This window comes from Curvibacter sp. Hmag1.1 (assembly GCF_059769165.1).
In genome coordinates this window covers 2971667-3087009 of record NZ_JBMBGX010000002.1, presented here as the reverse complement: position 1 = coordinate 3087009, position 115343 = coordinate 2971667, and the positions used below count along the sequence as shown (strand labels likewise).

At 60.4% G+C, this 115343-nt stretch carries 92 protein-coding genes, 1 tRNA gene and 4 pseudogenes (2 of these 97 running past the window's edge); 47 read left to right on the top strand and 50 right to left on the bottom strand.

Annotated features, from left to right (window positions below; translation table 11 throughout):
- From ACOAP0_RS15260 to ACOAP0_RS15245, 4 genes are all read right to left on the bottom strand, one after another.
- Window positions 1-3724 carry the 5' portion of a beta strand repeat-containing protein gene (locus tag ACOAP0_RS15260; RefSeq protein WP_498391458.1) on the bottom strand. The gene continues 6425 nt to the left of window position 1, outside the view, so 3724 of the gene's 10149 nt are visible here — the first part of the coding sequence; the start codon lies at window positions 3722-3724; the stop codon falls past the left edge of the window.
- 496 nt (window positions 3725-4220) lie between these two features.
- Window positions 4221-5390, bottom strand: coding sequence for a beta-barrel domain-containing protein (locus ACOAP0_RS15255; protein WP_498377097.1), 1170 nt, complete (start codon window positions 5388-5390; stop codon window positions 4221-4223).
- On the bottom strand, window positions 5387-7495 hold the full coding sequence (locus tag ACOAP0_RS15250) for an ATP-binding cassette domain-containing protein (RefSeq protein ID WP_498377096.1): 2109 nt from the start codon (window positions 7493-7495) through the stop codon (window positions 5387-5389). Before ACOAP0_RS15250 ends, ACOAP0_RS15255 begins: the two co-directional genes overlap by 4 nt.
- A gap of 13 nt (window positions 7496-7508) precedes the next feature.
- Window positions 7509-8693, bottom strand: a complete 1185-nt coding sequence (locus tag ACOAP0_RS15245) for a TolC family protein (protein ID WP_498377095.1) — start codon at window positions 8691-8693, stop codon at window positions 7509-7511.
- Between the two features lie 1241 nt (window positions 8694-9934).
- On the opposite strand from ACOAP0_RS15245, the gene ACOAP0_RS15240 reads away from it, so the two are divergent.
- Window positions 9935-10237 (top strand): H-NS histone family protein, encoded by a 303-nt coding sequence (locus tag ACOAP0_RS15240; RefSeq protein WP_498377094.1) that lies wholly within the window; start codon window positions 9935-9937, stop codon window positions 10235-10237.
- Between the two features lie 495 nt (window positions 10238-10732).
- Here the strand turns inward: ACOAP0_RS15240 and ACOAP0_RS15235 are convergent.
- Window positions 10733-11948: pseudogene (locus ACOAP0_RS15235) on the bottom strand (IS3 family transposase).
- Between the two features lie 464 nt (window positions 11949-12412).
- A complete protein-coding gene (locus ACOAP0_RS15230; protein WP_498377093.1) occupies window positions 12413-12760 on the bottom strand; it encodes a helix-turn-helix domain-containing protein in 348 nt (115 codons plus the stop codon).
- Window positions 12761-12824: 64 nt separating this feature from the next.
- Here ACOAP0_RS15230 and ACOAP0_RS15225 point away from each other — a divergent pair, with 64 nt between their 5' ends.
- The gene (locus ACOAP0_RS15225) at window positions 12825-13310 is read left to right on the top strand and encodes a hypothetical protein (RefSeq protein WP_498377092.1); all 486 of its coding nucleotides are present in this window, start codon (window positions 12825-12827) and stop codon (window positions 13308-13310) included.
- Between the two features lie 110 nt (window positions 13311-13420).
- A pseudogene (locus ACOAP0_RS15220) lies at window positions 13421-13696 on the top strand (DUF1153 domain-containing protein).
- Between the two features lie 437 nt (window positions 13697-14133).
- On the opposite strand, the gene ACOAP0_RS15215 reads toward ACOAP0_RS15220, so the two are convergent.
- Window positions 14134-14634: an HNH endonuclease gene (locus ACOAP0_RS15215; protein ID WP_498377091.1), complete on the bottom strand. Its 501-nt coding sequence runs from the start codon at window positions 14632-14634 to the stop codon at window positions 14134-14136.
- Window positions 14627-15157 carry an HNH endonuclease gene (locus ACOAP0_RS15210; protein ID WP_498377090.1) on the bottom strand — a complete coding sequence of 177 codons (531 nt, stop codon included), beginning with the start codon at window positions 15155-15157 and terminating at the stop codon, window positions 14627-14629. The genes ACOAP0_RS15215 and ACOAP0_RS15210 overlap by 8 nt, the downstream gene beginning before the upstream one ends.
- A gap of 178 nt (window positions 15158-15335) precedes the next feature.
- Between ACOAP0_RS15210 and ACOAP0_RS15205 the strand changes: the two genes are divergently transcribed.
- The 5 genes from ACOAP0_RS15205 to ACOAP0_RS15185 all read left to right on the top strand — a co-directional run bounded on the left by ACOAP0_RS15205 (window position 15336) and on the right by ACOAP0_RS15185 (window position 22639).
- Window positions 15336-16334, top strand: a complete 999-nt coding sequence (locus ACOAP0_RS15205) for a bifunctional riboflavin kinase/FAD synthetase (protein WP_498377089.1) — start codon at window positions 15336-15338, stop codon at window positions 16332-16334.
- Between the two features lie 131 nt (window positions 16335-16465).
- Window positions 16466-19366 carry an isoleucine--tRNA ligase gene (gene ileS / locus ACOAP0_RS15200; RefSeq protein ID WP_498377088.1) on the top strand — a complete coding sequence of 967 codons (2901 nt, stop codon included), beginning with the start codon at window positions 16466-16468 and terminating at the stop codon, window positions 19364-19366.
- Entirely contained in the window at window positions 19366-19890 is a 525-nt protein-coding gene (gene lspA / locus ACOAP0_RS15195) for a signal peptidase II (RefSeq protein WP_498377087.1), read from the top strand. Before ileS ends, lspA begins: the two co-directional genes overlap by 1 nt.
- 35 nt (window positions 19891-19925) lie before the next feature.
- Window positions 19926-21584, top strand: a complete 1659-nt coding sequence (locus ACOAP0_RS15190) for a Na/Pi cotransporter family protein (RefSeq protein ID WP_498377086.1) — start codon at window positions 19926-19928, stop codon at window positions 21582-21584.
- Window positions 21585-21712: 128 nt separating this feature from the next.
- Window positions 21713-22639: a hypothetical protein gene (locus tag ACOAP0_RS15185; RefSeq protein ID WP_498377085.1), complete on the top strand. Its 927-nt coding sequence runs from the start codon at window positions 21713-21715 to the stop codon at window positions 22637-22639.
- 64 nt (window positions 22640-22703) lie between these two features.
- Here the strand turns inward: ACOAP0_RS15185 and ACOAP0_RS15180 are convergent, their stop codons facing one another.
- Window positions 22704-23699, bottom strand: a complete 996-nt coding sequence (locus ACOAP0_RS15180) for a quinone oxidoreductase family protein (protein WP_498377084.1) — start codon at window positions 23697-23699, stop codon at window positions 22704-22706.
- 109 nt (window positions 23700-23808) lie between these two features.
- On the opposite strand from ACOAP0_RS15180, the gene ACOAP0_RS15175 reads away from it, so the two are divergent.
- Window positions 23809-24711: a DMT family transporter gene (locus ACOAP0_RS15175; RefSeq protein ID WP_498377790.1), complete on the top strand. Its 903-nt coding sequence runs from the start codon at window positions 23809-23811 to the stop codon at window positions 24709-24711.
- Window positions 24712-24717: 6 nt separating this feature from the next.
- A complete protein-coding gene (locus ACOAP0_RS15170; RefSeq protein WP_498377083.1) occupies window positions 24718-26463 on the top strand; it encodes an alpha-glucosidase in 1746 nt (581 codons plus the stop codon).
- Here ACOAP0_RS15170 and ACOAP0_RS15165 read toward each other — a convergent pair whose 3' ends face one another.
- Window positions 26464-27630 (bottom strand): MFS transporter, encoded by a 1167-nt coding sequence (locus ACOAP0_RS15165; RefSeq protein ID WP_498377082.1) that lies wholly within the window; start codon window positions 27628-27630, stop codon window positions 26464-26466.
- Window positions 27631-27773: 143 nt separating this feature from the next.
- Between ACOAP0_RS15165 and ACOAP0_RS15160 the strand changes: the two genes are divergently transcribed.
- A complete protein-coding gene (locus tag ACOAP0_RS15160) occupies window positions 27774-28733 on the top strand; it encodes a helix-turn-helix transcriptional regulator (protein WP_498377081.1) in 960 nt (319 codons plus the stop codon).
- Here ACOAP0_RS15160 and ACOAP0_RS15155 read toward each other — a convergent pair.
- The 4 genes from ACOAP0_RS15155 to ACOAP0_RS15140 all read right to left on the bottom strand — a co-directional run bounded on the left by ACOAP0_RS15155 (window position 28730) and on the right by ACOAP0_RS15140 (window position 34004).
- On the bottom strand, window positions 28730-31252 hold the full coding sequence (locus ACOAP0_RS15155) for a chemotaxis protein CheW (RefSeq protein WP_498377080.1): 2523 nt from the start codon (window positions 31250-31252) through the stop codon (window positions 28730-28732). The genes ACOAP0_RS15160 and ACOAP0_RS15155 overlap by 4 nt on opposite strands.
- 81 nt (window positions 31253-31333) lie before the next feature.
- Window positions 31334-32128 carry an SDR family oxidoreductase gene (locus ACOAP0_RS15150; protein ID WP_498377079.1) on the bottom strand — a complete coding sequence of 265 codons (795 nt, stop codon included), beginning with the start codon at window positions 32126-32128 and terminating at the stop codon, window positions 31334-31336.
- A gap of 34 nt (window positions 32129-32162) precedes the next feature.
- Window positions 32163-33089 (bottom strand): DMT family transporter, encoded by a 927-nt coding sequence (locus tag ACOAP0_RS15145; RefSeq protein WP_498391457.1) that lies wholly within the window; start codon window positions 33087-33089, stop codon window positions 32163-32165.
- A gap of 12 nt (window positions 33090-33101) precedes the next feature.
- Window positions 33102-34004 (bottom strand): DUF808 domain-containing protein, encoded by a 903-nt coding sequence (locus ACOAP0_RS15140; RefSeq protein WP_498377077.1) that lies wholly within the window; start codon window positions 34002-34004, stop codon window positions 33102-33104.
- A 99-nt stretch (window positions 34005-34103) separates the two neighbouring features.
- On the opposite strand from ACOAP0_RS15140, the gene ACOAP0_RS15135 reads away from it, so the two are divergent.
- The 3 genes from ACOAP0_RS15135 (at window position 34104) to ACOAP0_RS15125 (ending at window position 35574) form a co-directional block, all read left to right on the top strand.
- A complete protein-coding gene (locus tag ACOAP0_RS15135) occupies window positions 34104-34655 on the top strand; it encodes a 3'-5' exonuclease (protein WP_498391455.1) in 552 nt (183 codons plus the stop codon).
- A gap of 95 nt (window positions 34656-34750) precedes the next feature.
- Window positions 34751-35221, top strand: a complete 471-nt coding sequence (locus ACOAP0_RS15130; RefSeq protein ID WP_087496708.1) for an SRPBCC family protein — start codon at window positions 34751-34753, stop codon at window positions 35219-35221.
- A gap of 65 nt (window positions 35222-35286) precedes the next feature.
- Window positions 35287-35574: a hypothetical protein gene (locus ACOAP0_RS15125; protein ID WP_498377074.1), complete on the top strand. Its 288-nt coding sequence runs from the start codon at window positions 35287-35289 to the stop codon at window positions 35572-35574.
- A gap of 64 nt (window positions 35575-35638) precedes the next feature.
- On the opposite strand, the gene ACOAP0_RS15120 is transcribed toward ACOAP0_RS15125, so the two are convergent.
- Window positions 35639-36607 carry a bile acid:sodium symporter family protein gene (locus ACOAP0_RS15120; RefSeq protein WP_498377073.1) on the bottom strand — a complete coding sequence of 323 codons (969 nt, stop codon included), beginning with the start codon at window positions 36605-36607 and terminating at the stop codon, window positions 35639-35641.
- 27 nt (window positions 36608-36634) lie between these two features.
- Window positions 36635-37651, bottom strand: coding sequence for an NADPH-dependent aldehyde reductase Ahr (gene ahr, locus ACOAP0_RS15115; protein WP_498377072.1), 1017 nt, complete (start codon window positions 37649-37651; stop codon window positions 36635-36637).
- Between the two features lie 169 nt (window positions 37652-37820).
- Between ahr and ACOAP0_RS15110 the strand changes: the two genes are divergently transcribed.
- Window positions 37821-38942: a beta-ketoacyl-ACP synthase III gene (locus ACOAP0_RS15110; RefSeq protein ID WP_498377071.1), complete on the top strand. Its 1122-nt coding sequence runs from the start codon at window positions 37821-37823 to the stop codon at window positions 38940-38942.
- Between the two features lie 119 nt (window positions 38943-39061).
- Here ACOAP0_RS15110 and ACOAP0_RS15105 read toward each other — a convergent pair whose 3' ends face one another.
- Window positions 39062-39589 carry a GNAT family N-acetyltransferase gene (locus ACOAP0_RS15105; RefSeq protein WP_481874665.1) on the bottom strand — a complete coding sequence of 176 codons (528 nt, stop codon included), beginning with the start codon at window positions 39587-39589 and terminating at the stop codon, window positions 39062-39064.
- 113 nt (window positions 39590-39702) lie between these two features.
- On the opposite strand from ACOAP0_RS15105, the gene ACOAP0_RS15100 reads away from it, so the two are divergent.
- From ACOAP0_RS15100 to ACOAP0_RS15045, 12 genes are all read left to right on the top strand, one after another.
- On the top strand, window positions 39703-40020 hold the full coding sequence (locus tag ACOAP0_RS15100) for a 2Fe-2S iron-sulfur cluster-binding protein (RefSeq protein ID WP_498377070.1): 318 nt from the start codon (window positions 39703-39705) through the stop codon (window positions 40018-40020).
- 105 nt (window positions 40021-40125) lie between these two features.
- Complete coding sequence (locus tag ACOAP0_RS15095; protein ID WP_498377069.1) at window positions 40126-41820, top strand: AMP-binding protein; 1695 nt, start codon at window positions 40126-40128, stop codon at window positions 41818-41820.
- Window positions 41821-41951: 131 nt separating this feature from the next.
- Window positions 41952-42575: a c-type cytochrome gene (locus ACOAP0_RS15090; RefSeq protein WP_498391454.1), complete on the top strand. Its 624-nt coding sequence runs from the start codon at window positions 41952-41954 to the stop codon at window positions 42573-42575.
- Window positions 42572-43849: a c-type cytochrome gene (locus ACOAP0_RS15085; RefSeq protein ID WP_498377067.1), complete on the top strand. Its 1278-nt coding sequence runs from the start codon at window positions 42572-42574 to the stop codon at window positions 43847-43849. The genes ACOAP0_RS15090 and ACOAP0_RS15085 overlap by 4 nt, the downstream gene beginning before the upstream one ends.
- Before the next feature lie 27 nt (window positions 43850-43876).
- Window positions 43877-45496: a bifunctional UDP-sugar hydrolase/5'-nucleotidase UshA gene (ushA, locus tag ACOAP0_RS15080; protein WP_498391518.1), complete on the top strand. Its 1620-nt coding sequence runs from the start codon at window positions 43877-43879 to the stop codon at window positions 45494-45496.
- Window positions 45496-47703 carry an ATP-binding protein gene (locus ACOAP0_RS15075; protein ID WP_498377065.1) on the top strand — a complete coding sequence of 736 codons (2208 nt, stop codon included), beginning with the start codon at window positions 45496-45498 and terminating at the stop codon, window positions 47701-47703. Before ushA ends, ACOAP0_RS15075 begins: the two co-directional genes overlap by 1 nt.
- Window positions 47690-48364 (top strand): RluA family pseudouridine synthase, encoded by a 675-nt coding sequence (locus ACOAP0_RS15070; protein ID WP_498377064.1) that lies wholly within the window; start codon window positions 47690-47692, stop codon window positions 48362-48364. The genes ACOAP0_RS15075 and ACOAP0_RS15070 overlap by 14 nt, the downstream gene beginning before the upstream one ends.
- 45 nt (window positions 48365-48409) lie before the next feature.
- The gene (locus ACOAP0_RS15065; protein ID WP_498377063.1) at window positions 48410-49264 is read left to right on the top strand and encodes a 3',5'-nucleoside bisphosphate phosphatase; all 855 of its coding nucleotides are present in this window, start codon (window positions 48410-48412) and stop codon (window positions 49262-49264) included.
- A gap of 42 nt (window positions 49265-49306) precedes the next feature.
- On the top strand, window positions 49307-49930 hold the full coding sequence (locus ACOAP0_RS15060; protein WP_498377062.1) for an L-threonylcarbamoyladenylate synthase: 624 nt from the start codon (window positions 49307-49309) through the stop codon (window positions 49928-49930).
- Window positions 49931-49989: 59 nt separating this feature from the next.
- Entirely contained in the window at window positions 49990-50658 is a 669-nt protein-coding gene (locus tag ACOAP0_RS15055) for a site-2 protease family protein (protein WP_498377061.1), read from the top strand.
- 40 nt (window positions 50659-50698) lie between these two features.
- Window positions 50699-52033 carry a tryptophan--tRNA ligase gene (locus tag ACOAP0_RS15050; RefSeq protein WP_498377060.1) on the top strand — a complete coding sequence of 445 codons (1335 nt, stop codon included), beginning with the start codon at window positions 50699-50701 and terminating at the stop codon, window positions 52031-52033.
- A gap of 83 nt (window positions 52034-52116) precedes the next feature.
- A complete protein-coding gene (locus tag ACOAP0_RS15045) occupies window positions 52117-52746 on the top strand; it encodes an FABP family protein (RefSeq protein ID WP_498377059.1) in 630 nt (209 codons plus the stop codon).
- A gap of 35 nt (window positions 52747-52781) precedes the next feature.
- Here the strand turns inward: ACOAP0_RS15045 and ACOAP0_RS15040 are convergent, their stop codons facing one another.
- Genes ACOAP0_RS15040 through ACOAP0_RS15030 form a run of 3 tightly spaced genes read right to left on the bottom strand, consistent with a single transcriptional unit; the run spans window position 52782 to window position 55931 of the window.
- Window positions 52782-53417 carry a secretin GspD/PilQ domain-containing protein gene (locus tag ACOAP0_RS15040; protein ID WP_498377058.1) on the bottom strand — a complete coding sequence of 212 codons (636 nt, stop codon included), beginning with the start codon at window positions 53415-53417 and terminating at the stop codon, window positions 52782-52784.
- Window positions 53418-53421: 4 nt separating this feature from the next.
- Window positions 53422-53922, bottom strand: coding sequence for an SRPBCC family protein (locus tag ACOAP0_RS15035; protein WP_498377057.1), 501 nt, complete (start codon window positions 53920-53922; stop codon window positions 53422-53424).
- Window positions 53923-53951: 29 nt separating this feature from the next.
- The gene (locus tag ACOAP0_RS15030; protein WP_498377056.1) at window positions 53952-55931 is read right to left on the bottom strand and encodes a putative bifunctional diguanylate cyclase/phosphodiesterase; all 1980 of its coding nucleotides are present in this window, start codon (window positions 55929-55931) and stop codon (window positions 53952-53954) included.
- A 133-nt stretch (window positions 55932-56064) separates the two neighbouring features.
- Between ACOAP0_RS15030 and ACOAP0_RS15025 the strand changes: the two genes are divergently transcribed.
- On the top strand, window positions 56065-57810 hold the full coding sequence (locus ACOAP0_RS15025) for a GMC oxidoreductase (RefSeq protein ID WP_498377055.1): 1746 nt from the start codon (window positions 56065-56067) through the stop codon (window positions 57808-57810).
- The gene (locus tag ACOAP0_RS15020) at window positions 57803-59548 is read left to right on the top strand and encodes an alpha/beta fold hydrolase (protein ID WP_498377054.1); all 1746 of its coding nucleotides are present in this window, start codon (window positions 57803-57805) and stop codon (window positions 59546-59548) included. Before ACOAP0_RS15025 ends, ACOAP0_RS15020 begins: the two co-directional genes overlap by 8 nt.
- A gap of 21 nt (window positions 59549-59569) precedes the next feature.
- On the opposite strand, the gene ACOAP0_RS15015 is transcribed toward ACOAP0_RS15020, so the two are convergent.
- The 5 genes from ACOAP0_RS15015 to ACOAP0_RS14995 form a co-directional block, all read right to left on the bottom strand.
- The gene (locus ACOAP0_RS15015; protein ID WP_498377053.1) at window positions 59570-60553 is read right to left on the bottom strand and encodes a tripartite tricarboxylate transporter substrate binding protein; all 984 of its coding nucleotides are present in this window, start codon (window positions 60551-60553) and stop codon (window positions 59570-59572) included.
- Window positions 60554-60679: 126 nt separating this feature from the next.
- Window positions 60680-60769: transfer RNA gene (locus tag ACOAP0_RS15010), tRNA-Ser, on the bottom strand.
- Between the two features lie 62 nt (window positions 60770-60831).
- Window positions 60832-62142, bottom strand: coding sequence for a serine--tRNA ligase (gene serS, locus ACOAP0_RS15005; protein ID WP_498377052.1), 1311 nt, complete (start codon window positions 62140-62142; stop codon window positions 60832-60834).
- Between the two features lie 89 nt (window positions 62143-62231).
- Complete coding sequence (gene ispH, locus ACOAP0_RS15000; RefSeq protein ID WP_087497410.1) at window positions 62232-63167, bottom strand: 4-hydroxy-3-methylbut-2-enyl diphosphate reductase; 936 nt, start codon at window positions 63165-63167, stop codon at window positions 62232-62234.
- An 11-nt stretch (window positions 63168-63178) separates the two neighbouring features.
- Window positions 63179-63643, bottom strand: coding sequence for an FKBP-type peptidyl-prolyl cis-trans isomerase (locus ACOAP0_RS14995; protein WP_498377051.1), 465 nt, complete (start codon window positions 63641-63643; stop codon window positions 63179-63181).
- A 102-nt stretch (window positions 63644-63745) separates the two neighbouring features.
- On the opposite strand from ACOAP0_RS14995, the gene radC reads away from it, so the two are divergent.
- Window positions 63746-64465, top strand: a complete 720-nt coding sequence (gene radC / locus ACOAP0_RS14990; RefSeq protein ID WP_498377050.1) for a RadC family protein — start codon at window positions 63746-63748, stop codon at window positions 64463-64465.
- A 9-nt stretch (window positions 64466-64474) separates the two neighbouring features.
- Window positions 64475-65120, top strand: a pseudogene (locus ACOAP0_RS14985) (Smr/MutS family protein).
- A gap of 12 nt (window positions 65121-65132) precedes the next feature.
- Here ACOAP0_RS14985 and ACOAP0_RS14980 read toward each other — a convergent pair.
- The 7 genes from ACOAP0_RS14980 to ACOAP0_RS14950 form a co-directional block, all read right to left on the bottom strand.
- Window positions 65133-66218 (bottom strand): XdhC family protein, encoded by a 1086-nt coding sequence (locus ACOAP0_RS14980; RefSeq protein ID WP_498377049.1) that lies wholly within the window; start codon window positions 66216-66218, stop codon window positions 65133-65135.
- Window positions 66219-66232: 14 nt separating this feature from the next.
- On the bottom strand, window positions 66233-66835 hold the full coding sequence (locus ACOAP0_RS14975) for an SRPBCC family protein (RefSeq protein ID WP_498377048.1): 603 nt from the start codon (window positions 66833-66835) through the stop codon (window positions 66233-66235).
- A 33-nt stretch (window positions 66836-66868) separates the two neighbouring features.
- Complete coding sequence (locus ACOAP0_RS14970; protein WP_498377046.1) at window positions 66869-68074, bottom strand: vWA domain-containing protein; 1206 nt, start codon at window positions 68072-68074, stop codon at window positions 66869-66871.
- Window positions 68075-68077: 3 nt separating this feature from the next.
- Window positions 68078-68989, bottom strand: a complete 912-nt coding sequence (locus ACOAP0_RS14965; protein ID WP_498377789.1) for an AAA family ATPase — start codon at window positions 68987-68989, stop codon at window positions 68078-68080.
- Window positions 68990-69101: 112 nt separating this feature from the next.
- Window positions 69102-69893 carry an FAD binding domain-containing protein gene (locus ACOAP0_RS14960; RefSeq protein WP_498377045.1) on the bottom strand — a complete coding sequence of 264 codons (792 nt, stop codon included), beginning with the start codon at window positions 69891-69893 and terminating at the stop codon, window positions 69102-69104.
- A gap of 18 nt (window positions 69894-69911) precedes the next feature.
- A complete protein-coding gene (locus ACOAP0_RS14955; RefSeq protein ID WP_498391452.1) occupies window positions 69912-72284 on the bottom strand; it encodes a xanthine dehydrogenase family protein molybdopterin-binding subunit in 2373 nt (790 codons plus the stop codon).
- Between the two features lie 11 nt (window positions 72285-72295).
- Window positions 72296-72766 (bottom strand): (2Fe-2S)-binding protein, encoded by a 471-nt coding sequence (locus ACOAP0_RS14950; protein ID WP_087496678.1) that lies wholly within the window; start codon window positions 72764-72766, stop codon window positions 72296-72298.
- Window positions 72767-72951: 185 nt separating this feature from the next.
- On the opposite strand from ACOAP0_RS14950, the gene ACOAP0_RS14945 reads away from it, so the two are divergent.
- A complete protein-coding gene (locus ACOAP0_RS14945; protein ID WP_498377043.1) occupies window positions 72952-74073 on the top strand; it encodes a helix-turn-helix domain-containing protein in 1122 nt (373 codons plus the stop codon).
- A 5-nt stretch (window positions 74074-74078) separates the two neighbouring features.
- Here the strand turns inward: ACOAP0_RS14945 and ACOAP0_RS14940 are convergent, their stop codons facing one another.
- From ACOAP0_RS14940 to apbC, 15 genes are all read right to left on the bottom strand, one after another.
- A complete protein-coding gene (locus tag ACOAP0_RS14940) occupies window positions 74079-74480 on the bottom strand; it encodes a group II truncated hemoglobin (RefSeq protein ID WP_481875205.1) in 402 nt (133 codons plus the stop codon).
- Between the two features lie 67 nt (window positions 74481-74547).
- Entirely contained in the window at window positions 74548-77064 is a 2517-nt protein-coding gene (locus tag ACOAP0_RS14935; RefSeq protein ID WP_498377042.1) for an ABC transporter permease, read from the bottom strand.
- Window positions 77065-77183: 119 nt separating this feature from the next.
- Entirely contained in the window at window positions 77184-77942 is a 759-nt protein-coding gene (locus ACOAP0_RS14930; protein WP_498377040.1) for a formylglycine-generating enzyme family protein, read from the bottom strand.
- 273 nt (window positions 77943-78215) lie between these two features.
- Window positions 78216-79481, bottom strand: coding sequence for a molybdopterin molybdotransferase MoeA (gene moeA / locus ACOAP0_RS14925; protein ID WP_498377039.1), 1266 nt, complete (start codon window positions 79479-79481; stop codon window positions 78216-78218).
- A complete protein-coding gene (gene mobA / locus ACOAP0_RS14920) occupies window positions 79481-80188 on the bottom strand; it encodes a molybdenum cofactor guanylyltransferase MobA (RefSeq protein ID WP_498377038.1) in 708 nt (235 codons plus the stop codon). Before mobA ends, moeA begins: the two co-directional genes overlap by 1 nt.
- A complete protein-coding gene (locus ACOAP0_RS14915; RefSeq protein ID WP_498377037.1) occupies window positions 80175-81002 on the bottom strand; it encodes an ABC transporter substrate-binding protein in 828 nt (275 codons plus the stop codon). The genes mobA and ACOAP0_RS14915 overlap by 14 nt, the downstream gene beginning before the upstream one ends.
- A complete protein-coding gene (locus ACOAP0_RS14910; RefSeq protein WP_498377036.1) occupies window positions 80999-81712 on the bottom strand; it encodes an ATP-binding cassette domain-containing protein in 714 nt (237 codons plus the stop codon). The genes ACOAP0_RS14915 and ACOAP0_RS14910 overlap by 4 nt, the downstream gene beginning before the upstream one ends.
- Complete coding sequence (locus tag ACOAP0_RS14905) at window positions 81709-82455, bottom strand: ABC transporter permease (protein WP_498377034.1); 747 nt, start codon at window positions 82453-82455, stop codon at window positions 81709-81711. The genes ACOAP0_RS14910 and ACOAP0_RS14905 overlap by 4 nt, the downstream gene beginning before the upstream one ends.
- Window positions 82452-83315 (bottom strand): formate dehydrogenase accessory sulfurtransferase FdhD, encoded by an 864-nt coding sequence (locus tag ACOAP0_RS14900; protein WP_498377033.1) that lies wholly within the window; start codon window positions 83313-83315, stop codon window positions 82452-82454. Before ACOAP0_RS14900 ends, ACOAP0_RS14905 begins: the two co-directional genes overlap by 4 nt.
- A 16-nt stretch (window positions 83316-83331) precedes the next feature.
- Entirely contained in the window at window positions 83332-86226 is a 2895-nt protein-coding gene (fdhF, locus tag ACOAP0_RS14895) for a formate dehydrogenase subunit alpha (RefSeq protein WP_498377032.1), read from the bottom strand.
- A gap of 1 nt (window position 86227) precedes the next feature.
- Window positions 86228-88030: an NAD(P)H-dependent oxidoreductase subunit E gene (locus ACOAP0_RS14890; protein ID WP_498377031.1), complete on the bottom strand. Its 1803-nt coding sequence runs from the start codon at window positions 88028-88030 to the stop codon at window positions 86228-86230.
- Window positions 88031-88057: 27 nt separating this feature from the next.
- A complete protein-coding gene (locus tag ACOAP0_RS14885; RefSeq protein WP_087496657.1) occupies window positions 88058-89728 on the bottom strand; it encodes an OFA family MFS transporter in 1671 nt (556 codons plus the stop codon).
- Between the two features lie 139 nt (window positions 89729-89867).
- A complete protein-coding gene (locus ACOAP0_RS14880; protein WP_498377030.1) occupies window positions 89868-91409 on the bottom strand; it encodes a methyl-accepting chemotaxis protein in 1542 nt (513 codons plus the stop codon).
- 112 nt (window positions 91410-91521) lie between these two features.
- Complete coding sequence (locus tag ACOAP0_RS14875) at window positions 91522-92469, bottom strand: LysR family transcriptional regulator (protein ID WP_498377029.1); 948 nt, start codon at window positions 92467-92469, stop codon at window positions 91522-91524.
- A gap of 16 nt (window positions 92470-92485) precedes the next feature.
- Entirely contained in the window at window positions 92486-93577 is a 1092-nt protein-coding gene (gene apbC, locus ACOAP0_RS14870; protein ID WP_313869061.1) for an iron-sulfur cluster carrier protein ApbC, read from the bottom strand.
- 131 nt (window positions 93578-93708) lie between these two features.
- On the opposite strand from apbC, the gene ACOAP0_RS14865 reads away from it, so the two are divergent.
- A complete protein-coding gene (locus tag ACOAP0_RS14865; protein ID WP_498377028.1) occupies window positions 93709-94995 on the top strand; it encodes a patatin-like phospholipase family protein in 1287 nt (428 codons plus the stop codon).
- Window positions 94996-95065: 70 nt separating this feature from the next.
- A complete protein-coding gene (locus ACOAP0_RS14860) occupies window positions 95066-95275 on the top strand; it encodes a hypothetical protein (protein ID WP_498377027.1) in 210 nt (69 codons plus the stop codon).
- 36 nt (window positions 95276-95311) lie between these two features.
- Here the strand turns inward: ACOAP0_RS14860 and ACOAP0_RS14855 are convergent, their stop codons facing one another.
- Window positions 95312-95848 (bottom strand): PadR family transcriptional regulator, encoded by a 537-nt coding sequence (locus ACOAP0_RS14855; protein ID WP_498377026.1) that lies wholly within the window; start codon window positions 95846-95848, stop codon window positions 95312-95314.
- A 138-nt stretch (window positions 95849-95986) separates the two neighbouring features.
- On the opposite strand from ACOAP0_RS14855, the pseudogene ACOAP0_RS14850 reads away from it, so the two are divergent.
- The 6 genes and pseudogenes from ACOAP0_RS14850 to nadB form a co-directional block, all read left to right on the top strand.
- A pseudogene (locus tag ACOAP0_RS14850) lies at window positions 95987-98005 on the top strand (oxidoreductase); the annotation flags it as partial.
- A gap of 582 nt (window positions 98006-98587) precedes the next feature.
- Entirely contained in the window at window positions 98588-99400 is an 813-nt protein-coding gene (locus tag ACOAP0_RS14845) for a crotonase/enoyl-CoA hydratase family protein (RefSeq protein WP_498377025.1), read from the top strand.
- 376 nt (window positions 99401-99776) lie between these two features.
- A complete protein-coding gene (gene metG / locus ACOAP0_RS14840; RefSeq protein ID WP_498377024.1) occupies window positions 99777-101945 on the top strand; it encodes a methionine--tRNA ligase in 2169 nt (722 codons plus the stop codon).
- A 48-nt stretch (window positions 101946-101993) separates the two neighbouring features.
- Entirely contained in the window at window positions 101994-102740 is a 747-nt protein-coding gene (locus tag ACOAP0_RS14835; protein WP_498377023.1) for a YoaK family protein, read from the top strand.
- 7 nt (window positions 102741-102747) lie between these two features.
- Window positions 102748-104421: a SulP family inorganic anion transporter gene (locus tag ACOAP0_RS14830; RefSeq protein WP_498377022.1), complete on the top strand. Its 1674-nt coding sequence runs from the start codon at window positions 102748-102750 to the stop codon at window positions 104419-104421.
- A gap of 36 nt (window positions 104422-104457) precedes the next feature.
- Window positions 104458-106071 carry an L-aspartate oxidase gene (nadB, locus tag ACOAP0_RS14825; RefSeq protein ID WP_498377021.1) on the top strand — a complete coding sequence of 538 codons (1614 nt, stop codon included), beginning with the start codon at window positions 104458-104460 and terminating at the stop codon, window positions 106069-106071.
- On the opposite strand, the gene ACOAP0_RS14820 is transcribed toward nadB, so the two are convergent.
- Window positions 106061-106975: a LysR family transcriptional regulator gene (locus tag ACOAP0_RS14820; RefSeq protein WP_498377020.1), complete on the bottom strand. Its 915-nt coding sequence runs from the start codon at window positions 106973-106975 to the stop codon at window positions 106061-106063. The genes nadB and ACOAP0_RS14820 overlap by 11 nt on opposite strands.
- 89 nt (window positions 106976-107064) lie before the next feature.
- Here ACOAP0_RS14820 and ACOAP0_RS14815 point away from each other — a divergent pair, with 89 nt between their 5' ends.
- The 7 genes from ACOAP0_RS14815 to ACOAP0_RS14785 are packed head-to-tail and all read left to right on the top strand — an operon-like array spanning window position 107065 to window position 114439.
- Entirely contained in the window at window positions 107065-108033 is a 969-nt protein-coding gene (locus tag ACOAP0_RS14815) for a Bug family tripartite tricarboxylate transporter substrate binding protein (protein ID WP_498391450.1), read from the top strand.
- A gap of 17 nt (window positions 108034-108050) precedes the next feature.
- Window positions 108051-108908, top strand: a complete 858-nt coding sequence (locus ACOAP0_RS14810; protein ID WP_498391448.1) for an HTD2 family dehydratase — start codon at window positions 108051-108053, stop codon at window positions 108906-108908.
- A 21-nt stretch (window positions 108909-108929) separates the two neighbouring features.
- Complete coding sequence (locus ACOAP0_RS14805; protein ID WP_498377018.1) at window positions 108930-110111, top strand: CaiB/BaiF CoA transferase family protein; 1182 nt, start codon at window positions 108930-108932, stop codon at window positions 110109-110111.
- Between the two features lie 7 nt (window positions 110112-110118).
- Window positions 110119-110973 carry an HpcH/HpaI aldolase/citrate lyase family protein gene (locus tag ACOAP0_RS14800; RefSeq protein ID WP_498377017.1) on the top strand — a complete coding sequence of 285 codons (855 nt, stop codon included), beginning with the start codon at window positions 110119-110121 and terminating at the stop codon, window positions 110971-110973.
- Between the two features lie 43 nt (window positions 110974-111016).
- The gene (locus tag ACOAP0_RS14795) at window positions 111017-112366 is read left to right on the top strand and encodes a class-II fumarase/aspartase family protein (RefSeq protein WP_498377016.1); all 1350 of its coding nucleotides are present in this window, start codon (window positions 111017-111019) and stop codon (window positions 112364-112366) included.
- Between the two features lie 38 nt (window positions 112367-112404).
- Complete coding sequence (locus ACOAP0_RS14790) at window positions 112405-112893, top strand: tripartite tricarboxylate transporter TctB family protein (protein WP_498377015.1); 489 nt, start codon at window positions 112405-112407, stop codon at window positions 112891-112893.
- A 34-nt stretch (window positions 112894-112927) separates the two neighbouring features.
- Window positions 112928-114439 (top strand): tripartite tricarboxylate transporter permease, encoded by a 1512-nt coding sequence (locus tag ACOAP0_RS14785; RefSeq protein WP_313866265.1) that lies wholly within the window; start codon window positions 112928-112930, stop codon window positions 114437-114439.
- A 72-nt stretch (window positions 114440-114511) separates the two neighbouring features.
- Here ACOAP0_RS14785 and ACOAP0_RS14780 read toward each other — a convergent pair whose 3' ends face one another.
- A protein-coding gene (locus tag ACOAP0_RS14780) for an ATP-binding protein (protein ID WP_498377014.1) crosses the window boundary here: on the bottom strand, window positions 114512-115343 show its final stretch. 1196 nt of this gene lie beyond the right edge of the window; only the last 832 of its 2028 coding nucleotides appear in the window; its start codon lies off the right edge, out of view — the gene reads right to left on this strand; its stop codon occupies window positions 114512-114514.

Genomic DNA, 115343 nt, shown 5'->3' with positions numbered 1-115343 from the left:
TCGGGGTCGAGGTCGCTGTCTTGTTCGGGCCCAAGGCGTCCGTGTAGGTCGCCACCACCGTGATGGCTTTGCCCACATCCGCCTGGGTCAGCGTGTAGGTGCTGCCCGTGCCGTTGGCCGCCACGTTGACGCCACCGGCCTTCCATTGGTACGTCACGCCCGTCACGCCACCGTCAGCGTCCACCGGGGTGCCCGCAGTGAGCACGTCGCCTTGTTGCAAGCTGGTCGTGCCGCGGGTGCCGTCTGTCGTGTTGGTCACGCTCACGGTGCCTGCATCGTCAACAGTGTCGAGCGTGAACGCCAAAGCTGCAGTCGGGGTGCTGCTGCTGCCGCCTGTAACTTCAACACGGGCGGTGATGCTGTGGCCACCTTGGGCGGTCATGGGGGAGCTGGGCGTGAATGTCCAGCCGGTGCCGCTCACGGTGGCTTCGCCGATTTTCTGGGCGGTTCCACCACTGACGGTGTCGTAGATGGCCACGACCGCGCCCGCTGGCAAGCGGGTCACTGTGCCACTGAAAGTGGGGGTGGTGTCGTTGGTGGTGCCGCCTGCGCTGACGGTGGCTGGGCTGGCGACAGTGCCAACGGGTTCAACGTTGTCGGTGAGGCTGGTGGCCAGTGTCACAACACTGAGGGTGGCCAGTTGCCCTGCCGTGAGGGCCTTGGCTTGGGTGCTGGTGAGGTTGGTGTTGAAGTTGCCCAGATCAGTGGCACTCAAACCTGTCAGGGTCAGGTTGGCCACTTGTGCGGGCGACAAGGCTTTGACTTGGGACGCCGTGAGCGATGTGATCTGGCCGCTCAAGGCGGTCATGGCGTCAGTGTTGCTCGCACTGATCTGGCTCAGCGCGGTGTTGCTCAATTTGAGCAATTTGGCACCCAAATCTGCCACCTGCGTGCCGGTGAGCGCTGCGGCTTGGCTGGCGGTCAGGGCGGCGAGTTGGCTGTCATCGAGACTTTGCAGGGCGCTGTTCACACCGGTGCTGAGCTTGGCCACAGCGGTGGGACTCAGGCTGGCCACTTGCGCGGGGCTGAGGGCGTCGATTTGGGTGGTGGTCAGCACGGCGGCCTGGTCACCGGTCAGGGCTCTGACTTGGGTAGCGCTCAGTTGCGCCAAGGCGCTGGCGCTCAGTTGGGCCACAGCGGCTGTGCCGAGCTGCGCCACTTGGGTGGCTGACAGGGCGGCCATTTGGCTGGCGGTGAGTTTGGCCGCTTGTGGTCCGGTGATGGCGGTCAGTTGGGCGGCTTCCAGGCCAGCGATGGCGGCATTGCTCAGGCTGGCGATGGCGTCGACAGACAGGCTGGCCACCTTGGTCCCGAGAGCCTGAATTTGGGCGGCAGTCAGCTGCGCCACCTGGGCGGCCGTGAGGGCGCCGATCTGGTTGGTGGCGAGACTGGCCACGGCATTGGTGCTCAGGCTGGCCAAGGCGCTGGGGCTGAAGGCGGTAATTTGGTTGGTGCTGAGAGCGCCGATTTGGGCGGTGCTGAGCACGGCGGCCTGAGCGCTGGTGAGGCCTTCGGTCTTGAGGCTGGCGATAGCGGTGGTGCTGAGTTGACCGATCACCGTGGGGCTGAGGGCCGAGGTGATGGCGGCACTGTAGCCGCCAAGGTCAGTCGCGCTGACATTGGTGCCGGATGTGACCAGGCCAGCAGCGGCTTGGTCATTTTTGATGGCCGTGACTGTGCTTGACCCCAGTGCCGATGCGAGCAGGTCCAGTTGAGCCTGACTCAAGCTGACGTAGGAGGCGAAAGGCACAGCGGTGATTTTGGTGCCCAGACCTGTGAGCTGGGCGTTGTTCATGCCTGCCAGTTGGTTGCCGCTGAGGGCACCCGCTGCATCATTGGACAAATTGGCCAATGCGGTGCTGCTCAGGCTTTGCACCTGGGTGACGCTGAGCGCTGTCATCTGGTCTGCGGTCAGTACGCCTAGTTGTGGGCCTGTGAGTGCTCCCAGTTGGCTGGCGCTCAGGCTGGCGATGGCGGTGGGGCTGAGGGCCGCAAAGGCGGTGGTACTCAGTTGCGCGAGTTGGTTGCTGCTCAGCGCCTGGATTTGCAGGGGGCTGAGGCCACCTGCTTGGGTGGCGTTCAGCGTGAACAAGGCGCCATCGGTCAGGGTGGCGATTTTGCTGCCCAGGGCGGTGACGCTGCCCGCTGTGGTGAGTTTGGCCAGTTCGGTGGTTTGGGCGGTGGTGATGGCCGTTTTGTCGGCGACTGCGCTGATGGCTGTGGTCGACAGGCTGAAAACCTTACTGCCCAGGTTGCCCAGCGTGGTGATGGCGCCCAGCTGGGTTGTGCTCAGGTTGGCGACTGCGGTGTCAGACAGTTGGGCCAGTTTGGTCCCCAAGGCGTTGACCTGTGCACCTGTCAGTGCGCCAAGCTGGGTGGCGGTGATGCCAGCGACTTGGTCGTTGGACAGAGCAGCCAAAGTGGCATCCGACAAGTTGCCCAGTTTGCTGCCCAAGGCGGCAATGCCTGCGGCTTTGTCGGGCATTGCAGCGGTCAGCGCGTTGTTGATGGCTGTGATGTTGGCTGTGACGACTGCGTCTTTCGACAAGCTGAACACCTTGGTGCCCAAGGCAGTGACTTGTGCACCACTGATTTGAGCCAGCTGGGTGGCGTTCAAACTGACCAGTGCACTGTCCGACAACTGGGCCAGCTTGTCGCCCAGGGCCAAGACCTGAGTCGCAGAGAGCTTGGCCACATCGGCCGCGGTCAAGGCGGCCACCTGCAAGGCCGTGAATCCGGTCACCTCAGTTGCGTTGTCAGTGACTGTGGCCATCGTGGTGCCGGTGGACGATTGAACTAGGCTGGCTACTTCGGTCGTGTTGATCTGACCCTTGGCAGCAGTCTCCACGAGCGCTTGCACCAGCAGTGTCTGGGTGGCTGTGGTGGTTTGCGCTGTACTGGTGGTTGTGTTGGTGAGTGAACCAGCGGTGGTGTCTATGGCCTCAGTAATTTTGGCAATCACTTCGGTCGTGCTGAGCACGCCCACTTTTTCCATTTGCGAGATCACTGCCAGCGCTTTCCCATATGCATTTGCGTTTGCGTTTGCGCTTCCGGTTGTGGTGATGACTGTTGTCACGGGTGCGGTGGCAATGTCTAGACCTTGGTTGGTGCCGTCTACTACGCCCAAAGCCTTGGCCACAGCTTTATTGGTTGCAGCAACGTCTTCGGTTTTCAGCACCGTTGTCGTCTTTGGCGCCGTTTCTACTTGGGCACTCACACCCAGCTTTTGTGCAGCCATCGTGGTCATGGGGTTGACGTTGAGATTGCCGCTGGCCGCATCAGCCACGTTGACGACCGCAAGGTAGACGCCATCGGCACTCTTGGTAATGCCCGTGGCTTCGTCCATATAGTCGGGGTTGGGGTCGGTATCGACCATCTTGACGATCAGAACACCGCTGTAGCCCGTGGTGTCGGTGTATTCGTACTTCTTTGTTGTAGCGTTGTAAGTAGCGTCTCCAAGTTTTTCGCCGGTAGATTTGTACAAACTGACGATCGTGCCCTCGCCAGCATCGGTTTGCGGACCAAAGGTAACGCCAATGCTGTACGTCTTGCTGAATGGGGCAGGCGTTATGCTGTTGCTGTTGCTACTGCCGATGACGACGGCTGCAAAAGCTGCGGCTGCGACCACGGCGCTTGCAGAAACAGAAGAGGCTGCAGCTGCGCCCAACACTTCCGCAGTACTTGAAGCACCAGTAGCGCCTACGCCAACCGCAGAGTCACTCACGACACCAGTTGTAGCTTGCGCCAAAAGTACATCAGCATCTCTATCCACCGATTGGAACCAATCTGCAGCTTGATAAGTACTTGCTGTTGAGGACGATAGATAGTCAGCTGAAGTGCTTGCCTCCGACATCCCAGCAAGATCCACTCCTCCTTCAGAACTCGGACTGCCACTTGCCTGTGCATCGGCTACTCCATGCACTGTTGTCGGTGCATCACCCTGACTACTTGCGACATCATGTGATTCGCTGTCAGTGGGTTCAACAGCCAGTTGCCCCGCGCTGTCTTCCTCTATCTTTCGGCGGACAAATGGTTTTGGGTCCTTTGCCTTAGGCGCTGCCATGGGGTCCGTCAAAACTCCATCAGCTAGTTTTCCGCTTTGAAGTTTTACATTTGGGTTCACTACCAGTGCAGAGAGAACATCACCGGGATTCAACAAGACTGATTTGGAGGACTTAATAGATTTAGTCATGATTTACCTCAAAAAAAATACGGCCGATTTATCTTTGCCCAAGGGCGCCACTAAAAGCCTTAACAATAGGTTTGGCAATGTAGAAAAGTACACTGCGTTGGCTACACAAAATATCCAGGGAAACGGTCATTCCCGGTTTAATATGTCCATAGTCCACTTTGCTGCCCTTGTTTTCATGTTCAGCAATATTCACCTGGACTCTGTAAAAGGTATTCGGGCGTCCATCCGGGCCCTGCTCAGTCAAGGTATCTGGGCTGATGTAGGTAAGTTCACCTTTCCAAGACCCATAAATGCTGTAGTCAAATGCGTCAAACTTCAAAATAACAGGCTGACCTAATTCAATAAGTCCTATATCAGCTGGACTTACTTTTGCCTCTACAAGAATCTGACTGTTAGTCGGCGAAATTTGCATTAATTCATCGCCCTGCCTTAAAACCCCGCCTAAAGTACTGATTCGCAATGACTTCACAATGCCATCTACAGGCGACTCCAACGTCGTGTGATCAAGCACGCTTTGTCGCTCCTGTAAACGGCTCTGCTGGCTGGTGATTTCTTCTTGAATCTTTGCAATTTCCCGCCTGGCATCGGTGCGGTATTTATCCCAGATAGCGTTAATTTTCTGCTCTGCCTCAATAGTCATGCGTTTCGCCCGCATGAGCTCCACACGACTTATGTCGCCTGACTGAAAGAGCCGTTCATTCACTTGATACTCTTCCAAAGCGAGTTTGTGATGTTCAGTCAATGCAGAAACTTCCTTAGCGACGGCCGCGCGATTCTGCAAGTACAGTTCGCGCTGAACAGCAACCAGATGAGGATGCGTTTTCTGATACTTTCCCCATGCAGGCAACGCGTCAGAAGCTTCAGCATCAGCGCGTGCTTTACTGATACTTAAACCCGCCAAACGGTTCTCGACCTCGTCCGCTCCAGCATGCGCCCTTTCGCTTTCGAGCATCGCAAGTACTTGACCTTTGTGGACAATTTCACCCTCACTGACCCTTAAATCCCGGAGCACTCCTCCGTCAGCTACCTGAATGACTTGTGTCCTGTCTTTGACAATCACTTGCCCTTGCGCTCTTACCAGTTGATCAATGTGAAAGTAATTTGCCCAAACGACAAAACTCACCACACCAATCAACAAAAAACTGCCTACCCCTAGACGTGGGAACAAAAAGTTCGATTTGATTTTTGAGGACTTCATGCTTGGGCCGGGGTTGAGGTTGAATTAGCTTGCAGTTGTTGCAAGACTGCGTCCCTTGGTCCATCCATGACAATTTGTTGCTGCGATAAAATAATGATGCGATTAACCAAAGCCAACAACTGAGGCTTATGGGTCACGAGTATCAAAGTACTGGTGGGTCTCGCATGCAACTCAGCAGCCAATGTCGCCAGGACACGATGCTCCACAGGCGAATCCATTGATGCGGTCGGTTCGTCTAGAAGCCAAACAAGAGGACGTCGCAAGAGCGCCCTTGTAATATGAACCAATTGGCGCTGTCCGCCAGATAGCCCCTGCCCACCTTCATAAATTTCCCGCTCAAGGCCTTTGGGGTGCGGAGCAACGACCGTTTCAAACAACCCGGTTCTTTTGGCGGCCTCAATTAGCGCATCGTCTCCTGGATCAGTCAGGCCAAGTACCAAGTTATCACGCAGTGTCCCGGCAAACAGTCGCCCATCCTGCCCAACATAACCCATGTTGTCAGCGATATTGGCCTTGGATATCAGATCAATATCCATGCCGTCCAACAACACTCGCCCATTTTGCGGTTTATACATACCTGACAAAAGGCGAAGCAGCGATGTCTTTCCGCAGCCGATGCCGCCCAGTAATGCAATTTTTTCTCCAGGCTGAATTTGCAGCTTGGAAACTTTCAATGCCAATGTACCGGCATAGTGCATCTCCACGTTGGACAACTCATAACCGCCTTGGATTTGCCCAATGGCAAGCGGCTGAATACCCTCTGGATGATCACTAGGTAGTTTCCAGAGTCGATCCAAATCTTGAAGAGACACTTTGATATTGGCCCATTGCATAACCAACTGAGGGACCATACCTACTGGACCTAGAATGCGCCCACTCAAAATGGAGCATGCAATAAGGCCACCCATTGAAAAATCTGCCTTACCGACTTGAAGTGCACCAGCAGCAATGAGACCCACATAGGCCGCCTGTTGAAACATCGCCAAAATATATTGGGAATGCTCCGTGATCTCCCTCATTTTTTGCTCGAATGATCGAGACTCATCAGTAATGTCAAGCCACTTGGAAAGCATTCTCCAACCACCCTGGCCAGACTTGATGGTTTCTGCTCCCTCTATGCTTTCAACCAAAAGTCCAGATTTCAGGTGCTGAGCTGGCGTTGCCAATTTCGCCAACTGCTCAAGTCGCTTTTGAAATAAAAAACTTAACGACAGGCCCGCAACAAAAAATAGAATTGGCACTATGGAAAGCCAACCACCTATGGCCATCAAGACACACAATGTGAGAATTGCCAAAGGAATGTCTACCATGGCCTGTGTCGCCAGGCTGACAAGAAAACCTCTCGCACCCTCATAACTCCTAAGGCGTGAAGACGTAGAACCCACACTGGCCGGCAACTGATCAAGCCTGATATTAAGAAACTTGGTATAAACGCTTCTAGCCAGATTCTGGTCAACAGCGTCTGTAAGCTGATGAATTTGGTATGAACGAATCCACTTACCAAGTAGCTCCAGCAAAATTGCTGCCATAACACCTAAGGTCAAGACCCATAGCGTCCCAGAAGCTTGCGTCGGCACGACCCGGTCGTACACTTGCATTGAATAGAAAGAATTTGCAAGTGCAAAAACACTTATGGCCAAGGTGCCCGCGGCAATCTCCACAAGCGGACCTTTTTGACTCCATACCTCATTCCAAATCAATTGGAAACTTGGACTACTGCTGACTCGATACGGTGCAGCGAGTTTCATCCGTACACACAATGAATTTTCTATGTGACTTTGGAGTACTTCTTCAAATTTTTTGGTTTCAACATTAAACCAATTGATAACCCATTGTCCACTTGGATTTCTATCGGTGACAAGGCCATAGCCCTTTGAATCAGAAACAATGAGGTTCGGCAAACGCCCTGAATCTGGTTGCTCAGAGAATTTTGGGCTCGGCCAATTCATTCTTTTGGCTAGCTGCACAAAAAACTCGCGTGTTTCAACCGCTTCATTTACCTCGCGAAGAGTCGCCTGCAACTGAAGCACATCCAAATTTTCCCTGCGAATTTGCCCCATTCGCATTAAAACTGCCTGGATGCCCTGTGTCTTCATGGAATTCATGTTTATCTTCTTGTTATTCGCGAGCCTTAAGTACGCCTAAATAAGCGTCTACTCCACGAGACTGAACTGTCAATCGCTGCATGGCAATCCATACTTGCGTCTTAGAATCTGCAAGTTGAACAAGCGTCGAGGATCTCTCTCTGGCAGTATTCATTAGTTCCTGCCAGTTCTTACGCCCACTTGCAAACTGACGCTCAGAGGACTCTAGGTACTTTTCTGATTCGATCAATGAACTCTCAATTGATTCGATCCGGCGCGACTGCATGGCAACTGCTTCGATATCCAACTGAATCTGGTCAGCCAAGCTTCGCTTGAGTATTTCTAACTCATCTTTTGCAGTATCCAATTTAGTTTGCGCGGCAGAGATACCCGAAAATGTGGATAATCCGGCCCCCAAGCTTGAACTCATTCCCAGGTACATGAGTCTGTTGGTTCCCGATATGTTGCCATCCGTTATCTCCGCCCGGAGATAAATGTCGGGATAAGCTTTCGATTTTGCAACCTTGAGATCCGCGGCTAATAGCTGCTCCGTTGCATGAGCCTTCCTAATCGAAGGGTGGCTTTTATAAACTGCCTCGATCCACTCCTGAGGACTGACTGGAGTCCATTCAACTACTCTACTCTGAACATCTGGACCTTCAATATTCACGTTATCTGGCCAGGTATCGCCCCAAATCCTTTTCAATTTGCTCAGAGCAATCTGCTTTTGTGACATTGCTTGGGTTAAATCAGCTTGAACAGAACTAAGCCGGAATTGGGATAGCTGAACATCACTAGCTGCAGATTGCCCCTCATTCGCCCTCCGAGTGACCTTCTGAACATATTCAAGATGCTGCCTCTCACTTTCACGATAAGCCGAAATTCTCCATTCAGCCCCTTGGACTTCACCCCACAAGCCTATCCAATTAAGTACAAGATTTAACCTCTGCTCATCTAATGCCGATAAACTGACTAATTCCTGCGCAGTTGTTCTATCCAATTGAGCATCCAGCTTCCCACCAGTCCAAATAGGCTGCTGAAGTCTTGCAAACGAAGTTAAATTATTGGCGAGCTTGCTTTCGCTTGAACTTTGTTCGACACCAATCGACGGAGTCGGAAAGTATTGCCACCGAGCGCCTTCTTTGTCGAAATTTGCCGCCCGCACCTGCCCCTTTGCAGCTTGAATGGACGGATTCCTCGACATCGCTTCTATCAACATGCGCTTAAAGTCTCCTCCTACCTCAGCTGTAGGGAGCCCAGATTGAGCAAAACAAGCCTGAGTTAACGCAACAACCACGCATGCTGAAAAAAATAGACTGACCTGCTTGGTAGAACTTGATTTATTCACAACTTGCCAAACGTATATTTTTATGTTCTGTGTGTCACACTGAAGTACACATCACTGCCGTTTATTTGATTTATTCACCCAAGCCTCGAATCGCTTCAGTTGATTCTTTTAGTTGGGATGAACCCAGTCTGCCACCTTAATCCCCAAGTGAACTTCGCAATTGCTCCCAGAGGTACAAAGTCAACAACATCCTCCCGGATTGCTCTCTATCCACCGCGGAACGAAGTTCACACCGAGCTAAGGCATCTCTGTTCGGCGATACAGCTAGAAAGGCAACCAAACCTGCGATAAGCAAACCAATCAGATTGTTAACAATGAAATTCATTACCGCCTAGTCTTTGTTTTCAAATATTTATCTTTAATGGCAACCGACTGGAGTCTTGATTTAACGGCAATGATTTTGTGCTTACCTTTTGGCAGAATTTGATTCAAGGCAATTTGTTTTAATATCCTTGATGGGAGTACGAAATGAACCCAAGATTGTTCCAACGGGTACAAATTTCACGCTGTGATCTTTCTTTAGCTTCTCCTGATTGCCTGCAGCCCTCCCAATTCACTGGTTGAGAAGGGAAATGGACGTTAATTCCTTCACCTATTCAGCGAAAAATCGACGCAAATCAGCAGCTCATTCAGTGAATCATGAGCCCCTCTAATACAACGAGAGCAGGATGAAGATCTTCTCTACTCCACGTAGCCGCTATGGAAACCGATAGGTTTCGAAAGCGATACTAATGAGATGACGTTTTACCCAGCATCCTCATTTATACTAATAAGACATCTTTCGGGTCTTTGAATACTGAAGCATTTATGTGCTTATGAATACCTAATCTGGCACAGGTGATCTAATCGCACCTCACACAAACTGAAGATGAGACCAATTCAATGAATCTTTTCTAGGTCATGAAGCAAAAACGTGTCTTTTTTTAAATAACGCTAATTTTTTTGATTTAACCTAGCGTCGTCTCTCTTCATAGTCACAGAGATTTCGCATCAGTTATGTCGACGTTACAAATTGTAAAATCCAAAAAGTACATTCAGACTTGGACTATATCTTGATATAATTTTTAGTCCTTCCGGATCAACATCAACGCTTAAATTGAGTTAACTTACTTATGTCAAAACTTCTCGATCTCATTGCTCAAAAAGAAACCCTGGAGGCTCAAATTGCAGAAATTCGTGAAAAAGAATTTGCAAAGGCAATTGAAGATGTAAAGGCACTTGTTAGCCAATACAAGCTGACAGCTGAAGATGTTTTTGGATCCAGTAGTCGCGGTCAGAAGGCTGTACCGAAGACTTCGACCAAGGTCGCTGCAAAGTACCGCGATCCGTTGACCGGACGTACATGGAGTGGACGGGGACTTGCACCGAAATGGCTCGCTGGTAAAGACAAAGCGGACTACGCCATCAAGCCTTAAACAGCCTTCTAAGCTAACTAGGTCAACGCCTTTGCATTCATCCAAAGTCCGCATTCGTCGAATACATTGCCAAATTCATTTGACTTGACTGAGTGGTCTCTGGGCCAATCTCGATCCTGGATTTCTGTTTCAGCTTTGACGCTTGACTTAACTAAGCCACTAGCGGTACCAGGGATCTAAGGGTTGAACTTTGGCTAGATTTGACTAATTTTTCGACTCAAATCGATTGCGGTGATCGGTTTGGTCTTTTCAAGGGTGCATGAATTGCGCTTCCATTTCAAAGCAACCCACTCCGATTCAGTGGCTCCACCTAGTCTAGGTCGGTCGAATTTTGCAGAAAAACGACTTGCAGCGCATTGGCATTGATATGCCTTTTATTTCAAGAAGGTGTGAGTCGCTCATCACGCGATCCATTATTTCTTTTCCAACGGATGGATTTCGGGCCCATGCCGCGAGGGCTGGTCTTGACCCCGTAACCCAGTACCGCCGGTATGTTTAATTTACCGCTCGTTTCTCCCTGAACAGCTTGGGTGGCACGTAGCCTAACGCGCTGTGTGGGTGGTACGAGTTGTAGTCATCGAACCATTTGGGCAGCTGTGCCATCACCGTATGAGAGTCTGGGCGATTGGCCAGTTTGGCGTAGTCCCACTTCAACGTTTTCACGAAGCTCTCGGCCATGCCGTTACTTTGAGGGCTGGTCACGGGCGTGGTGACAGGCTTGAGCCCCAATTGCTTGGCAAAGCTCCTGGTCTCAGCCGCCATGTAGCAGCTGCTGTTTCCGTGAGCCATTCAATGAGATTGAGCGGCTTGCCATCCGGGCCAAACCTGCTCTCCACTGCCTGCATCGTCAAATCGCCCACCAAGGCCGCATCTATGCCTTTGGTGGTGGCCACCCAGCTCATGACTTCCCTGTCGCAGCAGTCCAGCGCAAACGCTAGTCGGACTTTCTCACCGTTGTCACACGAAAGCTCCAGGCCGTCCGAACACCAGCGCACATCACTGTCCTTGACGGTCACTGTGCCGTCGTGCTTTCTTGTGTCGACGGGCTTATATCCATGGCGGTACAGAAGCCAACCTTCGTCACGCATCACCCGGTAAACCCGCTTGTGGTTGACCAAGTCATGCCCTTCCAGCCGCAAGCGTGCCCAAACACGGCGGTAGCCGTAGGTGGCGCGGTGATTGGCCACGTTGGCAATGGCTTGCTTGATGACGACGTCCTCGCTGCGCGGTGGAGACTTTCTCAAGTCGATCCACTTGGATGGGCGATCTCGCCTGGCCAACACATGGCTACGATACACGCTAAGGGCAACGCAGACGGCCCTCACTGCTCGCCCCCGGGCAATACTGGCGAGCGCGCAATCCACTTTTTTGCTTTGGCAAAGTCCACAGCCTCCTTGAGAATCTCGATGTCCAAAGTCTTGCGGCCCAGCGCGCCTTCGAGTTGTTTGATGCGGCGCATAGCCACTTGCAGTTCAAATGCTGGCACCACGGTTTCGTTGGCGCTAATCGCCACCAGTGAGCCTTGCAGTTAGGCCTTTCGCCATTGAAAGAGTTGCGCTGAAGTGATGCCGAATTGCAGGGCCACCATCGAGACAGAACTGCCAGGTTCGTTGGTCTGTTTGACGATTTCAAGCTTTTGCCCTGGGGTCCAACGCCTTCGGCGCTGAACGCTGGTCACCATTTCCACCCGAGTGGGCGTTGCTGAAGACATAGTCATATCTATGGTCGTATTCCTGTTTCTTAGTTTAAGGAATACCGACGGCACGGTGATTCAGAGGGCTAACTCACCTTGTACCAACAATGCGGAGTGGACTCGAAGACCTGGTCACTCTTACATTCGAGCCAGTCATAGCCACATGGTTCTGGCACACCAATTCGTAATTACGATGGAAGCCTGCCACGCCATGGAAATCATGGTGCAAGCCTTCGCGCACTAAGAATTGCAGAAGATCTTCACCACCGACCAGGGCAACCAGTTCACTGCAGCAGAGTTCGCTCGGGCGGTGCTGACTGGGGGTCGTAAGCCATCCATGAACGGCAAAAGTTCTTGGCGGCACAACGTATCCATCACAAACTTGTGGCGATCAGTCCAGTACAAGCGGGTTTAAGCTAATTCACTTCTCTATTTGATTCCCAATCATCACGGTGTGTACTATCGTGACAATCGCTGCGGACCTATTTATCTATCAAGACACCTTCCGGCTTTCTGGCAGTCGGCTTCACCAGATCAACTCGATTGATCTCTTTTGCTTCGCGAGCAACGATCCCCAAAAGCTCACTAACAGAGGTTGCCTCGAATGCCTGAAGATAGGCTCCAGCGAGCAAGGTCAATGGATGGACACCAAGAACTGCCGCCAATTCGTCGACTTTGCTTAGCGTTGGAGATTTCAATTTTCTTTCCAGAGAGCTCACATAAGTCCTGCTGGATATAAGCCCGAAATCTTCTTGGCTGATTCCCTTCGACTTCCTGATTGTTCTCAGTGACTTTGCTAGGTTGTTATGAGTTATTGGTGCGTGTTTCATGCACCTGAATTAGTAAGCTATGTACACTATAGGGCTACAATCTATAGTGTTCATTTTTCCTCTTATGCTCCTCACACTAGAAAAATTTCGCTCCCCAATCTCATCACTCTTTTTTGGTTCGGGGGAAACTTCTTGGCTCAGTGGTGAGCTTTCTTTGCAGCAAACTTGGTATTTGCTGCAGCTTCGTGAATATGAAGAAATTGATGCGCTGCAAGTCGCTTGCGAAAGAACTTTTTTGTTGTTTGACTTTCGAAGTATTAAAGATCTGCTGGAGATGGGCAAACAAAGCACATTGAGCGTGAAAGCAGCACATATCGTCACACCGAGTTACATGAATGGCACTGACAGTTGGAAAATGGAGCGAATCAAACAGGTAGTTTCCGGACACAAACGCGTTGCTGGCAAGGAGTTCCCTGTCGAAGTCCTCGAAACTGCCGATGGAAGTAAGTACGATTGCTTTGATGGCCTCCCGTTCAAAGCGAAGTTGATTGGAGCCAAGTTAAAGTTTGACTTGTCAGGGTCGCCCAATAAAGAAGCTCGGGCTTCTTGATTGATCGGCAACATCAAGAATTCGGGAAAAATATTTCTCCGTCTCTTTCCATCTCGGTGTATTGACCCAGTGATTTTTTGCTCAGGTGTTATCTTTGAAGGGAAACACAGATGAGCACGAAGATGGAAGAAGACATCAAAAGCTGGACGACCAAACGCAACGCTGCCCTAAACAGGAAAATTATTAAAGGCAAGTCTACGGTTGCAGAGGCAAGCCGCAGACTTGATAATGCTCCCTCCGAAATTGAAGAATGGGTGGACGAAGCCTAACGCGGCATGGAAAACGCCTTGAGCACAAAACCGCAGGAAATCAAAGCGCAGTATGAGCGTCAGTTCTAAAATTTGCAGGATGCCTACGGCGAAGGCATGTTGGCGCTGCGTGTCTAGAAAAAGCTAAATTCAATGCTGGCGGGTTTGACTGCAAAATGCAGAACCTCGTGCTCAAACGTCTCGTAGGCCAGCAATGGTTTGAGTCGTCCGTTCTTAGTTTCATGCGCCCACAGAGACTTGGCGACATACACGTTCGTACAGCTGGAAATGCTGCGCCAGAGGAAGAAGATTGCATCTGAGAAGCTGTGCCCGTGGCAGATCGGATCGCCCCCTGCCCTGCTCCCGCCTCCAGAAGTAAACGACTGAGTCGCTATTCAGAAAATCGATTCTCTACGCCCTGTAATCTCTGAAAAAGACTCGATTCTGGGATCATTTGCAACTCAATTTCTCAGGAACGTCAAGACCCAGCGCAACTCGCAAAAACGTTATTCGGTCAGTCGCGAATGCTTGGGAAGCATTGATCTTAAAAATTCCATTTGGTCATACAAGATTTTTCAATTTTCAAGTAGCAATCCCTCCTGATGATTTGGTGCATAGGGCAAGTAAAGCAACTGCCAACCCAATTCACTGAGCGATTGAGATCCCTTTCGCAAATTGCAAACAGCGCAACACGCACATACGTTGAGCCAGTGATTGCCGCCGCCCTTTGACAAGGGAACGATGTGGTCACGCGTTAACCCTCTTAAATGAACCGCACCACAGTAGGCACACATGTTTCTGTCGCGCCGAAAAAGTGAGCAATTTGTCAGTGGAATCGTAGTCCTACGCATTGCGACTTTGCTCACTCCATGCAACACAAGGATGCTCTTCAAAGTGACTTTTGAATCCAAACCAGAGTCCCGATTTGTTCCACCAACAAATGTGAACTCATGATCGCCGAATCCATAGGCAACCTTGCCCAATACGTCGCAAGTAACCGCTTCCTGCCAATCCAGCCAACGAGCAGGGAAGCCGGCACTATCAATAGCCAAAAACAATTGGTTAATGCTAGACATAACAAGCGTTACACCTGCGGTGCCGACGAACTAGTAATGAAAACTGGTAACGATTACTACGTCTATTTCTACGCAAACAACTGAAATCAGCCGGAAAAACAGTTGGGACGACTAGAACTAGTAATCCGTTTGGTAGGGATAGACGGCAAGCGGTGACCACGTTCATCCAGTTGTCGATACCGTTCTGGGCAAAAGGAATGATGTGCTCGCGCGTCAGGTCGTTTTCATGGAAGTGCCCGCCGCAGTAGGCGCACACATTGCGATCGCGGATGAACAATTTGGCATTGGTCAGGCCGGGGCGAAGGTTAAAGGGATTGATGCGGGGCACACCACGGGTGCCGATGATGCTGTTGACCCGGATGACAGACTGCTGCCCGGTGACCGCGTTATGGCCGCCGTGAAACACCGCCACCTCACCGCCGGCTTCCCAGCGCACCTCGTCTGCGGCGTAATGAATCACCGCCTGTTCCAGCGATATCCAGGACTGGGGCAGCCCTTGGGCCGACAACTTCAAGACTTTCACGCAACGCCTCCATCAACGGTTCAAACAACCACCAACACAAGTCTGCAAAGGTCTGCAAGTGCGCACCGGACAAGCCGTCCGGGCCCTGCTAGGTCACAATATACCGTGTTTCCATGACAAATTGGCTTCAGGCGCTGATGCGATGTGCGCGGCCTGCTATCAAAAAGATAACAACTCCATGAAGGTTTTTCGCGGTTTCAAGCACCCCGGCGTGGCCGAGGCGTGCGCGGTGACGATTGGCAACTTCGATGGTGTGCACCGGGGCCACCAGGCCATGTTGGCCCTGCTCAAGAGCGAGGCGCAGCAACGCGGCGTGCCCAGCTGTGTGCTGACCTTCGAGCCCCACCCGCGCGACTATTTCGCCAAACTCCACCAAAAACCCGAGCTGGCCCCCGCCCGCGTAGGCACCCTGCGCGACAAGCTGGACGACCTTGCCAAGGCCGGTGTGGACCAGACTATCGTGCTGCCTTTCGACGCCCGGCTGGCCAACCAGAGTCCGCAAGACTTCATCCAGCAAGTGCTGCAGGACGGCCTAGGCGCCCGCTACGTGCTCGTCGGCGACGACTTCCGCTTCGGCAAGGCCCGCGCTGGCGATTACGCACTGCTCGACGCGGCGGGCGAGGCCCTTGGTTTTGACGTGGCCCGCATGAACAGTTATGAGGTGCATGGCCTGCGCGTCTCCAGCTCCGCGGTGCGCGAGGCGCTCGGCCAGGGGCGCATGCAGGACGCGGCCCGCCTGCTGGGCAGGCCCTATTGCATTTCGGGTCATGTGGTGCACGGGCGCAAGCTGGGCCGCACCCTGGGGTTCAAGACCCTGAATTTGCGCTTTGCCCACTGGAAGCCTGCCGCCAGCGGCATTTTTGTGGTGCTGGTGCACGGTCTGGCCGCCAAACCCTTGCAAGGAGTTGCCAACCTGGGTGTGCGCCCCTCGCTGGACCCCAACGATGTGAACCGCGGCCGCGTGCTCCTGGAGACCCATTGCCTGGACTGGCCGGAAGAACTGGGCACTGAGGGGGCCTACGGTAAAATCATCCGCGTGGAACTGCTGCACAAACTGCACGACGAATTGAAATACGACGGTCTGGACGCCCTGACGCAGGGTATCCAAAAGGACCGCGATGACGCGCGCGCCTGGCTCGCAGCGCACATCAGCCTTCCCGGCGGCACCCGAATTTGACGGGGCCGGCCCTCGCGGCCACCCGACGCACTTTGCCCCGCGTCACCTGCCCCTCCAGGCTGCCTTCGCCCGTGCGACGGTAGCCGCCTCCCCGAATTGCTTGCACAAAGCCTCCAAACCGAGAGTTGGCCATGACTGAACCCGTTGATTACCGTAGCACCCTGAATCTGCCCGATAGCGCCTTCCCCATGCGCGGCGACCTGCCCAAGCGCGAGCCGGCCTGGGTCAAAACCTGGAACGAAGAAGGTTTGTACAAAAAGCTGCGCGACGCCCGCGCCGGCCAGCCCCTGTTCGTGTTGCACGACGGCCCACCCTATGCCAACGGCAAGCTGCACATCGGCCACGCGCTGAACAAGGTGCTCAAGGACATGATTGTCAAGAGCAAGCAGCTCGCTGGCTTTGACGCGCAATACATCCCCGGTTGGGACTGCCATGGCCTGCCCATCGAGAACGCCATCGAAAAGCTGCACGGCCGCAACCTGAGCCGCGACGACATGCAGGCCAAGAGCCGCGCCTACGCCACCGAGCAGATCGACCAGCAGCGAGAAGACTTCAAGCGCCTGGGGGTGTTGGGTGACTGGGAACGCCCCTACAAAACCATGAACCCTGCTAACGAGGCCGGTCAGATCCGCGCCTTCAAGCGCGTGATCGAGCGGGGCTTTGTGTACCGTGGCCTGAAGCCCGTGTACTGGTGCTTTGACTGCGGCTCCAGCTTGGCCGAGTTCGAGATCGAATACGCGGACAAGAAGAGTGACACGCTGGACGTGGCCTTCGAGTCCAACGACGCGGCCGGCTTGGCAAAAGCCTTCGGACTGAACGCTTTGCCTGCCGGCAAGCAAGCATTCGCCGTCATCTGGACCACCACCGCCTGGACCATCCCTGCCAACCAGGCGCTCAACGCCCACCCCGAGCTGGAGTACGCGCTGGTGGACACGCCCAAGGGCGTGCTGCTGCTGGGCGCCAGCCTGGTAGAGAAGTGCCTGGAGCGTTTCGGCCTGACCGGCACCGTGCTGGCCACCGCCAAGGGCGAAGCCCTGCGCGGCCAGGTGTTCCGCCACCCGCTGTACGACCTGCCCGCAGACGTGAACGTGGCCGGGAACGAATACAGCTACAAACGCCTTTCCCCGCTGTACCTGGCTGACTATGTGAGCGACGGTGACGGCACCGGCATCGTGCACTCCTCGCCCGCCTACGGTGTAGACGACTTCAACAGCTGCATTGCCAATGGCCTGAAATACGACCAGATCTTGAACCCCGTGCTGGGCAACGGCGTGTACGACGCCGAGCTGCCCCTGTTCGGCGGCCAGCACATCTGGAAGGCTTGCGCGAACGTCATCGACACTTTGCGCGAACACGGCCGCCTGATGGCCACCGTGGGCATCACCCACAGCTACCCGCACTGCTGGCGCCACAAAACGCCGGTGATCTACCGCGCGGCCGCCCAGTGGTTCATCCGCATGGATGCCGGTGAGGGTGTATTCACCAAAGACAAAGCGCCCAAGACCTTGCGCCAACTGGCGCTGGATGCCATTGAACAGACCAGCTTCTACCCCGAAAACGGTCGCAGCCGTTTGCGGGACATGATCGCCAACCGCCCGGACTGGTGCATCAGCCGCCAGCGCAGCTGGGGCGTGCCTGTGCCCTTCTTCCTGCACAAAGACAGTGGCGAGCTGCACCCCCGCACCATGGAGATCCTGGACCAAGCGGCTGACATCGTCGAACAAGGCGGCATCGAGGCCTGGAGCCGCGTGTCGGTGGAAGACATCCTAGGCGCGGCCGACGCACCCAGCTACACCAAGAGCACCGACATTTTGGAAGTTTGGTTCGACTCCGGCTCCACCTTCCAGCACGTACTGCGCGGCAGCCACAAGGATGCCTACGCGGTGCCCCCCTTCCACGCAGAAGGCCCCGAGGCCGACCTGTACCTCGAAGGCCATGACCAGCACCGCGGCTGGTTCCACAGCTCGCTGCTGTTGGGCTGCGCACTCTACGACCGCGCACCGTATCGCGGCCTGCTGACCCACGGCTTTGCCACCGACGGCCAGGGCCGCAAGATGAGCAAAAGCTTGGGCAACACCGTCGAGCCGCAAACCATCACGAGCAAGATGGGCGCGGAAATTGTGCGCCTGTGGGTGGCCAGCACCGACTACTCCGGTGACCTGAACATTGACGACAAGATCCTGGCCCGCGTGGTGGATACCTACCGCCGGGTGCGCAACACGCTCAAGTTCTTGCTGGCCAACGTCTCCGACTTTGACCCGGTCAAAGACGCGGTGCCCGTCGACCAATTGTTGGAGATCGACCGCTATGCGCTGGCCCGTGCCGCGCAATTGCAAGCCGACATCCTGGCGCACTTCAAGGTCTACGAGTTCCATCCCGTGGTGAGCAAGCTGCAGGTGTATTGCAGTGAAGACCTGGGCGCGTTCTACCTGGACGTACTCAAGGACCGCTTGTACACCACCGCCGCCAACTCCAAAGCCCGCCGCTCCGCGCAAACCGCGCTGTGGCAGATCACCCAGGCCATGCTGCGCTGGATGGCGCCCTTCCTCAGCTTCACCGCTGAAGAAGCCTGGGCGGTATTGGGCGCTGAAGGCAAAACGCCCGAAGCGACCAAGCTCTCCATATTCCTGGACGGCTACTCCGCCTTTGCTGAGCCGGACGAAGCCTTGCTGGCCAAGTGGACCCGCATCCGTGCGGTACGTGAGGCGGTCAACAAAGACATCGAGACCCTGCGCGCGGCCGGCCAAGTGGGCGCCTCCCTGCAAGCCGAGGTGACGCTCACGGTACCGGCAGAAGAGTTCGCCTTGCTGAGCAGCTTGGGTGAGGACTTGAAGTTTGTGTTCATTACCAGCGCTATCACTTTGGTAGCTGGTGGCGCACAATCCATCAGCGTTACAGCCTCCAACAATGTGAAATGCGAGCGCTGCTGGCACTACCGCGCTGACGTTGGAGCAGATGCCGCACACCCCACCTTGTGCGGACGTTGCACCAGCAATTTGTATGGCTCAGGTGAAGCCCGGAAGTTCGCGTAATGGCCCGCAACAATAAAGGTTTCGGCAAGACCTTCAGCAAAGGTTCCGGCAACAGCGGCGGCATGCTGCAGTGGCTGGGCCTGGCCTTTATCTTGCTTCTGGCGGACCAGTTCACCAAAACGCTGATCGTGGGTTACTACCATCTGGGTGACAGCACCTATGTCACCAGCTTCTTCAATGTCGTGCGGGTCCACAACACCGGCGCCGCGTTCTCGTTCCTCGCTTCGGCGGGCGGCTGGCAACGCTGGTTTTTCACGGCATTGGGCTTTGTGGCGGCCGTGGTCATCATCTGGCTGTTGCGTTCACATGCGGGACAAAAGCTGTTCAGCTTTGCCATGGCCTGCATTTTGGGCGGAGCCGTCGGCAACGTGATAGACCGCTTGATCCACGGCTATGTGGTGGACTTTCTGGACTTTCACTGGAATGGCATGCACTTTCCGGCCTTCAATGTGGCTGACTGTGCAATTTCAGTGGGCGCCATGTGCCTGATACTGGACGAACTGCTGCGGGTCAGAAAAACCTGATCCGAATTCACCGCGAATTGCTTTAAGGACCCTGCGTGACCCACCTGCTGAATCTGTTTGCCGCGATAGCGTTGTTGGTGTGGGGGACTCAGCAGGTAAGGACGGGAATTCTCCGGGTGTTCGGTGCCAATCTGCGCACCATCCTGTCCCGCAGCGTCAGCAACCGGTTTGCCGCTGCCATCTCCGGCATCGGGGTCACTGCCGTGGTGCAGTCCAGCACTGCCACGGCGCTGATCGTCTCTTCGTTTGTAGGACAGGGTCTCATCAAATTACCCGCGGCACTCGCCGTGATGCTGGGCGCCGACATCGGCACCAGCCTGATGGCCGTCGTGTTTTCGCGCGACCTGTCCTGGCTTTCGCCCCTGTTCATTTTTGTGGGAGTGGTGCTGTTCATTTCCAAACAGTCCACCACACCCGGACGGGTGGGCCGCGTATTGATCGGGCTGGGCCTGATGTTGCTGGCACTCAAGCTGGTCACCCAATCCACCGCCGTCCTCACTCAGGCACCTGCAGTCAAGGCACTGCTAGGCAGTCTGAGCAGTGACCTGCTGCTGGAGTTGCTGGTAGGCGCCACCTTGGCCGTGGTGTCGTACTCCAGCCTGGCCATCGTGCTGCTGACTGCAACACTGGCCAGTACCGCGGTGATACCGGTAGATGTGGCCCTCGGGCTCGTGCTGGGCGCCAACTTGGGCAGCGGCCTGCTGGCCGTTCTGACCACGCTGAACGCCAACATCGAGACGCGCCAGGTGCCGCTAGGTAACCTGGTGTTCAAGGTGCTGGGCGTGCTGGCGGTGTCGCTATTCCCCGGAGTGTGGATGCGTGTAGCCGGCCCCTACATCAGCGATGCAGCCACCTTGGTGGTGGGCTTTCACCTCGCGTTCAACATCGGGGTGGGCATTGCGTTTATCAGCTTCACCCAGGTCGTCGCCAGGTGGGTAGAGCACTGGTTGCCCAAGCCCGACAAAACCACCGTTGCCGGCCGACAGCGCCACCTCGACCCCACGGCACTGGCCACCCCCAGCCTGGCGATTTCGTGTGCTGTGCGCGAAGCCATGCACCAGGCCGATGTGGTGGAAGCCATGCTGATGGGCAGCATCAAGGTCATGAAGGAAAGCGATGTAAATCTGGCGCAGGAACTGCGCAAGATGGACGATACGGTGGACGAGCTGTATAGCGACATCAAGTACTACCTGACCAAAATCTCCCGCGAGGCGCTGGGGGAGAACGAAGCCAAGCGCTGGACCGACATCATCAGCTTCACGATCAATATGGAGCAGATCGGCGACATCATTGAGCGGGTGATCCAGGACATTGAAGACAAAAAAATCAACAAAGGCCGCCAGTTCTCGGAAGCTGGTTTGGCCGAGATTTGCGAACTGCATGCCCGTCTGCTGGACAACCTGCGCCTGGGCATGAGCGTGTTCCTGAACGGCAATGTGCGGGACGCACGCCGTCTGCTGGAAGAAAAAACCAAATTCCGTGATCTGGAGCGCCAGTACGCTGCTACCCACATCGCCCGCCTGGCTGACAACACGCTGCCGAGCATCGAAACCAGCTCACTGCATCTCGATTTGATCAGCGATCTCAAGCGCATCAACTCGCATATCTGCTCTATCGCTTACCCGATTCTGGATTCCGCGGGTGAGCTGGCCCCCAACCGTTTGCGCTTGCCACAGGAAACTTCGGGTCGCTGAAATAGCCGCCCGGTTTGAGGCGGATCAAAATCAAGAAACCTCGAGGGACAGGGGGATGACTTAAAATCGGTTCCTACTGGCGTGACCGGCTCTTCCGGTGTTGCGCACCTCTCGCACCCGAGTCCCCTATGACCACCACAACTAGAAAAACCCTGATTCTGGCCGCCCTGTTGGCGCTGGCTCCTTGTACGGCCTCTTGGGCTCAAAGTGTAGTCATAGCACAGAATGCCCAGCCTGCCCCGGAGGCAACACCAGCTGCAAACGCGGTGACCACCAAGTTCGACAAAGCCATCAACAATGATGAGAACTGGTACTTCTCCTGGGGCTACAGCCGCCAGCAGTACGCACCATCGGACATCCGGGTTTCCCAACCTGAGCTGGGCAATGACTTCACCATTCGCAAAGCCAAAGGCAGCGACTTCCCTTCCAGCGTCGGCGACACCATCAGCTCGCTGTTCAACCTGGACTTCACCAATCCGCAAGAAAACATCCGGATCGGCAAATTCCTCAACCCCGAAAAAACATTTGCGGTCGAACTCAACATCGACCACAGCAAATACAACGTGGACTACGGTCAGACCGTGGCGGTAGACGGCACCATCAACAATGCCGCCGCGCCTTCCACTTTGGCCATCACACCGCAGAACTTCAACTACGCACTGCACAACGGCCTGAACCACATCATGATTAACGCGGTCTGGCTGCACCGCCTGCGGGGCCCGGAGCAAAAGCCGGGTGACTTGCAGCTGATCAGCCGTGTGGGCGCCGGCATCTTGCTGCCCCATGCCGATAACGTGATCTTCGGCAACGCCAATGAAGTGGGCCCCAAGAACGAAAACGTCTGCTGCTTCAAAAAAAACGATTGGTGGCAAATCAACGGCTGGACCGCAGGTGTAGAGGTCGGCCTGCGTTACCGCGTGTACAAATCCGTGTACGTCGAACTGACCAACAAGATTGCCTATGGTGTGCTGCGTGGTGTGCCGGTCTACAAGGGCACTGCCGATCAGGAACTCTGGATGAACGAGCAGGTGCTTTCCGCCGGCTTCTTGTTCTGACGGTTCAACACCCCAACAAAAAAGGGCACACCACACGGTGTGCCCTTTTTTTATCTATCTGGCTTTACAGGGTCAGAATAGTGCAGCCCGTCGTCAGGCGGGCTTCCAGATCTTTGTGGGCCTGTTGCACATCCTCCAGGGCATAGCGCTGGGCGATGTGGATCTTGACTTTTCCACTGAGCACAACGTCAAACAGGTCGTCCGCCATGGCCTGTGTGCTTTCGCGGGTGGCAATGTGGGTGAACAGGGTTTGGCGTGTCACATAGATGGAACCTTTGGGCCCGAGGATGCCGGGCGAGAACGGGGCCACGGGGCCGGAGGCATTGCCGAAGCTGGCCATCAAACCGAAGGGGGCCAGACAGTCCAGCGACTTGTCCCAGGTGTCTTTGCCCACCGAGTCGTACACCACCTTCACCCCTTTGCCGCCTGTGATCTCCTTGACGCGGGCCGCAAAGTCCTCCGCTCTGTAATTGATAGCATGCTCCGCACCATTGGCGAGCGCCAGAGCACATTTTTCTCCTGAACCGGCAGTCGCAATCAGGCGCAAGCCCAACGCCTTGGCCCACTGGCAGGCAATCAGTCCCACCCCACCTGCGGCCGCATGGAAGAGCACAAAGTCGCCGGCCTGCAAGCCGCCTTGAGGCAGCGTGCGCTTGAGCAGGTACTGAGCGGTCAGGCCCTTGAGCATCATGGCGGCACCGGTCTCGAAGCTGATGCCGTCAGGCAGCTTGCACACGCACTTGGCGGGCATCACCCGTACTTCGCAGTAACTGCCCGGCGGCTGGCTGGCGTAGGCGGCGCGGTCGCCCACTTTGAGATGACTCACGCCCTCGCCCACTGCTTCAATCACGCCCGCTGCTTCCATACCCAACTGCACCGGCAGATTCATGGGGTACAGGCCGGAGCGCTGGTACACGTCGATGAAGTTCAGCCCCACCGCATGATGGCGGATGCGCACCTCACCGGGGCCGGGTTCGCCCACAGTGACCTGCACCAACTGCAGCTGTTCGGGGCCGCCATGCTGGGCGATGTGAATGGCGCGGGATGTCACTGAACTCATGGTTTTGTCTCCATCGATGGTGGTTGTTATGAACGCACAACATGGTGCCAGAAATCGGCAACAACCGCAGGCCGGCGACAGCTTTGAACTCCTTGCTACAGTGCAGGCCATGACTCAACGCCTGACCCCGACCGCCGCCCTCCTGCTTGTGATTCCTCCCCTGATGTGGTCCGGCAATGCAGTGGTAGGCCGTATGGTGGCGCCGCTGATTTCGCCCATGACCCTCAACCTGCTGCGCTGGGCCATTGCTTTCCTGATTTTGCTGCCCCTGGCCAGCCGCGTGCTGCGCGCTAACAGCGGGTTGTGGCCGCAATGGAAACGGTTTGCCCTGCTCAGCCTGTTCAGCATCGGTGGATACAACGCACTGCTATATCTGGCGCTGAACACCTCCACCGCCATCAACGTCACGCTGGTGGGTGCCAGCACACCGGTGTGGATGCTGCTCATCGGCCGCCTGCTGTTCAAGGCACCGGTGTCGCGCAAACAACTGTTGGGCGCGGTGCTGTCCATAGGAGGCGTGCTGCTCGTGCTGGGCCGTGGGGACTGGCAGGTCATCACTCATTTGCGTCTTGTGCCCGGTGATTTGTATGTACTGTTGGCGTCCATCGGCTGGGCCGCCTACAGCTGGTTGTTGGCCCACCCCACCTCCGAGTCCGAAGAAATCCGCTCCGACTGGTCCACCTTCTTGATGGGGCAGATTGTTTTCGGGCTGGGCTGGTCTCTGGCGTTTACCAGCGGTGAATGGCTGCTCACTCCCGCACACATCGACTGGAGCCTCGGGCTTGCCGCCGCACTGGCCTTTATTGCATTGGGGCCCGCGGTCATTGCCTATGGCACCTGGGGGGCGGGCGTCTCGCGGGCGGGCCCTGCGGTAGCGGGGTTCTTCATCAACCTCACGCCCTTGTTCACCGCAGTCCTGTCATCCATCTTCCTGGGTGAAGCTCCCAAGCTGTACCACGCGCTGGCCTTTGTGCTCATCGTCTCCGGCATTGTTCTCTCTTCCCGCAAGTAAGCATCCATGAACGCCCTCACACGCACCGGTACCCCCTGGTGGAAGCAAAGCACCGTCTACCAGATATACCCCCGCTCGTTCGCGGACAGCAATGGCGACGGCGTTGGCGACCTGCCTGGCATCACCTCCCGCTTGGATCATTTGCAAACGCTCGGTGTCGATGTGGTGTGGCTCTCGCCCATCTACAGCTCGCCCAACGACGACAACGGCTACGACATCTCGGACTACCGCAACATCATGGCCGAGTTCGGCACGCTGGCCGATTTCGACACCATGTTGGCGGCCATGCATGCACGCGGCATCAAGCTCATGATGGACCTGGTGGTCAACCACAGCTCGGACGAGCACCACTGGTTTACCGAGGCGCGCAAAAGCCGCGACAACCCGTACCACGACTACTACATCTGGCGCGAGCCGCAGGCGGACGGATCACCCCCCACCAACTGGGAAGCCGCGTTCACCGGCTCCGTGTGGGAATGGAACGAGCCCACCGGCGAGTACTACATGCACATGTTCAGCAAAAAACAGCCGGACCTGAACTGGGAGAACCCTGCGCTGCGCCGGGAGGTGTATGCCCTCATGCGCTTCTGGCTGGACCGCGGGGTGGACGGTTTCCGCATGGACGTGATCAACATGATCTCCAAACCCTGGAATGCCGATGGCAGCCTGCCGCAAGCGCCGGTGGTACGCGAAGGCTTTTTGCAGCCGGGTTTCGCCCTGAGCTGCAACGGCCCCAAGCTGGGTGAATTCCTGCGCGAAATGCGCGAGCAGGTGCTGGACCATTACGACACCATCACCGTGGGCGAGGCACCGCTGGCCACCATCCGCCAGGGCGTGGAGCTGACCCACGCGCAGGAAGGTGCGCTCAACATGCTGTTCCAGTTCGAGCACATGGATCTGGATTGCATCAGCGGGCAACCCAATGGCAAGTGGGCCCTCAAGCCCCTGCATCTGCCCGACCTCAAAGCCAGCATGATGCGCTGGCAGGATGCACTGGCCGAACATGGCTGGAACAGCCTGTACTTGTGCAACCACGACCAGCCCCGCCCGGTATCCCGCTTCGGGGACGACGGTGCTTACCGGGTACAGAGCGCAAAGATGCTGGCCACTTTTTTGCACGGCTTTCAGGGCACGCCCTATGTGTACCAGGGCGAAGAGCTGGGCATGACGAATGTGCAGTTTCCAAGCATCGAGGACTATCAGGACATCGAGATCCGCAATATGTACCGCGTGGCAGTGCACGAGCGCGGCCAGGACCCTCAGCAGGTGATGCAATCCATCTGGGCCAAGGGCCGGGACAACGCGCGTACCCCCATGCAGTGGAGCGATAGCCCCAACGCAGGCTTCACCACCGGTACCCCGTGGCTCGCGCTAAACCCGCGATACCTGGAGATAAATGCAGCCCAAGCGGTAGCCGATGCGGACTCGGTGTTCCACCACTACCGCCAGCTGATAGCCCTGCGCAAGCAGGAGCCTCTGCTGGTGCACGGCCGCACAGAGATGTTGCTGCCGGAGCACCCCCATGTTGTGGCCTACATGCGAACGATAGACAGCGACAGTGCCCGCCTGCTGGTGCTGTGCAACTTCAGCGCCGAGCCACAAACTGTGGTGTGGGATGGCGCGTTGAAGTTCGAAACCGCAGAGCTGCTGCTGGGAAACTACCCGACAGATAACGCTGAACTGGCGCAGCGGCTGCAGAGTCCGACCCTGCGCCCCTGTGAGGCACTACTGGTCAAGCTGCGCCCACACTGATCAAGCCGCCTTCTCCGGCACATATCGGGCGCTGAGGGCGAGGATGGTGGCAGCCACCACCACCACCGCCATGGCAGCGGTCAGCGATGCGTGCTGCGCGATCACACCAATCAGCGGCGGACCGACCATAAAACCGGCATAGCCGATGGACGAGACTGCAGCAATCGCCGCAGCCGGCGTGGTGCCCGGCACGCGGCTGGCTGCACCGTAGAGGATGGGAACAATCATGGCCAGCCCCGCACCCACCAGCCCGCAGCCCACGATGGCCACCCACGGCTGCCCGACGATGAGCACCACCGCCATGGACACCGCAGTGATGGTGCCGCTCACCTGCAGCAGCCGCTGCTCGCTGTGACGGGCCCGCAGCCGGTCGGCGGCAAAGCGCATCACTGCCATGGCCCCGGCACAGGCGGAGTAGCCCAAGGCCGCCAGCTCGTGCGACATGCGCACTTCCTGCTGCAGGTAGAGCACGCACCAGTCAAACATCACACCCTCGGCACTCATGCCTGCAAAGGTGAGCAAGCCCATGATGAGCAAGGCGCCACGCGGCCAGGTGAAATGCACCTTGGGCTTGGCGCTGGGCGCCGGTGTGGGCAGCATCCAGCGCGAGCCCACCAGAATACACAGCGCCACCAACACCGCCACCACCGACAACTGCCAGAAGGCAGGAACCCCGGCGCGCAAGAGGCCGGACGCCAACGCTGCACCACCCATGGCCCCCACGCTGAACATGCCATGCAAGCTGCCCATGATGGGCCGCCCACCTGCTGTCTCCAGCACCGAGCCTTCGGTATTGATGGCCACGTCGTACACGCTGAGCGAAGCACCAAACACCAGCATGGACGCCAACACCCACGGCAGCCCCGGCCAATGCAACACCATGCTCAACATGGCAGCCATCACCACCGCACAAGCCGCCGCAGCATTGCGCGCGCCCAGCCGGCCAATCACTCGGCCCGCGAAGAACAATGCTGCAATTGCCCCCAGCGCGGCTGCGACCAGCACCAGCGAAAGCGCCGCCTCGCCCAGGTCGTACTGACGCTTGACGGACGGAATGTGCACGCCCCATACCGCGCTGAAGACGCCCAGCACGGTAAACAGCCCCCGCGTCGCCCAGATGGCATGGCGGATTTGCGCGGGCGTGCCGTGATGTTCAGCTGCGTGCATGGGCAGCCTCCGACACGAAAATAGCGAAATTCTTAGAAAATTGCGCAGAGTTCAAGATAACTGAGGCTCGCGAAAACAGGTTTTCCATCGCCATAGCGTAATCATTAGACTGATACTCTCGGTAGGAATTCGATACCACTCCCATGTCAAAAGTAGTAAAAATCCTCGATAGCATCGATGGCGATGGCCCCTGCATTGCCGCCATTGCCTGCGACCACCCGGATGCGCCCGTGCACGCCAGCCACATGCGCAGCGCGCTGGCCGCATTTATCCACGAAGCGGCATCCGGCACCCTGCCATTGCGTAACCCGCCGCCTCTGCCAGAGGACAGCCTGCGCGGCGCCGGGCACATGCATTTGCACGCGGAGGTGTTTTTGCAACTGCAAGGGCACACGACCTTCACTTTCCCGCACGCGCAGCTCACTCTCATGCCCGGCGAGGTGCTGGTAGTGCCCCCGAAGCTGCTGCACGACGAGCGGGTGAGCGGCAGTGAGGGACAGGCTTTTTCCAACCTGGTGATCTCTGCAGACAGCCAGCGCATGTCCTGCCACCTGGCCCATGAAGACCGGCCCGGCCACCCCGCCAGCTTGTACCTGGAGACTTGCAGCCACTTGGAGGCCATGCGCATTGAGGGCTGGCTGCGCGATGCAGCCCGGCCGCCTGCGCAGGATTCACCCGGGCTGTGGCCACTGCAACAACGGGCCTTGCTCGCGGCTGCGCTCAGCAGCGTGGCCCGCTTGCTGGATGCCCCGCAAAAGACCCTGTCGCAAGAACCGGCCTTGTTGAACCAGCTGCGCCGTTTGGTGCAAAACCGCATGGGCGAGGTGGACCTGACGGTCGCTTCATTGGCCCAGGAGTTGGGCTGCACGGCGGACTACCTGTCGCACCTGTACAGCAGCCACACAGGCGATCACCTGTGGCAGGTCATACTGCAGCAGCGCCTGGCTCGCGCTGCCCGCTTGTTGACGGAAGGCGATGCCGCTATCAAAGAGGTGGCATGGTGCTGCGGTTTTGCCAGCGCCAGCTACTTCATCCGCTGCTTCCGCCAGCATTTCGGGCTCACGCCCAAGGCCTACCGTACGCGCCGCACCGCTGCAGCCTAGTCGTACACGCGCTCGAAGCAGGCTTTCACATCCACCACCTGCACCAGCACATCGCCGCCATTGGCCTTGATGAAGGCCCTCACCAGCGCGGGCCGGCCAGCGCTGCCGCCGAAGGGCGTTGGAATGATCTGGTCGGTGCGGAACTCGGTGACACCATGCAAGGCATCCACCAGCAGGCCGAGCAAGCGATCCTGATGGCGCAGCACAATGATCTGGCTGCTCTTTTGCACCACTGCGCGACGGCCGGTCAGCAACAAGCACAGGTCAAACACCCACACCGAAGCCTGCTCGCGGCCGTTTTGCGTCCAGGCCATCAGGCCTACCCGCCCGCGGCCATCGTCTACCGGTACCGAGGTGAGCTTGGCCGCCGATACGGCCTCCTGCACATGCTCTGCAGAGAGGGCAAACAATTTGCCGTCACCCCAGAAGGTGGCGTACTCCGCGCGTTCGCCACCTTGCAGGCTTACCAGCGGCAGCTCCAGGTCAGCGCTGCGACCCTGGCCCTCGCGCACTGCACCCAGAGCGTCGTACACCACGGCAATCACGTCGTCACGGTAGCCATCGCTGGTTTTGAACTCCCGGTAGCCCTGGGATGCGGCGCTGCCCATGATGGTGTAGTTGCCGCCGCGCTCCACCACCTTAGACAAGCTGCGCCCGGACGGCAGCTGCTGCACCTCGGCCTGCAGAGCCAGTTGGCTGCCTACCGGCATGGCCGGGTCAGTGCTGGCAATGACTTTGCCTGCGCGGTCCACAAACAAGGCCTGCATGCCCGGGCGCTCGCCCACACCGCTGCGCAACATGGCAGTGAATTCCGGTGCCGAATTGAACACAATGCCCACACCGCCCACCACCCGGTCCGGGCGCAGCGGGTCGCGCACGGCTGCGTGGTAGGTGTAGGTGGACTGGCCGCCGTAAAAAGGGTCCGGGCCAAAAGGCGTGACGTAGTAGTCCTGCTCGGTGCGCAACGCCTTGACCCGGGACAGCGTGAGCGCATCGAGTTGCTCACCGGCGATGCCGGGGCCATGGGTTTCATCGAGCTCGGTACTGGCCACAATGCGCCCCTCTGCGTCGTACACAAACAAGCGGGTGTAAACGGTATAGAGCGAATTGATGTAACGGAGGATGCCGGTCACCTCCTCGGCCAGCGCATCGGTCCACACCGGTGCACTCAGTGCCTGGCGCAGCTCCGGCGTCAGAGCCCACCAGCGGCAGTCGTCGGAGCGCTCGTACAAGTTGCGGTCCAACAAATCCACCAGCAAGCGCGCCACAAACTCAGCCTTTTGCAGGCTGGTGTTGAGCACGGTTTCATACAAATCGCCAATCGACTTGGCAAACAGGGCGTTGCTGCGGGCACCGGTTTCGCTGATCTGCGCGAGGATGGCCTTGAGCTTGCTCAGGTCGCCCTGCTGACCGGCCGACATGACCTGCCCGTTCCACACCACGCAGCGTATGGTCTCGGCCGCAGCCATGATTTCAAACAAAGGCCCCGAGAGGGCCTGCGCGTGCGACAGCAAACCGCTGCGCATGCCCGCATCCAGCGCGGCCAGGGCCTGGGTGTCGCGCCCGGTGAAGGCGATGTCCACCGGAATCATGACCTGCCCTTGCCAGCCCGGCGGGCCGGGGTAGCCCTGATAGCCGCCTGAGCGGAAGGTGCGCACCAAATACTGCCGCCCCATGAACACCCACAAACGTGGTGATGCGCTGTGATTCACCGGCACCACCGAGCCCAGCGGAATCCAGGTCGGGTCTGCGGACTCGATCACACGGTTATCGCCATCCAGCAGCAGCATGTTGGAGCGTTTGGCCGCATCGCGGTGCGAGCGGAAGATGCCCGCCATTTCCTGCTCGAAATGAAAGCACAGGCACAGCACGCCGACCACCCGCTGCGTCTGGGGGTGCAGCATGCGCTTGGAGTAAACCAGGGCCAGGCGTTTGTTGGGGCGAAGTTGGCTGAAGCGGAATGTCTCCACAAAGCCGTCGCTGGCCAGCGTTTGCGCGATCAGCGGGTCATCGCTGCCCTCCATGGGCGTGGTCTCGTCGATCTGGACCAGCACGTTGCCCGCGATGTCGAGCAACATGATTTCGTCATACACGGTGTATTTGGTGGCATAGGCCCGCAAGCGCGCGCGGGCAGCGGCCTGGTCGTCGGTGATGCCGGCCACAAAGTTGCACAGCTCGTTGTCGGTTGCCAGAAAGCCGACGTCGGCAGTGCGCTCATACAGGTTGCGCACCACGATGTCGATGACGTACTGCGCCTGGGTGCCGATTTCATCAAGCACCGTGCCCACTTTCTCACTGACCAGGCTGGCCACCAGCTCATGCTCCAGCCGGGTAAAGCCCTCGCGGGTGGCGGCCATGGTGGGGAGTATGGCCTGAGCCTCGTCCGGGCAGTTCATCTTGGCGGATGACTCGATCAGCCGCCACATCAGGTTGAGTTCGTGCAGGGCGCCTTCACACCGGATCACATCCCGCATGTAAGGCAAGAAGGTGTCGATATCCAGCCTGACTGTTTCGGTCATGGTTCCAACTCCCTGTGTTTGGGGCCCGGGGAGGCCGCTTGACCCTCATCAAGCAAGTCGGATGCCACAAGTTACAAAGGGCTAAAAAGTGCCGCCGAATGCCCCGCCGTCCACCAACACGTTCTGGCCCGTCATATAGCCGGCTTGCTGGCTGCACAGGAAAGCGCAGACCTGGCCGAACTCGGCCGGTGTGCCGTAACGGCCCACAGGAATCTGCGCCTGCTGCAGGCGGCGGATGTCTTCCACGCTCTGGCCGGTTTTGGCCGAAGTGGCCTTCACGGTGGCGGCAATGCGGTCGGTGTCGAACTTGCCGGGCAGCAGGTTGTTGATGGTCACGCCCTTGGCGGCCAGGCTGCTGCGGGCCACGCCGGCCACAAAGCCGGTCAGGCCGCTGCGCGCGCCGTTGGACAGGCCCAGAATGTCGATGGGCGACTTCACCGCGCTGGAAGTGATGTTCACAATGCGCCCGAAGCCGCGCGCGGCCATGCCGTCCACCGTGGCCTTGATGAGCTCGATGGGGGTCAGCATGTTCGCGTCTACCGCCTTGATCCAGGCCTCGCGGTCCCAGTCACGGAAATCGCCGGGCGGCGGGCCGCCCGCGTTGGTGACCACAATGTCAAAGTCCGCGCGCATGGCAAATACCGCCTCACGGCCGACCACCGTGGTGATGTCCTGGGCACAAAAAAACACCTCAGCGCCCGTCTTGTCTGCGTGAGCAGCTCTCAAATTCATAGCGGATTGCTCCAAGGCCTCCGCACCCCGCGCCACGATGAGCAGGTTCACACCCTCGGCGGCCAGCGCTTGCGCACAGCCCAGGCCCAGCCCTTTGCTGGCGCCGCACACCAATGCCCATTTGCCTTTGATTCCTAAATCCATGTCGAGTCCTTTTCTATTGTTGGTTAGCGCAGCGTCAGCGCCGGCTACTCACCACATACACACCCAGTAGCACCAAAACGGTGCCCGCCACCACCCACAGGTTCATGGGCTCGTCCAGCAGCAATACGCCCATGAGGATGGTGGACATGGGGCCCACCATGCCCACCTGCGCAGCCAGGCCCGAGCCGATGCACTCGATCGCCATCATCACCATCAGCACCGGAACCACCGTGCAGGCTGTGGCGTTAAGCAGCGAGAGCCACAGCACCTCTGGCGCCACGGCAAACGCAGTGTCCAGCGGCCGCAGCAGCACAAACTGCGCAATGCACAGCACGCAGGCCAAACTGGTGGCCAGCCCCACCAACCGCAGCGAGCCCAGGCGCTGCACCAGCTCGCCGCTATAGCTCAAATACAGCGCATAGCTGATGGCGCTGCCCAGCACCAGGGCCGCGCCCAGCGCCACATGGCCGCCGGCCAAGGTCACTTCGTGGCCGAACACCAGCAGCACGCCGCCGTAACTGATGGCCATGCCCACGCCCTGCGGCAGCGTCACCTTTTTGCCATACAAGGCCATACCCAGCAACACGACGAGCGTGGGGTTGAGGTACAAAATCAGCCGCTCCAGCGAAGCCGAGATGTAGGCCAGCCCCGCAAAGTCCAGAAAGCTGGCGAGGTAGTAACCGGTAATGCCCAGGCCCAGAATGCCCAGCTTGTCTCGGGTGGTCAGCGCCACCACGTCCTGGCCCCGCCGGCGTGCGCGCGGCCCGGTCCACCACACGATGGCCAGGAAAAACGGCAATGCCATCAACATGCGCAGCATGATGAGGCTGACTGCATCCACTCCGGGGTAGCGGTAGGCCAGCTTGACGATGATGGCTTTGCCACTGAAGGCAATGGCACCGGCAACAGCCAGCGCCAGACCTGTTGCTATGGATTTAGGAGCTGCTTGCGCAGATTGCACGGGCGCCAATGGCTAATTTCCCTTCGAACCCTGGCGCAGGCGCTGCACCAGCGTTACACCTGCCAGCACCAGGGCGCCGGCCACGATGCCGACCAAACCGTCCCACACAAAGCCCAGCGGCAGACCATCCAGCAGGTGGTGCAAAAACGGCAAGCCGTGCACCAGAATGCCGCCGCCCACCAGAAACATGGCCGCGGTGCCGGCCACCGACAGCACCTTCATCAGCACCGGTGCTGCGCGCAGCAAGCCGCGCCCCAGCGCCTGGGTGAAGCCGCCTTCGGGCGTGGCGGAGGGCCGACGGGTGAGGTAGAGGCCCAGGTCGTCAATCTTCACAATGCCCGCCACCAGGCCGTACACGCCCACCGTCATGATGAAGGCCACACCGGCCAGCACCATAAGCTGCGTCGTCCAGGCGCTGGTTTGCACCGTGCCCAAGGTGATGGCGATGATTTCGGCCGAGAGAATGAAGTCGGTGCGGATGGCCCCCTTGATCTTGTCTTTCTCCAGCGCCACCAGATCCACTGCGGGGTTTTGCAGCGCCTGCAGAAGCTCGGCTTCATGGGCCTGATCGTCTTCCGCGCGATGCAGAAACTTGTGGGCCAGCTTCTCGAAACCTTCAAAACACAAAAAAGCGCCGCCCACCATGAGCAGCGGCGTCACCAGCCAGGGCGCCACGATGCTGATGGCCAAGGCTGCGGGCACCAGGATCACTTTGTTCAACAGCGAACCCTTGCACACCGCCCATACCACCGGAATTTCGCGCTCGGCGGATACACCGGTGACCTGCTGCGCATTCAAGGCCAGGTCATCGCCCAACACACCAGCGGTTTTTTTGGCGGCGACTTTGCTGAGCACGGCCACGTCGTCCAGGATGGTGGCAATGTCATCGATGAGGGCGAGAAGGCTGCTGGCCATGGGGCTCCTGTTGCGCTATGAAAAAAGGGGATTGTCACCCGTTTGGCGTACACCCATCAGGGCATACCCCATACGGGCTGGCGCAAAGCTTGCTGGAGAATGAAAAAACACAGCGGCAACGCGAACACCATGCCCCCCACTGTCACCTTGGACCGACCCACCACCCACCTCGCCCCCACGGTGCTCGACATCGAGGCCTCCGGCCTGGGCCGCAGCAGCTACCCCATTGAGGTGGGCTATGTGTTGCCGGACGGGCACGCTTACTGCACCTTGGTGCAGCCCGAGCAAGACTGGACGCACTGGGACGACAGCGCTGCCGCTCTGCACCGCATTACCCGCGAGCTGCTGCAGGAACGTGGCCTGCGCGCCCGCGAAGTAGCCACCCTGCTCAACACCCAATTGGCCGGGCAAACCGTGTACTCCGACGGCTGGGCCAACGACTTCACCTGGCTCAACGTGTTGTATGAAGCAGCCGGCATGTCCCCCCGCTTCAAGCTGGAAAACCTGCGCAGCCTGCTCAGCGACGAAGAGGCCGACCAATGGCACGTGGTCAAAGCCAAGATCGCCAGCGAGCGAGGCACCCAGCGGCACAGGGCGAGTTCGGATGCGCGCTTGATCCAGCTCACCCTGCAACGCATCAGGGCGGGTTAATCCCCGGCCTTTTTGGGGCCCCTCCTCCACGGGCAGCAGCCGCTTAGGCAGTAACATGCGGCGGTAAAGCACCACCTACAAAGGAGACAAGAGCCATGGCAATCACCGTAGAAATCAACCTGGGTTACGAATTTGATGTGAAGGCCAAGGCCAGCGAAGTCTTCGCTGTGCTGTCGGACGTTCCCACCTCAGCCAGCCACTTCCCCAAGGTCGACCAGCTGGTCGATCTGGGCGGCGGCGCTTACCGCTGGGAGATGGAAAAAATCGGCATCGCCTCCATCACGCTGCAAACGGTGTACGCCTCCAAATACACCTCCAACAAGGCCAAAGGCACTGTGAGCTGGACCCCGGTGAAGGGCGAAGGTAACGCCCTGGTGGCCGGCAGCTGGAAGATCACCGACAACAAAAAGTCCACCAACATCGTGCTGGAGATCCAGGGCGAACTCACCCTGCCCCTGCCCGGCCTGATGAAGATGGTGGCGGCCCCCGTTGCCGAAGCCGAGTTTGAAAAAATGGTAGAGCAGTACATCGACAACCTCACCAAACACTTTGGCGGGGAAGCGTAAGGGCCGAAAAATCAGGCCGCCAGGCACTTGCTTCTTTAGCCGAAGATCAGGACAGGGGTACCGTTTTGCCTACCAAAGGCCCATCGCACATCGCGAGTACCTTGGTCCTTGCAGCAGCCCTATTGTGTCTGGGCGTCTCACTCGCTTGTTGGTATTTCTATTTCACGGTGTATTGGCCGTACCGGAACCTCTTCGACGAAACGGATCGCTATTTCGATGCGCAAACCCTGGTCGTTCACCAGGAACAGAGCGGCTTGTTGATCTGGCCTGCATTGGCACTCTCCATGTTGACCGTCATGCTCGGAGTCGCGTGGAGAGCCATCCGCAGCACCAATGGACCACGCAATTTATAGTCAAAACCGCCGCTAGCGCTCACCGGATATGCGCAAGCAGCTACCAAATCAATAGCAAATTGCGTCAATCCACCCGCTTCTCATAGCGCTGCGCCAGTACCGCGCAGACCATGAGCTGGATCTGGTGGAAGATCATGAGGGGCAGAAGCATCATGCCCACCTGCGGGGCTGCGAACAGCACCTTGGCCATGGGGACACCGCTGGCGAGGCTCTTTTTGGAGCCGCAGAAGACGATGGTGATTTCGTCTTCTTTGATGAAGCCCAGCTTGCGACTACCCCAGGTGGTGGCGGCCAACACCAGCGCCAGCAGCACACAGCACGCCACAGTAAGGGCTAACAGCATGGGCAAGGGCACGTGGCTCCACAAGCCCTCGATAACCGCTGCGCTGAAGGCGGTGTAGACCACCAGCAGGATGGAGCTTTGGTCCACCATCTTGAGCGTGGCGGCATGGCGCTTTACAAAGCCGCCCACCAGCGGCTGCAACAACTGGCCCAGCGCAAAGGGCAGCAGCAGTTGCTCCATGATGTGGATCACCGCGTCCAGCGCGCTGCCACCTGACAAGCCACCGGGCACCACAAACCAGCTCACCAGCAGGGGCGTAACAAACACACCAATCAGGCTGGAAGCCGACGCGCTGCAAACAGCCGCCGCCACATTGCCTCGCGCCATGGCAGTGAACGCGATGGCCGACTGCACCGTGGCAGGCAAGGTGCACAAAAACAGCATGCCCACCGCCAGCTCGGGGCTCAGCGTCCATGCGAACACTGGCTTGAGCAGCAGCCCCACCAGCGGAAACAGCCCGAAGGTAAAGCCCAACACCAGTAGATGCAGCCGCCAATGACTCAGGCCGGCCACCACGTTGGCGCGGGAGAGTTTGGCGCCATGCATGAAAAAAAGCAGGGCAATAGCGGCGGTGGTGATCCATTCAAACGCCTGGGCCACCGCACCTTGGGCGGGGAACAGACTTGCCAGCGTGACTACGCCGATCAGGACCAGGGTGAAGTCGTCAGGGAGAAAGCGGGGACGTTGCATGGGGGCAGAGCATACCTGTGCAGTTGGCTAGGCAAAGTCAGCATCCAGCACGACCCGGTAGCGGGCGTTACCACTGCGCAAGTGGGCCACTGCGTCATTCACGCGGGACATGGGGAAGTGTTCCACCTGTGGCGCAATGCCGTGGCGGGCACAAAAGTCCATCATCTTCATGAGCGTGACCGGAGATGGCGTGGGCGATGCCGAGATGCTGCGCTGCCAGGACAGCAGGCTGCCGGTGCGCAGCTTCATGGCTTCAGTGACCACGCCCACCATGTGCATGCGCCCTTTGGGTGCCAGTGTGCCGAGAAGTGCATCCCACTCCAGGCTAGCACCCACGGTCACCAGCAAAAAGTCCAGTTGGCCTGCAAAGGCCTTGAGTTCTTTCACATCCACACTCGACACCGTGCGGTGCGCACCCAGCGCGAGCGCCTCTTCCCGCTTGGAGGGGCTGGAGGTGAACGCGGTCACATCACAACCCCAGGCTTTGGCGAACTTGACGGCCAGATGACCCAGCCCGCCTATGCCCACCACACCCACGCGGTCGGTGGGTTTGATGTCGTTGATCACAAAGGGCAAAAACGCTGTGCCGCCACCGCACATCAGCGGGCCTGCAGCCGCGGGGTCCAGCCCCTCGGGAATGGGCAAGGCCCAACTCCAGTGCGAACGCACCTTGTCGGCAAAACCACCATGGCGGCCGATGATGGTGGGCTGACGCGTGGCGCACAGGTTTTGCTCGCCCCCCTGGCAGAAGCGGCAGTGCTGGCAACTGTTGCTGTGCCAGCCCAGGCCCACACGCTGCCCCACACTGCGCCCCTTGACCTGCGGCCCCACCGCCACGATCGTGCCCACCACCTCATGCCCGGGCACGACCGGGTAGCTCACCGGAAACCACTCGCTGTCGACCATGGCGAGGTCGGAGTGGCAGATGCCGCAGTACTCCACCGCGATCTCCACCTCTTCAGCGCCCATGGTGCCGGGATCGTAGTCCAGCCGTTGCAGATCAGCACTTTTGCCGGGGGCTGCCCAGCTGCGAAATGTAGTCATAGGGGTCTCCTGCATAGGTCGTGGCATGCGCGCCAAGGCGCAGCGTACCGCGAAGAGGTGGCGCCAAATGTCGGCCTTGTAACCCCCGCGACTGCCGCCGCTTGGACAGATAATCCACCGGCACGGCCCGTTAGCCTGGCCCAGACCAACCCAGCCCGAGAAGACATTTATGCATCGCGTCGCCATCAGCAGCACCGGAATCTTCACCCCGCCCGAGGTCATTACCAATGCGGAATTGGTGGCTTCGTACAACGCCTATGCGGCCCTGCAGAACGCCCGCCACGCCGACGAGATTGCTGCGGGCACCCGGGTAACGCTCACGGACTCCAGCGTGGAGTTCATTGAAAAGGCCTCCGGCATTCAGCGCCGCTATGTCATGGAAAAAACCGGTGTGCTGGACCCTGAGCGCATGCGCCCGCACTTCACACCCCGGCCTGACACCGAGATTTCGCTGATGGCCGAAATTGCGGTCAAAGCCTGCCAGGACGCGCTCTCAGCTGCCGGCAAAACCGCAGCCGATGTGGACGGTGTGATTTGCGCCAGCGCCAACATGCAGCGCCCCTATCCGGCCATGGCCATCGAGATTCAGACGGCATTGGGTGTGCAGGGCTACGGTTTTGACATGAACGTGGCCTGCTCTTCCGCCACCTTTGCGCTGGAGCAAGCGGTGAACGCCGTGCGCTGCGGCAGTGCCCGTGCGGTGGTGGTGGTGAACCCCGAGATCACATCCGCCCACCAGGCCTGGATAGACCGCGACTGCCACTTCATCTTCGGCGATGTGTGCACTGCCATTCTGGTGGAGCGCCTGGACCTGGCACCCGCCGGAAGTTTTGAGGTGCTGGGCACGAAGCTGCTGAGCACTTTCAGCAACAACATCCGCAACAACAACGGCTTCATGTCGCGCTCGGAAGACCGTGACCCGGACGACCGTGATCAGCTCTTCCGCCAGGAGGGCCGCAAAGTGTTCAAAGAGGTGTGTCCCATGGCTGCCGAGCACATCGAACAGCACTTGAAATCTCTGGACCTCACGCCGCAGCAGGTGCGACGTTTCTGGTTGCACCAGGCCAACCTGGGCATGAACCAGCTGATTGCCAAAAAACTCTTGGGGCGGGACGCTACGGTGGACGATGCCCCGGTGATTCTGGACGAATTCGCCAACACGGCATCGGCGGGCTCCATCATCTCTTTCCACCGTCACCACGCAGACATTGCAGCGGGTGAGGTGGGAGTGATCTGCTCGTTCGGAGCAGGCTACTCCATCGGTAGCGTGGTGGTGAAGCGCCTGCCCTAGGCCCCCACGCTCCGCCGCTGCGCGGGTCCCTGCCCCCCGAGGGGGCTAATTTGCCTTGGGGCGGCCCGGCGGCAAATTGCTGCGGATCATCCTACGCGAAGGAGTGCAGCGGTCAAAGACTAGTTCAGGGGACGCTTGAGGCGCATTTCCTCGATCTTGACGGCACCGAACTGCACGGTCTTGGCGGTGTTCATTTCGCGCTTGAAACCGGCGAGCTCGTGGAAACGCATGGCGCGCTCGTTGGCAATCGGCAGCCACACGCTCACGTTGGCGCAACCTTCTTCGAGCAGGCCTTCGCGGGCGGCATCCCACAGGGCCAGTCCCACGCCTTTGTCCCAGTGGCTGGAGGCGACGTAAATGGCCCAGATCTCGCCCATGGTGGGTGGGGTGCCTTTGTCGCGGGAACGGTCAAAACCAACGAAACCGACAATCTTGTCGTCATCCATAGCCACCTGAACCTGGGGTTCGGCGTACTCAATCGCTTCGCGCCAGTAAGCCTGGCGCTTGTCCAAGGGGGTCACGGGAACCGGTGTATCGGCCAGCATGCTTTTGAAGGCTTCGCGAACAGAAGAATTGTGGAGCTCAGCGATGGCTTTGGCATCACGTAGTGTGGCGGGGCGAACCTTGAAAGTAGTCGTACTGGACATGTCTAACGCAAACTCAAGCAAAATTGAAAAAAAGAGCGTGATTGTCGCAGCATTCGACAAAGGCCTCTTACGCTGCCATTTTTCAGGGCTTTGACAGCCCGACCACCCACCGGATGACCACCCCCAAAAGCCAAGTCACACCTACAGCAAGCCACCAAGTTTCGGTGCTGCCCGACGGGTTGAACTTCGTGACCGATGGGGTGGCCAGCGTGCTGGAATCCGGCCTGCTAGGGGGTGTGGAACTGCCGAGCTCTTGCCGCAACGGCACCTGCCGCGAATGCATGTGCCGGCTGGTATCGGGCAACGTACGCTATCGCATTGACTGGCCGGGCCTCAGTGCTGACGAAAAGGCCGAGGGCTGGTTTCTGCCCTGCGTGGCCTTGGCGCAGTCGGATTTGCAAATCGAACAGCCCTTCGCGCAAGCGCGCTGAATCGGTACAAACACGGGGGTCGCAGGCATGCGGCACCTAGGGTCATCACCATTGCCCCGTCCATATGCCAAAAGAACAATGCCCTGAAACCACACAGGGACCACCATGACACCCATCACCGTACAACCTGCCGACCTGCCTCTGGCCTGCCTGTACCGCTGGGAGAAGGAGCGCCCCAACGAAATTTACCTGTCGCAGCCCATGAGTGGCGGGCAGGTGCTGGAGATCACCTGGGCCCAGGCCGCCGGTCAGGTGCGCTGCATGGCCCAGTGGCTGCAGTCCCAAGGCTGGCCTGCCGGCAGCCGGGTTGCCATCATCGGCAAAAACAGCGCGCATTGGATTCTGGCTGACATGGCCATTGCCATGGCGGGCTACGTGTCGGTGCCCATTTATCCCACCTTCAACGGTGAGGCCCTGAGCTACATCCTGCTGCACAGCGAGAGCAAGGCCTTGTTTGTGGGCAAGATGGATGACATTGCCAACCTGCGCACCGGTGTCCCCCCTGAGCTGCCACTGATTGCCCTGCCCTTGGCACCCAATATGCATGCCCACCAATGGTTGGAACTGGTCAGCGCCACCAGCCCCATGGCTGCGAGCCCTGAGCCCGCAGGAGAGAACACCAGCACCATCATTTACACCTCGGGCACCACCGGCAAGCCCAAGGGCGTGGTGCACACCTTCAACAGCATGGCCTGGGGCGTGAGCTGCGCCACCCAGCGCTTCCCCATGAGCAGCGCGGACCGCTATATCTCGTACCTGCCTCTGGCGCATGTGGCAGAACGCATGTTGATTGAGCAGGCATCTCTGCGCTATGGCGGGCACATTTTCTTTGCCGAGTCTTTGGACACTTTTTTGCAGGACCTGCAGCGCGCCCGGCCTACCATCTTTTTCTCGGTGCCGCGCCTCTGGGTCAAGTTCCAGCAGGGTGTGCTGGGCAAAGTACCGGCCAAGAAGCTGCGCACCTTGTTGAGCCTGCCTGTCATCAGCACATTGGTACGACGCAAGATTCTCAAGGGCCTTGGCTTAGACCAATGCCGCATTGCTGCAGGGGGGGCAGCGCCCATGCCGGCCGATGTGCTGCAGTGGTACCGCAACCTGGGTCTGGACCTGGTCGAGGTCTATGGCATGACCGAAAACAGCGGCGTGTCGCACTCCACTTTGCCCGGCTCGCGCCAGACCGGCTCGGTCGGCAAACCCTATGACGGTGTGGAAAGCAGGATAGACACCGACAGCGGCGAGATACAGATGCGCAGTCTGGGCCTGATGAAAGCCTACTACCGCGAACCTGAACTCACAGCCGAAACCTTCACGCCGGATGGCTGGCTGCGCACCGGGGACAAAGGTCACATGGACCGCGAGGGTTACCTCAGCATTACCGGGCGGGTCAAGGACATGTTCAAGACCAGCAAGGGCAAATACATCGCTCCCGCGCCGATTGAGGACAAACTGGTCACACACAGTTCCATTGAGGCTTGTGCGGTGACGGGCGCGAACTTTGCCCAGCCGTTTGCTTTGGTCATGCTGTCACCCGACGCTATCGATCTGAGCAAAACTTCGGAAGGACGAAACACCTTGGAGAAGGCGCTGGAGGTGCATTTGCACGACGTGAACCAGCAGCTGGAACCGCACGAGAAGCTGGATTTTCTGGCTGCTGTCACCACCACGTGGACCGCAGAAAACGGCATGGTGACCCCTACTCTAAAGGTCAAACGCCCTTGCATAGAAACCGCCTACGGCCCATCGTTTGAGCGCTGGTCCCACATGAAAAAAGGGGTAGTCTGGGCTGACAGCACCGCATAAGGCAGCTGGGGTAAGCTCACCCCATGCGAGCAAGCCTGACCTTCCTCCAGCGCAGTGCCATCACTGCGCTTTTTTGTTTCTGTTGCGTACTACTCGCGTGGCCTCTAGCTGGGCATGCACAGCCCGGCGGCATGGCAGAACGGACACGCGCCTGCACAGCCTGCCATGGCGAGCAAGGCAAGGCCGGGCCCGATGGCTACTACCCCCGAATTGCAGGGAAACCTGCCGGCTACTTGTACAACCAGCTGCAAAACTTTCAGGAAGGGCGCCGCCAGTACAGCCCCATGCAGCACCTGATTGCCCCCCTGAGCGACGATTACCTGCGGGCCATGGCGGACTACTTTGCCAGCCTGCATGTGCCCTACCCTGCGCCAGCAACTGCCACGGTAGCCCCTGATGTCCTGGCGCGCGGCAAGGCGCTGGTGCTGCAGGGCGATGAAAGCCGGCGCTTACCCGCCTGTATCGCCTGCCACGGCCAGGCCCTAACTGGACTACAACCCGGTGTTCCCGGCTTGCTCGGTTTGCCACGTGACTACCTGAACGCCCAACTGGGCGGATGGCAAACCGGCCAGCGCAGAGCCCACGCGCCTGACTGCATGGCAACCATCGCCAAGCGCCTGAGCGATGCAGACGTGAATGCCATCTCCCAGTGGTTGTCGTCCCAACCCGTACCTGCCAATAGCACGGCGGTATCGGTGCGACCAGCGCGACCCGCGCAACTGAGCCCCCTGCCTGAATGCGGAAGCGCGCCATGAAAAAGATTTTTGCCGGACTCTGCGCTGCGGCTTTGTTGTTCGTCGTGGTAGCGGAATGGGTGGCACCGGCGGTGCGCATGTCAACGCCCCCCCCAAAGACCTTTCCCGCCAATCAGGACGCGACACTGGTGCAGCGCGGCGCCTATCTGGCACGCCTAGGAAATTGTGCCCAATGCCACACCGCGCGCGGTGGTGCAGCCTATGCAGGCGGAGTTGGATTGCAAACGCCATTCGGGCGCGTGAATCCCGGCAACCTCACTCCCCACCCCACCGCCGGCATTGGCCAATGGAGCGAGGGCGACTTCTGGCGTGCCATGCACCAGGGCGTGGGACCTGACGGGCGCGTGCTGAACCCCGCCTTTCCGTACACCAGCTTCACCCGGGTGAGCCGCGCCGACAGCGACGCCTTGTTTGCGTACCTGCGCACCCTGCCGGCATCTGACACGAAGAACAAGTCGCACGAGTTACCTTGGCCACTCGGCACCCAAACCGCACTCACTGCATGGCGCATCCTGCATTTCAGCGAAGCGGAAACATCAACCATCGCCCAGGTAGATGCGCCCCCTTCGGCACGCCGAGGCTCTGAACTGGTGCAAGGCCTGGGGCACTGTGCCGAATGCCACACCCCGCGGAACCGGCTGGGCGGTCTGCGCACATCCGCCGCTTGGAATGGTGCCACTTTGCCCGATGGCCGCTGGTACGCGCCCGCCTTGAATGACCCATCGGAAGCAGGACTCAGTAACTGGGAAGCTGCTGACATCGTCACCCTGCTGACGCGAGGGCAGCACCAGCAAGCCTACGTGGCGGGCCCGATGGCCGAAGTCGTGCGCAACAGCACCCAGTACCTGGAACCCGGGGATGCCCTGTCCATGGCGCTTTACCTGCAAACACTGAACAAGGGAGCGGCCGCCCCTAAGCCAGCGGCTGCCTCAGGTCGCGAGAACGCCTTGGGCGCAAAGCTGTACGAAAAACACTGCGCCCAATGCCACGGCAAAAGCGGTGAAGGGGTGGACAACGCCTACCCTGCCCTGGCAGACAACCGCGCTGTGCTGATGGACAGCACCAACAACCTGGTCCTGATCTTGCTCAAAGGGGCCTATGGGCCATCCACCACCGGCAAACCGCAACCCTTCGGCATGCCGCCGTACCAGTTTGTACTCAATGATGTGGAGATGGCCAGCGTGCTCAGTTTCATTCGCAATAGCTGGGGCAATCACGCGTTACCCGTGACTGAGTTTGATATAAACAAGATTCGCAATGCCCCTGACCGATAGGCCCACCATGCCCCCCCCCCTTTCCGACTGATTTCCCTTTGTTCCGCGCTCGTGTTGGCGGGCTGTGCAGGCCTCCCTTCAACGAGCCCTCAGCCGGACAAGGAGTACGCCATCACCATCCTCCACACCAACGACCACCATGGCCGTTTCTGGAAAAACCGGGATGGCGAATACGGCATGGCCGCGCGCAAAACCGTGGTGGATCAAATCCGCAAGGAAGTGGCGGCCGCAGGCGGCTACAGCCTGCTGCTCGATGGTGGCGACGTGAACACCGGCGTGCCCGAGTCTGACCTGCAAGACGCCGTTCCGGACTTCCGCGGGATGAACCTGCTGGGTTATGACGCGATGGCGGTGGGAAACCACGAGTTCGACAAGCCCCCCGTGGTGCTGCAGATGCAGCGCGACCTGGCGACCTTCCCGATGCTGTCAGCCAACATCTACCGTGATGGCAAGCGCATGTTTGAGCCCTACAAGCTGTTCAACCTGGGTGGAGTGCGCGTGGCGGTGATGGGATTGACCACCGAAGACACCCAAAAGATGGTGCACCCCGACAACATTCGCAACATCGAATTCCGCAATGCGCAGACTGAAGCTGCGAAGGTGGTTCCGGAGTTGCGCGGCAAAGCCGACGTCGTGATTGCTGCTACGCACATGGGGCACTACGAGAACGGCACCCATGGCACCCAGGCACCCGGCGATGTGGAACTGGCACGCGCGGTCAAAGGCATTGACATGATCGTAGGTGGCCACACCCAGAACCCCGCCTGCATGAAGGCTGAAAACGTACTTGACCGCGCGTACGTGCCCGGCAGCGACTGCAAGCCTGATCGCCAGAACGGCACTTGGGTCGTGCAAGCGCACGAATGGGGCAAGTACGTGGGCCGGGCCGACTTCACGTACAAGAACGGTGAGTTCAAGCTGGTGAAATACGCGCTGATCCCCATCAACCTCAAAAAACCGGTCAAAACGGCGGACGGCAAAAACAGCCTTGTGACCTACACCCCGGAAATCGCAGAGTCCCCAGAGATGCTGCAAATGCTCAAGCCATTCCAGGAATTCGGGCAACAAAAGCTGATGATGGAAGTGGGTAGCAGCGATGGCAAGCTCGAAGGCGATCGCAGTGTGGTTCGCAGCCAGCCCGCCGCTTTGGGCGTGATGATCGGCCGCTCCATGATGGAGAAAACCAAGGCGGACTTTGCCGTGGTCAACGCGGGTGGCGTGCGCGATTCGCTCCCGGCAGGCAAGATCACGTACAAAGACGTAGTCACCGTACACCCTTTCGGCAACACCATTGCCGTGGTGGATTTCACGGGCAAGGAAGTCATGGATTACTTGGGTGTCATTGCGAAAATGACCCCGGGCTCCGGTGCCTTCCCGCAGTTTGCAGGAATACGCCTTGTCATCGACAAAGGTGCGGTGATGCAAGCCACCGTAGCGGGTAAAGCCATTGACCCCGCTGGCAAGTACCGCATGGCCATCAATAATTTTGTGGCCTCGGGCGGAGACGGTTACCCCAAAGTGGTGGGGCACCCCAGCTACGTGGACACCGGCTTTGTGGATGCGGACGTGCTTCGCGGCTTTATTGCTGCACACAGTCCGCTGAAAGCTGCTGATTTCCAGCCGGGTGACCAAGTGGTTCGCCGCTGATGCCTTCGTTCCCCCGTAACCGCAGGCCGCAATTCAACCTGCGGACGGTGCCCGCGCCCTGGGCGGAAGGTCGTGCAGGCCAACACATGATCATCGACGGCTATGCGCCGTCTCAGATGATTGAGGACCTGCGCAAATACCAGGCCGAACTTGAAATCCAGAACAAGGCGCTTCGCTATTCGCAACAGGAAGCCGAAGGCGCCTCGGAACGATTTGCCACCCTGTTCTCCAATGTGCCGCTGGCCCTGATGGTGGTAGACGAGGGTGGCCTGGTGCTGGCGAGCAATGCCATGGCACTGCGCTTGTTCCAGCCGCTGGAAAATGACCCCCCGCTGAATTTCCTACTGCCTTTTGTGGGTCCCGAACACACGGATGAAGTGGCAGTGGCCTTCTCCAGCGCGCGCCAGGAAGGCACCAGCGAAGTCAATGAGGTGCAGTTCCTGTCGGGCACACAAGGCACGTTCACCGGCGACCTGCACATTGCCCGCATCGAGAACCCCAGCGACGATCTGGCGCACTTTATTTGCGCTGTGATTGACCAAGGGCCGCTACTCACCCAGCGCCACGCCCTCCTGGAAAGTGCGGCCGTTCTGCGCCAGCGCAACGAGGACCTGCTGCTGAGCGAAAACCGCATGGCGGCCATCATCAATTCGTCGCTGGATGCCATTTTGTGTATCGACGACAAGCAACTCATTACCGTCTTCAACCCGGCCGCTACCGCCTTGTTTGAATGCCCGGCGGAGCAGGCTTTCGGCGCCCGCTTGGGGCAGTTTCTGCCGGATGTGGAAAAAGCCCTGAGTGAGGGCAATGTGCCCGCTCAGGCCATGTTGGGCGAGTTCACCGCGACCACCTTGGGTGGCAAGCAAATCTATGTGGAAATCAGTGTGTCGCTGGAGCGCCGCCTTCGCACTCGCACGCCCTTTCGCTCAGACGACCCCAACGCCATTGCCATGCGCGGACAGCCGGGCATGCAGGGCTCCATCACCACGATTTTTGCGCGCGACCTCACCTCCAAAAAGCTGGCGGAGGCCCAGCGCATTGCGCTGGAAACCCAACTGCGTGAATCACAAAAAATGCAGGCCATGGGCACCATGGCCGGCGGCATTGCGCATGACTTCAACAACATCCTGAGCGCTATTCTGGGCAATGTGGATTTGGCCAAGCAGGACACGCCCACAGGATCTTCTGCCCTGGTGAGCCTGGTAGAAATCGAGAAAGCCGGCCGGCGCGCCCGCGATCTGGTGCGTCAGATTTTGACCTTCAGCCGCAATGAGCCGCCCAAGCGAGTACCTATTCAGCTGGCCGAAGTCATTCACGAGACCCAGCGCCTGGTGCGCGTGGCCATTCCGCCGGGCGTGGATTTCAAATTGGTGGTGGCCGAAGGCTGCCCCTTGGTGCTGGCCGATGCGACCCAGGTCGAGCAGGCCCTTCTGAACCTGTGCACCAACGCCATCCTTGCACTGGGCCACAACAAAGGCTCCGTGACCATTGAGCTGGGTACTACGACCCTCTCACTGCCGTTCAATGACCGCATCGGCGTGCCTCCGGGCCGCTATGTGACTTTGCGCGTGCGCGATACCGGCAGCGGCATGAGCCAGCAGACTATTGAGCGCATCTTCGAGCCCTTTTTCACCACCCGCCAGGTGGGCCAGGGCACCGGGCTGGGCTTGGCCGTGGTGCACGGCATCATGCAAACCCACCAGGGGGGTATCGATGTGCAGAGCGCCCCCAACGAAGGCAGCGTATTCACGCTGTATTTCCCCGCCACAGGTGCCGCACCTGTAGAGGCACTGGAGCCTGAGCCGGTAACCGAAGTTGAGGGCCGCGGCCGGCACGTCATGTATGTGGACGATGACCAGGCTCTGGTTTTTCTGGTGAACCGTGTGCTCACCCGCAAGGGTTTCAAGGTCACGGTGTTTACCGACCCTCTGGAGGCCGAAGCCGCCCTGCGCAGCCAACCCGAGATTTATGACCTGCTGGTCACCGACTACAACATGCCAGGCTACAGCGGCCTGGACTTGCTGCGGGATGCCAAAGCCATCCGTGCGGACTTGCCAGTGGCTGTAGCCTCCGGCTATGTCACTCCGGAAATTGAGCAACGTGCCCTCCAGGAAGGCGCCAGCGCCCTCATTTACAAACCCAATGACGTGAACGAGCTGTGTGAAACCGTGCAGCGATTGATCAGCCACCCCGATGCACAGCCCTGACGACCATTACAACCCGCCTGCCCAGACCGAGCTGCCTGTGGTGTACATGGACGATGCGATGCTGGTGCTCAACAAGCCTGCCGGCCTGCTGACCGTACCCGGCCGCGGTGAATCCAAGCAGGACTGCCTGAGCAAACGCGCGCAAGACGTTTATCCGGAAGCCCTGATCGTGCACCGGCTGGACCGGGACACCTCGGGTCTGGTGGTCATGGCACGTGGTGTCAATGCCCAAAGGGCCATCAACCTAAGTTTCGAGAAGCGGTTGGTGGACAAGCGCTATGAGGCCGTAGTGATCGGCCTGCTGCCAGTGAGTGACGATTGGGAGGAGATTGACCTGCCCTTGCTGGTGGACTGGCCCAACCGCCCAAAACGCACGGTCAATCATGCCGAAGGCCAGCAAGCCCTGACCCGCTGGCGCTGCATCTCTGTGGATGAGGTGATTGGCTGCTCCCGCGTGGAGCTGGAGCCGGTCACCGGCCGCACCCACCAGCTGAGGGTGCACATGCAGGCGCTGGGCCACCCCATGCTGGGCGACACGCTATACGCCACTCCGGAGGCCCTGGCCCTGTCAGACCGGTTGCAACTGCATGCCCGCAGCCTGTCCATCCCCCACCCGGTCAGCGCTCAGGTGGTCGAATTCACCGCGCCCGTGCCGTTTTAAGCCCCCTGCGGCAGTGAAGGCGGGGGCAGCGCCTAAAATGAAGCGGTGACCAACATACTCAACGCTGACCTCCATTGCCACTCTGTGGTGTCCGATGGCACGCTCACCCCGGAAGCCCTGGCCGAACGCGCCAAGTCCAACGGCGTGGAACTCTGGGCCCTGACCGACCACGACGAGATCGGTGGGCTGCAACGCGCCCGTGACGCCGCGCACGCCCAAGGCATGCGCTACCTCACTGGGGTGGAGATTTCGGTCACGTTTTTGCATCAGACCGTGCACATCGTCGGCTTGGGCTTTGATGCTGAGAACGACGATTTGCGCCAGGGCCTGCGGCGCACGCGGGGCGGGCGTAAAGAACGGGCCATGGAAATGTCCGACGGGCTGGCCAAAGTCGGCATCAAAGACGCCTTTGAGGGCGCCCTGAAGTTTGTCGGCAACCCTGAACTGATTTCGCGCACCCACTTCGCACGTTTTCTGGTCGAGACCGGAGCCTGCAAAGACACCAATGAAGTCTTCCGCAAGTACCTGACTGAAGGCAAACCGGGCTATGTGCCCCACCGCTGGGCGACCCTGAAGGACGCCGTGCAATGGATCACCCAGGCCGGCGGCATGGCCATCATCGCGCACCCCGCGCGCTACAAGTTCAGCCCGAATGAAGAGTTCGCCTTGTTCACCGAATTCAAGGGTCACGGCGGCCAGGGCGTGGAAGTCGTGACCGGTAGCCATTCCGCAGCCGAGTACGTGACCTACGCGGGCACCGCCAAGGAATTCGGCTTGGCAGCTTCGCGCGGCAGCGATTTTCACAGCCCGCTGGAGAGCCACACCGAACTGGGCACCCTGCCCTATTTGCCGGGTGGCCTGACCCCCGTGTGGGAATTGCTGAGCGCACGCATCCAGTAACCCGATAACCTTTGAGGACCGGCGCTCAGCCGCCACCCCGCCATGGCGCAGTATTTCGACGTTCACCCCGACAACCCCCAGCCCCGCTTGCTCAAGCAGGCCATCGCCCTGCTGGAAAAAGGCGGCATTCTGGCGGTACCCACCGACTCCAGCTACGCACTGGTCTGCCACCTGGACGACAAGGCGGCGGCCGACAAGTTGCGCAGCATCCGCGGGGTGGACGACAAGCACCACCTGACCCTGCTGTGCCGCGACCTGAGTGAGCTGGCCAACTACGCGCGAGTCGACAACAGGCAATACCGCCTGCTTAAGGCCGCTACACCGGGCGCCTACACCTTCATCCTGGAAGCTAGCAAGGAAGTGCCGCGCCGGGTCAGTCACCCCTCCCGCAAGACCATAGGTCTGAGGGTGCCTGAGCACCAAGTGCTCCAGGAGCTTCTGGCGCACTACGGATCTGCGCTGCTAGCTACTACTTTGATAGCAAAAGGTGAGTCCGAGCCACTCAACGACGCACAGGACATACGCGAACGCTACGAGCACCAGATCGCGGCCGTCATCGATGCAGGTGCCTGTGCACTGGAGCCCACCACCGTCATTGACCTGACCGGCGAAGAGCCGGAACTGATCCGCCAAGGTGGCGGAGACCCCGCATTGCTCGGGCTCTGAAGCCGGCGGGGTATCCTGATTTCACCGCCCTCCCCTGACCAACTGAGAAAACCTCCCCTGTGGACATTGCCAACCTGATCCAAACTGTCGCCATCTATGCCTTGCCGGTGCTATTCGCTATCACCGTGCACGAAGCGGCTCACGGCTATGCGGCCCTTTACTTCGGCGACAAGACCGCCGCCATGCTGGGGCGCATCACCCTTAACCCCGCCAAACACATCGACCCGGTAGGCACCATCCTGATGCCGCTGCTGCTGTATTTTGCAACCTCCGGCGCCATTTTGTTCGGCTATGCCAAACCGGTACCCGTGCGGTTTGGAAATTTGCGCAACCCCAAGCGCGACATGATCTGGGTGGCCCTGGCAGGCCCGGGTGCCAACTTGGCCATGGCGCTGGCATGGGGCATAGGCATGTACCTGCTGAGCGGCGCCGGCGTGACCGAACCCTTCTTCCTGAAAATGTGCGAAGGCGGTGTGCTGGTCAACGTGGTGATGTTCGCGTTCAACCTCTTCCCCTTGCCTCCGCTGGATGGCGGACGCATCATGGTCGGACTGCTGCCGCTCAAGCAGGCACTGACGTTCTCGCGCATTGAGCCCTGGGGCTTCTTCATTGTGATGGCGCTGGTGATTGCCGGTGTGCTCAGCGCAGTGTGGATGCAGCCCGTGATGTCACTGACCTTCGGCTTGCTGGACTTGCTGCTCACCCCTTTTTCCATGCTGGCGCGCTGAAGCGTCACCCCCCCCAGATTCGACTGATAGATTTGCACCCATGAGTACTGTTCGCTTCCTCACCGGCATCACGACTTCCGGCACCCCGCATCTGGGCAACTACGTGGGCTCCATCCGCCCCGCCGTGCGCCACAGCAAGGCGCCGGGCGTGGAGAGTTTTTACTTTCTGGCCGACTACCACGCGCTCATCAAGATCGACGAGCCTGAGCGCATCCAGCGCTCCACGCTGGAGATTGCTGCGAGCTGGCTGGCTGCGGGTCTGGACCCATCGCATGTGACCTTTTACCGCCAGTCGGATGTGCCTGAGATTCCGGAACTCTGCTGGTTCCTGACCTGCGTGACCGGCAAGGGGATGCTCAACCGCGCCCACGCCTACAAGGCCTCGGTGGACAAAAACACCGCCGCCGGTGTGGACCCGGATGCCGACGTGACTGCCGGGCTCTTCATGTACCCGGTGCTCATGGGTGCGGACATTTTGATGTTCAACGCGCACAAGGTGCCCGTGGGGCGCGACCAGATTCAGCACATCGAAATGGCGCGCGACATGGCAGCCAGCTTCAACCACCGCTATGGCGAGCACTTCGTGCCGCCCCAGGCCGAGATTGAAGAGTCGGTTGCCACCCTGCCCGGCCTGGACGGCCGCAAGATGAGCAAGAGCTACGACAACACCATTCCGCTGTTCAGCAGCCGCGAACAACTCAAGAAACTGATTGCCGGCATCAAGACCGATTCGCGCTCACCCGGCGAGCCCAAGGACACCGAGGGCTCGGCCCTGTTCCAGATCTACCAGGCCTTTGCTTCTGAAGAAGAAACCGCCAAGCTGCGCCAAGCCTATGCCGACGGTATTGCCTGGGGCGACGCCAAAACCATCCTCTTTGAGCGCATTGACCAAGAGATCGCCCCCATGCGCTCGGCGTACGAAGATTACATGGCGCACCCTGAAAAGGTGGAGGCTCTGTTGCTGGCCGGTGCGGCCAAGGCACGCGCCATCGCCACGCCTTTCATGACCCAGCTACGCAGCGCCGTGGGCCTGCGCCGCCTGCAAGCCACGGCACAGACCGGTACGGCCAAAGCAGACAAAGTGGCGCTGGCATCCTTCAAGCAGTACCGAGAGAAAGACGGCCAGTTTTACTTCAAGCTCGCCGCGGCCGATGGGACGGTGTTGCTGCAAAGCAAGGCCTTCGCATCCGGCAAAGACGCCGGGCAGACCATTGCGCAGTTGCAGCGTGAAGGCTCTGCCGGGCTCCCCGGACTGCAATCCTCGTTGGAGCGCGTGGATGCTGCAGGCGTGGCAGCCGCAAGCGCTGCCTTGGATGCACTGGCAGCCGCTGCCGCTGAAGCCGCCAAAGAGAAGGCAGCCAAGGCACAGGGCTAACTTGCTATTTATTTGATAGCTACTCGCGCAATAGCGACGAGCGCTAGCAGTCGATTTAACCCCCAACCGGACGGAGCAAGACCATGAGTGACTTTCCCAAAGACATTTACACCGAACCGCATCCGGTTGATGTGAACACATTGGCCAACCTAGGCCCGCTGCGAGGCATGGCAGGCGTCTGGGAAGGCATGCGGGGCCTGGACGTGAAGCCCAAAGCCGAAGGCCCCAAGAAGCAGGCGTTTCACGAGCGCATCGAGCTGCAGCCTATCGACCCGCAAACCAACGGCCCGCAGCTGCTCTACGGCCTGCGCTACCACACCCATGTCACCAAGCCGGACCAGGTCAAGACCTACCATGACCAGGTGGGCTATTGGCTGTGGGAGCCTGCCACTGGCACGGTCATCCATACGCTGACCATCCCGCGCGGGCAGGTGGCCATGGCGGCAGGACAGGCCAGCGCCGATGCCACCGAGTTCGAGCTGGTGGCCACCCACGGGCTGGACACCTATGGCATTTGCTCCGCACCGTTTTTGCAGCACGCCTTCAAAACCACTGAATTCCGCATCAAGGTGACCCTCCACGCCGATGGCACGTGGAGCTATGACGAAGACACCGTGCTGCAGATTCTGGGGCGCGACGAGCCCTTTCACCACACCGACCGCAACACCTTGCACAAGGTTGCGGAGGCCACGCCCAACCCGCTCGCACGCTAAGCGGGCACGGGCATCCGGGCCCTGTCTGAGCGCACTCAGGGTGCAAGCACCCGCACCTGCAACAGGCGCCGCGCCTCGGCGCTGCCCTCGCTACTGAAGTTTCCCTGACGGGCCTGCGCATTACCGGTAGCCGCAATCGTGACCCACTGGCCCAAAGGCGTGCTTACCGTGGTGCTGAGCTGGTTGCGGGTCTGGCGCGGCATGTCGGCGTTGTTGCGCACGGCCATATCGGCTTGCTGGACATCAATCTCCACCGTCGCATCCTTGTTGCCGCCAGGCCAGCGCGGCGTCACGGTGATGCTTTGGCCCACGTCAAACCATTGCACGGATTGCGTGACACCGCCTCCGCTGCTGCTGACCGAGGTGCCGCCCGCGCTGATGCTATTGCTTTGGCTGTTGGCGGATTGCACCCACTGCATGGGTACGGACTGGTTCATGCGCAGGCTGCCCTTTTCGCCATTACGGACCTGGATCTTCTGGGGTGCCATCAAAGGCGCATCGGGCTTGGTGCCCAAACGCATGGCGCCGTCTTCCCGCCCCTCCTCGACCTGGCGCAACTCGACCGTCAAATCCCGTTTGGGCAATTGCGCTTGTGCAGTGGCACCCAGCAAAGGCAGAGATACCACCAGGACACACAAGACAGCAGAAGGCAGGTTTTTCAACATGGTCATGGCCTCACAACTCCGGCGGAAGTCCGGTCTGGCTTTGAATGGACAGGCTCTTGAGCCACAAGTCATGCCCATCGTACATCCGGTGGGGCTGCAGAAGGTGCATCAAGCGGGCGCCCCAGCCATGTTGGCTTTCCTCGGTACGCACCAGGCAGCCGCCTGCCTTGGGAATGATGAGCCATGCATGGTACACATGCGCCCCCATGCCGGTGCCGTCCCAAGCGATACGCTCACAGGGCACAAATTCCTGAACCCGGGATGTGATGCTGACGCCAAAGGTCTTCCAGTGGAATTGCACGCCCAAGGCGAGGTCACGGCTTTTGTCACGGATCCAGTCGACCTTGGAGTTGGCGTACCAGGTCGGCCACAAAGGCTCGCGCACCAGCCAGGCCCAGATGTGTTCTGCGCTGGCAGGAATGAACATCTCATTGACCACATGCACTGGCACATTCGCGGGGTGGAAATGCTCGGGCCAGTGGATAGCAGGTTCAGAAGCGGGTGATGTCATGCGATAGCCCAGTGAAGAGTTGGCAGGCCTCAGGCGATAGCGGCATTGCGCTCCAGGGACCAAGTCTGGAACTGCGAGAGCGGCAAGGCCTTGGAGAACAACCAGCCCTGCCCCAGATCGCACCCGGCCTCGCGCAGCAGGGTGGCGGTCATTTCGTCCTCAATGCCTTCCGCCAACACTTTGAGACCCAAGTCGTGCCCCAACTCAATCGACGAGAACACAATCGCCTGCTCTTTGCTGCCGACAGCCAGGTTGTCGATGAAGGACTTGTCAATCTTCATTTCCTGCGCCGGCAATTGCTTGAGGTAAGTGAGTGAAGAAAAGCCGGCGCCGTAATCATCGATCGAGAGTTGCACGCCCAAGGCCATGAAGCTGGCCATGCGGGCCAGGGCGTCCTCTGGGGACTTGAGCAGCACGCTCTCGGTCAGCTCAATGATCACCAGGTGAGGCTCCAATCCGCTGTTCGCCAAATGGCGCTGCACAGTTTGCAGGACCTCGGGTTCATGCAGCGCGTCGGCCGACAGGTTGATGGATACGCTCACCCCGGGCAGGCGGGTCTGCCATGCCGTGCAGTCTGCCAACGCGCGGGCTACCGTCCAGACAGAGAATCGACGCAGCAGTCCGGTGGACTCGATGATGGGGATGAACTTGTCCGGCGGAATCATGCCGTCCTGCGGGTCGTTCCAACGGGCCAGCGCTTCAGCGCCGACCACCCGGCCCGTTTTCAGGTCCAGTTGCGGTTGGTAGTGCAGCATCAGGCGGTTTTGCAGCACCGCTTCGCGCAACTTTTCGTAGAGGTGATTGCGGTCTACAAAGTGGCTGCGCAAAGCCGAGTCAAAGAACTGGTATTCCAAACGGTTGTCCACCGCAAACAGCAGGGCCTGGCCTGCGTTGCGCATCAATTCATCGGCCGAGGCATCGGCATCCAGGCGCTGGGCTGCCACTCCGAAGGCCATTTCGACGTGCACCGCAAACTCCCCCAGGTCTGCGGCGTCGCGCAAGTGGGCAATTGCTTGCAAGGGTCGAACCGCATCGGCACCTACCGTGCGGCTTTGCAAGACGATGCCCAGGGTGTCCTGCCCCACCCGCCCGAGAGCAACAAGCCCTGCCAAGTGCTTTTCCAGCAAGCTTGCCAACTGGCGCAGCGACTCGTCTACCTTCACCGAGCCCACGATGCTCACCAGCTCCGGCACCCGGAAAAAGCGCACATGGGCCACCAACAGGTAGCCCTCATTCCCGGCTTGCAGTTTCAGGCTCTCTTCCAGTTCAGCGGTCAACCCTTGGCTGTTCAAGAGACCGGAAGGCACGTCATGCAGCGCGTTGTGCTGCAGGGCCTCCCAGTGGCGTTTCACTTCGCCGGTGTGAAAACCTACCAGATCCCACAAGTGCGACTGAAAGCGGCTGCGCAAAAGATTGAAATAAGCCGCCGCGACGACGTTGAAAAAATAGGCGATGCCGTAGTAGAAGCAATGCGCATCCAGGTACTTCCAATAACTCCAGTGATTGGAGCTGTAGTACATCAACAAAGGCACCAGCACCGCGTAGGCCACACCCACCAACCAGCCGGTCTTCTGCCCGCGCAAAAAGAACACCAGATAGGGAAACACAAAGGTCCAGTAAGGCGAGTCACCTGACTGTCCGCCGAAGACCACGTTCGAGGCAAAGATCACAAAGCCCGCGAACACCAGCATGTTTTCCGACACCACCGGGGGCGCATTCCGGCTGGTCAGAAAAATGGCTGGGGCCAGTAGCAGCCCCACTTCCAGCAGCTGGACTACGCCCAGCGTGAACAAACGCGGATCAGACATCTGCTGCACATTGCCGATGCCAAAAGCCAGCAAGGTAAGCGTGCCAATGATGGTGAAAATCAGTGTGTTGCTGCGCCGGCTCGCCGCCGGCATGATTTGTTGCTCGCCCACGCCCAGCAGCTGCCACAGTGTCGCGCGCAGGCTCTGCGGCGGCGGTGGCGGGCTCTGCCCTAGCGGCAGCGGGTAGGCATTGGAGTCCATCTTCATCCCTGAACGACGTGTTTTTGTGGTTTCTGCAGAGGCGCGATCCGGTGTTCAAAACTGTCGCGCTGTGCTAACTTACCCCGCCCGCGGCTCCATGTCCACCATCACCGCGGCACTTCAGGGGAGATGCATGACACAAAAACGCTTTCTGGAAGCGATTATTGTCGGTAGCGGCTTTGGCGGCGCGGTGATGTGTTGCCGATTGGCTGCACGATGGCCGGGGGAAGTGATGCTGCTGGAGCGAGGCAAACGCTACCCCAAAGGAAGCTTCGCCCGCAGCCCGCACGACTTCGCCAACAACTTCTGGTCTGAGGCCGAGCCCGGCCGTCCCCGCAAGCTCAACGGACTGTTTGACATCCGTAACTACCACCACATGGACTCGGTGGTCAGTGCAGGCCTGGGCGGCGGCTCGCTGATTTACGCCAATGTGTTCATGCCGGCCCCGGCCTGGGTGTTCGAGAACCGGTGGCCAGCCCAAGTGAATGCAACTGCGCTCGCTCCTTTCTACCGCATCAGCCAAAGCGTGCTGGGCGCCCGTCCTGTGCCGCCTGCCGCAGGAGACCCCAGACGCACCATCAAGCGCACCACCTTGTACGCCGACTTTGCCAAGGCCGACGGCGCCACCAGCCGCCCTGCGGACATCTGTGTGTTCTTTGGCAAAGACTATGCCGCCCAACAAGGCCCCGCGTTGCCCATCGGCGAGCAGGAGCGCAACCGCTTTGGTGCCAGCCAAACGTCTTGCACCTACTGTGGCGAATGCGATGTGGGCTGCAATGTGCATGCCAAAAACACCCTGGACCTGAACTACCTGTTTGCTGCCGAAAAGCAGCATGGCGCGCTGATAGAAACCAGCGCCGAAGCCACCCGCATTACCCCCCTCAACGAAGCCGGGATTGAGGACACCGCGGCCGACGGCCGTCACGGCTACCGTGTGGACTACCGGGACGATGCCGGCAACGCACGCCACGCCCTGACCCGCCGCGTGGTGGTGTCTGCCGGCACCTTGGGCAGCAACGAGCTGCTGCTGCGCTGCCGCGACGAACTAGGTACCCTGCCCCGCCTGAGTCGCAAGCTCGGCCAGGGCTTTTCCGGCAATGGTGACTTCCTGTCTTTTGTGACAGGGGGCGAGCGCGATGCCGACCCCAACTACGGCCCCGTCATCACCCAGTACATCGACTACGGCCTGCAGCAACCGGTAGATGGCAAGCCCGCTTTCCTGCTGGAAGACGCCGCCTACCCCTCATTTGCCGCCTGGTATGTGGAGGGGATTCGCCCTGCGTTGAGCCCGGGCTACATCTTCACCCGCATTGCCAGAACCCTGCGCTTGGCGTGGCGGTTTGCGGTGCAGTCGCTGGGTTCCGGAAAATGGGGCGGTTCAGTGGTGGCCTACTTCCATGCCCTGCTCAAGGGCGACGTGTCGTACCGCAGCAGCGTGCTGCTATTTATGGGGCGCGACGCGGCCGATGGGGTGCTGAGCCTGCGGGGCGGCAAACTGGCACTGGACTGGCCGCAAAGCACCAGCCGCCCGCTGTACGACGCCATCGTGGCCTGCGGCGAGCGATTCAAGCGATTCACCAAAGCCAGGAGCTACATCCCCCAGCCCACCTGGGCCTGGCCGGTGCGCAACAACGTCACCGTGCACCCGCTGGGTGGCTGCGCCTTGGCCGAAGACCCCGCGCACGGCGTCGTCAGCAGTGTTACCGGCAGTCGCGGGCAAGCCTTCGGCTACCGCGGCCTGTATGTAGCGGATGGTTCCATCCTGCCCACCGGCGTGGGCGCCAACCCCAGCGCCACCATTGCCGCATTGGCGGAATGGATTGCAGAAGACATCACCGGCAACATCCCCGACGACACCCTTGGAGTTCCCCATGCCTGAGCAGCACAGCGCGCCGGTCGGTTTCCGGTTTACCGAAGAGATGAAGGGCTTCATCAGCCCCGGCCAGCACACCTGCCAACAGGGTTACGACGAGGGCAAGGCCCAAGGGCTGGCGCTGATGTTCCACCTGACCATCGCCATGGAGGACCTCGACACCTTCATTGCCGACCCGGACCACCAAGCCAAAGCCATCGGCTACCTGGACGGCAGCTTCATCGGCGGGCAGCGTCCGGTACTGGCAGGCGACTTCAACCTGTTTGCCGACAGCGGCGACGCCGACCGCACAACCATGTTGTACCGCCTGCATTTTGAGAACGCGGCCGGTGAACCACTGACCCTGAGCGGGCACAAGGACATACGCAATGACTTTGGCTTCGATGCGTGGTCCGACACCACCACGCTGTATTTGAACATCTATGCGGGCCATATGGATGCGCAGGCGGAAGGCGCTGCAACGCTGCTGGCCAGTGGCATTTTGCACATAGCGGTGCGCGACTTTCTGCACCAGCTCACCACCTTCCGCGCCGATGCTCCCACCCTTTCCGGCAAGGTGGACGCTATCCAGCGTTTCGGCAGGCTGTTCATGGGCAAGCTCTGGGAGACGCACGGACTGCCACGCCGCCATGGCCGGGAACCGCGCATACGCACCATCCCCCTGCACAGCCTGGAAGGCGTGAAAGACGCAGAGGTCAGTACCCACTACGCCAGCACCGGCGATGGTCTGGGCATCAGCCTGCTGCGCTTCCAGCGCGCGCCTTGCAAGGACGTAGTGCTGCTGGTGCCGGGGCTGACAGCGTCCAGCGACATGTTCATCATGCCCGAGCACCGCAACCTGACTCAGGTGCTGCTGGACGAAGGCTTTACCGATGTATGGACGCTGGACGGGCGCATCAGCAAGCGCCAGCCCTACAACCACACACGCCACCGCTTCACCGTAGACGACGTGGCGCTTTACGACAACCCTGCCGCACTCGACGTAGTGCGTCGTGCCGTGGGACCGGAGGCGCGCATCCACATCATCAGCCACTGCCTGGGCGCGCTGTCGGTGGCCATGAGCCTGTTTGGCAAGGCTATTCAGGGTGTGCGCAGCGTCATCGTGAATGGCGTAGCGCTCACGCCCAAGGTGGGCACCTTTGCCAAAGCCAAGCTGGCGGTGGGCCCGTTTCTGGCGGAGTCGGTATTGGGGGTGGACTACCTCAACCCCGAGTGGAATCAGCAGGCCGGCATCTCGCCGGGCAAGCTCCTGGCAAAAGGGGTGTCATTCATGCACCGCGAATGCGATGTGCCCGAGTGCCACATGACCAGCTTCATGTGGGGCTACGGCTACCCGGTACTCTTCCGTCATGAGAACCTGCACGAAATCACCCACCGCCGCACCGGAGATCTGTTTGGCGGCAGCGGGGTGCACTACTACCGCCACATCCGCAAAATGGTGGGTGCCGACAATAGCGCAGTGAAGTTTGACCCCAAAGATGTGCGCTATCGCCACCTGCCCGACAACTACCTGCAGGACGCCGCCGACATCACCACCCCCATGCTCTTGGTGGCAGGCCAGGAGAACGCCCTCTTCCTCGACTCCAATGTGCTGTGCCACGAACGGCTGGAGCAAGTGGCGCCGGGGCGGCACCAGCTCGCCGTCATCCCCGGTTACGGACATGCGGACGTGATCATCGGCAAGAACGCCGCGCAGGATGTGTTCCCGCGCTTTGTGGAGTTCTTGAAGCAGAACGCCCACTGAAATTACAGCGGGCTGGGCGCCCTATTCGATCTTCAGGTTCTGGGTGCGCACCACGTCGCGCCAGGCTTGGTAATCCGCTTCGATGAAGCGGGTCTGCGCAGCGGGGGTGCCGGGCATGGCGTCTACCGCATCCACTTTGAAGCGGGCTTGCACCTCGGGCAGGGCGACCACCTTGTTCAGGGCCGTGTTGAGTTTCTCAATCACCGCCGCCGGAGTTCCTGCAGGTTCAGCCAAGGCAAAGAAGTTCTGCACATCAAAGCCCTTGAAACCGGCCTCCGTCATGCTGGGCACCTCGGGCATGGCGCTGGAGCGTTTGGCACTGGTCACCGCCAGCGGTTTGACGCGGCCGTCTTTGATCATGGGCAAGAGGGCGGGAATGGTGCCGGTCACCAATTGCACCTGACCCGAAATCATGTCCATGGTGGCAGGCGCGACACCTCGATAAGGAATGTGGGTGATGAAAGTACCGGTGCGTGCCTTAAGCAATTCCAGCACCAGATGGTTCACGCCGCCCGCGCCGGCAGAACCGTAGTTCAGCGCGCCGGGCTGGGCTTTGGCCTTGGCAACCAGGTCCTGCATGGAAGCGATGCCGGTCTGCGGCGTGGTGGCCCAGACCAGGGGGCCGCTGGCGATCATGCCGACTGGCGTAAAGCTCTTGATCGGGTCATAGCCCGCTGTGGGCAAGGAGGCGGCCACCGTCGTGAACGGAGAGGCCACCAGCAGCAAGGTGTAGCCGTCTGCAGGCTGCTGCGCCACGTACTGGGTACCGATCGCGCCAGAAGCACCGGTGCGGTTTTCCACCACAAAGCTTCCGCCCATCACTTCCCCCAGCTTCTGGGCCATCAGGCGGCCCATGGCGTCTGTGCCCGCACCGGGCGCAAAGGGCACCACAATTTTGACCGGCTTGTCGGGGAAGCCACCTTGCGCGAACGCTTGGACTTGGAAGAGTCCGGTACAAAGCATAGTCACCAGGCTGATACGACGAGAGATCGGTGTGTTATTCATGGCTCGAATCAAGTAAAGCGTGTGGGCAAACCCGCAACTGTGCACGTCCAGGATTGCAGGGAAATGACAATGCCTGCTACCCATGAAAAAAGCCTGCAACCCATTCGGGCTGCAGGCTTCATCATTTGGCGGAGAAGGTGGGATTCGAACCCACGGTAGGGTCGCCCCTACGCTTGATTTCGAGTCAAGTACATTCGACCACTCTGCCACTTCTCCTGAATTCGCATCGGTCGAAACGAAGCCGCGATTCTAGCAGGCTCCGCCAACCGACCACTGCTTCAGGCCTTGAGCACTTCCACACCGCCCATGTAGGGGCGCAGCACTTCAGGCACGGTGATGCTGCCGTCGGCGTTCTGGTGGTTTTCCAGCACGGCCACCAGCGCGCGGCCCACGGCCAGGCCGGAACCGTTCAGGGTGTGCACCAGTTCGTTTTTGCCCTGTGCGTTCTTGAAGCGGGCTTGCAAGCGGCGGGCCTGGAAGGCCTCGCAGTTGGAGACCGAGCTGATTTCGCGGTAGGTGTTTTGTGCGGGCAGCCAGACTTCAAGGTCATAGGTCTTGGCAGCGCCAAAGCCCATGTCGCCGGTGCACAAGCTCATCACGCGGTAGGGCAAGCCCAGCTTTTGCAGGATGGCCTCGGCATGACGGGTCATGTCTTCGAGCGCTTCGTAGCTCTTCTCAGGGTGCACGATTTGCACCATCTCCACCTTGTCGAACTGGTGCTGGCGGATCAAACCACGGATATCGCGACCGCCGCTGCCCGCTTCAGACCGGAAGCAGGGGGTGTGCGCAGTCAGCTTGATGGGCAGGTCGCTCTCGGCAGACACCACATCGCGCACAAAGTTGGTCAAAGGCACTTCGCTGGTAGGGATCAGGTAGAGCGCGGTGTTGTCATCGCCGCCGTCCTGACCGCCCTTTTTGGCAGCGAACAGGTCCTCTTCAAACTTGGGCAACTGGCCGGTACCGCGCAGGCTGTCGCCGTTGACGATGTAGGGCGTGTAGCACTCGGTATAGCCGTGTTCGCCGGTCTGTGTGTCGAGCATGAACTGCGCGAGTGCGCGGTGCAGGCGGGCGATCTGGCCCTTCATCACGGTGAAGCGCGAGCCGGTGAGCTTGACGCCCATTTCAAAGTCCAGACCCAACGGCTGGCCGAGATCCACATGGTCTTTGACTTCAAAGTCGAAGGACTTGGGTGTTCCCCAGGTGCGGGCTACTACATTGCCGGATTCATCTGCTCCCATGGGCACGCTTTCGTGCGGCAGGTTGGGTACAGCCAGCAGCATTTTTTCCATCTCGGCCTGAATGGCATCCAAACGAGTGGCAGAGGCTTCCAGCTCAGCTTTCAGGGTGCCGACTTCGGCCATGGCGGCGTCAGCTTCTGCATGTTGGCCCTTGCCTTTGAGCATGCCGATCTGCTTGCTCACGCTGTTGCGCTTGGCCTGCATTTCCTCGGTGCGCATCTGGATAGTTTTGCGCTCGGCTTCCAGCGCCTTGAAAGCGTCCACATTCAGAAAGGCCTGGGGGTTCTTGCGGGTCAGCAGGCGGGCAACCACCGAGTCCAGGTCTTTACGCAGCAGGGTAATGTCTAACATGGTATTTCTATCTTCTTTATCAATTCAGGCTCTAGCGCCCTATTCTATTGCGCGAGCAGCTATGTTTTTCATAGCGACCCGCACTGTGCTCATGCGTCCAGCTTCAGGCCCTTGGGCAGCGGGAACTTCACGGTTTCTTCAATGCCGTCCATCTTGCGCACCGACACGGCGCCCAGCGCCTTGATGCGGTCAATCACGGCCTTCACCAGAATCTCGGGGGCGCTGGCGCCAGCGGTCAGACCGACACGGGAGCGGCCTTCAAACCACTCCGGCTTGAGCTCATCGGCGTTGTCCACCATGTAGCTCTCGGTGCCCAGTTTTTTGGCCACTTCGCGCAAACGATTGCTGTTGGAGCTGGTAGGGCTACCCACCACGATGACGATGTCCACCTGCGGGCTCATCACCTTGACTGCATCCTGGCGGTTCTGGGTGGCGTAGCAAATATCTTGCATCTTGGGCTTCTTGATCAGCGGGAAGCGGGCCACCACCGCGGCGGTAATGTCCGCCGCATCGTCCACACTCAGCGTGGTTTGGGTCACCACCGCCAGCTTGTCGGTCTGGCCGGGCTGGATGCGCGCCACATCGGCCACGTCCTCCACCAGATGAATGCCGCTCTCCAGCTGACCCATGGTGCCTTCCACCTCGGGGTGGCCCTTGTGGCCGATCATGATGAACTCATAACCTTCCTTGTGCAGCTTGGCCACTTCCACGTGCACTTTGGTCACCAGCGGACAGGTGGCGTCAAAAATCTGGAAGCCCCGGCGCTCCGCCTCGCGCTGGATGGCCTGGCTCACCCCGTGGGCCGAGAACACCAGCGTGGCGCCCGGGGGCACATCGTCCAGCTCTTCGATAAAGATGGCGCCGCGCTCTTTGAGGTCGTTCACCACATAGGTGTTGTGCACGATCTCGTGACGCACGTAGATAGGGCGGCCGAACTTGGCCAAGGCCTTTTCCACAATCTCGATGGCGCGGTCTACGCCGGCACAAAAGCCACGTGGCTCGGCCAGCAAAATTTCCTGGGGCATGGCAGGCGTTGTCATAGCACCCCGATCAGCTGCACTTCAAACGTGACCGGCTGACCAGCCAGCGGGTGGTTGAAGTCGAACAACACCGCGCGCTCTGCGCCTTCGCCCCGCAATTGCAGCACCACACCGGCAAACTGGCCTTGGCCATCGGGCGTGGGGAACTGCACCACATCGCCCACGTTGTAGGTCTCCAGCGGGTCGCCCATCTGGGTCAGCACCTTGCGGGCCAGCCACTGCTGCATGTCGGAGTTGCGCTCGCCAAAAGCGGCCCCTGCGGGCAACTCAAACGTGGCGCGGGCGCCCTCTTCCATGTCCATCAAACAGGCTTCAACGGCGGGGGAGAGTTCGCCGGTGCCCAGACTCAGGGTGGCGGGCTTGCCGTCGAAGGTGTTGATGATGTCCCCGGCGGGTCCGCCCAGACGGTAATGCAAGGTGAGAAAGGAGCCCGGCTGAACCCGGGGAAGCGTGCTGGTCATAAAAGTCCCGATAAACTGCCCTCTATTGTAGAAAGCCAGGCCTGATGACCCCATCCGGCACTGGTTTGGCCCTGAATTCACACTTGCACAGCCTCTGCTGCCATGCCCCTCAAAGACCTCCCTCTGGAAGCCCAACCGCGCGAGAAGTTGCTTGCGCGCGGCGCCGGAGCGCTGAGCGATGCGGAGTTGCTGGCCATTTTGTTGCGTACCGGCATTGCGGGCAAAGGGGTGTTGCAAATGGCTGAAGAGCTGTTGCAACTCAAAAATGATAGCGCTTCACGCACAGTTGACGGTCGCCAGGGCGGGTTTGGAGGCATAGCCGGCTTGCTGCATGCCACTGCCGACGACCTCAAGCACGTCAAAGGGCTGGGGCCTGCCAAGCGGGCCGAGATTGTGGCGGTGCTCGAACTCGCGCGCCGCGCCATGGCCCAACGTCTGCAAGAGCGCGAGGTGTTTGCCGACCCGCAGGCCGTCAAGCACTACCTGCAGCTGCACCTGGCCGCCAAAGGGCATGAAGTGTTTGCGGTGCTGTTTCTCGACAGCCAGAACAAGTTACTGGCCATGGAAGAGCTGTTTCGCGGCACGCTCACGCAAACCAGTGTGTACCCGCGTGAGGTCGTTATCCGCGCGCTGCACCACGGTGCGGCCGCCGTCGTGCTGGCCCACAACCACCCCAGCGGCAGTGTGCAGCCCAGCCGTGCCGATGAGGCGCTGACGCAAACCCTTAAGGCCGCACTCGCACTGGTGGATGTGCGGGTGCTGGACCACATCATCGTAGGCCCCGGCCAGGCACTGTCCATGGCCGAGACCGGACTCATTTAAAGGGCCATCATGAAGATCAACGCCCTTTCCGACCTGAAGCTGGTCAAAAAAGAAATCGAAGCCCAAGCCGCACGCGAAGCTGCGCTGGCCGCCCACAAGGCGCTGGAGGCCAAACGCAAAGCCGCCGCCAGCAACCTGTTTCAGGCGGCCATCGGCAAAGTGAAACCGCTGGAGCCGCCACAACGCGCCAAGCTGACGCCGGAGCCCCCCCAAGCCCATTCCCAAGCAGCAAATGCTGGATGACGCGGCGGCGCTGCAAGAAGCGCTGAGTGACGAGGTCGACGTGACCACCCTTCTCGACACCGACGAGCACTTGAGCTTTCGCCGCCCCGGCGTGGGCACCGATGTGACGCAAAAGCTGCGCAAAGGCAAGTGGAGCATCCAGAAACAGATCGACCTGCACGGATACCGCAGTGACGAAGCGCGTGAAGCACTCAGCGCATTCATCCGCGACGCACACCGCAACGGCATACGCTGCGTGCGCGTGGTCCACGGCAAGGGCTTGGGCTCACCCGGCAAGGCCCCGGTGCTCAAGGAAAAAGTGCACAAGTGGCTGGTGCAAAAAAGCGAAGTGGTGGCCTTTGTGCAGGCGCAGCCCGCACAGGGCGGCGCGGGCGCGCTGGTGGTGCTGTTGCAGCCCCAGAACCGCGCTTGAACTGACAGTCGCTCAGTCCCCCGCGCGGGGCATACCGCACACCAAAGCGCCGCTGTCGTTGTGCGCCAAGGCCAGCCCGTCTTTGGCCACGGAGACTTCCATGTCGCGTGGCAGCTTGACGCCGTTTTTGACCGCCAAAATCTCGGCCATCACGCTCACGGCAATCTCGGGTGGCGTTTTGCTGCCGATGTAAATGCCAATCGGGCCGCGCAGACGGGCCAGGGTTTCGGGTGTCTGGTCCAGATGCTCGACCATGCGTTGGTGGCGCGCCTGGTTATTGCGGCGGGAGCCGATGGCGCCAATGTAAAAAGCTTCTGACTTCAAGGCTTCCAACAGCGCCAAATCGTCCAGCTTGGGGTCGTGCGTCAACGCAATGACGCAGCTGCGGCGATCGGGTTGGAAGGCGGTGACCACGTCATCGGGCATGTCACTCACCACGGTGACACCGGGCACCGCCCATGCGCCGCGGTACTCCTCGCGCGGGTCGCACACCGTCACAGCAAATCCGTTGAACAAGGCCATGGTGGCCACGTATTCACTGAGCTGGCCCGCGCCGATCATGAGCATGCGGTATTCAGGCCCGAAGGTGTTGACCAGCTCCGTCGCGCTGACGCTCAGATCCGCGGGCTCGGTACTGGCCTGCAAGCTTGCCGCCCCATCGGCCAGGCGCACACTGCGACGCACCAGTTGACCCCGTGACAACTGCTCCACCAATGCCTGCAAAGAGGCTGCATCAGGGTCGAACTCCAGCAGTAGCTCAAGCGTACCGCCACATGGCAGACCGAAGCGGTGAGCCTCGTCCGCCGTGATGCCGTACTTGACGAACTGCGGCGGTCCACTCGGAATTTGCTGCGCATGCGCGGCCTCGCTGGAGGCCGGCGCCGTGTAGGCGCGGGTGAAGCGGTAAATCAGGTCGTCCTCAATGCAGCCACCCGACACCGAGCCCACCACCGCACCGTCTTCGCACAAGGCCATGATGGAGCCCACCGGCCTGGGCGATGAGCCCCAGGTGCGCACCACCGTGGCCAGCAGCGCATGGCGCCCGGCACGCCGCCAGTCCAGCAGGGTGCGCAGCACCACCACATCGAGGTTTTCCATGCCCGGCTACCCGCTCAACGGAACAAGGCAATGGCCGCAATCACCACCACAGCAGCGCCCAAGGCCCACACCCAGGTGGGCATGCCGCCTGAGGCTTCAGCGCCGGCAGCCTCGGTGGGCGCTCCACCACCGGCCAGGGAATCGGCCACCGCCTGCGCGGCGTAAGCGCCGGGGTGTTGTTTCTGCATCTCGTCGTCAAAACGCTTGAAGAAATCTTCGGCCATGGATTTGGCCACGCCGTCGATCAGGCGCTGCCCCATCTGGGCGATCTTGCCGCCCACCGAGGCTTGCACGTTGTAGCTGAGCTCACAGCCGCGGTCATTGGGCGTGAGCTGCACTTTGGCATTCCCCTTGCCGAAACCGGCCGGGCCACCCTGCCCTTCAAAGCTGATGGTGTAGCTGTTCGGAGGCGCGATGTCCGACAGAGTGATCTTGCCGGTGAACTTGGCAGCGACCGGCCCGATTTTGAGTGCCATGCCGATGCTGAACTGGTTCTCACCGCTGGCTTCGACCTTGTCGCAGCCGGGGATGCAGGTCTTGAGCACCGCAGGGTCGTTGAGCGCGTCCCACGCTTGTTGCTGGGTAATGGCGAGTTGGCGGCTGCCTTGCATGTCCATGATGGTCTTCCTTCTTCAAAGTGGTGATTCGGGTCAGCGCCGCAGAATGCCGGCCACGCTGGCGGCCAGGTCTTCCAGCTTGCTGAGGTTGTGCACGGCCAGCATGCCGTGCGCGTAGCGGTTCAAAACGGCGGCCCCTTGTGCCAACGGCGCGTAACCGTCAAAGCGCAGCAAGGGGTTGAGCCAGAGCAGCCGGCCACTGCGGCGGCGCAGCTTGTCGAGCTCGTGGGCCAGGGCTTCAGGTTCGCCGGTATCCAGCCCGTCGGTGATGATGAGCACCAGCGTGCGGCGCCCCACCAGCTTGCGCTGGTGCAGGGCATTCAGTGTGGCCAGGCAGTTGCCCAGCTGGGTGCCACCGGCAAAGTCCTCAATATGGGCGCTCGCCTGGGCCAGCATGGCGTCGGTGTCTGCCTGCGCGAACGCTGCATTGAGGTCAGTAAGCCGGTTGCCAAAGGCAAATACATGGCGTTGCAAGCGCACCGCACCGCCCAAGGCTTGGCGACTGGTGGCAGCGTGCAAAAAGGCCAACAGCAGTCGCGCATAACGCTCCATGGAGCCGGAGACATCCACCAATATCAGCAAAGGCACCGGCTGCTGCACCCGCTGCATGCGTGGCAGGTGCATGGGCTCGCCACCGGTGCGCACTGCGGCTTGCAACACGCCCGTCCAGCGCAGCTGTCGGCCGTGGGCGCCGGGTTTGTGCCTGCGGCTGGCAAAGGTGGGCAGAGGCAGACGGATATCGCGTGCCAGGCGCTCTACCAACCGGTACTCGCTGGCGCCCAGGGCATTGAAATCAGCATGCTTGAGGCGCTGCAGCTGGCTGGCCGTCATGGCGGCGTCAAAGTCCACCTTGTCGTCTTCCGGCTTGGGCTGTACTGGCTTGCCGAAGGCGTGCTGGGGTGAGAGTGCCTCGCGCACGCGGGGGCGGCGCTTGCTGGGTTCCGCCTTGCCCTCGGCGCTGGGCAGGAGCTGCGACAGCAGCTTGTGCGCCATGTTGGGGTTGCGAAAAAACGCTTCAAACAACTCGCGGTAGACCACTCTGTCCTGCTCGCGGCTGATGAGCACGGCTTCCAGTGCGGCGCTCAGGTCTTCGCGGTGCTCCAGCCCCACGGTGAGGGCTGCCTCGGTAGCCAGGGCGATGCGGGCTGGGTCTACACGCACACCGGCACGGCGCAGCGTGCGGCCGAACGCTGCGAGGTTGTCGCTGAACTTGCCAAGGCGCGCGTCACCGAGTTGCATGCTTCAACCCTCGTCCCCTTCTACAGGTGCGAGCAGCTGGTTGGCCAACTGGTGGTTGAGCGCAGATACATCATCGCGCTGCTTGAAAAGAATGCCCGCGGTGTCGGTCAGCAGTTCGGGGTCCAGCACCAAAGTGTCCAGCGCCAGCAGGGCCTTGGCCCACTCCACGCTTTCGGCGATGCCGGGTGCGCGCTGGAAACTGCTCACAAAGGGCTGGCTGCGCAGCCGGCTCACCACGTCTGCCACCTGCGCAGTCAGTGCGTCAGATGCCTCGGGCACTTGTGCGCGGATAATGTCTAGCTCGCGCTCCCTCGCAGGGTAGTCCAGCCAGTGGTACAGACAGCGGCGCTTGACCGCATCGTTAAGTTCGCGCGTGCGGTTGCTGGTCAAAATGGTGACCGGCGTCACTTGTGCCTTGACCGTGCCCATCTCGGGAATGCTGACCTGGTATTCGCCCAGGTATTCCAGCAAGAAGGCTTCGAAGGGTTCGTCAGCGCGGTCCACCTCGTCGATCAAGAGCACCGCACCCGGCGCCGGGGCCTGCAAGGCTTGCAGCAGGGGGCGACGGATCAGGTAGCGGTCTTGGTAGACCTCGCGCTCAATGCGTTCCGTATCGAGCGCGTTGTCAGATTGCTGTGCCGCACGCATGTGCAGCAGCTGGGCGGCGTAGTTCCATTCGTACAGGGCTTCGCGTTGTTCGAGGCCGTCGTAGCATTGCAGGCGGATCAAGGCGCGCTGCAAGGCTGTTGCCAAGGCCTTGGCCAACTCGGTTTTGCCCACGCCGGGCTCGCCCTCAAGCAACAAGGGGCGCTGCAGCTTGAGCGCCAGAAATACGGCTGTCGCCAGGCGCCGGTCCGCGAAGTAGCCGCAGGATTGCAAGGCGGTGATCAGGGCGTCGACCGTTGGAAACACCATCATGGACACTTTCTTGCTATGTTTTCAGGAGCTGCTCGCGCATATTCCATGAGCGCTGGAGTTAAAAAAGCCCCGCATCCACAAGAATGCGGGGCTTGTGCACTGCGGGGCCTCAGCCCAGAAGCTTGGCCACCGCGCGCTGGGTTTGCACGCTGATCAGGTTGGCCCGGTAGGCGGCGGTTGCGTGAATGTCGGCGTTGAGCTCACTCGCGTCGATCTTCACGGCAGCCGCAGAGGCCACGGTAAAACTCTGGTTGAGCGCGGCCTCCAGCCCTGCGTGGCGGAACACGCACTGGCCGGCACCGGTCACCGCAACCCGCACACCGCTATCGGTTTGCGCCACATACACGCCCACCAACGCAAAGCGCGAGGCCGGCTGGTTGAACTTCATGTACACGCTGCGTTTGGGGATGGGGAAACTGATCGCGGTAATGAGCTCGCCTTCGTCCAGCGCGGTAGTGAACATGCCGACAAAGAAGTCATCTGCCGCAATCTTGCGCTTGTTGGTGTGGATGGTGGCACCCAGCGCCAGCACAGCGCTGGGGTAGCAGGCTGCAGGGTCGCTATTGGCCACGGAGCCGCCCATGGTGCCCATGGCCCGGACCTGCTTGTCACCGATGTGGGCGGCCAGGTCTGCCAAGCCGGGAATGGCGGCTTTGACCTCGGCGCTGTTGGCCACATCGAGGTGGCGGGTCATGGCACCGATGACGATGGCATTGCCCTCGCGCTTGATGCCGACCAGCTCCTTGATGCCAGACAAGTCGGCCACAGCGCCGGGTTGCGACAAGCGCAGCTTCATGGAAGCCAACATGGTTTGCCCTCCGGCCAGCACCTTGGTGCCGCCAGCGGCCAATGCAGCCGCTTCCTGCACGGTGGAGGGACGCTCTAGAGTGAATGCGTACATGGTCTGGTTCTCCTGTGCTTAAGCCTTGGCCGACTGAATGGCTTCCCACACGCGGTGGGGGGAGGCCGGCATGTCAAAGTCTTTGACGCCCACTTCGCGCAGTGCATCGAGCACCGCGTTGATAACCGCCGGCGGCGAGCCGATGGCGCCAGCCTCGCCGCAGCCCTTGGTGCCCAAGGGGTTGTGGGTGCAAGGGGTGCAGATGTTGTCGATCTTGAACTCTGGGAAATCGTCTGCCCGGGGCATGGTGTAGCCCATGAAGGAGCCGGTCAGCAGCTGGCCCGTTTCCTTGTCGTACACACAGTTTTCCAGCAGCGCCTGGCCGATGCCCTGCACCAGACCACCGTGTACCTGGCCTTCCACAATCATCGGGTTGATGATGGTGCCAAAGTCATCCACTGCCGTGAACTTGTCCACGCGGGTCTTGCCGGTCATGGGATCGATTTCGACCTCGCAGATATAAGTGCCGCTAGGGAAGGTGAAGTTGGTGGGGTCGTAGAACGCGGTTTCGTTCAGGCCGGGCTCCAGCTTGTCCAGCGGGTAGTTGTGGGGCACGTAGGCAGTAAGCGCCACCTGGCCGAAGGTCACCTTTTTGTCGGTGCCCTTGACGGTGAACTCGCCATTGGCGAACTCCACATCGGCGTCGCTGGCTTCCATCAAGTGGGCCGCAATTTTCTTGGCCTTGGTCTCTATTTTGTCCAACGCCTTCATGATGGCCGCACCACCCACCGAGATGGAGCGCGAGCCATAGGTGCCCATGCCGAACGGCACGCGGCCGGTGTCACCGTGCACGATATCCACCGCGTCTACGGCAATACCCAGGCGCGCTGCTACCACCTGCGCGAAAGTGGTTTCGTGCCCCTGCCCGTGGCTGTGGGAGCCGGTAAACACGGTCACGCTGCCGGTGGGGTGCACACGCACTTCGCCGCACTCAAACAAGCCGGCACGGGCGCCCAAGGCTCCTGCGATATTGCTGGGTGCGAGGCCGCAGGCTTCGATGTAGCTGGAGTAGCCGATGCCGCGCAGCATGCCCTTGGCCTTGCTGGCTGCCTTGCGGGCCTCAAAACCGGCGGTGTCGCCCAACGCTTGCGCCTTGGTCATGCAGCCCAGGTAGTCGCCGGCGTCATAGGTCAGAGCGACCGGGGTCTGGTAAGGCCAGCTGTTGATGAAGTTGCGCTTGCGGATCTCTTCCTGGGACAGGCCCAACTCCCAGCCGCAGCGGGTCACCAGGCGCTCCAGCAGGTAGGTCGCCTCGGGGCGGCCTGCGCCGCGATAAGCGTCGACCGGTGCGGTGTTGGTGAACCAGGCGTCTACCTCCACATGGATGAGCGGGCAGGTGTACTGGCCGGCCAGCAACGTGGCATAGAGGATGGTGGGCACCGCGGTCGAGAAGGTCGACAAATAGGCGCCCAGGTTGGCGTCGGTGTGCACCCGCATGGCGAGGAACTTGCCATCCTTGTCCATCGCCATTTCAGCGTGGCTTACGTGGTCACGGCCGTGCGCATCGGTCAGGAAAGATTCGCTGCGCTCGCAAGTCCACTTGATGCTGCGGTTGATTTGCTTGGAGGCCCAAGTCAAGGCCACGTCTTCGGCATACAGATAGATCTTGGAGCCGAAGCCGCCCCCCACATCGGGCGCAATCACGCGCACCTTGTGCTCGGGCAGACCCAGCACAAAGGCAGTCATCAGCAGACGCTCGACGTGCGGGTTCTGGTTGGCCACATGCAAAACATATTCTTCAGTGGCGCGGTTGTAGCTGCCGATGGCCGCACGCGGCTCCATGGCATTGGGCACCAGGCGGTTGTTGGTCAGGTCCAGCTTGGTGATATGGGCTGCGGTGGCAAAGGCGGCATCCACAGCTGCTTTGTCGCCCAGGCCCCATTTGTAGCAATGGTTGTTGGGTGCCTGCTCGTGCAATTGCGGGCCGGTAGCGGCATCGCGCACGTCCACAACGGCGGGCAACGGGTCGTAATCCACCACCACGGCTTCGGCAGCATTTTTGGCTTGCTCAAGGGTCTCGGCAATCACCATGGCCACCTGGTCGCCCACGTGGCGGGCTTTGCCCAGCGCCAGTACCGGGTGGGGTGGCTCTTTCATGGGTTGGCCGTCCACATCGGTAATCAGCCAGCCGCAGGGCAGACCGCCCATCTTGCCTTCTAGGTCCTTGCCGATAAACACTTCCACCACGCCGGGCATGGCTTTGGCGGCCGCCACGTCGATGCTGTTGATGTTGGCATGGGCATGCGGGCTGCGCACAAAAACCGCATAGGTCTGGCGCTCCATGGTGATGTCGTCGGTGTACTGGCCGGCACCTGTCAGGAAGCGGTAGTCCTCCTTGCGGCGGACGGACTCACCAATATGCGGAAGCTTGGAAAAATCTGATGCACCCATGGTGAGACTCCTTAAGTGTTGGCCATGGCAGCTTGACCCTGCTGCACGGCTTTGACGATGTTCTGGTAGCCGGTGCAGCGGCAGATGTTGCCTTCCAGCAGCTCGCGGATTTCGCCGGCCGATGCCTTGGGGTGGTGGGTGCACAGGTCGACCGCGCTCATCACCATGCCGGTGGTGCAGTAGCCGCATTGCAGGCCATGGCACTCTTTGAAGGCGGCTTGCATGGGGTGCAGGGTGCCGTCGGGCTTGGCCAGCCCTTCGATGGTGGTGATATCGGAGCCATTGGCCTGCGCTGCCAGCACATTGCAGGACTTGATGCTTCGCCCGTCCTTGATCACCGTGCAGGCACCGCACTGCGCGGTGTCACAGCCCACGTGGGTGCCGGTGAGGTGAAGGTGCTCGCGCAGCACCTGAACAAGCAATGTATGGGGGGGTACGTCCACCGTCGTGGGCTTGCCATTAACCTTGAGCTGAACCTGCATGGAATGTGTCTCCGTTATGGTTGGTAAGGGGTAGCGCAGCAAATTATTGAAGCCGCCCCTTCACCCGGCCCTAGGTAAAACCCTCGAACCCTTGCCAGCGGTGTCTGAAATTCTCAAAATGAAACACTTGCCAGGCCAAGCCCACTCCGGGCGACCGCAAGCCCCGGACCGGATGGCACCACCCCATGTTGCAAACCCTGATCGACGTTGCAGAGCAGCGCCTGCGCCACATCAGCACGGCACGCCAAGCCATGCTGCTGGAGGGTCGTGCCCTGCCCGCGCCCTTGTCGTCACCATGGATTGAACGCAGCTGGCGGCGCTGCCTGGACGATGGCCTGCGCCCCCAGGAACGCCTGAGTTTTGACATGGTTCCCAGGGCGGCGCTGCAGCGCATAGAAGAAGCCAACCAATCGCTGCTGAGTGCTGCACGCCCTCTGCTCGGGCGCTTGGGACAGGCCATTGCCGATACCCGCTACTTCGCCATCCTGACCAATGCAGACGGCGTGGTGGTGGATGTGAGCGGCAACATAGACCGCAGCGACCGCCGCGCTGATGTGATTGCCCGCGTGGGGGTGGACTTGTCGGAACGGCGGGTGGGCACTACAGCCATAGGCGCCGCCCTGAGCGAGATGCGCCCGGTGTGGCTGCACCGGGGCGAACATTTTTTTGATGACAACGCGGCCTACAGTTGCGCGGGTGCCCCGCTGTTCGGACCGGATGGCGCCTGCATCGGCATGCTGGATCTCACTGGCATTGACGCCATTGAGCGCCCCGAGCTGCGGCACCTCGTGGCGCGCACCGCCAGCAAGATTGAAAACGCCCTGGTACTGGCAAAACCGCACTGCCTGCTGCTGCGCCTGAACTGGCCCGGCAACAGCCTGGGCGGCGATGGCGACGGCATGTTGTGTCTGGATGGTGACGGTTGGGTGACTGCGGCCAACACCACCGCCAGCACCATGCTGGCCGGGCTGCAGCGCAGCCATGGCGAGACGGTGCATGCCAACGATTTGTTCGGCCTGCCCTACCAGGCCTTGTTTGATGCGGCAAAACGCCAGGAGCCGCTACCCGATGTACCCCTGTGGAGCGGCTTGCACATCCAGGTGCTGGCGATTCACAGCGCCAACGAGGCACTGGCCGTGCCTGCAACAGGCCGGCCTGCAGGCACGTCCGCGGTGCCACTGAAAGACATGGAAACAGCCCTGATCCGCAGAACCGTGGAGCAGTGCAGGGGCAATGTGTCGGAGGCGGCCAAGACACTGGGCATCAGCCGAGCTACCGTCTACCGCAAACTGGGCCGCCAAGCGTAAGTGCTTCAGGCGCCTACGTTGCGCATCCAGTCGGCCGTCTGGAAAAACGAGGTCTTGAGCCGCTCGCGCAGCACCGGGTCTATGCCCGTGTCACCCATGGACTGGTCCATGCAGGCCAGCCACTGATCGCGCTCCAGAATGCCGATCTTGAACGGCATGTGCCGCGCCCGCAGCCTTGGGTGGCCGAAGCGCTCCACAAAGTAATCGGGCCCGCCCATCCAGCCGCACAGAAACCAGAACAGGTGGTCGCGCGCCTTGTCCAGCGAGCTGCCGTGGGCCGCGCGCAAGGCGGCGTATCCGGGCTCCAGGTCCATCAGGTCGTAAAAGCGGTCCACCATGCTGCGGATCACGGGCTCGCCCCCTATCCATTCAAACGGGGTTTTGGCGTTGGGTTCTTGAATCTGCATGCTTTATTACAAAAAGTGCCGCTGGCGCCCATGGAATGAGCGCGAGCAGCTATCAAAATCAGAGCAATCAGCTCGCGGCGCGGCGCAGGGTTTCGACCACCGGGCGGCGCAGCACATCGCGCAGCCCCCACCATCCGGCGGCCAGCGCCAGCACGGCACCTGCAAAGGCGCCTACCAGCGGCACCCAGAGCTGCACGGTCCAGTCAAATTCAAACACGTAGCGCGCCAAGGCCCAACCCACTGCTGCTGCCACGATGGAGGCCAGAAAGCCCGCCAACAAGCCCACGCCTGCAAGCTCAGTCCGCTGTACCTGGCGCAGCAGGCTGCTGCCCGCGCCCACGGCCCGCATGATGGCGAACTCACGCGCGCGGTCTTCACGGGTGGCCGTCACTGCGGCAAACAGCACCACCAGCCCTGCCGCCAGCGTGAAGCCGAACAAGAACTCCACCGCACGAATCACCTGGTCCAACACGCGCTGCACCTGGTTGATGGTGCTGGTCATGTCCACATTGGTGATGTTGGGGAATTCGCGCACCAGCGCGTTATCGAACCCCTTGGTCTCTGGCGCCTTGAAGGCACCCATGTAGGTGCTGGGCACATCCTTGAGCGTGCTCACCGGAAACATCACGAAGAAGTTGGCGCGCATGGAGCCCCAGTCCACCTTGCGTAGCGAGGTGATCTTGGCTTCGGTCTGTACCCCGCCGATGTCAAAGCGCAGGCTATCGCCCAGCTTCAGGTTCAAGGTCTTGGCAATGCCCTCTTCTACGCTGATGGCACCGGCCTCTTCTTCGGTCCATTGGCCGCCCACAATGATGTTGTGCTGCGGGTTCTTGGCGCTGTGGGAAATGTTGAACTCGCGGTCCACCAGGCGCTTGGCACGGTCCTCGGTGTAGTCGTCGGGTGATACGGCCTTGTCATTCACCGCCACCAGCCGGCCGCGAATCATGGGGTACCAGTCGAACTTGGCCACGCCCTTGTCGGTCAGGGCTTTCTGGAAGGCATCGGACTGCTCAGGCATCACGTTGATCACAAAGCGGTTGGGCGCATCCGGCGGCGTGGCCTTGCGCCAGCTGCTGATGAGGTCAGTGCGCAAAAGCACCAACAGCACCAGCGCCAACAGGCCCACCGACAATGCACTCACCTGCACCACGGTGTAGGCAGGCCGCGCAGAAATCTGCCGGGTCGCCAGCACCAGCCAGCGCGGGGCGGTGGTCTCATTGACGCTCTTGCGCAGTAGCTTCACCGCTACCCAGCTGAGCGAGGCAAACACCAGCACCGCTCCGGCAAAGCCGCCCACGGCAATCAGGCCCAACGTCAGGTCGCTGCTCACGGTGAGGAGCAACGCCGCAAAGCCGGCCACGCCCACGGCCAGCACACCCAATGATGCAGGGCGCAGGTTGCCCACATCGCGGCGGATCACGCGCAGCGCAGGAACCTGGGCCAGCTGCAACACGGGCGGCAGGCCAAAGGCCATGAGCAGCGTGAGGCCCATGCCCACGCCCAACAGTGCAGGCCAGATCGATGCTGCCGGCAAAGCCGCATCTACCAGACCCGCCAACAAAGCCACGAACAGGTAATGCACCCCGAAGCCCACCGCCACGCCCAAGAGGCTGGCAAACAGGCCGACCAGCGCGAACTCAAAGGCATAGGCGCTGGCGATGGTGCGCTGGGAGAGGCCCAACACGCGCAGCATGGCGCAGTCATCCAAATGGTTGGCCGCAAAGGCCCGCGCGGCCAAGGCCACCGCCACGGCGCTGAGCAAAGCTGCCAGCAGGGCCACGAGACTCAAGAACTTGTTGGCGCGGTCCAGCGTCTGGCTCATCTCGGGGCGGCCGCTTTGCAGCGACTCCACCCGCACGCCACGCACGTTGCTTTTGACCTGGGCATCTGCCCATTGCACATAGGTTTTGACGGCCGCTTCCGGGCCGGCCACCGCCATGCGGTAACTCAGACGACTGGCGGGTTGAATCAGCCCGGTGGCCGCAATGTCCGCCTCGTTGAGCATGACGCGGGGCGCGAAGTTCATGAAGCCGCCGCCACGGTCGGGCTCAATCACCAGAATGGCGCTCACCTTGAGCTGCACATCACCCAGCAGAATCGGGTCCCCCACCTGGATGCCGATGGCGTCCAGCAAGGCGGCATCCACCCAAGCCTGCCCGGGAGCAGGAATGTCTTTCGTCGGGGTGTCGGGGGTGTCAGGTGCCGGGCTGATGCGCAAGATGCCGCGCAGCGGGTAGCCGGCCTCTACCGTTTTGAGCGCCACCAGCTTGGCCGCCCCGCCCTGCGCGTCACTGGCGCGGGCCATGGTGGGGAAGCCCAGGGTGTGCACCACCTGCAAGCCGAGGGCGCGGGCACGCTCCTCAAAAGCAGCTGGTGGCTTGTTGTCGCTGGAGATGACGGCATCGCCCCCCAGCAGCTGGCGCGCATCGCGCTGCAAGCCGCCCTGCAGCCGGTCGGCAAAAAAGCCCACCGCGGTCAGTGCGGCCACGGCCAAGGTGACCGCCAGGATGAGCAAACGCAGCTCGCCGGAGCGCACATCGCGCCACAAGGTGCGCCAACCCAGGCGCCAGAAAGAAAGGTTCATACCGTAACCTTATCAGCTTGGCAAAAGCCACAAACAATGCGGGTGAGGTTTCTGCGGTGCCTCATGCGGTCACGCACGTTGCCCACTACCCATTGGTCATGACGCGGATAACGAAGTCATTAGGGCAAGCTTTTTGCACACCTGAACCCGATGTAGACAACCGCAGTTGAGGCCGGTTTGGTTTGTAAATGATCGCTATGCATCTGGGGCGCCCCGTACCACCATGACCCGCCGCGCGTCGGGCGATCGGTATCTGCGGCAGGGGACTTGCCGTCATCGGTCCACTCCCAGACATTGCCGCCCATGTCCCATAAGCCATTGACGCCAGCTCGCGTACTGCCAACCAAGACATGACCGCTACCTCGGGAAGTGACCAAGCCACCGGAATAGGCTGCAAGCGTATTGGTGGTCCCGCAATCTCCCAGGCAGTTGGCACCTTCAGGACTGATTCCGGTTGGGTACGGGTAGCGCACATCTTTCACAAAACCAGCAGGTGGCGCGGCCCGTCGTTCTGTGTAGGCTGCCTCCATCCATTCGGAATCATGGGGAAGCCGTTTTCCTGCCCACTGGCAATACGCTTTGGCTTCGTGGAACGTGATGTGTACCGCGGGTTCTCTGTCGTTTGCAGGAACGCCGTAAGGACTGCGCCAAGTCCACCCTTTGCGTTGCACCCAACCACCCTCATAGGTGCTACCTCCCCCGGCTCTTTCGGCAGTGGTCACGACGCCGGTCGCCTGAACGTAGCGCCCAAACTGCGCGATGCTCACTTCGCTACGGTCCATCGAAAAACCTCTGATGACCTGCATGTCATCGTTCGCCGCCCTGGCCATCGAAAAGACCGACATCCAAAGCAGTGTGAGCAGCAATAGATTTTTCATAGCGGCAATTCTGGAGTCAGTCCAATAACCCGATCATTTGTGGTGGCGAGCAAAAAATAGAGGCTTGGTGTTTATCCCCACCAAAAAGCTCCGGGCAAATTTGGTAAGTGGGCATTCCGACAACCCAACGAGCGCACGTCACGTGTGTCTGCTTTAAGACGCAGAAATTTCAGCGACGGAATTCCGATTTGGGTCGACAGCCGTCAGCTGAGCCCCTCAAACTTTCAACTCAGCACCTCGTGTAACGCTGCCCAATGAGAGAAAGTGACCGCGTTAGATCACGCCGTCAAACATCATCACACTGACCAGATCGCCCACTGCTACGTTGCCCTGCTCATGCCCCAGCACGATGAGGCCGTTGGCCTGCACCATGGAGCTGAGAACGCCCGAGCCCTGGTTGCCGGTAGTGCGCACCTGCAGCTGCCCGTCGGGGGCGACGGTGACAATGCCACGCTGGTATTCGGTGCGGCCGGCTTTCTTGCGCATGGGTTCCTGGCTGTGGGCCTGTAGCAAAGGTAGCGGCTTGGGGGTAGCACCCATCATCTTGAGCAGCGCGGGGCGTACCAGTGACAGGAAAGTCACCATTACCGCCACCGGATTACCCGGCAGTCCAAACAGCACGGTGGTGCCGATGCGGCCCAGGGCAAAGGGCCGGCCGGGCCGCATGGCGATGCGCCAGAAGGCTACATCGCCCAGCTTGGCCATCATGCCTTTGGTGAAGTCGGCCTCCCCCACGCTCACGCCGCCGCTGCTGATGATCACATCGGCCTGTGCTGCCGCGCTGCGGAATGCATCTTCGAGCGCAATTGGCTCGTCGCGCACCACGCCAAGCTCGATCACTTCGCAGCCCAGGCGCTCCAGCAAGCTGGTCACGGTGTAGCGGTTGCTGTCAAACACGGCGCCCTCGCGCAGCGGCTCGCCGGGGGACATGACCTCGTCGCCGGTGGACATGTAAGCCACTTTCAGCCGACGCAGCACCGGCAAGGTTTGCAGGCCCAAACTGGCCGCCAGCCCAATGGATGCAGGCGCGAGCAGCTCTCCTTTTGATAGCGCAACGCCGCCGAGCTGCAGGTCTTCGCCGCGCAGGCGGCGGTTGTCGCCGGCACGCAAGCGGTCGGCGGGGATGTGAACCTGATCACCTGCTACGGTGGTCATTTCATGGGGCACCACGGTGTCCAGCCCTGCGGGCAGGATGGCACCCGTCATGACCTTGAGGCATTCGCCAGCCTGAACGCTACCCGCCCAGGCTTTGCCAGCGAGTGCGGTGCCGGCGATGCGCAGCGTGATAGCGCTATTGCCTGCAAGCGCCGCGCCATTGAAGGCAAAGCCGTCCATGGCCGAGTTGTCGTGCGCGGGCACGGCCATGTTGGAAATCAAATCTTCAGCCAACACTCGGCCCAAGCACTGGCGCAGCGGCAGCAACTCGGCGCCCTGTACGGGCGCCACCAGGCGGTCAATAAAGGTGTTGGCATCTGCCATGCGCAGAGCCTGCGGGTCGTAACCCTGTAGGGAGCGGGCAATGTCGTCCAGCGTTTTCATCAGGATTCGAGCTGGCGCAATTCGTCCAGCGTGTTGGCATTGGCAAAGGCGCGCGGGTCATCACCCAGCGCATCAAAAGGAACTTGCACCAACCGCAAGCCAGCTGTCCAGGCATCCACCTTGCGGCCACCAGCAGCCAAAAAGGCGTGCAGACCGGGGGCTACGGCGGTGCTCATCAAGCAAAAAACCGGCTGGCTGCGCAGGGCCATTTGCCCATCGCGCCCGGCCTCGGGGGCCATGACCACGGACATATCGGCATCGGCTTTCAACAGTGCTGCCAACAGACGCTGCGCCAAGTCCAGCGGGAACAGCGGGCTGTCGCAAGGCACCGTGAGCATGAGCGCAGTGCTACAAACGTCTAGCCCCGCCTGAAAGCCGGCCAGTGGGCCTGCAAACTCGGCATCGCGGTCCGGCACCACCTGCACGCGCCCGGACCCGAAGGTGGCCTCACCCATGTCGAGGTACACCCCGGGGTTGCGGTTGGCGTTCACGATGGCGCCCGCCAAAGCTCCACCGTATGGCCCACCCTGCTGGGTGGCCAGGCGCTGCAAGGCGTGCTGGGCCATGGGCACGCCATGCAAGGGTTGCAGCCCTTTGTCCACCCCGCCCATGCGCATGCCGCGCCCGCCTGCGAGCACCAGAGCGGTGATGTCAGACAGCGTCAAAGCGGAGGCGTGGTCCACCGGGGCAGATTCAGTTTTTGGCATTCGGGAAGAAAAGTTGTTCACCCCCGATTTTGTAGCCAGCAATGACGCCTTGGCCGGCTGCCGACGTCACCCAATCGACAAATTTCGCCGCGCCGGTGATGTTGACGTGCGGATGCTTGGCGGGGTTGACCGGCAACACACCGTACTGGTTGAAGAGTTGCTTGTCGCCCTCCACCAGCACCACGAGATCGGCGCGGTTCTTGAAGTTGAGCCAAGTGCCACGGTCGGTGAGCACATAGCCCGCTGTGGACGCAGCAATATTCAAGGCCGGGCCCATGCCGCAACCGCATTCGCGGTAACCGGCGAACTTGGGTGCCTCGGTGCCTATGGCTTTCCAGTAGCGCAGCTCGGCGGCATGGGTGCCACTACGGTCGCCGCGGGAGATAAAGCTCGCGGGCGATGCAGCGAGCTTTTTGAACGCAGCCAGAATATCCTTGCCACGCACACCCACCGGATCTGCTGCAGGCCCCACCAGCACAAAGTCGTTGTACATGACGGGCAGGCGCTTGGTGGCAAACCCCTCTTGCACCAGCTTTTCTTCAGCCACCTGGTCGTGCACGAAGAGCACATCCGCGTCACCACGGCGGCCCATATCGATGGCCTGGCCGGTACCCACGGCGACCACTTTCACATCCACCCCGGTGGCTGCCTTGAAGGCAGGCAACAGGTGGGCAAACAGGCCAGACTGCTCGGTAGAGGTGGTGGAAGCCATCACCAAGGCCTGGGCGTGCACCGCACTGCTTGCTACCAAAACAATAGCTGCCAGCGCAGAACGCACGGGCGCCAGGGCACCAAAAGACATCAAATTTCTCATGTAACTCCCTCTCCTTTTACAAAACTGGCGGCGTCGGCAGAACGGGTCTGCAATACGGAATGATCAAAAAACTCATGCACCGGTAGATCCACCAACAGGCGCCCCTGCTCCAGATAGACCACCCGCGTGGCCAGGCGCTTGACCTGGCCGAGGTTGTGGCTGGCAAACACCATAGTGCCTGCAAAGTCCTGCACGGTGGCTTCCACCAGGCGTTTGGAATGCGGGTCCAGGCTGGCGGTGGGCTCGTCCAGCAACAGCAGCTCGGGCTTCAGGGCCAGGGCGCGTGCCAGTGCTACCCGCTGCGTTTGGCCGACCGAGAGCTGGCGCCCGCGCCGTTGGGCTACGTCGTCCAGCCCGGCATCGCCCAACACCTGCATCGCGCGGCCGCGGGCCTGTTGCCAGGGAGTGCCTTGCAGCCAGAGGCCCAAGGCCAAGTTGTTTTGCACGGTCAAGCGCAATAACACGGGGCGCTGAAACAGCATGGCCTGGCGCAAAGCGGCATCCAACACAAGCTGGCCGGATACCGGCTGTTGCAAACCGTGAATGACCCGCAGCAGCGTGGACTTGCCACTGCCGTTGGCCCCTACCAGCGCCACCCGCTCGCCCGCTTGGATGCTGATACTCACTCCATCCAGCGCCAACGGCGCACCGTGGCGCGGGGTGAGCGCTACCGATACCTTGTTCAGACTGATCAGGCTTGAAGCGCTCATGCGCGCGTCCCTGCGGAAGGGGGGGCAGCCACCGGCACGGCCGCATCCACCTTTTGCAGCCAAGCCCGCAGACCGGCCAACAGCAACTGCAAAAGCAAGACCACGCCCAGCAGCACCAGCCCCAAGCCCATGGCCAGTGGCAGGTCGCCCTTGCTGGTTTCCAGCGCGATGGCGGTGGTCATCACCCGGGTGAAACCGTCCATATTGCCGCCCACCAGCATGACAGCGCCCACCTCGGCAATGGCGCGCCCGAAGGCAGCCAAGGCCACGGTCAATAAAGCGCTGCGCTCATCCCAAGCGAGCAACAAACCGCGCAGGCGCGGACCGGCGCCCAGGGACCGAAGCTGCTCGCCATGGGCGGCATCAGCGTCTTCCACCACCTGGCGCACCAGCGCAATCACTATGGGTAAAACCAGCACTGTCTGCGCCAGCAACATGGCTTTGAAAGAATAGAGCCAGCCCAGAAAGCCCAGCGGCCCGGAACGGGACAAGAGCAGGTAAACGCCCAACCCCACCACCACGGAGGGCAAGGAAAGCAGGGTGTTGAGCACCGCCAGCACCAGCCCGCGGCCGGGAAAGCGGCTCACTGCCAGCCACGCCCCCAGCACAGTACCCAGCACAAAAGCCAACGCACTGGCGGCCGCACTCAAGGCCAGGGAACGCCAGACGATGGACCAGAGCACCGGGTCCGCATCTGCAATCAGCCGCACAGCGGCCAGCCCGCTTTCCCCCAAAGAACTCAAACGCCAACCTCTGCGGGTTCAGCCTGAGAAGCAGGTTCCAGCTGCAAGCGGTGCGCACCGCTGAAGCACAAAAATCGGGTATTCAGGGCGCGGCCGATGGCGCACAGCCCGAGGTCGGTGGCGACAGCGTGGCCCATTTGCGTCATGCCGCTGCGGGAGATGACCACGGCCACGCCCATCTGGGCGGCCTTCATCACCATTTCGCTCGTCAAACGACCGGTGGTGTAGAAGACCAAGCCATTCACGTCCAGCGGCTCCGAGGCCAGGGCTTGCAAGGCCATCCAGCCGGCGATGGTGTCGATGGCATTGTGGCGACCCACATCTTCCACAAACAGCAATCGCTCGCTGCCACGGAACAGCGCACAACCGTGCACCGAACCGGCAGACTTGTAAGTGCTGTCTTGCAGGCGAATGGTATTGACGATGGCATAGACCTGCGCTTGGGTGACCACCGTGGGCGGCAGGGCAATGCCTTCGATATGTGCCATGACCTCGCCGAACAGGCTGCCCTGCCCGCAACCGGTGGTGACCACCCGCTTGGCGGTTTTGGCTTCCACATCCACGATGCCGGTCAGCGTTTTGACGGCGGCAGCGCCCACTTCCCAATCGACGGTGATGGAATCGATGGCCGCCGCATCCGGCACCAGGCGCTGATTAATCAGGTAGCCCAACACCAGCCACTCAGGGCGCTCGCCCAAGGTCATCAAGGTGACCAGCTCCCGTTTGTCCACATACACGGTGAGCGGACGCTCGGCCGGTATGTCAAGCGACTGGCGCTCGCCATGCTGGTTCACCACCTCGATGCTGTGCGTCAGAGGCGCACGCGCTTCTGTGAGGTAGGGGATGGCAGTCATGGGCATCGCTCAGGTTATGGGATTACGCAGCCGCTGGTGCAGGGTTGGTCCCGTAGCCGCTGACTGCAGCTGGCTTGCCACCGCGGCGGATGGCCACTGCGCAGTACTTGAACTCCGGAATTTTGCCGAAGGGGTCCAGCGCAGCATTGGTCATCAGGTTGGCCGCGGCTTCGTAATAGGCGAAGGGCACGAACACTGCACCACGGGGTGTACCGTCGTCACGCCGCACGTGGATGGCCACGTTGCCACGGCGCGAAGCGATGGTAATGACATCACCCGCTTGCAAAGACATGGCTTGCATGTCGTCCCCGCACATGGAGGCGGTGGCCATGGGCTCGATAGCGTCGAGCACCGTGGCGCGGCGCGTCATGCTGCCGGTGTGCCAGTGTTCCAACTGACGGCCGGTGATCAGCACAAACGGGTACTCCGCATCCGGACGCTCATTGGCCGGAATGATGTCCGCAGGCACCAGGTGCACGCGGCCGTCATCGGTGGCGAATTTCTCGATGAACACGGTAGGCGCGCCGGGGTCTTCCGCGGTCAAGCAAGGGTAAGTCACGCTGGATTCGCGCTGCAGGCGTTCCCAGGTGATGCCGGAGATGGCGGCATGCATGGCCTGGCGCATTTCTTCGTACACGGCAGCCACGCCATCGCTTTCGCCGGCGTAGTTCCAATTCAGGCCCATGCCCTTGGCAATCTGCTGCAGGATCCACAGGTCAGGCTTGGCCTGGCCGGGCGGGTTCACCGCCTTTTTGCCCAGTTGCACCATACGGTCGGTGTTGCTGACGGTGCCGTCTTTTTCAGGCCAGGCGGTCGCAGGCAAAACCACGTCGGCCAGCCAAGCGGTTTCGGTCATGAAAATGTCCTGCACCACCATGTGCTCCAGAGACGCGAGCGCGTGGCGTGCATGGTTCAGGTCAGGATCGCTCATGGCGGGGTTCTCACCCATGATGTACATGCCGCGCACCTTGTGCGGGTCGCTGTCATCGGCCAAGGCCTTGTGCATGATTTCCACCACGGTGTAGCCGGGCTGGTCGTCGAGCTTGGTATTCCAGAAGTCCTCAAACCAGGCGTGGGCTGCCTTGTTGGTGACGCGCTGGTAGTTCGGGAACATCATGGGGATCAGGCCCGCATCGGATGCGCCCTGCACGTTGTTCTGGCCGCGCAGCGGGTGCAAACCGGAGCCGGGCTTGCCGATCTGGCCGGTCACGGTGACCAGCGCGATCAGGCAGCGTGCGTTATCGGTCCCGTGCACGTGCTGGCTTACGCCCATGCCCCACAGAATCATGGTGCCCTTGGCCTTGGCAAATTCACGGGCCACTTCGCGCAGGGTTTGCGCAGGCACGCCGCAAATGGGCTCCATGGCTTCGGGGCTGTAGCCCTTGACGTTCTCTCGAAGTGCTTCGTAGTTGCTTGAGCGCTTGGCAATGAAGTCTTGGTCTGCCAAGCCTTCTTCAATCACCACATGGATCAATGCATTGAGCATGGCCACGTCGGTATCGGGCTTGAACTGCAGAGTGCGCCAGGCGTGCTTGCCGATGTCGGTGATGCGCGGGTCTGCCAACACAATCTTGGCGCCCTTCTTGGACGCGTTTTTCATCCAGGTCGCAGCCACCGGATGGTTGGCCGTGGGGTTGGAGCCGATCACAAAGATCAGGTCCGAGTGCTCCACGTCATTAACCTGGTTACTCACCGCGCCGGAGCCCACGCCTTCGAGCAGCGCCGCCACGCTGGAGGCGTGGCACAGGCGAGTGCAATGGTCGACGTTGTTGCTGCCAAAGCCGGTGCGCACCAGCTTCTGGAACAAATAAGCCTCTTCGTTGCTGCCCTTGGCAGAACCGAAACCAGCCAACGCCTTGTTACCGTAGGTGTCGCGCAGGCCGCGCAACTTGCCGGTCGACAAGGCAAGAGCTTCTTCCCAAGTCGCTTCACGGAACACCTCAGACCAGTCGGAAGAATCGCGATTCAGCTTGTTGAGCATCTCGGGATCTTTGGAGACGCCAGGCCGGCGAATCAGAGGCACAGTCAAGCGCTGGGGGCTGTGCGCGTAGTCGAAGCCGAAGCGGCCCTTCACGCACAAGCGGTTGTGGTTGGCCGGGCCATCGCGCCCTTCCACACTCACGATGACGTCGTCTTTCACGTTGTAAGTCAACAAGCAGCCCACGCCACAGAACGGGCATACCGAGTCGACTTTTTTGTCGACCACTTGGGTGCCGATGTGCGACTTGGGCATCAACGCGCCGGTCGGGCAAGCCTGCACGCATTCACCACAGGCCACGCAGGTGCTGTCAGCCATGGGGTCGTTCAGGTCGAACACGATCTCTGCATGGGCGCCGCGATTGGCGTAGCCGATCACGTCATTCACTTGGCTCTCGCGGCAGGCGCGCACACAGCGGTTGCACTGGATACAGGCGTCCAGATTGACGGCCATGGCGGGGTGAGACACATCCGCCTTGGGTTGCTCGCGTCGCAAGGCTTTGAGTTCGGGGCGCACAGACACATCCATGCGCGCAGCCCAGCCGCTCAGCTCGCCGTGCTGTTGCGATGCATCAGGGGTGGCAGCCGCCGAATCATTCCACTTGTAGCCCTCATCCGGCATGTCGGAGAGCAGCATTTCCAGCACCATCTTCTGGCTTTTGACAGCGCGCTCACTCTTGGCCTGCACTTCCATACCTGCGGTGGCACTGCGGCAGCAGCTGGGGGCCAGCGTGCGCTCGCCCTTGATCTCCACCACGCAGGCGCGGCAGTTGCCGTCGGCGCGCAGGCCATCCTTGTAGCAAAGGTGGGGAATGTCTATGCCATGGCGCTTGGCGGCCTTGAGAATGCTTTCGCCCTCGAAGGCAACGACGGTTTGCTGGTCCAGCTTGAATTCAACGGTTTGCGGCATGACTTCCGCAGGCTTGGCAATGGCATTCATGTCAGGACACCTCGTGGGCAAAATATTTTTGAACGCAACGCACCGGGTTCGGGGCCGCCTGGCCAAGACCGCAGATGGAAGCATCAGTCATCACCACGTTCAAGTCTTCCAGTGTGGTGTGGTCCCACACGGGCGATTCCATCAGCGTAGCGGCCTTGGCCGTGCCTACGCGGCAGGGCGTGCATTGACCACAACTCTCGTGGGCATAAAAACGCATCATGTTCAAAGCGGCATCGCGCGCCTTGTCGTGTTGACTCAGTACGATGACCGCAGCCGATCCGATGAAGCCGCCATGCGGCTGCAAGGTGTCAAAGTCAAGCGGCACATGCGACAAGCTGGCCGGAAAAATACCACCGGACGCGCCGCCCGGCAGATAGGCATACAGGTTGTGCCCGTCGAGCATGCCGCCGCAGTATTCGTCCACCAGCTCAGCCACCGAAATACCGGCAGGCGCCAGCTTCACGCCGGGGAACTTGACGCGACCGCTGACGCTGAATGAGCGCAGGCCCTTGCGACCGTTGCGGCCGAAACTGCTGAACCAGGAGGCGCCCTTTTCCACAATGTCTCGCACCCAATAAAGGGTCTCGAAGTTGTGCTCCAGAGTGGGGCGACCGAACAGGCCCACCTGGGCGATATAAGGCGGGCGCATGCGGGGCTCGCCGCGCTTGCCCTCGATGCTTTCGATCATGGCGGACTCTTCGCCGCAAATGTAGGCACCCGCGCCACGACGCAGTTCAATGACGGGCAAGGGGCAAGGCGGGTTGGCCTGCAGCTTGGCGATCTCGGTTTCCAGAATGGCACGGCAGCCGTGGTACTCGTCCCGCAGGTAGATGTAGCAGGCGGTCGTGCCGACCACTTGGGCCGCCACCAACAGGCCTTCCAGGAAGCGGTGCGGATCGCGCTCGAGGTAGGTACGGTCTTTAAACGTGCCGGGCTCACCTTCGTCAATGTTCACGGCCATCAGGCGGGGGGCAGGCTGATCGCGAACGATGCGCCACTTGCGCCCGGCCGGAAAACCGGCGCCACCCAGACCACGCAGGCCGGAATCTTCCATGGCCTTGATGACGGATTCGGCATCCTGTGTGCCTTGGCTCAGGGCGGCGGCCAGCGCGTAGCCTCCCTTGGCCTTGTAGGTGTCGTATCCGGTGTAGCCGGGGGCTACTTCCACCGCATGGGGTTCCGGGGACACGGCGCGTTCCGCATAGGCGGACGCTATAAATTCCGTAGCTTGTGTCGCAGAGGGGTGGCCGCCTTTGGCGTCTTTCACCAGCTGCGCAATGGACTCCACGGTCGCCCGGGGCACAGGGTGCTGATGCACGACTGCGGCAGGCGCCTGTTCGCAACGGCCGATACACGGCGCGGGAATCACGCGAACATCTTCATTTCCCAATAGGGAGGGCAGGCGCGCAAGCAGATCCTTGGCGCCGGCCATCTCACAACTCAAACCATCGCACACCCGCACAGTCAACTGCGGCACGGTCTCGTCACCCCGCACCACTTCAAAGTGGTGGTAGAAGGTGGCGACCTCGTACACCTCAGCCATGGGAATGTTCATCTCCTTGGCCAGGGCCACCAGATGCCTGTCGTGCAGGCAACGGTAGGCGTCGTTGAGCTTGTGCAGGTGTTCAATCAACAGGTCACGCCGGTGAGGCGCTGCGCCAATCAACGCCCGGACCTCCGCCACAGAAGCGTCATCGGCCTGACGACCTTTGAGTTTGCTTTTGCGACGAATGCGTTCCCGCATGTCTTCCACCGTGGCCAGTGCCACTGTGGTGGTCTGCGGAGCAAGGCTGGATGCTGTCATGGCGTTCCTGTTGATATTCTTGAAAAATTAAGCGAAGAACTTGGCGACGCTCTGCAGGGTGCGGTACACGCCCCATGCCAAAGGCAGGCCCACGGCCAACCAAGCGAATGCGACTACCCATGTCGGGATGGTGTCTGCGCCGCCGGTGCTGGAGCCCACTTCAGAGGCTGCAGCACGCTCGTGCGCCAGCTTCTTCTCTTCGGCCAGTTCGGCATCGGTCATGAACCACTTGTTGTCGAGCGGTTTCACAAGCAGGTTGCAGATCAAGCCCACTACCAGCATGCCCACCAGGATGTACATGGTCTGGTTGTAGACCTGCTCACGTGGCAAGCCCAGGCCCAGCTGGTATTCGCGCATGTAGTTCACCACCACAGGGCCCAACACACCGGCAGTAGCCCATGCGGTCAGCAAGCGACCGTGGATCGCGCCCACCATCTGGGTACCGAAGATGTCAGCCAGGTAAGCCGGCACAGTGGCAAAGCCTCCGCCGTACATACTCAAAATCACACAGAACGCACCCACAAAGAGCACGATGCTGCCCGCCGCCGCGCTGCCTGGCACGCTGAAGTACATCAGCCCACCCAGAACGAAGAACACGATGTAAGTCACCTTTCGGCCCATCTTGTCGGACAGGCTGGCCCAGAAGAAGCGGCCACCGATGTTGAACAAACTCAACAAAGCAGTGAAGCCGGCAGCCACTGCTGCGATGGCAGCCATTTGCTTCTTGGCAACATCCACTTGTGCGGCGTCTGTGGACTTGACGAGTGCATCGAGCTCGCTGAATTTGGCTTGCACACCGATCAGGGTACCGCCGAATACTTCCTGCAACATGGGAGATGCCATACCGATCACACCGATACCGGCGCTCACGTTCATGCACAACACCATCCAGATGAGCCAGAACTGGGGAATGCCCCACACCTTCTTCACGTGCACGTGCTTCTGGGTGATCATGGCATTGCTGGTTTGGGCAGGAGGAGGAGTCCAGCCTGCAGGCTTCCAGCCGGTTTCAGGAACGCGATAGCCGAATGCGCCGGCCATCATGAACACGAAGTAGATCAGCGCCATCACCACGAAGGTCTGCATCACGCCCACGTCGGTGGGAGTCGCGAAGTACTTCATAAGGTCAGCAGCCAAGGGGGAGCCGATCATGGCACCACCACCGAAGCCCATGATGGCCATGCCGGTAGCCATGCCACGACGGTCAGGGAACCACTTGATCAGGGTCGACACCGGAGAGATGTAGCCCAAGCCCAGACCGATACCACCGATCACGCCGGAGCCCAGAATCATCAGCCAGAACTGGTGGGTCTTGATGCCGATTGCAGAGATCAACATGCCACCGCACCAGCACACCGCCGACACCACACCGGCCTTGCGCGGACCGGCACGTTCCAACCAGCCACCCCAAGTGGCAGCGCTGGAGCCCAACAACACGAAGAACAGGGTGTACATCCAACCCAGCGTAGAAATCTGCCAGTCGCAGCTGGTAGTGAACAGCTGCCCCCAGAAACCTACGTCAGGTCCGCACTTGATGGCTTCCTTGATGCCCAAAGCTTTGGACAAAGGCAGCCAGAACACGGAAAAGCCATACGCCATGCCGATGCACAGGTGAATAGCGAGGGCGGCGGGCGGTACCAGCCAACGGTTAAAACCGGGACCGGCAATGATCCGTTCCTTGTCGAGTAGTCCAGACATATTGTCTCCTTAAGGATTTATATAAACACTGGCTCACCGCTGTCCAACGGGGCGGGCGAAGTGTCACAGGTCAAGCAGGATGAGTCCAATGGATTCATCACATGCATTGATTCAAAAACTAAATGCTGCAGTGCCGCATTCAGGGTTGGGTCTTGAAGGTATTCACCGCTTCGATCAGCGTGTGTGCCTGATCACGCATGCGCATGGCCGCAGCGGCGGCCTCTTCCACGAGCGCAGCGTTCTGCTGCGTCATCTGGTCGATCTCTGACACGCTGCGGTTCACGTTCTCAATGCCGGCCCGCTGCTCCTGGCTGGCGTGGGCAATGCCATCGATGTAGTGCACCACCTCGGCGATGGAGCCGGTAATCTGCTCCATGGACTGGCGCGTTTTTTCGACCAGCACGCTGCCGGCCGCGACACTGCTGACAGACGCACTGATCAGGTCTTTGATTTCGTGCGCTGCAGTGGAGGAGCGTTGTGCAAGGCTGCGAACTTCCGATGCCACTACTGCGAAACCGCGTCCTTGTTCTCCTGCACGCGCGGCCTCTACCGCAGCGTTCAGGGCGAGGATGTTGGTCTGGAAAGCAATGCCCTCAATCAGGGCAATGATGTCGTTGATCTTGTTGGCACTGGCCGATATCTGCCCCATGGTGCTCACCACGTCTTGCACCACGGCGCCTCCGCCACTGGCCACCGACGACACCGAGCTGACCAACTTATTGACTTGCGCCGCCTGCTCTGCGGTTTGGGCCACCGTAGTCGTGAGCTCGTGCACCGCTGACGCTGCGGAGTTCACTTCGCCTGCCTGTTTCTCGGTGCGGTTGGCCAGGTCCACATTGCCGTCAGCGATTTCGTTGGTGCCCATGGACACCACTTCAGATGCACTGCGCACCTTGCCGATCAAGGTGGTCAAGCCGACATTGATACTGTTGATGGCCATCAGCACCTGCCCGATGTCATCACTGCTGCCCACATGAATCTGGCGCGTCAGGTCACCAGAGGCCATGCGCTGCGACGCACTGCGTCCGGCCTTCAAGGGTGCCGCCACGTAGCGGTTCATCAGGGCGTAGGTAGTGACCCACAACAAAGCGATCATGAACAGGCCCATGCCTACTTCCGCCACACTGTCGAACTTGCCACTCAAGGCAAGAAAGATCACCTCGCCAAAGCCATAGACGGCGGAAATACGCCACGCCATCGAAGCCGAAAGACTCATGCCCGGTGAGGCAGTGATGTCCAGCCCCACGAACAAAACGCCGATCACCTGACCGCTGTTGTCACGGATTGGCTCGTAATGGGTGATGTATTGCTTGCCGAAAATGATGGCGTAGCCGACATGGGCGCGCCCCTGCATGACATCGGTGTAGGCAGACTGTGAGCGGTCCAGCGGGGTGCCCACGGCGCGTTCGCCGTCCAGTTTACGAACCGACGTGGTCACACGGATGAAATCGTCGCCGTCCCGTGCAAACACGGTGGCTACCATGCCTGTCTGTCCGGTAAAGCTATCGGGCAGTGCGAAATCCAGATTCAAAACCCGGGAGCCATTGCGCAAGGTACCGACGTTACGGCCTTGCACATTCACGCGCTGGGCCATGTCCAGTGTGAAGGCACCGTTCAATCCTGCGGCCAATTTGCGCGCGCCGTTGTCTACACGTCGCTGTAGCCCGGTGAAAAAGAGCATCGGTGTTGTTCTCCAAAACTGTAGGGGCTTTGCACATGGTAGGAAGCCCCTACAAAATTCCCGACTTAAGGAATTTTGGGTTTGTACACCAATTTCACTGATCTAAATCAAATTAAAGCGAGGTTAAGAGTCCCGTGTGCGTCGCAGCATGGCGCAGCCAAGCGCCATCCTGTGCGAGGGAGATAGCTGCCTCCATGGCCCGCGACGGACGCACCGCCGCATGCGCCATGAAGCTGATGGGGGTGAGCACCTGCGGCGTGACAAGTGGCAAGGCTTCCAGCTCGCGATAACCGCGTACAGCCGACACAAGAGCGCCGGGCATCACGCTGCACACCTGCCCCGCCACAACGCTCAGCGCCATCGTCAGGATGGAGTTGGTCTCAATAATGGCGCGCGGCTTGCAACCCGCGGCCGCAAAGGAAGCGTCGACGATCGTGCGGTTGTGCATTTCCGGCGTCAGCAGGCACAGAGGCAGCTCTGCCGCATCCTTCCACCGGATGGGTTCGCCGATCTGCAATTCAACAGCGTGCACGCGCCCAGCTTTTCGTAACAGGAAGTAGTGTTCGTTGTATTGGGGATACGCGGTGAGCTGTACCTCGCGTTGGTCCATGCGCTCGGTGTAGCCCAGTGCCAAGTCGATGGACAAACTCTCCAGCCGCTTTTCCAGTTCGGTCGAACTCAAGGACAACACGACCGGCATGACCTCAGGGTACTTGGCCTGCAACATGGCCGCGAACCGGGCCGCAACCGGTACCGCGGTAGGAACCGCCCCGACGATCAGGCGCCCGGTAGGCTGGTTCGCTGTGCTGCGCAATGACTGCGCCAACACCTTGTGCTCATGCAGCATGCGCCGCGCGGATTCCAGCACCTGCTCGCCTTCGGGGGTAAAGCCCACAAAAGTGCGCCCACGACGCACGATGACCACCTCGAACTCTTCTTCCAATGCCCGCAGCGCATTGGAGAGCGCCGGCTGGGTAATGTGGCAGGCCTGCGCCGCCCGGGCAAAGTGGCGGTGCTCATCGAGCGCCACCAGGTACCGCAGGGAGGAGAGCAGGTTCATGCCGCGTCCAGTCCGGTCAGCTGTTTTTGCTGATGGTGATGGTGGGGAACTTGCTGGAGAAGTCTTTGGACTGCGCCGCAATCTTCACAGCGACCTGGCGGGCGATGCCCTTGTAAAGACCTGCCACTTCGCTTTCCGGATCTGCAATTACCGTCGGGCGGCCACTATCTGCCTGCTCACGGATGTGCAATGCCAACGGCAAGGCGCCCAGGTAGTCCATGCCATACCCGGCAGCCATTTTCTTGCCACCATCAGCACCGAAGATGTGTTCCACATGGCCGCAGTTGCTGCACACATGCACCGCCATGTTTTCCACAATGCCAAGAATCGGCACGCCAACCTTCTCAAACATCTTGATGCCCTTTTTGGCGTCCAGGAGGGCAATATCTTGCGGAGTGGTCACCACCACGGCACCGGTCAAGGGCACCCGCTGGCTCAGGGTGAGCTGGATATCGCCGGTGCCGGGGGGCATGTCCACGACGAGGTAGTCCAAATCTTTCCAGTTAGTCTGACGCAGCAGTTGCTCCAAGGCTTGGGTCGCCATGGGGCCGCGCCAGATCATGGCCTGGTCGCCATCCACCAGAAAGCCGATGGACATGACCTGCACTCCGTGGTTCTCCATGGGCTCCATGGTTTTGCCATCCGCCGTGTCGGGCCGGCCTTCAATGCCCATCATCATGGGCTGGCTGGGGCCATAAATGTCTGCATCGAGCAAACCGACGCGCGCACCCTCGGCCGCCAGCGCCAATGCCAGGTTGGCCGCAGTCGTGCTCTTGCCCACGCCGCCCTTGCCGGATGCCACAGCCACAATGTTTTTCACACCGGGCAGCAACTGCACGCCACGCTGCACCGCATGGGGCACGATGTTGAGCTTGGGCGTAACGGTCACGGTACCCACGCCAGCTACCGTGCGTGCTGCCTGGCTTACCAGTTCCACCAGCGCTGGCCATTGGCTTTTGGCGGGGTAGCCCAGCTCCAAGTCCAGGTGCACGTCAGTGCCTTGAAGCTTGATGTTTTTGAATGCTTTGGCGCTGGAAAAGGTGGCGCCGGTGTTCGGGTCGATCAGGCTCTGCAAGGCCTGGGTGATGTCTTGTTCGGTAAACGCCATAAAAACTCCTGAATCCGGCGAGTCTATCCAAGGGACCAAACCCGCGACAGCCCGAGGTGCAATCTGTAGTCCGAATATCGAGGGTTAACCCCGCACACTTTTCTATTTACAAGCGCACCGGGCTTTTCATAATGGACACTATGAGTGCTGCCACGCCCGCTGTCCCCATGACCGGCCTGCTGCTGACCGGAGGGGGTGCACGTGCCGCCTATCAGGTGGGGGTCCTCGAGGCGATTGCCGATTTGCGCCTGGCCTGCGGTGCCGGCTGGCAACCCAACCCCTTTCCCATCATTGCCGGCACATCTGCGGGCGCCATCAACGCCTCCGCGCTGGCTTGCGGGGCAGACGATTTCGACGGGACCGTCCGCAAGATTGCCCATACATGGCAGAACTTCCACGCCCATGATGTGTACCGTGCGGACCATCTGAGCATGTTGCGCTCCGGAGCCACCTGGATCACCCTGCTCTCGCTGGGCTGGGTGTTGGCGAAGTGGCGGCGCATCAAGCCCCGGTCCTTGCTGGACAACGCGCCGCTGGGCCAACTGCTCCAACAGCTCGTCCCGCTGGAGCGTTTGCCACTGCTGTTGAGACAAGGCCACCTGCAGGCACTTGCGGTGACTGCATCCAGTTACAGCACCGGGGACCACGTCACCTTTTATGAGGGCGACAAAAGACTGATGCCTTGGGTGCGGACCCAGCGATACGCCGTGCGCGACCGTATCACCCACGCACACCTGCTGGCGTCGAGTGCGATCCCGTTTGTGTTTCCGGCCACGCAATTGCACATCAACGGCCGGGAGGAGTATTTCGGAGACGGCTCCATGCGCCAGAGTGCCCCAGTGGCACCCGCTATTCATTTAGGAGCAGAACGCATACTGGTGATAGGCGCCGGGCGCATGCATGAGCCCAAAGAAGAAGCCCACCTGCACACCACCAGCAGCTACCCCAGCATTGCCCAAATTGCAGGGCATGCGTTGTCCAACATCTTTTTGGACGCTCTGGCAGTGGACGTAGAGCGGGTGCAGCGGATTAACCAGACCATCAAACTGGTGCCGGAGGAAGCACGCAAAGGCAGCACATTGCGCCCGGTGGAACTGCTGGTGATAGCACCCAGCCAGCGCTTGGATGCAGTCGCATCCCGCCATGTGAAGGATTTGCCTCATGCGGTGCGCACCATGCTGGGCGGCGTAGGCGTGTCGTCCGCCAAAGCCGACGTCAAAGGCGCAGCACTCGCCAGCTACCTGCTGTTTGAGAGCGGCTACACCACGGAGCTGATGGCGCTGGGCTATGCGGACGCCCAGAAGCAGCGCGCCGAGGTCTGCAAGTTTTTCGGCTGGAACGACCCTGCCAACGGTGACCCTGTACCTGGCGACACGGGGTTCGTGGAACGCCGCATAGACCCGCTTCGCTTGCGCTGAGCCTTAGTTCCCAAGCTGCGTCCGGACGCAAAAGGCATAGAAAATAGTCGTTTTGACGCCGAAACACCCCGTGAACCCATCAGCCACCTACCCCGAACTGATAGCCACCTACCGCAGGGCCGCAGCTGATGCTGCTCACAAGCAGGGCTTGATTCAGGCCGTAGCAAAAAAGGGCCCTGCGGCTATCAAAGCAGCCATTGAGACTGCCGCCAAGGCAGAAAAGCGCAAAGCCACATTCGCCAAGAAGCTGGCGGATCTGGGGGTAGAAATCCCGGACTGAGGTCCACAGACACTCACTGCGACCCCGGCTCCGGGTTTATGAGGATTCCAAAACCGCCAACGCCTCTTGTGCCCAGGCGATGCTGCCCTCTTCAAACATGATGCCTTTTTTAAGAATCAGGTGCTGGAGCCGCTTGGCACGTGGCATCGCTTTACCCCGCGCAAAGTCCCGGGCTTCGATGGCGCGGTAATGCGCCAAGCGCTCCGTGTGCTGGGCAATCCGGGCGCGGAGTTCATCACTCAAGTCCACTTCATTCAAAGCGGCATCCGCGCGGATCTTGACGGTGAACTCATCCCGCAAATCCATGGGCGCAGCAGGTTCGCTTGTCCAGCGCACCAGTTCTGCCCGGCCGTCCGGCAGCACCTTGTACTCCCGCTTGCGGGTGGCACCGGCGTCGGGCGCGCTATCAGAGACGATCCAGCCCTTCTCTTCCATGCGGGCCAGTTCGCGGTAAATCTGCTGGTGCGTGGCGTGCCAGAAGTAACCAATGGACTTGTCAAACCGCCGCGCCAGCTCGTACCCTGAGGACGGTTTTTCAATCAACGAAGTGAGCACGGCATGGGCAAGCGACATGCGGGCGAGTCTAAGGGCAGCACTCTAACTATGCAACCAGTTGCATAAATCTGGCTAGACTTCTACACTGCAACTGGTTGCATAGCCACACGTGCCTTGGTAACGGCCGGCCACCCGAACACATAACAGGAGACACCCATGACTGCTACGCTCACCTACCCCCACATGCTCGCCCCTCTGGACCTGGGCTTTACCACCCTCAAAAACCGGGTGCTCATGGGCTCGATGCACGTGGGCCTGGAAGAAGCCAAGGACGGCTTCAACCGCATGGCCGCCTTTTACGCCGAGCGCGCCAAGGGCGGTGTAGGCCTGATCGTGACAGGCGGTATTGCGCCGAACGACCGCGCCCGCCCCATGCCCGGCGGTGCCGCCATGACCACGCAAAAGGAAGCCGACAAGCACAAGGTGGTGACCGACGCCGTGCACGCCGCGGGCGGCAAGATTTGCATGCAGATCCTGCACTTTGGCCGCTACGCCCACCACCCTGAGCTGGTGGCACCCAGCGCCCTCAAAGCGCCGATCAGCCCCTTCCGCCCGCATGCGCTGACTACAGAAGAAGTGAGCCAGACCATCGAGGACTACGCCAACGCAGCGGCCCTGGCCCAAAGCGCGGGCTACGACGGCGTGGAGATCATGGGCTCTGAGGGCTACCTGATCAACGAGTTCATTGCCAAACAAACCAACCAGCGCGACGACGAATGGGGCGGCAGCTATGAGAACCGCATCCGCTTCCCGCTGGAGATCGTCCGCAAGACGCGTGAACGGGTAGGCACTAACTTCATCATCATCTTCCGCCTCTCCATGCTCGACTTGGTGGAAGGCGGCTCCAACAAAGAAGAAGTGGTGCAACTCGCGCAAGCGCTGGAAGCCGCTGGCGTGACCATTCTGAACACCGGCATCGGCTGGCACGAGGCACGCATCCCCACCATCGCCACCAAAGTGCCACGCGCCGCGTTTGCCTGGGTCACCGAGCAGCTTAAGGGCAAGGTGAAGATTCCGCTGATTGCCACCAACCGCATCAACACGCCCGAAGTGGCTGAGCAAGTGTTGTCCAGCGGCCAGGCCGATATGGTGAGCATGGCCCGCCCCTTCCTGGCGGACCCACTGTTTGTGCAAAAGGCCGCCGAGGGCAAGGCTGACCAGATCAACACCTGCATCGGCTGCAACCAGGCCTGCCTGGACCACACCTTTGGCGGCAAAATCACCAGCTGCCTGGTGAACCCGCGCGCCTGCCACGAGACCCTAATGGTGGACAGCCCCGCCCCCAGCAAAGAGCGCATTGCCGTGGTGGGCGCAGGTCCGGCCGGCTTGGCCTTTTCGACCGAAGCGGCCAAGCGCGGCTTTGAGGTGACGCTGTTTGATGCAGCCAGCGAAATCGGTGGCCAGTTCAACGTGGCCAAGCAAGTGCCCGGCAAAGAAGAGTTCTACGAAACCCTGCGTTACTTCGGCAAGCAGATTGAGCTGACCGGCGTGAAGCTGCAGCTGAATCAAAAAGTCAGCGCACAAGACCTGACAGCCGCCGGCTTCAAGCACGTGGTGCTGGCCACCGGCGTAACACCACGCATGCCTGAGATTGAAGGCATTACTCACCCCAAAGTGCTGGGCTACCTGGACGTGCTGCGCGACAAAAAGCCCGTCGGCAAAACTGTGGCACTGATTGGCGCAGGCGGCATCGGCTTCGATACCGCCGAGTTCCTGCTGCACGAAGGCACCAGCCCCAGCCTGGACCAAGCCAAATTCTTCGCTGAGTGGGGCGTGGACACTGCATATGCCAGCGCTGGTGGCTTGAAGCCCGCGCACATCGAGAAGACACCGCGCAAGGTCTACCTGCTGCAGCGCAAGACCAGCAAAGTGGGCGACGGCCTGGGCAAGACTACAGGTTGGATCCACCGCACCTCGCTCAAGAACCGCGAGGTGGAAATGATCAACGGCGTGACCTACCGCAAGGTGGACGACGCCGGCCTGCACATCACCGTGGGCGACAAGGACATGGTGCTGCCGGTAGACAACGTAGTGGTCTGTGCGGGGCAAGACCCACAGCGCGCGCTGCAGGCTGACCTGCAAGCCGCAGGCGTGAACGTGCACCTGATTGGCGGCGCCGATGTAGCTGCCGAGCTGGACGCCAAGCGCGCCATCAAGCAAGGCACCGAACTGGCCTTGGCCTTCGGTGCGGTGCCCGCCAAAGCGGCAGAAGCAGGCGCTGCACCCTCGCTAGCGCAGACCCTGCCGGCACCGGTGGCTGCCAGCCTCAAGCTGTGGCACCAAATGATTGCCGAGAACAACCTCGCCGAGCTGCCCACCATCCTGCACCGCAAGGCCGTATTCCGCTCGCCCATGGCGCACACGCCCTACCCCAGCGCGCAGGCGGTGCAAGTGATCTTGACCAACGTGGTGCAGGTGTTTGAAGACTTCAAATATCACCGCGAACTGGCCAGCGCCGACGGCCTGAGCCTGGTGCTGGAGTTCAGCGCCAAAGTCAATGGCAAAGAACTCAAGGGCATCGACATGGTGCAGTTCGACGCAGAGGGCAAGATCACCGACTTTGAGGTGATGGTCCGCCCCATGAGCGGCCTGCAAGCGCTAGGCGACGAGATGGGCAAGCGCCTGGCGCCCTATATGGCCATGATGAATCCAGCCAAGACCTGAAGGTCTGGATTCATCAATACTATAAAAATAATAGCTGCTCGCGCACATTCCATGGGTGCCAGCAGCCTATTTGGCACAAAAAAGGAGACACATATGGAGTTTGAAACCCTGAAGGTCACGCTGGACGCGCACATCGCCACCATCCGCCTGAACCGCCCCGACAAAGCCAACGCCATGAACGCCACCATGTGGCAAGAAATCCGCCAGGCCTTTGAGTGGGTGGACCGCACGCCCGAGGCGCGTGTGGCGGTGTTGCAAGGCGAGGGCAAGTTGTTTTGCGCGGGTATCGACCTGCAGATGATGATGGGCATAGGCCCGCAGATTGCCAACGAGTGCGACGGCCGCATGCGCGAGAGCCTGCGCCGCATGATTCTGGACATGCAGGACACGCTGACCAGCCTGGAACGCTGCCGCAAGCCGGTGCTAGCGGCCATCCATGGCGGCTGCATCGGGGGTGGCATCGACCTGGTGACCTGCGCCGACATGCGCTACGCCAGCGCCGATGCGTTCTTCACCATCAAAGAGATCGACATCGGCATGACTGCCGATGTGGGCACCCTGCAGCGCCTGCCCAAGCTGGTGGGCGATGGCATCACCCGCGAGCTGGCTTACACCGGCCGCAAGATGGACGCCACCGAGGCCAAGGGCATCGGCCTGGTGAACCGCGTGTTTGAAAGCCGCGAGGCGCTCTACGCCGGGGTGCAGGAGATTGCAGCCACGATTGCGGCCAAGTCCCCACTGTCCATCCGCGGCACCAAAGAAATGATCACCTACGCCCGCGACCATAGCGTAGCCGACAGCTTGAACTACATCGCCACTTGGAACGCCGCCATGCTGATGAGCAAGGACCTGACCGAGGCGATGACGGCGAACATGCAGAAGCGGGCGCCGGTGTTCAAGGACTGAGCTTCCTTTCTAGCGCTTAGTCTTTGCTGGACTCACAGCAGGCTGGGGGTACGTACCTCCGCTCGTGTCCCCCGCCCGCTCCAGCGGGCTCCTCCTTGACCTCGCTGCGGCACGCACCCCCAACCTGCTGCGAAGTAAGGCGAGGCGAGGTGAACTATGTATATTTGCAAGTCACAGCACTTAAGGAGTGGGGCGGCTGCCTGTTTTGCGCAGGTCAAGGAGGAGCGCGCAGCGCGGGGGACACGGAGCAAAACAGGCAGCCGCCCCGCTCCGGCACCTACAGAGCAAAACGCCCAGCCCGCCTGATCCCACCCAAATGCTGACCATAAGCGGGGCCGACTAAAATCATAGGTTCCTCTGTGAAAGTCGACTCCCCATGCCTCGCCAACTCTTCGTTACCACCGCCCTTCCCTACGCCAACGGCAACTTCCATATCGGTCACATCATGGAATACATCCAGGCCGACATCTGGGTGCGGTTCCAGCGCATGCAGGGCAACGCGGTGAACTTCGTAGGTGCGGACGACACCCACGGCGCGCCCATCATGATTGCGGCTGAAAAAGCGGGTGTGACGCCAGAGCAGTTCGTTGCCAACATTGCCGCTGGGCGCAAGCAGTACCTGGATGGCTTTCACATCAGCTTTGACAACTGGCACAGCACCCATTCGCCTGAGAACACCGAGTTGGCCCGCCAGATTTACCGTGACCTGCGCGACCGCGCTGATGGCAGCCTGATTGAAGTGCGCACTATTGAGCAGTTCTTCGACCCCGAGAAGAACATGTTCCTGCCTGACCGCTATATCAAAGGCGAGTGCCCCAAGTGCCACGCCAAGGACCAGTACGGCGACAACTGCGAAGTCTGCGGCTCGGTCTATGCGCCAACGGACCTGATCAATCCTTACTCTGCTTTGTCCGGCGCAAAGCCTGAGCTCAAGAACTCCGAGCACTACTTCTTCAAGCTCTCCGATCCACGCTGCGTGGAGTTTCTGGAGAACTGGACGCAAGATGGCAAGCTTCAACCCGAAGTGGCCAACAAGATCAAAGAGTGGTTCTCCGTACGCACCAACCCGGACGGCACCCAGAGCGAAGGCTTGGGCGACTGGGACATCAGCCGCGACGCACCTTACTTCGGTATCGAGATTCCTGATGCGCCGGGCAAATACTTCTATGTGTGGCTGGATGCGCCTGTGGGCTATCTGGCTTCCCTGAAAAACTGGTTCGACAAAGGCGGCCCCAAAGCCAAGCATGGCGATACCCGCAGCTTTGACGAATACATGGCGGCAAGTGATACCGAGCAGTACCACTTCATAGGCAAAGACATCGTCACTTTCCATACGCTTTTCTGGCCCGCGATGCTGAAATTCAGCGGCCGCAAGACGCCGAACAACGTGTTCGTGCACGGCTTCCTGACCGTGAATAACGGCGAGAAGATGAGCAAGAGCCGCGGCACCGGCCTGGACCCGCTCAAGTACCTGAGCCTGGGCATGAACGCCGAGTGGTTGCGCTACTACCTGGCTGCCAAGCTGTCCGCTCGCAATGAAGACATCGACTTCAATGCAGACGACTTCATGGCGCGGGTGAACAGCGACCTGATTGGCAAGTACGTGAACATTGCGAGCCGTGCGGCCGGGTTTATCACCAAGCGCTTTGACGGCAAGCTCACCAGCGACTTCGGCCCCACCGGCGCAGCCCTGCTGGCCGAAGTGCGTGGCGCCAGCGATGCACTCGCCCAGATGTACGAAGCGCGCGAATACGGCAAAGCCACCCGCGAGATCATGCTGCTGGCCGACAAGGTGAATGCCTATGTGGACCAGAACAAGCCATGGGACTTGGCCAAGGACGTGGCCAACAACCAGGCGCTGCACCAAGTGTGCTCGGTGCTCATAAACACCTTCGCGACACTCACCCGCTATCTCTCGCCCGTGCTGCCCGGCTTGGCGCAAGCCGTGCAAGGCTTTCTCGGCGTGGACATGCAGCAGTGGAATGTGGCCGGCGATGTACAAGCCATCCAGCCCTACCAACACCTGATGCAACGCGTCACCCCCGAGCAGCTGGACGCACTTTTTGAGCCAAAAGAGCCTCTGGCGCCCGCAGAACCTGCGCAAGCAGCTCCTAAAAAGGTAGCAAAGTCCGTTCCTGCGGCTGTGCCGGCTGACCCCAACGCTCCTGGCGGCGAGGCCTTGGCGCCCACCATCAGCATTGACGACTTCGCCAAGATCGACCTGCGCATTGCAAAGATCGTGAACTGCGAAGCCGTCGAAGGCTCCACCAAGCTGCTCCGCCTGACCCTCGATGTGGGTGAAAAGAACGCCGAGGGCCAGCCCACCACGCGCAATGTATTCAGCGGCATCGCCAGCATGTACAAGCCCGAAGAGCTGGTGGGCCAGCTCACGGTGCTGGTGGCCAACCTGGCGCCGCGCAAGATGAAGTTCGGCATGTCCGAAGGCATGGTCATGGCGGCCAGCCATGCAGATGAGGGCGCCAACCCCGGCATCTACATCCTCAACCCCTGGCCCGGCGCACAGCCCGGCATGCGCATCCACTAAAGCACAGTCGCTTTATCCATCAGGCACAGCACACACCGGTCCCACAGCATGATCCCCCTGATCCGTGGTTGGACCGATGTGCAGCGCACGCCGCAAGCCAACACGCGCCTGGGCGTGACCCTCGCCGCCGTGGCAGGGGCTGCCAATGCAGGTGGTTTTCTGGCGGTCAACCAGTACACCTCCCACATGACCGGCGTGGTGTCGGGCATGGCGGACGCTTTGGTGCTGGGCCACACCGGCACCGCACTGGTCGGCGTGGCCATGCTGCTGGCCTTTGTGACCGGTGCCATGTGCACTGCCCTGCTGGTGAACTGGGGCATGCGCCACCACTTGCACAGCGCTTATGGGCTGCCGCTGTTGCTGGAGGCAGCTTTGTTATTGGTATTTGGCTTGTTTGGTGGTGCCATAGCCGTCGCAGCCCACCTGTTTGTGCCGCTCACGGTGGTGCTGCTCTGCTTCATCATGGGTCTGCAGAACGCGGTGATCACCAAGATCTCGCGCGCAGAGATTCGCACCACCCACATTACCGGTTTGGTCACCGATATGGGCATTGAGCTGGGCAAGCTGCTCTACATCAACCCCGCTCCTTCTGAACACCCCGTGCGAGCCAACCGCGACAAGCTGCGCCTGCAGGGTAAGCTGATTGGCGCCTTTGCACTGGGGGCGCTGGCCGGGGCACTGGGCTTCAAGCATGTGGGCTACATCGCCACCTTGCCCTTGGCCTTGGCACTGCTGGCGCTCGTGATCAAACCCTTGTGGAAGGACCTGCACCCTTCCGCTTACCCTGCCGCCTGACCCCGCCATGGCTGCAAACCGCTTTTTCCACCCACGCTTGATGGATGCTCTCCAAGGCTACAACCGGCAGCGCCTGGCAGGGGACATAGGCGCCGGCCTTACCGTGGGTGTAGTAGCGCTGCCCTTGGCCATGGCCTTTGCCATCGCCAGCGGACTCAAGCCCGAGGCAGGTTTGTTCACTGCCATCATTGCCGGCTTTTTGATCTCTGCGCTGGGCGGCAGCCGGGTGCAAATCGGTGGGCCGGCGGGGGCATTCATCGTCATCGTGTACGGCATCGTCGAGCGCTATGGCTATGCCAATCTCGTCATTGCAACCGCCATGTCCGGCGTGATGCTGTTCGCCTTCGGCTTTTTCCGGTTGGGCACGCTGGTGCGCTTTATCCCGATTGCGGTGGTCATCGGCTTCACCAATGGCATTGCAGTGCTGATTGCGCTCTCGCAGGTCAAAGACTTTCTGGGTCTGAACACCGGACCCATGCCGGGTAGCTTCTTCGGCATCCTGCACACGCTGGGTGCTTCGCTCTCCACTATCAACCTGCAGGCGACTGCGCTGGCTTTGGCAAGTCTGGCGGTCATCGTGGCATGGCAGTTCGGTCTCACCCGCTTGGCTAAAGCCAATGCGTGGGCAGCCAAGTTGGCGCTGGTGCCTGGCGCAGTAGTCGCACTGATCGGAGCCACACTGGCAGTGGGTCTGGCGGGCTTACCCGTGGAAACCATCGGCAGCCGCTTCGGCGGCGTACCCTCAGCATTACCCGGCTTTGCCCTGCCCGACTTCAGCTGGGAGACCGTGCGCTTTCTGTTCATCCCTGCCACCACACTGGCCATGCTGGGCGCCATTGAATCCCTGCTCTGTGCCCGGGTGGCCGACGGCATGATCGGCGACCGGCACGACCCCAACCAGGAGCTGATGGCCCAGGGCATTGCCAACCTGGTCACTCCCTTCTTCGGGGGCATGCCGGCCACTGGCACCATTGCTCGCACGGTCACCAACATCAAGAGTGGTGCCAGCAGCCCGGTGGCTGGCATGGTTCACGCCCTCACCCTGCTGCTGGTGGTGCTCGTGGCAGCGCCCTTGGCCAAAAACATACCGCTCGCTGCCATGGCCGCCATCCTCATGTTTGTAGCCTGGAACATGGGCGAATGGCGTGAGTTTGTGCACCTGCGGCAATACCGCCTGCCTTACCGCGCGACCCTGCTGGCCGTGTTTTTCCTGACGGTGGTGTTTGACCTGACAGTCGCCGTAGAAGTAGGCCTGGTGGCGGCCTGCCTCACCTTCATCTACCGCATTTCCAGCCTCTCGCGTTGCGAGCAACTCAGCGCGCAGGACTACCCGCCGCTGGTGGGCCTTGAACGCGATGTCGCAGCCCATCGATTGCATGGCGCCATCTTCTTCGGCGCGGTCAAGCTGATTGAAAACCTTGAAGACCACCTGCCCACCCGGGTTCTGGTGCTGGACTTCAAAAACGTGCTCTACATAGACTCATCCGGCGCGGACACTGTGCTGGACTTGGTGCACACCTGCCACAAGCGGGGTGTGCGCCTGATTGCATGCGGGCTGGCCTTCCAGCCACAAGACATCCTGCTGCGCTGCGGCGTTACCGAGGCCCTGGGCCCGGCCAACCTCAGCCCTACTTTGGCGCAAGCGCTGGAGCTCGCGGTGCATGATGCGCAAGCGGCCTGATACCCGCCACACCCTGATTTTTCCCGACCCTATTGCATGACATCCACAACAAAAACAAGCGCACCCCTGCACTTTGATGTGCTCATCGTTGGAAGCGGCCTCGCCGGCCTGAGTGCGGCGCTGTTGCTCTCGCAGCAATACCGCGTGGCCATCCTCACCAAACGTGCAGTGCGCGAAGGCAGCAGCGGCTGGGCCCAAGGCGGCATTGCCGCCGTGTGGGACAAGGACGACAGTTTTGCCGCCCATGTAGACGACACGCTGATTGCCGGTGCCGGCCTGTGTGACCTCAAAGCCACGCAGTTCGTGGTGGAGAACGCGCCCCAGTCCATCGCCTGGCTGCAAAAGCTGGGCGTGCCGTTTTCGGAGGAAGCGGGCCACGCCGGCCAACTGCACCTCACCCGCGAAGGCGGCCACAGCGCACGACGCATCGTCCACGTGACGGATGCCACCGGTGCCGCGGTGCAGCAGACCCTGATTGAGAAAGTAAAAGCCAGCGCCAATGTGACGCTGTTTGAGCACCACACGCTGGTGGACCTGATCACCACTAATAAACTAGGACAAGCTGGCCCCAACCGCTGCGTGGGCCTGTACGCGCTGGACGACGACACCGACGAAGTGCTCACCTTTCAGGCGCCCCACACCATCCTGGCGACAGGCGGCGCGGGCAAGGTCTACCTCTACACCACCAACCCCGACACGGCCACTGGCGACGGCATTGCCGCCGCCTGGCGCGCGGGCTGCCAGGTGCAGAACATGGAATTCATCCAGTTCCACCCCACCTGCTTGTTCCACCCGCACGCCAAGAGCTTTTTGATCACCGAAGCGGTGCGTGGCGAAGGTGGCCGCCTGCTGCTGCCCACCGGCGAACGCTTTATGCCTAAGCATGACCCGCGCGCCGAGCTGGCCCCGCGCGACGTGGTGGCCCGCGCCATCGACTTCGAGATGAAGAAAGGCGGCTTCGACTGCGTCTACCTCGATATTTCGCACCAACCGCTGAGCTTCATCCAGGAGCACTTCCCCAACATCTACGCCCGCTGCCTGGAGCTGGGCATCGACATGGCCAAGCAGCCCATCCCCGTGGTGCCGGCTGCCCACTACACCTGCGGTGGCGTGGTCACCGACCTGGATGCCCGCACCGATGTGCAAGGCCTGTATGCCGTAGGCGAAACCGCCTGCACCGGCTTGCACGGCGCCAACCGTTTGGCATCGAATTCGCTGGTGGAGTGCATGGTGTTTGCGCGGGCAGCTACTGCTTTGATAGCAAGCGAACTCGCCAATGGCAGCTCTGAGGCACCGCGTCAGTTGCCGGCTTGGGACGACAGCCGCGTGACCGATGCGGACGAAAGCGTGGTCATCTCCCACAACTGGGACGAGCTGCGCCGCTTCATGTGGGATTACGTGGGCATTGTGCGCACCAACAAACGGCTGGAGCGCGCTGCCCACCGCATTGCATTGCTGCAAGGCGAGATTGCCGAGTTCTATGCCCACTTCCACGTCACGCGCGACCTGCTGGAGCTACGCAACCTGGTGCAGGTAGCCGACCTGATTGTGAAAAGCGCCCAAGCCCGCCACGAGAGCCGCGGCCTGCACTTCAGCCGCGACTACCCCGGTATGCTGGAAGTGGCTGTGCCGACAACCCTTAAGCCTTGAGCTTCTTTTTGGCCTGGAGCGCCGCGCGCAGGTGCTCGTAAAACACCTGCGAGGGCGCACTCAGGGTGGCGCCATGCAAAGTGGTGAGACCCAGTTGCCGGGACACCGCAGGCTGCCGTAAAGCCACTCCCACCAAGGTAGGGTGGTTTGCGGGTAGCGCCAGTCGCGGCACGGCTGCCATGCCCAGACCCGCCTCCACCATGCCCAACAGCGTGGCAATGTGGCTGACTTCAAAACGGTAAGAGGGGTTACAGCCAGCGCGGGCCAAGGCATCGTCCAGCAGCTGGCGGTTACCGCTGCTGCGCGCAACGGCAATCAACTTTTCATCAGACAAATCTGCCCACGCCACGGAGCGGCGCTTGGCCATGGCATGTCCGCGGGGCATGGCCAGGACAAACTCGTCATCATGGATCGGCAGGAAGTCCACCCCTGGCACCTGGTTGCCCATAAACGCAATGCCGAAGTCGCACTCGCCAGCCAGCACACTGGCCACCACTTGGCCGGCGGCCTCATCCATCAAGCGGATACGGATCTTCGGAAACTTGTCGCTGAAGGAACTGACCACCGAGGGCAAAAAGTGCAGCGCTGCTGAGGGCACGCAGGCCACAGTCACACGCCCGATTCGGCTTCCGGCGATGTCAGAGATGCCGAGCATGGCGGCTTCCAGATCGTCCAGCGCAGCACGGGCGCGCTCCAGAAAAGTGCGTCCCAGCGGCGTCAACTTCACATCGCGGGTGGTGCGGTTGAACAGTTTGGCGCCCAGTATGGACTCCAGCCTCTCGATGCGCCGGCTCAGCGCTGGAGACGACAGGTGAATCTCGTCCGCCGCAGCGCGAAAGCTGCCCCGTTCCGCGACGGCTACAAAAGCCTGAAGTTGCTGCAAGTCGAAATTGATGCGTGCCATGCACCAATACTAGCAAAAGTTGCAATTCACAAAACGACCGGCGAAGCGCAACATCTGCTCCATAACGATCTGGAGACAAGGCTATGCCCATGAAAAATTTGCTCACCGCGACAGTCGCCCTCGGCGCACTGTTGACACCGCTTGCCCAGGCACTTGCCCAAGCATGGCCTGAAAAAGCCATCACCATCGTGGTCCCGACGGCTGCAGGCGGCGCCAATGACGCCATCGCCCGCATCATCGGCCAGGGCCTCAGTGCCAAGCTAGGCCAACCGGTGATTGTGGAAAACAGAGCCGGTGCGGGCGGCGCCATCGCATCTGAATATGTCGCCAAGGCTGCGCCGGACGGGTACACCATCATGCTCGGCTACATCGCCACACATGGCATCAACCCGGCCCTGCAAAAGCTGAAGTACGACCCGGTCACCGACTTTGAGGCTATCGGCATGATTGCCGCCTCTCCGACCGTGCTGGTGGTGAACAACAACGTGCCCGCCAAAAATGCCAAAGAGCTGGTCCAGCTGATCAAAGCCAAGCCCAACACCTTCAACTACGCCAGCGCGGGCAATGGCACCGCCCCCCACATTGCAGGCGAGCTGTTCCGCATGTCTGCCGGCCTGGAGATTCAGGGCATTCCCTACAAAGGCTCTGCGCCCGCCGTCGTGGACACCATTGCAGGCAGCACCCAACTGATGTTTCCCAGCATGTTTACCGCCTACCCCCAAGTCAAGGGCGGCAAGCTCCGCGCCCTGGGCATTGCCGGTGAAAAGCGCTCCATCGTGATGCCCGAACTCCCCACGCTGGCTGAGCAAGGCATTGCCAACGTGAACATGTCGCAGTGGTACGCGATGTTTGCACCAGCCAAAACGCCCAAGGCCGTCATCGACAAGCTCAACAAGGAAATGAATGCCATCCTGAACGACAAGGCGACCGAGAAGAAGATCGAGGACCAGGGCGCAGAAGTCGAAACAGGCACTCCTGACCAGCTCAAAGCATTCGTCAAGAAAGAAGCTGCCCATTGGAAAGCTGTAGTGACTGCGGCCAAGATTCAAATCGATTGAGCCGGGGAGCGCGCACCATGAATTTGCAAGACTGGATCGGCCGCAGCGAGACCGTGGACGACATCGCGACTGCGACGCCCTACGCAGCGCTGTCCGCCACCCTGGACTGGCCCGCACCCTTGGCAGGACAACGCCCCCCTAAAGGGACGCCTCTGCCGTACCTCTGGCACTGGCTGTACTTCCTGCCCATGGTCGCCCAATCAGAAATCGGCGCCGACGGGCACGCCAAGCGTGGCAGCTTCTTGCCACCTGTGCCCCTGCCTCGCCGGATGTGGGCGGGCAGCGATTTCACCTTTCACCAACCCTTGCTTCTTGGTGACTCGCTCCGACGCAAATCCACCATCGTGGACGTGAAGGAAAAATCCGGACGTACCGGCAACCTGATCTTTGTGAAGGTGCGCCACGAAATCCGCCGCAATGGGGAAGGCCAACCGGCACTCACCGAGCACCACAACATCGTTTACCGCGATGCTCCCAAGCCGGATGACGTGGTGCCCGCACCCACACTGGCCCCCGCAAGCTCTGAGTGGGAGCGCCGCATCGTGCCGGACGACGTGCTCTTGTTCCGCTACTCCGCGCTGACATTCAACGGCCACCGCATTCACTACGACCGCAAATACGTCACCGAAGTCGAGGGCTACCCCGGCCTCATCGTTCACGGCCCGCTGATTGCCACCTTGCTGATGGACCTGTTACGCAGCAACAAGCCCGATGCGGTGGTCAGCCATTTCGAATTCAAGGCCGTACGACCCACGTTTGACATTCACCCCTTCTCTGTACACGGAGAGCCGTCTGCAGACGGCAAGACGGTGCGCCTCTGGGGCAGAGACCATGAAGGGTTTCTGACCATGGATGCCACTGCCACGCTCGCCTGACACCTGACCTTCTTCATCGCTATGCAACCACTCCAAGGCATTACCGTTGTCACGCTGGAACACGCCATTGCGGCTCCATTTGCCACCCGCCAGCTGGCCGACATGGGAGCCCGTGTCATCAAAATTGAACGCCCCGGCACCGGGGACTTTGCCCGGGGCTACGACGAACGTGTGCGTGGCTTGGCCTCGCACTTTGTCTGGACTAACCGCTCCAAAGAGAGCCTGACCTTGGACGTCAAACACGAGGAAGCGCAAAGAATCCTGATGCGCCTCATCCTCGAAGAAGCTGATGTCGTGGTGCAGAACCTGGCGCCCGGCGCTGCCTCACGGCTGGGCTTGTCGTATGAGGCGCTCTCCAAGGTCAAGCCCGGCATCATCGTCTGCGATATCTCCGGCTACGGCAGCGATGGCCCCTATCGCGACAAAAAAGCCTACGACCTCTTGATCCAGAGCGAAGCCGGTTTCGTCTCCGTCACCGGCACCCCCGACACGCCGTCCAAAGCCGGCCCGTCGATTGCCGACATTGCCGCCGGTATGTATGCCTACACCAACATCCTGGCCGCACTGATGCACCGCCAGCAAACCGGCCAAGGGCAACGCATCGACATTTCCATGCTGGAGGCGCTAGGGGAATGGATGAACTACCCGCTGTACTACGCGTTTGAAGGTGCGACTCCTCCGGCGCGTACAGGTGCCAGCCACGCCACCATTTATCCCTACGGGCCCTTTGCTGCCGGTGATGGCAAGACCGTCATGCTGGGCCTGCAAAACGAACGGGAATGGAAAATCTTCTGCGACAGGGTGCTGCTGCAACCGCAACTCGCCAGCGAAGAGCGGTTCTCCAGCAATGCCAAACGCAGTGCCCAGCGCGCAGAACTGTCTGCCCTGATCCTGCAAGCGTTCTCCAGTCTCACCGCGGCTGATGTGGCGCAGCGATTGGAAGAAGCCGGCATCGCCAACGCCCAGGTCAACACCATGGCAGAGGTTTGGGAGCACCCCCAGCTCAAAGCCCGCCAGCGCTGGACCACCGTAGAAACCGACAAAGGCACTGTGCCGGCCCTCATACCACCCGGCAGTTGGCAACACGGCGCAGCGCGCATGGACCCGGTGCCAGCCCTGGGCCAGCACACCGATGCCATCCTCGCGCAACAGGGCTACAGCACTGCCCAGATAGACGCCCTGCGCACCGAAGGTGCAGTCTGAGTGCCGCATGAACATGGCAGCCCCCTACACCTACCTGTTTGTTCCGGGCAACCGCCCTGAGCGCTTTGCCAAAGCGGCGGCCAGCGACGCAGAGCGCGTCATCCTGGATCTGGAAGATGCGGTTGCGCCTGCGGACAAAGCTGCAGCACGGCAGGCGATCCATACCTGGATGCACGCCGCCTCCACCAACTTGCCACCGCAGCGACTGATGGTGCGCATCAACGACGCCCGCAGCGATTTTTTTGCCGACGACCAGGCCCTGCTGCGCACTTTGCCCGCCTGCGGCGTCATGCTGGCCAAAGCGGAACGCACTGCAGACTTGCAAACCGTTCGTGACGTCATGCAAGCTGACACAGAGTTGCTCGCCTTGGTGGAAACCGCAGCCGGCGTCATAGCCTGCCAATCCATCGCCAGCCACGCATCAGTCACCCGGCTCGCGCTGGGTGCACTGGATCTGATGGTGGACCTGAACATCCCCGCCGACAGCCCTACGCTCACGCTGGCAGCCTCTCAGCTGGTGTTGGCTTCGCGGGCCGCAGGGCTTGCTGCACCGGTGGCGGGGGTGACGCCCTCGGTTCTGGCTGAGCACACCCAAGCCGACATGCAGGAAGCCTTACGCATCGGGTTCGGGGCCAAGATGTGTATCCACCCCACCCAATTGGCAGGTGTACGTCGCGCCCTGGCGCCTCTTCCTGAAGAAGTCCAGTGGGCGCAGGAAGTTGTCACTGCATGGGATGCTGCCCATGCAGGCCTGGCCCCTACCGGAGCGCTCCAGGTACAGGGAAAGATGGTGGACAGACCCGTCTACCTGCGCGCATTGCGCCTCCTGGACCTCCATCACTTTTCACAAGCTGCGGCTTGAGTCGCATCCCAATTCATTACGTCTCAACAGAAGGAATAAAAAAATGTCTTCCACCATCATCGACTCCAAGATCTTCACCGACATGTTCAGCGACGCTGCGATGCGCCAAGTCTGGTCGGACGAAAACCGCACTGCGAAATACCTCGACATCGAGCGCGCCCTGGCCAAAGTGCAAGGCGAGCTGGGCATCATCCCGAAAGAAGCAGCTGACGAAATCGTGAAGAACTGCGAACTCAGCCAGATCGACTGGGTCAAGCTCAAGGCCAAAACCGAGCAGATCGGCTACCCCATCATTGCGGTGGTCAACCAGATCAACGCCAACTGCCGCGACAAGCTGGGCGAATATTGCCACTGGGGCGCTACTACCCAGGACATTACCGACACCGCCGCCGTGCTGCAGATCCGTGAAGCTTTGGCCCTGGTCGAAGCGGACTTGAAAGACATCTCGGCATCTCTGGCCAAGTTGGCCAAAGCCCACCGCGACACCCCCATCATCGGCCGCAGCAACCTGCAGCAAGCCACGCCCATCACCTTCGGCTACAAAATGGCCAGCATCCTCGCGGGCATTGAGCGACACCGCGAGCGTTTGGAGCAACTCAAACCTCGTGTATTGGTGGGCGAGTTCGGTGGCGCATCGGGCACCTTGTCTTCGCTGGAAACCGGCGCCATGGAGACACAGGCCGGATTGATGAAGGAACTGGGCCTGGGCCAACCGCTGATCTCCTGGCACACCGTACGCGACAACTTTGCAGAGGTGGGCGCCTTCCTCGGCATCGTGGGTGGCTCACTGGGCAAGATCGCCATGGACGTGAAACTGCTCATGCAAACCGAAGTGGCCGAGGTGTTCGAGCCTTATGCCCCCGGTCGTGGCTCGTCATCCACCATGCCGCAAAAGCGCAACCCGATTTCCTGCCTCTACATCCACGCCAACATCTCGGTGGTGCGCCAGTTGGCCGCGTCCCTGATGGACGCCATGGTGGCGGACCACGAGCGCTCCACCGGCCCGTGGGAAATTGAATGGGTGGCCATGCCCGAGATCTTCTGCCTGATGTCCGGCGCACTCAAGCAAACCAAGTTCATCCTGGCAGGCCTGGAAGTGGACGCCGCCCAGATGCGCAGCAACATCGACATGACCCATGGCCTCGTCATGTCCGAAGCCGTGATGATGGGCATGGGCCCCTACATCGGCCGTGAGTACGCGCACGACCTGGTCTACGACATATGCCGCGAAGCACTCAAGCAAAAGCGCCATCTGATCGAGCTGTTGGCCGAGCACCCAGAGATCAACAAACACGTCACCCGCGAACAGCTGGAAGGCTTCTGCGATCCGATGAACAACCTCGGTCAAGCTGGCGTGATGGTCGAGCGGGTACTGAACTCTTTGAAGGACTGAGAACTTTCACGTTTCAAAAATAGCGAGCGAGACATAACGTGAAAATCCAAAGTCAAAAAGACTTCTTTGCCGGACTGATGTTCACGGTGGTGGGAGGCAGCTTTGCTGCCGGCGCCAGCCAGTACACGCTGGGCAGCGGAGCAAAAATGGGACCGGGCTACTTCCCGCTCATTCTGGGCATCCTGCTCGCCGTGCTGGGCTGTGCCATTGCCGTTAAAAGCATGATCACCCCCACGCCGGACGGCGACAAGATAGGCAAATTCGCCTGGAAACCCCTGTTCTTCATCATTGCCGCCAACCTCGTGTTCGGTGCATCCATCGGCGGTCTGCCCTTGATTGGCTTGAAGCCCCTGGGCCTGATCGTGGGCATCTATTTGCTCACCTACATCGCCAGCCACGCAGGTGAAGAACACAACTTCAAGGAAGTCGCCGTGCTGGCCACCATCCTGGCGCTCTTGAGCTATGTGGCCTTCATCGTTCTCCTCAAGCTGCAGTTCCCCGTCTGGCCTGCTTACTTCACGGCCTAATCACCGCTTAATCACGGCTTATTGAGACTGCAACATGGAACTCTTTGAACACCTCTCCTTAGGTTTCGGTGTGGCCTTCACCGGCCAGAACCTGATCTACGCCTTCATCGGCTGTCTGCTGGGTACGTTGATCGGGGTCCTGCCCGGCATCGGCCCCTTGGCCACCATTGCGATGCTGCTGCCCGCCACCTATGCCTTGCCTCCTGTGGCGGCATTGATCATGCTGGCCGGTATTTACTACGGCGCCCAGTACGGTGGATCCACCACCGCCATTCTGGTGAACCTGCCCGGCGAGTCGTCGTCGGTGGTGACCGTCATTGACGGTTACCAGATGGCCCGTAACGGACGCGCAGGTCCTGCGTTGGCTGCAGCGGGCTTGGGTTCTTTCTTTGCCGGTTGCGTGGGTACTTTGATCCTGGCGGCCTTTGCAGGCCCCTTGACCGAGCTGGCCTTCAAGTTCGGCCCTGCCGAATACTTCAGCCTGATGATTCTGGGCCTGATCGGTGCGGTGGTGCTGGCTTCGGGCTCCCTGCTCAAGGCCATTGCCATGATTGTGTTGGGGCTCTTGCTGGGCATGGTGGGCACGGATGTGAACTCCGGTGTGGCCCGTTTCAGCTTTGATATCCCTGAGCTCACCGACGGTATCGGCTTCATCGTGATCGCCATGGGCGTCTTCGGCTACGGCGAGATCATCAGCAATCTGGCCAAGAGCGAGAGTGAACGTGAAGTCTTCTCGGCTTCTGTGTCCGGTCTCTTGCCTACCAAACAGGACTTCAAGGACATGTTCCCCGCCGTGTTGCGTGGTACCGCTCTGGGTTCGGTGCTGGGTATCTTGCCCGGTGGTGGTGCGGTGATGGCGGCCTTTGCGGCCTACACCCTGGAGAAGAAGACCAAGCTGCGTCCCGGTGAAGTTCCTTTCGGCAAGGGCAACATCCGCGGGGTGGCCGCGCCTGAGTCGGCGAACAACGCAGGAAGCCAGACTTCTTTCATTCCCTTGCTGACGCTGGGTATCCCACCGAATGCGGTGATGGCTTTGATGGTGGGTGCGATGACCATCCACAACATCCAGCCCGGACCGCAGGTGATGACAAGTAACCCCGAGCTCTTCTGGGGTCTGATTGCCTCCATGTGGATCGGTAACCTGATGCTGGTGATCCTGAACCTGCCTTTGATCGGGATCTGGATCAAGCTCTTGACCGTGCCTTACCGCTGGTTGTTCCCTTCTATCGTGCTGTTCTGTGCGATCGGGGTGTATTCGACCAACAACAACACCTTCGATATCTGGATGGTGGGTCTGTTCGGGGTGATCGGGTATCTCTTCATCAAGCTGGGCACAGAACCCGCACCGCTCTTGCTGGGCTTTATTCTGGGGCCGATGATGGAGGAGTATTTGCGCCGGGCGCTGTTGCTGTCTCGTGGCGACTGGAGTGTGTTTGTGACACGGCCACTCTCAGCCAGCCTGTTGGTGGCGGCGCTGGCTCTTCTGGTGGTGGTGATGCTGCCTTCCATCAAGGCCAAGCGGGAAGAGGCGTTTGTGGAGGATTGATTTCAAGCCAGACCGCTATGAAATCAGGAGCTGCTCGCGCACATCCCACGTGCGCCAGCAGCTCTTTTTGCATCAAACCGTATGCTTGCGAAGCATATTGGCCAAGCTGGCAGCGGAGTACGGCTTCGCCAAATGGTCGTCCATCCCGGCGCTTTGGCAATCCAGGAGGTCCTCATGCAAGGCGCTGGCTGACAGGGCAATGATGGGGGTTCTGCGCCCGGCAGGTTCTATCTGGCGAATCAGGAGGGTAGCTTCTTTGCCGCCCATGACCGGCATTTGCAGATCCATCAAAACCAGATCCCAGGGCTTGGTCGGGAAGATGTCCACGGCCTCTTGGCCGTTCTCTGCAATGGTCACAGCATGCCCCCACCGGCCGAGCAGTGTCTTGGCCAGTATCTGGTTCACCTTGTGGTCCTCCACCAGCAGCACCAGCAAGGGCCTGTTGAATACTGGCACTTCGTCTGCCGACTTTTGCGGTGCGGGATCTGCTAGCGCCTCCGGCGAGTTGGCATTGGCACCACCAGGCTCCAAGGCAGGCTGCAGGGGCACTTCCAGACAAAAGGTGCTCCCCTGGCCGGGCGCGCTTCGCACTGTCAAAGCGCCCTGCATCAAGCGGGCCAGCTCCGCGCAAATGCTCAACCCCAAGCCTGTGCCGCCGAAGCGCCGCGTGGTGGACGCATCTGCCTGCTCAAATGCCTTGAATATGCTGGCCTGTTGATTCAGCGGCACCCCGATACCGGTGTCTTTGACCTCAAAAACCAGCGTGTCCTTCGCTTTGGAATACTTGCCCACCCGCACACTCAGGTGTACATGTCCACCTTCGGTGAACTTGACCGCGTTCTCCAGCAGGTTGGTAAGAATCTGGCGGGTTCGCAGCGCATCACCCACGACACATGGGGGTACC

Coding starts and splice junctions, on each gene's coding strand:
- ACOAP0_RS14970 (WP_498377046.1), bottom strand. CDS start 68,074: ATGCAACTCGGTGACGCGCGCCTTGGCAAGTTCAGCGACAACCTCGCA.
- ACOAP0_RS15025 (WP_498377055.1), top strand. CDS start 56,065: ATGACACAAAAACGCTTTCTGGAAGCGATTATTGTCGGTAGCGGCTTT.
- ACOAP0_RS15090 (WP_498391454.1), top strand. CDS start 41,952: ATGGCAGAACGGACACGCGCCTGCACAGCCTGCCATGGCGAGCAAGGC.
- ACOAP0_RS14805 (WP_498377018.1), top strand. CDS start 108,930: ATGCAACCACTCCAAGGCATTACCGTTGTCACGCTGGAACACGCCATT.
- ACOAP0_RS14845 (WP_498377025.1), top strand. CDS start 98,588: ATGGAGTTTGAAACCCTGAAGGTCACGCTGGACGCGCACATCGCCACC.
- ACOAP0_RS14800 (WP_498377017.1), top strand. CDS start 110,119: ATGAACATGGCAGCCCCCTACACCTACCTGTTTGTTCCGGGCAACCGC.
- ACOAP0_RS15205 (WP_498377089.1), top strand. CDS start 15,336: ATGAAGGTTTTTCGCGGTTTCAAGCACCCCGGCGTGGCCGAGGCGTGC.
- mobA (WP_498377038.1), bottom strand. CDS start 80,188: ATGCCAAAAACTGAATCTGCCCCGGTGGACCACGCCTCCGCTTTGACG.
- nadB (WP_498377021.1), top strand. CDS start 104,458: ATGACATCCACAACAAAAACAAGCGCACCCCTGCACTTTGATGTGCTC.
- ACOAP0_RS14865 (WP_498377028.1), top strand. CDS start 93,709: ATGGACACTATGAGTGCTGCCACGCCCGCTGTCCCCATGACCGGCCTG.
- lspA (WP_498377087.1), top strand. CDS start 19,366: ATGGCCCGCAACAATAAAGGTTTCGGCAAGACCTTCAGCAAAGGTTCC.
- ACOAP0_RS14795 (WP_498377016.1), top strand. CDS start 111,017: ATGTCTTCCACCATCATCGACTCCAAGATCTTCACCGACATGTTCAGC.
- ACOAP0_RS15140 (WP_498377077.1), bottom strand. CDS start 34,004: ATGGCCAGCAGCCTTCTCGCCCTCATCGATGACATTGCCACCATCCTG.
- ACOAP0_RS14900 (WP_498377033.1), bottom strand. CDS start 83,315: ATGCCCATGACTGCCATCCCCTACCTCACAGAAGCGCGTGCGCCTCTG.
- radC (WP_498377050.1), top strand. CDS start 63,746: ATGCCCCTCAAAGACCTCCCTCTGGAAGCCCAACCGCGCGAGAAGTTG.
- ACOAP0_RS14855 (WP_498377026.1), bottom strand. CDS start 95,848: ATGTCGCTTGCCCATGCCGTGCTCACTTCGTTGATTGAAAAACCGTCC.
- ACOAP0_RS15030 (WP_498377056.1), bottom strand. CDS start 55,931: ATGGACTCCAATGCCTACCCGCTGCCGCTAGGGCAGAGCCCGCCACCG.
- ACOAP0_RS14820 (WP_498377020.1), bottom strand. CDS start 106,975: ATGGCACGCATCAATTTCGACTTGCAGCAACTTCAGGCTTTTGTAGCC.
- ACOAP0_RS15070 (WP_498377064.1), top strand. CDS start 47,690: ATGCACAGCCCTGACGACCATTACAACCCGCCTGCCCAGACCGAGCTG.
- ACOAP0_RS15060 (WP_498377062.1), top strand. CDS start 49,307: ATGGCGCAGTATTTCGACGTTCACCCCGACAACCCCCAGCCCCGCTTG.
- ACOAP0_RS15130 (WP_087496708.1), top strand. CDS start 34,751: ATGGCAATCACCGTAGAAATCAACCTGGGTTACGAATTTGATGTGAAG.
- ACOAP0_RS15225 (WP_498377092.1), top strand. CDS start 12,825: ATGCTCCTCACACTAGAAAAATTTCGCTCCCCAATCTCATCACTCTTT.
- moeA (WP_498377039.1), bottom strand. CDS start 79,481: ATGAAAACGCTGGACGACATTGCCCGCTCCCTACAGGGTTACGACCCG.
- ACOAP0_RS15175 (WP_498377790.1), top strand. CDS start 23,809: ATGACTCAACGCCTGACCCCGACCGCCGCCCTCCTGCTTGTGATTCCT.
- ACOAP0_RS15075 (WP_498377065.1), top strand. CDS start 45,496: ATGCCTTCGTTCCCCCGTAACCGCAGGCCGCAATTCAACCTGCGGACG.
- ACOAP0_RS15100 (WP_498377070.1), top strand. CDS start 39,703: ATGACCACCCCCAAAAGCCAAGTCACACCTACAGCAAGCCACCAAGTT.
- ahr (WP_498377072.1), bottom strand. CDS start 37,651: ATGACTACATTTCGCAGCTGGGCAGCCCCCGGCAAAAGTGCTGATCTG.
- ACOAP0_RS15155 (WP_498377080.1), bottom strand. CDS start 31,252: ATGACCGAAACAGTCAGGCTGGATATCGACACCTTCTTGCCTTACATG.
- ACOAP0_RS14815 (WP_498391450.1), top strand. CDS start 107,065: ATGAAAAATTTGCTCACCGCGACAGTCGCCCTCGGCGCACTGTTGACA.
- ACOAP0_RS14945 (WP_498377043.1), top strand. CDS start 72,952: ATGTTGCAAACCCTGATCGACGTTGCAGAGCAGCGCCTGCGCCACATC.
- ACOAP0_RS14955 (WP_498391452.1), bottom strand. CDS start 72,284: ATGGGTGCATCAGATTTTTCCAAGCTTCCGCATATTGGTGAGTCCGTC.
- ACOAP0_RS15120 (WP_498377073.1), bottom strand. CDS start 36,607: ATGCAACGTCCCCGCTTTCTCCCTGACGACTTCACCCTGGTCCTGATC.
- apbC (WP_313869061.1), bottom strand. CDS start 93,577: ATGGCGTTTACCGAACAAGACATCACCCAGGCCTTGCAGAGCCTGATC.
- fdhF (WP_498377032.1), bottom strand. CDS start 86,226: ATGAATGCCATTGCCAAGCCTGCGGAAGTCATGCCGCAAACCGTTGAA.
- ACOAP0_RS14830 (WP_498377022.1), top strand. CDS start 102,748: ATGGCTGCAAACCGCTTTTTCCACCCACGCTTGATGGATGCTCTCCAA.
- ACOAP0_RS15215 (WP_498377091.1), bottom strand. CDS start 14,634: ATGTCTAGCATTAACCAATTGTTTTTGGCTATTGATAGTGCCGGCTTC.
- ACOAP0_RS15040 (WP_498377058.1), bottom strand. CDS start 53,417: ATGACCATGTTGAAAAACCTGCCTTCTGCTGTCTTGTGTGTCCTGGTG.
- ACOAP0_RS15095 (WP_498377069.1), top strand. CDS start 40,126: ATGACACCCATCACCGTACAACCTGCCGACCTGCCTCTGGCCTGCCTG.
- ACOAP0_RS14980 (WP_498377049.1), bottom strand. CDS start 66,218: ATGGAAAACCTCGATGTGGTGGTGCTGCGCACCCTGCTGGACTGGCGG.
- metG (WP_498377024.1), top strand. CDS start 99,777: ATGCCTCGCCAACTCTTCGTTACCACCGCCCTTCCCTACGCCAACGGC.
- ACOAP0_RS14995 (WP_498377051.1), bottom strand. CDS start 63,643: ATGACCAGCACGCTTCCCCGGGTTCAGCCGGGCTCCTTTCTCACCTTG.
- ACOAP0_RS14915 (WP_498377037.1), bottom strand. CDS start 81,002: ATGAGAAATTTGATGTCTTTTGGTGCCCTGGCGCCCGTGCGTTCTGCG.
- ACOAP0_RS15160 (WP_498377081.1), top strand. CDS start 27,774: ATGTCAAAAGTAGTAAAAATCCTCGATAGCATCGATGGCGATGGCCCC.
- ACOAP0_RS15105 (WP_481874665.1), bottom strand. CDS start 39,589: ATGTCCAGTACGACTACTTTCAAGGTTCGCCCCGCCACACTACGTGAT.
- ACOAP0_RS15170 (WP_498377083.1), top strand. CDS start 24,718: ATGAACGCCCTCACACGCACCGGTACCCCCTGGTGGAAGCAAAGCACC.
- ACOAP0_RS14950 (WP_087496678.1), bottom strand. CDS start 72,766: ATGCAGGTTCAGCTCAAGGTTAATGGCAAGCCCACGACGGTGGACGTA.
- ACOAP0_RS15180 (WP_498377084.1), bottom strand. CDS start 23,699: ATGAGTTCAGTGACATCCCGCGCCATTCACATCGCCCAGCATGGCGGC.
- ACOAP0_RS14890 (WP_498377031.1), bottom strand. CDS start 88,030: ATGACAGCATCCAGCCTTGCTCCGCAGACCACCACAGTGGCACTGGCC.
- ACOAP0_RS14835 (WP_498377023.1), top strand. CDS start 101,994: ATGATCCCCCTGATCCGTGGTTGGACCGATGTGCAGCGCACGCCGCAA.
- ACOAP0_RS15135 (WP_498391455.1), top strand. CDS start 34,104: ATGAAAAAACACAGCGGCAACGCGAACACCATGCCCCCCACTGTCACC.
- ACOAP0_RS14940 (WP_481875205.1), bottom strand. CDS start 74,480: ATGCAGATTCAAGAACCCAACGCCAAAACCCCGTTTGAATGGATAGGG.
- ACOAP0_RS14875 (WP_498377029.1), bottom strand. CDS start 92,469: ATGAACCTGCTCTCCTCCCTGCGGTACCTGGTGGCGCTCGATGAGCAC.
- ACOAP0_RS14880 (WP_498377030.1), bottom strand. CDS start 91,409: ATGCTCTTTTTCACCGGGCTACAGCGACGTGTAGACAACGGCGCGCGC.
- ACOAP0_RS14885 (WP_087496657.1), bottom strand. CDS start 89,728: ATGTCTGGACTACTCGACAAGGAACGGATCATTGCCGGTCCCGGTTTT.
- ACOAP0_RS15240 (WP_498377094.1), top strand. CDS start 9,935: ATGTCAAAACTTCTCGATCTCATTGCTCAAAAAGAAACCCTGGAGGCT.
- ACOAP0_RS15250 (WP_498377096.1), bottom strand. CDS start 7,495: ATGAATTCCATGAAGACACAGGGCATCCAGGCAGTTTTAATGCGAATG.
- ACOAP0_RS14785 (WP_313866265.1), top strand. CDS start 112,928: ATGGAACTCTTTGAACACCTCTCCTTAGGTTTCGGTGTGGCCTTCACC.
- ACOAP0_RS15150 (WP_498377079.1), bottom strand. CDS start 32,128: ATGGATTTAGGAATCAAAGGCAAATGGGCATTGGTGTGCGGCGCCAGC.
- ACOAP0_RS15045 (WP_498377059.1), top strand. CDS start 52,117: ATGAGTGACTTTCCCAAAGACATTTACACCGAACCGCATCCGGTTGAT.
- ACOAP0_RS15035 (WP_498377057.1), bottom strand. CDS start 53,922: ATGACATCACCCGCTTCTGAACCTGCTATCCACTGGCCCGAGCATTTC.
- ACOAP0_RS15110 (WP_498377071.1), top strand. CDS start 37,821: ATGCATCGCGTCGCCATCAGCAGCACCGGAATCTTCACCCCGCCCGAG.
- ispH (WP_087497410.1), bottom strand. CDS start 63,167: ATGCCCCAGGAAATTTTGCTGGCCGAGCCACGTGGCTTTTGTGCCGGC.
- ACOAP0_RS14930 (WP_498377040.1), bottom strand. CDS start 77,942: ATGAAAAATCTATTGCTGCTCACACTGCTTTGGATGTCGGTCTTTTCG.
- ACOAP0_RS15020 (WP_498377054.1), top strand. CDS start 57,803: ATGCCTGAGCAGCACAGCGCGCCGGTCGGTTTCCGGTTTACCGAAGAG.
- ACOAP0_RS15015 (WP_498377053.1), bottom strand. CDS start 60,553: ATGAATAACACACCGATCTCTCGTCGTATCAGCCTGGTGACTATGCTT.
- ACOAP0_RS14810 (WP_498391448.1), top strand. CDS start 108,051: ATGAATTTGCAAGACTGGATCGGCCGCAGCGAGACCGTGGACGACATC.
- serS (WP_498377052.1), bottom strand. CDS start 62,142: ATGTTAGACATTACCCTGCTGCGTAAAGACCTGGACTCGGTGGTTGCC.
- ACOAP0_RS15245 (WP_498377095.1), bottom strand. CDS start 8,693: ATGTTGATAGAAGCGATGTCGAGGAATCCGTCCATTCAAGCTGCAAAG.
- ACOAP0_RS15255 (WP_498377097.1), bottom strand. CDS start 5,390: ATGAAGTCCTCAAAAATCAAATCGAACTTTTTGTTCCCACGTCTAGGG.
- ACOAP0_RS15230 (WP_498377093.1), bottom strand. CDS start 12,760: ATGAAACACGCACCAATAACTCATAACAACCTAGCAAAGTCACTGAGA.
- ACOAP0_RS15050 (WP_498377060.1), top strand. CDS start 50,699: ATGAGTACTGTTCGCTTCCTCACCGGCATCACGACTTCCGGCACCCCG.
- ACOAP0_RS14965 (WP_498377789.1), bottom strand. CDS start 68,989: ATGGTGTTTCCAACGGTCGACGCCCTGATCACCGCCTTGCAATCCTGC.
- ACOAP0_RS14935 (WP_498377042.1), bottom strand. CDS start 77,064: ATGAACCTTTCTTTCTGGCGCCTGGGTTGGCGCACCTTGTGGCGCGAT.
- ACOAP0_RS15085 (WP_498377067.1), top strand. CDS start 42,572: ATGAAAAAGATTTTTGCCGGACTCTGCGCTGCGGCTTTGTTGTTCGTC.
- ACOAP0_RS14975 (WP_498377048.1), bottom strand. CDS start 66,835: ATGGACATGCAAGGCAGCCGCCAACTCGCCATTACCCAGCAACAAGCG.
- ACOAP0_RS14960 (WP_498377045.1), bottom strand. CDS start 69,893: ATGTACGCATTCACTCTAGAGCGTCCCTCCACCGTGCAGGAAGCGGCT.
- ACOAP0_RS15185 (WP_498377085.1), top strand. CDS start 21,713: ATGACCACCACAACTAGAAAAACCCTGATTCTGGCCGCCCTGTTGGCG.
- ACOAP0_RS15165 (WP_498377082.1), bottom strand. CDS start 27,630: ATGCACGCAGCTGAACATCACGGCACGCCCGCGCAAATCCGCCATGCC.
- ileS (WP_498377088.1), top strand. CDS start 16,466: ATGACTGAACCCGTTGATTACCGTAGCACCCTGAATCTGCCCGATAGC.
- ACOAP0_RS14910 (WP_498377036.1), bottom strand. CDS start 81,712: ATGAGCGCTTCAAGCCTGATCAGTCTGAACAAGGTATCGGTAGCGCTC.